The organism is Methylocystis sp. Uni0008 (genome assembly GCF_056838045.1).
The window spans coordinates 1,098,125-1,207,207 of the sequence record NZ_CM166370.1 but is presented as its reverse complement, the minus strand read 5'-3'; the positions used below and the strand labels follow the sequence as shown (position 1 = coordinate 1,207,207).

The following is a 109,083-nucleotide window of genomic DNA, read 5'->3' as shown; positions in this document are numbered from 1 at the left end:
GTTGGTGACGACGAAGCCGCCCATGCTGTGACCGATAAAGGAAAGGTCGACCCTACCGATCAGATCGTCGGGGTCAGCGTTCGGACGTTTGGGAAGCCTGTCGTCGATATCGCGAATGAGATTGACGAGGTCTGGCACGCCGTAATTCGTCGCGCGAAAGCCGTCGCGAAAATAGACGATGAGCCGCAAGCCGAAAAGGGTGAGGGGAATGACGGCCATCGCCGCCGTCACAGCGGTCACCGCGACGCGCGCGAGCTTCCACCAGTCGCAGATCTCAAAATAGAAGTTCACGAGATATACGGCGGCGAGCGAGACGAAGAGAATGCCGAGGAGGAACAATGGCGCAGCGTTCAGTCCGCTCCGCCAGGGCGTTCCCATGGCTTCCGACGGCCAGCGGTAGCCCACGCAGACGAGACCGCGGTTTTCCAGCGCGTCATCGTCGTTTAGCGCAATGAACGACTCCCTGAATGTGTCGAGAACTTTCTTGCGCGGCGTATTGAAGCCGTGCACGGTGATCAAGAGCTTGGGGTTTTTCTGCTTCGCCAGAGTCTCGACGATTGTGTCTAGATTCGAAACCTTGCAGTTCTCCGGCGTCGGCAGAACGCATTCCTTGTCGTCGATATTGTCGGGCGCTGTGCTTTCGACGAAGAAAGCGGGCGTTAAGGTTTCGCCGGCCGGCGGCGCGACGTCGACCTGATACACCCCCAATTCCTGAACATGCGCCATGGATTGCCCCGAATTTTTTGATTGAGCGATAAATCCCAGGTCAGTAATTGTCGGGCCGAAGGATGCCCCAGCGTCGCGCGTGCGACAAGGCAAGGCGTCCTCCGCCTGATTTGTGAACTCCCTATGTCGGCCAGGCGAAGACGCCTGCGCCGGACCGGCCCACTCGATCCCGAATCGCGCTAATATCGCCCCATGGCTTCAAAACCTGACCTTTTCGGCGGTGCGCCGCGCAAGGCGCCCGTAGCGAAACCCGCCGCAAAGCGGGCTCCTGCCGAATATTCGGCAGCCTCGATCGAAGTGCTGGAGGGTCTCGAGCCGGTCCGGCGCCGCCCGGGCATGTATATCGGCGGCACCGACGAAGCGGCGATGCATCACCTCTTCGCCGAGGTGCTGGACAACGCCATGGACGAGGCGGTTGCGGGCCACGCCACCTTCATCGAAGTGAACCTGGAGCCCGACGGCTGGCTGACGGTCGTGGACAATGGCCGCGGCATTCCCGTCGATCCGCACCCGAAGTTCCCCAAGAAATCGGCGCTGGAAGTGGTGATGACCACGCTGCACGCGGGCGGCAAGTTCGACAGCGGCGCCTATCAGACCTCGGGCGGCCTGCACGGCGTCGGAGTTTCGGTCGTCAATGCGCTGTCCGAGAAGCTCGACGTCGAAGTCGCGATTGGCGGCGAGCTCTACCGGCAGGAGTTTTCGCGCGGAGAACCGCTCGGCAAGCTCAAATCGGTCGGTCGAATCGCCAATCGGCGCGGCACCAAGGTGCGCTTCAAGCCCGACGCGCAGATTTTCGGCGTAAGCGCGCATTGGAAGCCGGCGCGGCTCTTCCGCATGTCGCGCTCCAAGGCCTATCTCTTTGGCGGCGTCGAGATCCGCTGGCGCTGCGATCCGTCGCTGATCGAGCCCGGCGCCGACACGCCGCATGAGGCGGTGCTGCGCTTTCCCGGCGGCCTGAAGGATTATCTGGCGCGCGAGATTCATGGCCACGAACTCGTCACTGACCAGCCCTTCGTCGGCAAGATCACGCGCGAAGGCGGCCATGGCTCGCTCGAATGGGCGGTCTCCTGGCTCGCCGAGGACGACGGCTTCATTCACTCCTATTGCAACACCATTCCGACGCCGGACGGCGGCACGCATGAGGCGGGGTTTCGCGCCGCGCTGTTGAAGGCGCTGAAGGATCACGCCGAGCGCGTCGGGCAGGCGAAGCGCGCCAAGGACGTCGCCGCCGACGATCTCATGGGACAGTCGGCGGCCATGATCTCGGTCTTCATTCGCGAGCCGGAATTCCAAGGCCAGAACAAGAGCCGGCTGATGAGCGTCGAGGCGGCGCGCATCGTCGAGGGCGCGGTGCGCGACGCCTTCGACCATTGGCTTGCCGGTGCGCCGTCGCAGGCCAACAAGCTCCTGGACTTCGCCGTCGAGCGCGCGGAGGAGCGTCTCCGCCGGCGCGCGGAGAAGGACATCGCCCGCAAGACCGCGACCCGCAAGCTGCGGCTGCCCGGCAAGCTCGTCGACTGCACGAACAATTCGGCTCAAGGGTCGGAACTGTTCATCGTCGAAGGCGATTCCGCCGGCGGCTCAGCGAAGGAGGCGCGCAACCGCGCGACGCAAGCCATCCTGCCGCTGCGCGGAAAGATTCTGAACGTCGCCTCGGCGACGAAGGACAAGCTCCTCGCCAACCAGCAGCTCGCCGATCTCACGCAGGCGCTCGGCTGCGGATTGGGCGCGCATTACCGCGACGAGGATCTGCGCTACGAGAAAGTGATCGTGATGACCGACGCCGACGTCGACGGCGCGCATATCGCGTCGCTGCTCATCACCTTCTTCTATCGGCAGATGCCGCGGCTCATCGAGAACGGCCATCTCTATCTCGCGCAGCCGCCGCTCTATAAACTCACGCAGGGCGCGAAGACCGTTTACGCGCGCGACAATGAACACCGCGAAGAACTGATCGCCAAGGAACTGACCGGCAAGGGAAAAATCGAGACCAGCCGCTTCAAGGGGCTTGGCGAGATGAGCGCGGCTCAGCTCAAGGAGACGACGATGGACCCGAGCAAGCGCACGCTGCTCAAGGTGATCGTCGAGCCGGAAGATCGCGAGGAGACAGCGGACTGCGTCGAGCGCTTGATGGGAAACAAGCCGGAAGCGCGCTTCGCATTCATTCAGGAGCGCGCCGCTTTCGCGACGGAGCTGGTCGATATCTAAGCCCGCGACCGGGTGAAGGACTATTTCCTCGCCCTCATTTTGAGGAGACGCCTCTATGAGGCCTCCTTCGGATGAGGAAGCCCTTTAGCCCCTCGCGCCCGGACGCGTCTGGGAGTATGCTGCCGGCCTTTCGACACACGATAGGCGCCGAATGACCGACACGGAAATTCGCCCAGAAACCGACGACGTGCGCCAGGCGCGTTCCTTCTGCGACGAGCAGGCCTTCGCCCTGGAGCGTATGCAGCTCGCGCTCGACGCCGGGCGCACCGGCATCTGGGATTGGAATCTCATTACCGGCGAGGTGCATATAGACGAGCGCGTGCGCCGTCTGTGGGGGCTCCCCGAGGGCGTGCCGGCCAGCTTCGAGATTTTCCGCAGCGCGCTGCATCCGCAGGACAAAAAGCGCACGAAGGAGGCCGTGGGGGTCGCGCTCGATCCCACGCACGAAGGCGATTACGAGATCGAATATCGGGTCATCGGCCAGACCGACCGCATCGAACGCTGGGTCTCGGTGCGCGGGCGCACCTTTTTCGAGGAGGGGCGGGCGGTGCGCATTCTCGGCACCGCGCGCGACATAACCCCGCGCAAGCAGCGCGAACAGCATGTGCGCGTGCTGCTGCGCGAACTCGTGCATCGCTCGAAAAATCTGCTCGCGGTGGTGCAGGCGATGTCGCGGCAGACGGCGGCCGGTTCGCCGTCGCTTGAAGAATATCAGCGCAAATTCGCCGCGCGGCTGCAGGCGCTGTCGATGGCGCATGATCTGCTCGTCTCGCAGGACTGGCGCGGCGCGTCGATGCGCGAATTGGTGCGCGCGCAGCTCGCCTATTGCATGGACGTGCCGCAGATCGACTTCTCGACCCGCGCCAAGATCGATGGCCCGAAGATCATGCTGAAGCCGGAGGCCGCGCAGAATATCGGCCTCGCGCTGCACGAGCTGGTGACCAATGCGCTGAGCTACGGCGCGCTGTCGCGTCCGGACGGCGCCGTGTCGCTGACGTGGCGCTTCGAGGACGGCAGGCTCAACATCGAATGGCGCGAGAGCGGCGGTCCGGCGGTGGCAATGCCGCCGCGCGAAGGCTTCGGCCATAAGGTCGTGAAGCGCCTCGTCGCGCAGGCGCTCGACGGAACGGCGACGCTGAATTTCCCGCCCGACGGGCTGATCTGGACTCTGTCGATCCCGGCGAGCTACGCGACGGTCAGGGAAGCATAGGGCCGATCGGCGGCGGGTCCGCCAACTCAGCCCAGGAGATCGATCAGCGGGCCGATCAGCGGCGCGTCGGCGGGCGGCATTGGATAGTTGCGCAGATCGCGGGCGCGCGCCCATTTCACCGCCTGTCCTTCCGTCGGCGTGATGAAGCCCTCCCACTTTCGGCAGACGTAAAGCGGCATCAGAAGATGGAAGTCGTCGTAGGCGTGGCTCGCGAACGTCAGCGGCGCGAGACAGGGCGCGCAGATGCGCACGCCGAGCTCCTCTTCGAGTTCGCGCGCGAGGGCGTCCTCGGGACGTTCGCCGAGATGGAGCTTGCCGCCGGGAAATTCCCAAAGGCCGGCGAGTTGCTTGCCTTCGGGACGCTGCGCGATGAGCACGCGATTGTCGGCGTCGACGAGCGCCGCCGCCACGACGAGCAGAATGTTCACGGGCGCGCTCAATTGCCGGAGAGAACGACTTTCACGGGGCCGTTTTCCTTGCCGGTGAGCGTCACTTCCTCATACATGGCGCCGCCTTCGGGCTTGGGTGAGTCCTTGGGCTGCCAGACGAGTTGCGTGGTGAGATAATAATGTCCCGGCGCGACGTTCTCGAATGTGAACCGCCCGTTCGATTCCGTCGTCGTCGTGCGGGTCAGCGAGGCGTATTGCGAATCCGGCTCGACTTTGGGGATTGAGCCGGCGGGCAGGAATTTCACCGAGCCGTAGAAATTCTTGATGCGCGACTGCGCGTAAGTCGTGGCGGGGATGAGCCTCACGGTTTGGCCGGCGGCGTAACGCACGTTCGACTGCGCTGAGCCGTCGCGCAGAAACGCCTCGCCCGTGATGACGCCCTTGCCTGGCGCCCTGATGTAGTTCGCCTGCGACGGATCGAAGCCGACGCCGGGCGCCGGGCCGCGCGCGGTGTTGCAAGCCGCAAGCGCGACGAGGGGCGGCGCGACGATGAGAAGCTGCACGCAACGCATGGCAAGAACGCTCCACGAGAACGCAGTTCGCGAACCTTGGCCGCCGCACGCGCGCTGATCACGCCGGCGCGGCGGTCTCGGCGGCGATCAGGCAATCTAGCACGTCATGCATCGTCCTGACGACTGCGACGCACAGCGCCCGCTCGGCCGCCGTGGCCGGCGCGAGGTCGGGAACCATGATCGTCATCGCGCCCGACGCCGCCGCGGACCGGACGCCTGCGGGCGAGTCCTCCAGCGCGAGACAATGTCTGGACGCCATATCCAGCTGCTCGGCGGCTTTCAGAAACGTCTCCGGCGCCGGCTTGGCTTCCTTCACCATGTCGGCCGTTATTTGCACCGCGAAATAGTTCAGCAGGCCAGCGCGCTCGAGATGGCGTCTTGTGATCTCGCCGCGAGTCGACGTCGCGACCGCCATCGGCATAGCGCGCGATTGCAGATACGCCAGAAGTTCGCGCACGCCTGGCTTGACCGGAACGCCGTCCCGGGTGAGCGCCGCGAAGCGCGCATCGAACAGCGGATCGAAATGCGCCCGCGCGAAACGCTCGCCAAAGCGGCGCTCCATCAGCGCGTAGCAGTTCGACCAGGGCGTTCCGAGCATCTGCAGAAAGAAGCCCTCGTCGGCTTGCAGCTGCATCGCGGAACACGCCTCGCTGATCGCCCGCAGATAGAACCGCTCCGTGTCGAGAAGCGTGCCGTCCATGTCGAAGATTGCGGCGCGCACCGCATTGGGGAGGATCATGCGGCGGATCAGCTGCGGTAATCGCCGTTGATGGCGACATATTCCTTGGTGAGGTCGCAGGTCCACACTGTCGCCGCGCCTTTGCCGATTCCAAGGTCGACATTGATGACGATCTCGTCGCGCTTCATGATCTGCGAAACCTCCGCTTCGTCATAGTCGGGATCGCGCAGTCCTTTATGGGCGACGCGCACGCCGCCGAACCAGATCGCAAGTCTGTCGCGGTCGGCCTTCTCGCCGGCCTTGCCGACGGCCATGACGATGCGGCCCCAATTGGCGTCTTCGCCGGCGATCGCGGTCTTGACGAGCGGCGAATTGGCGATCGAGAAGGCGACGCGCTTCGCCGCCTTGGCGCTGTCGGCGCCCGTCACCGTCACCTCGACAAATTTGCGCGCGCCTTCGCCGTCCTTCACCACCTGATGCGCGAGGTCGCGCAGCACGGCGTCGAGCGCGCGCTTGAATTCGATGAGCCGCTTGTCGCCGGGCTTTTCGATTTTCGGCGCGCCGCGTTTCTTCGCTTCGCCTGTCGCAAAGAGCAGCAGCGTGTCGGAGGTCGACGTGTCGCCGTCGACCGTGATCGCGTTGAAGCTGCCCTTGACGCCGCTTTCGAGCATCGCCTGCAGCGCCTCGGCGCCGATGGCGGCGTCGGTGAAGACGAAGGCGAGCATCGTCGCCATATCGGGCGCGATCATGCCCGCGCCCTTGGCGAAGCCGCTGATCGTCACTTCGACCCCGCCGATCGTCGCCTTGCGCGTCGAAAGCTTCGGATAGGTGTCGGTGGTCATGATGGCGCGCGCGGCGTCGAGCCAGCCGTCGGGCCGCGCCTCTTCCGCGAGCTTCTCCAGCAGCCCGTCGAATTTATGCGCGTCGAGCGGTTCGCCGATGACGCCCGTGGACGCGAGAAAAATCTGCCGCTCCGGCGCGCCCGTCGCGGCCGCGGCGAGCTTCGCCGAGAATTTGACCGCCTGCGCCCCGGTCTTGCCGGTGAAGGCGTTGGCGTTGCCGGAATTGACGAGCAGCGCCCGGGCCTTGCCGCCCTTGAGCCTCTCACGGCACCAGTCGACCGGCGCGGAGGGACATTTGGATTTCGTGAAGACGCCAGCGACGGTCGTTCCGGCGTCGAGCAGGGCAAGCATCACGTCGGTGCGTCCGGCATAGCGCACCCCCGCCGCGCCGACGGCGAAGCGCACGCCCTCGAGCGGCGGGATTTCTGGCGCGGATGTCGGCGCGAGCGGCGATAGGGGAGCGTCGTGAGCCATTTTCAGCCTGAGAATTGGAGTTGACCTGCGGGGTTTGGACCCTGCGCGAGTCGCGCGTCAAGGCTGTGACTGGCGGCGGACCAGCCCATCTACCTCGCGCATCGAGGACTCATGTCGCACCGGATTGCGCGTAGGAGGCAAATGGGGCTGGCCGCGCTGCTGCCCGGCCAGCCCCATTCTTGATCTGCTGTCCTCTCCGTCCAAGTCGGCTCGCCCTCGACGAGGGTGAGGCCTGGACGCTTACTTCTTCTTTTTCTCGTCCGCCTTCTTTGGCGGCTCGGCCGTCTTCGGCGCCTCGGCCGGCTGGTCCGAGCGCTCGATCTTGGCGCCTTCGCGCAGCTTCATGACGAGTTCGCTCTGCGCCTTCTGCACGACATAGCGCGCGACCTGATCCTTCACCTGGTCGAGCGGCGGGAAGACTTTCGGGCGCTTCTCGTCGAGCTTGATGATGTGCCAGCCGAACTGCGTCTTGACGGGATCAGAGACCTGGCCCGGCTCCATCTTCGCCGCAGCGTCGCCGAATTCGGGCACCATGCGGTCCTTGGTGAACCAGCCGAGATCGCCGCCCTTGGCGCCCGGGTCCTTGGAGAGCTCAGTCGCGACCTTGCCGAAATCCTCGCCCGCCTTGACGCGCTTTAGCGCGGCTTTCGCCTCGTCCTCGGTCGGCACGAGAATGTGGTGCGCGTGATATTCAGTCTCGGGCTTCTGGTTCTTCGCCGCCTCATCATAGGTCTGCTTGATCGCCGCTTCGGTCGCCGCGTTCTGGGCGACGTCGCCGAGCAGCGTCTCCATCAGCGCCTTGTCGCGGAGATAGGCGAGCTTCTTGGCGAACTCCGGCGTTTCGGCGAGCTTGTCGGCCTGCGCCTTCTGCACGACGAGCTGCTCATCGATGAGGAAGTCGAGCACATAGGACTCGCGCGCCTTTCCTTCGAGCTGGCGCGGAATGCCGGCGCCGAGATCATCCATCGCGAGCTTAAGATCCTCGTCGGTGATCTCCACGCCATTAACCTTGGCGAGAACTTTCGCCTCAGCCGACGTCACGCCGGCGGCGCCCATCGCCAGCAGGGCGGCGAGCGCGGTCGCTCCAAGCGCGGCGCGGGCGAGTGTACGCGCATTCTTGCGGGCGTGAGACATGATGTGCTCCAGAAAATGGGCCAGGCGGCCCTGAACAAAAGCGGCCGTCGGCCGGCGGGAAAGCTCCTGCGCGAGGAATCCGGCGTATCTATGCCCGAGCGGCCGGTTCTGCAACTCCAGTCACGCGGAAACCGGGCGCTCGGCCACCTCGCCGACGACGCTCGTGAATATTTCTCGGGTTCGCTTCTGCGTGTCGGCGAGCAGCGCTTCGAGATTGGAGAGATCCGGCGCGTCGCCGATCCGCAGCAGAAGGTCCGTCAGTCCGCGCGGCGCGTCCGCCGGACGGAAGGCGTCATCGACGGCGAGCCGCAGCAGTTGCGTCAGGCCCTGATAGAGCCGCGAGGCGTCGGTCAACGCCTCCGCCGCGCCGGGGCCAAGAAAGCCGGCGTCCTTCAGATGGCCAAGGGCGACGGCGGTGGTGGTGGAAAAGAGCTGAGGCCGCTGCACGCCGTGGAGCAGCATCAGATATTGCGCGATGAATTCGATATCGATCAGGCCGCCCGCGACCTGCTTGACCTCCCAGGGGCTCGTCGAGCCTTTTTCCTTTTCGATCCGCCGGCGCATGGACAAAACGTCGTCCTTCAATTTCCGCGCGTCGCGAGGGCTCGTCAGCGCATGGCGGATCGCCGCTTCGACGCGGGTCGCGAACGCCTCGGCGCCCGCCACCACGCGGGCGCGAGTCAAGGCCATCTGCTCCCAGGTCCAGGCTTCATTGGCCTGATAATCCGAGAAAGCGGCGAGGCTCACTGCGAGCGGCCCGCTGTTGCCGGAAGGGCGCAAGCGAAAATCGACTTCATAGAGCAGCCCTTCGGCGGTCGGAGCGGAAAGGGCGCTGATCAGCCGCTGGGTGAGGCGGGCGTAATATTGCTGCGTTGAAATCGGCCGTTCGCCGCCTTTCGACTCCGCCATGGGATCGGCGTCGTAAAGCAGCATCAGATCGAGGTCGGACGCCGCAGTCATCTCGCGTCCGCCGAGCTTGCCCATGGCGACGACCGCGGCGGCGCCGCCCTCGATCGTTCCATGCGTGCGGGCGAACTCCTCGCAGACCCGCGCGAAGAGCCGGGCGATGACCGTCTCGGCGAGGCGCGTATAGGCGAGGCCGGCTTCCGCCACGGACACCGAGCCGGTCAGGATGCGCACGCCGATGAGGAATTTCTGCTCTTGTCCGAAGATGCGCGCGCGATCGAGCGCGTCTTCATAGGAGCGCGCTTCGGCGAATTGCGTAGCGAGCCGCTCCTCCAATTCGCTTTGCGTCGGCACCGTCTCGAAAAAGGCCGGCTCCATGAGCGCGTCGAGCACGCGCGGGCGCCGGGAGATCGTTTCGGCGAGTTTGGGCGCGGCGCCGGTAATGGCCGCGAGAAGTTTGAGAAGCCGCGGCTGCGAAACGAGCAGCGAGAAGAGCTGCACGCCCGCCGGCAGTTTCGAGATGAGACTGTCGAAAGCGAGAAAGGCGGCGTCGGCGTTCTCCGTCGCGGCGATCGCTTCGAGCAGGATGGGCGTCAGTTCCGTCAACCGTTCGCGCGCGACGGTCGAACGCGTCGCCGCGTAGCGGCCGAAATGCCAGCCGCGAATGGTCGCTGTCACTGTCTTCGGATTCGCAAAGCCCATATTCGCGAGCGTCTCGATCGTGCCCGGATCGTCGTCGTCGCCGGTGAAGACGAGATTGCCGGCTGACGAGGTGAGCTGCGGCGCGCTTTCAAAGAGCTTTGCATAGTGGCTTTGCACCACATCGAGCCGTTTCAGCAGCGCCTCGGCAAAATCGGCGTAACCCGAAAAGCCCATCATGCGGCCGATCACCGCGACGCCGTCTTCTGTCTCGGGCAGCGTATGTTTCTGCTCGTCGGCGACCATTTGAATCCGGTGCTCGACGTCGCGCAGAAACAGATAGGCTTCGCGCAGATCGTCGCGCGCCTGCGGCGCCACCCAGCCGCTTTCGACGAGCTGGTCGAGCATCGCGAGCGTCTCGCGCCCGCGCAGGCGCCGATCGCGGCCGCCGGTGATGAGCTGCTGCGTCTGCACGAAGAACTCGATCTCGCGAATGCCGCCGCGGCCGAGTTTGATGTTGTGGCCGACGACGGCGATCTTGCCGTGGCCCTTATGCGCGTGGATCTGCCGCTTGATCGAATGCACGTCGGCGATGGCGGCGAAGTCGAAATATTTGCGCCAGATGAAGGGCGCGAGCTCCTGCAGGAATTGTTCGCCGGCGAATATGTCGCCGGCGACCGGCCGCGCCTTGATAAAGGCGGCGCGTTCCCAGTTTTGGCCCATGCTTTCGTAATAGCTCAGCGCCGCTTCGAGCGGGATGGCGATCGGCGTCGCGCCAGGATCCGGCCGCAGCCGCAGATCGGTGCGAAACACATAACCGTCGGCGGTGCGCTCGCTCATGATTTTGACGATTCGCTTCGTCAGCCTGACGAAGAAATCGACGTCCTCTGAGGGGTCGGCGAGGCGCGCGCGCGAGCGGTCGAAGAAGACGATGAGGTCGATGTCGGAAGAGTAGTTCAGCTCGAACGCGCCGCCCTTGCCCATGCCGAGAAAAATCCATCCCGATCCGCGTTCCGGATCGCGCTGATCGGCGAGTTCGATTTTTCCGGCAAGCGCGGCGGCGCGCAGCGTGAAGCGAATGGCGGCGGAAAGCGTCGCGTCGGCGATTCGCGTGAGCGCCCGCGTCGCCTCCGGCATATCCCAGACTTTGGAAAGGTCGGCGAGCGCGATGACGAGCGCGGCTTCCTGCTTCGTGAGGCGCAACAGGCGCATCAGCTCGGCTTCGTCGTCAGTCGCGACGTTCTGCGTTTCTTCGATGAGCGCTTCGATGCGCTGCGCCGGATCGCTGTCGAGCGCTCTTGCGAGCCGCGCCGGATCGCGCGCCGCAAGATCGGTGAGATAAGGCGAAGCGCCGAGGACGCCGAGGAGCAGTTGGCGCGCTTTTGGCCGTTCGCGCAGAAGCGCCGCGAGCGCGCCATCGGCCGCGTCGTCGTTTTCCAGAACGCGGGCGAGCGCTTCCTCGGCCTTCCCGGCGTCGAGAGGCGCGATGAAGACCTTGGCGCGGTCGATGAGCGAATGTCCCGTCTGCGTCAAAATCTTTTCCCGGCTTGGCGTCGATGCGGCGCTGGCCCTTCGGTATAATCCTCGGCGTCGCGCAAATCAGCCCCATCGGCCCGCTGGCCCGGGAGAACTGATTTTCCAAGAGAGCTGCGGGGAGGGTCATGTCGCAGGAGGATGTCGCGCAGCTGCTTGCCCGCATTGCCGGGGCTTTGGAGCGTCTGGCGCCGCCGCAGCCTGAGCCGCCGGACTTTTCGGCCGCCGAGGCGTTCGTCTGGCGCGCCGCAGGCGACGCGTTTCATGCGGTCGCCCGCGTCAATCGCGTCGATCTCGCGCTGCTCAAGGGCGTCGACCGCCAGCGCGACATGCTCTTCGCCAATACGAGCCGTTTCGCGCAGGGGCTGCCCGCCAATAATGCGCTGCTCTGGGGCGCGCGCGGCATGGGCAAATCCTCGCTGGTGAAATCGGTCCATGGCGCGCTGGCCGAGCACGGCCTGAAGCTCGTCGAGATTCATCGCGAGGACATCGAGGCGCTGCCTGCGCTGCTTGGCGCGCTGGCGCAGGCGCCGTTCCGCTTCATCGTCTTCTGCGACGACCTGTCCTTCGACGGTTCGGAGACGAGCTACAAGGCGCTCAAGACCGCTCTCGAAGGCGGCGTCGAAGGACGGCCGGACAATGTCCTGTTCTACGCCACGTCGAACCGGCGGCATCTGCTGCCCCGCGACATGGTGGAGAATGAAAGCGCCACAGCGATTCATCCCGGCGAGGTGATCGAGGAGAAAATCTCCCTCTCGGACCGTTTCGGGCTTTGGATCGGCTTTCATAATTGCAGCCAGGACGACTATCTGGCGATGGTCTTCGGCTACGCCGATCATTTCGGCCTCGATGCGCCGCCGGCGACGATCCGCGCCGAGGCGCTGGAATGGTCGATCACACGCGGCGGCCGTTCCGGCCGCGTCGCCTGGCAATTTGTGCAGGACCTCGCGGGACGACTGGGGAAACGTTTGTCATAGGCCCTTGGGCGTTTACGCGTCCGCTCCCAACCGCGCCGGTTTATTTTTCGCGCGCGCTATCTTTCGCTCTGCTTAAGGCCTAGCCTGAGCTGGGGCATGAAAGGGGGGCTGCATGAACTTCAAACGCATCACGCTGATCACGACCACGATGGTCCTGTGGGTGGTTTCTCTATCTGGAAGCGCACTCGCGTTCTGTGGCGTGCTGCAGGCTTCGGCCAGCGGCTATTCCAGAGAGGAAGCGCTCACAAAGGCCAACAACAAGGGACTTGTGGAGGTTCGACGGCTCGAGGCCAATTACGGGCGCGGCGGCATTCACTACCGGCCCGCGACCTCTTCGTGCCGCGAAGGCGGGAGGGTGACCTGCTTCATCTCTCAGAACTTCTGCGTCGACGGCGGCCAGCGCGCGCGGCCGGCGCGCGGGGAGGAAGGCCATTCGATGCATGGCTGCCCGCCGGGCACGCGGCCCATTCCGGAAACGGACAATTGCGCGCCGGTGCGCAAACGGGTTGGCGAATTCGAGAGCCAGCCGTGGAAAAAGCCGGGCTGCCGGACCTGGAAACAGAGTTGCGACAGGGGCGACGGGCGGGCCTGCGCCAGATATGAGTCGACCTGCCAGGTCAATTGACCCGCGAGCGCGCCGCGAGGCGCCCGGCTGAGCGGGCGCCTCGGGCCGTCTTCGGGCTGATTAGTATGGCCGCTCCGGCATGCATTCCGCTGTCACGCATCGCGCTTTGTAGGCGTAGGGGATCATGGCGGCGACCATCAGCAGGCCGCCCATGATGATGATGATCATTTTGTAGTTCATTAGCGGTTCTCTTCGACGGCGTTTGTCCTTCGGCTTGACGCGGAGAATCCCACGGACGCCGACGCCCGTCTGTGACTTTGTCCTCTTTGTCGCATGGGCGCCGCGGCCGCTACAGCAATGGGGACTAGTGTCCTGTCCCAGAAATTACTAGCCACGTTTTCGCGATTGTGATTCCTTCGGCCCAGGCGGGATTCGGGAGGGCGGCATGGCGAGGGACGGAGCGACCAAAGCGAGCAAGATTGAGCTCAGCGAGAACGAACGGGAATACCTCAAAAGGCTCGTCCGGCGACGCAAGGTGGCGCGTGGGCATGCGCAACGCGCGGAGATCGTGTTGCGGGCCGCTGACGGGCTCAACAACTGCGAGATCGCGGCTGCGGTCGGTGTAACGCGGCAGACCGTGCGCACATGGCGCGAGCGTTTCGCCAAGCACCGTCTCGATGGTCTCGACGATGAGCCGCGCTGTGGCGCGCCACGCAAGATCGGCGACGACCGCGTTGAGGAGATCGTGACCAGGACACTCGAAACGCAGCCCAAGAACGCGACGCACTGGAGCACGCGCGGCATGGCGAAAGCATCGGGCGTGTCGACTTCGTCGGTTCATCGCATTTGGCGTGCATTCTCCCTACAGCCGCATCGCACCGAGACTTTCAAGCTCTCGACCGACCCGCAGTTCGTCGAGAAAGTGCGCGACATCGTTGGCCTCTATCTCGATCCGCCCGACAAGGCGCTGGTGATATGCGTGGATGAAAAGAGCCAAATACAAGCGCTTGATCGAACGCAGCCGCTGCTGCCGATGCGCCCTGGACAAGTCGAGCGGCGCACGCACGACTACGACCGCCACGGCACTACGACGCTCTTTGCCGGCTTCATCGCTGCTGTCACGGCTGAGACGACCGTGAAGGCTGGCAGTGTGATCGGCACATGCATGCCGCGCCATCGCGCGCAGGAGTTCCGCAAGTTTCTCGACGAAGTGGAGAGCAACGTTCCCGCCGGCCTCGACATTCACGTCGTGATGGACAACGCTTCGAGCCATAAGACGCAAGTGATCCGCAACTGGTTCGCCAAGCGGCCCCACTGGCACATGCATTTCACGCCGACATCGTCGTCGTGGATCAATCAGGTCGAACGCTTCTTCGCGCTGCTGGCCGAAAAGCAGATCAAGCGAGGCGCGCACAAGTCCGTCAAAGACCTCATCGCCGCCATCAAGGCTTTCCTCGCCCAACAGAACGCTGATCCGAAGCCGCTGCGCTGGACCAAGTCAGCCGACGACATTCTGGCCTCCATCGAACGCTTCTGCCGTCGCACCCTCGACCTCCAAGCCAAAGCTGGATAGAAACTTCTGAATCAGGACACTAGATCGTCTTCGCTTTGAAGCGGCATAAATCGGCGATGATGCAGCGCGGGCACTCCGGCTTGCGCGCCTTGCACACATAGCGTCCGTGAAGAATGAGCCAGTGATGCGCGTGCAGGAGATATTGCTGAGGCACGATCCTCTCCAGTCCCGCTTCGACCTCCTCGGGCGTCTTGCCTGTCGCGAGCGGAAGCCGGTTGGAGACTCGGAAAATATGCGTGTCGACCGCGATCACCGGCTGATGGAAGGCGACATTGAGCACGACATTCGCCGTCTTTCCGCCGACGCCGGGGAGCGCCGTCAGCGCCTCGCGCGTGCGGGGCACTTCGCCGCCATGGCGCTCGACGAGCAGTCGCGACAGCGCAACGATATTTTTCGCCTTGGCGCGATAAAGGCCGATCGTCTTGATGAGGTCGCGCACGCGCTCTTCGCCCAGCGCCGCCATTTTGGCCGGCGTGTCGGCGAGCGCGAACAGCGCCGGAGTGGCCTTGTTGACGCCGGCGTCGGTCGCCTGCGCCGACAGCACGACCGCGACGAGCAGGGTGAAGGGGTTCTTGTAGTGCAACTCGCTTCTGGGGTCAGGATTGGCGGCTGAAAGACGCGCGAAAATCTCTTCGATTCGCGCGATCTCGGCGGCGGGCAGCCGCCGTCGGCGTACCGGTTTTTTGGCGACGCGCGCGCTCTGACTGTTTGTTTCCGCCATGGACGCGTTATAACTTTCAGAGTCTGAAGGAGAAAGCCGGCAGGAGAAATGTCCGACCCTTTCGAGCGGAAAATTTACGAAGCGCGGCTGACGCCGCACCGGTCGATGACGCGGCACGCGTTCTACGTTTTCATCATGATCTTCTGTGTCGGGCAGGTCCTGTTCGCCCTGCCTTTCTTTTTCATGGGCGCCTGGCCGGTCGCCGGATTCATGGGTCTCGACGCGCTCGGGCTCTATCTCGCCTTTCGTCTGAGCTTCTACGCCGCGCGCAGTCATGAGACGGTCGATCTTACGCCGCTGGAGTTGGTTTTCGCGCAGATCGGCGCGCGCGGACAGCGAAAGGAGTGGCGTTTCAACCCGTCCTGGGTGCGGCTCGAACAGACCGTGCATGAGGAATTCGGCACCGAGCGGGTGGCCCTGGTCTCGCGGGGCGAAAGCGTCGAGATCGGCGCCTTTTTGGGCCCCGATCAGAAAGCGGAGCTGGCGCGCGATCTCAATCGCGCGCTCATCGACGCGCGAATGGGCGCGCGTTTCGGCTAGCGTCGCGCTGGCTCAGCACGGCGTCGGCCTCCCGCATCAGCCGCGCCTCGTGCCGCTTGTAGTAGCGCCAAAGCACGAACAAGCCGATCGCGAGCCCGCCAGCGAGCGCCGCCGCAATAGGCCCCTCGATTTTTTCAAAACCTGCCGTGAGGTAATAGGCGCCAAAGCCGAAAACGCAGGCCCAGACCACGCCCCCGCTCGCATTGTAAATAAAGAAGCGGCCCGGCGGCAGATGATTTGCGCCCGCAAGCGAGGCCGCGAGAATGCGCAGCAGCGCGACGAAGCGGCCGAAAAACACGATCGCGCCGCCCCATCGGTAGAACAGATACTGCCCCAGTCGCAGCTTCTCGGGCCCGAGCCCGACATGATGGCCGTAGCGTTCGAGAAGCTTCGTGCCGTATTCGCGTCCAAGCCAGTATCCGACATTGTCTCCGACGATCGCGCCGGCCGCCGCCGCCACGACGATATTCTCGATGGCGATCGCCCCCGAGAGGCGGGCGAAGATCGCCGCGCCGACCAGCATGGTCTCGCCGGGCAGCGGAATGCCGGCGCTCTCCAGGGCTACGACGATAAAGATCGCCCAATAGCCGTAAGTCGACAGGATTGAGGCGATCTGCGCCTGATCGAGAAAATGAGTCATCCTTGGCCAGGAAAGAGAGAGGGCTCTTCCCGCTTCATCTAGGCCTCAACGCAAAAATGGCGACATCGCCGACGCGACGCCGCCACTTGCAGGCGTGATGAACCTGATGAGGTCAGTGATACCGGAGCGCATTCTCCCGCGCGGCGGTGTAGGCGTAGGGAGGCGTCGCGGTCATCGCGTCGCCGTCCAGAAAGAAGGGATCCCGCTCCAGCGCTGCTTCGAGGACCTCGCGAAGGCCTCTGAGCAGCGGCTGGTCGTCACGCACGATCTTGGCGCGGAGCGCCTCTTGCGCGGCTTCGTCGGACCGGGTCGCGAATTCGCGTACCGCCAATGCGACGAACTTGCCGACGCTGACGCCTTTTTCCCCTGCCGCCGCGCGCACGCGCTCGGCGAATCCGCCGCCGATGCACGCCAATGCAGCCTGGGCGACCTTGTCGTTAGAGCAGGAATTGATCAGATCCACGATGACCATGACGACCTCCGCCCTTGAGCCCTGTTTCAGATCCCTGAGGACCATTCATTGGCCGCGGTCGCCCGCGACATTTGTCTATTCGCGCTGAGCGGCGCAGTCCCGCTAAGCTAGCCATGCAAGCTGAACCTTTTCTGTATAAAATTGCTGAAAACGCCTCATCCCGGCCAAGGGATCAGGCTCTCAAGCCAGCGAACAAGGCTATCGGCGCAAGAGCCGAGAGACCTTCGCTCCCCATGCCGCGCGCCTGAGCCTTCTAACTGAAAGGCGTGACAGCTTCGCGACGAAAGTTCGCCAGCATATCAACAACATAATGATTAGCCGAGCTGAGGCCACAGCCCGACTTCGGATTTAACTCGCCGGTGGAGCAATAGTTCCGAGAAGCTGAAAAATTCGTAGCTGCGGCGCAATAGATCGCGCACTGCGCCGCAGAAATTCTCACCAACTGCCGATATTGGGCGCCGAAGCCCATGGCTCCTGCGGCGGCAGCGGCGCGCCCTTCTGCAACAGCTCGATCGAAATGTCGTCGGGCGTTCGCACGAAGGCCATGTGGCCGTCTCGGGGCGGCCGGTTGATGGTGACGCCGGCGGCATGCAGCCGCGCGCAGGCCTCGTAAATATTCTCAACTGCGAAGGCGAGGTGTCCGAAATTGCGTCCGCCGGCATAATCGTGCTCGTCCCAATTATAGGTGAGCTCGATGAGTGGGGCGTCCTTTTCCTTGGCCTGCGCGGCGTCTTCCGGCGCCGCGAGATAGACGAGCGTGTAGCGGTGTTTTTCATTCTGGGTGCGGCGCACCTCCTGAAGTCCAAGGACGCCGCAGAAGAACTCCAGCGAGCGATCAAGGTCGCCGACTCGGACCATGGTGTGCAAAAATCGCATATGCGGCTCCTATCTCCTTCATCGGCTAACGTCGGGCGGCGCAAAATTGCGCCCACGCTGGCCGCTCTGCTAGAGGGCTGGCTCTCCCAGACGATAAATGGCGCGTTGACGTGACCGAGACCAAGGCTCTTCCGAGAGCGGCGACAAGCGCCAAGCTGGCGGCCGCCAAGGCGTCGATCGCGGCGAGCGCTCTGCTCGCGGCCGCGAAATTCGCCGCCGGGCTGTGGTCTGGCTCGCTTGCGCTTTTGTCCGAGGCCGGGCACGCCTTCGTGGACACCGGCGCGACGGTGCTGACCTTCTTCGCCGTCCGCGAGGCGGAGAAGCCAGCCGACGAAGAACATCACTATGGCCATGGCAAATATGAGGCGCTGGCGGCGCTGATCGAAACGGGCTTCCTGTTCGGACTCGCCGTGTTCGTCGTCGCCGAGGCCTGGCGGCGCTTGCAGGAGAGGAACGTCGAGATCGACGCCGGCTGGCCTATCTATGGCGTTCTCGTGGTTTCGATCGCCGTCGACTACGTGCGCTCGCGGCAGTTGAGCCGGATCGCGAAGGAGGAGGGCAGCGACGCGCTCGCCGCCGACGCGCTTCATTTTGCAAGCGACCTTGTCTCGTCGACGCTGGTGCTCATCGGTCTCATTGCGGCGCATTACGGGTTTGAACGGGGCGACGCCCTCGCGGCCTTTGGCGTCGCCGCTTTCATCGCGGTCGCGGGTTTTCGGCTGGGCCGCCGCACGATCGACACTTTGCTCGACGCCGCACCAAGGGAGCTCGCGCCGCATCTCGAGAGGGCGATCGCCGACGTGCCGGGCGTCATCGCGATCGAATCGCTGCGGCTGCGCACGCTTGGACCGGAGATCGTCGGCGAGGCGACGATCGGCGTTTCGCGCGGCCTGCGAGTCGAGCAGGCGGCGCGCATCAAGTCGGCGGTGACCGAAGCGATCGCCGACGTGACGCCGCGCGCCCGCATCACGCTGTCGGTCGAACCGCGCGCGCTCGATGACGAAACCGTTGCGGAGCGCATCCTCCTCGTCGGGGCGCGCCGCCACATCCACGCACACCACGTCATCGCGCAACAGATCGACGGCCGCTTGTCGATCGGCGTCGACATCGAACTCGACGGCGCGATGCCGCTTGGCCGCGCGCACGCGGTCGCCGCCGATTTCGAAAGCGCCCTGCGCGACGAATTCGGCGCCGACGCCGAGGTCGAGACGCATATCGAACCGCTCGAAATGCATCTGCTGGCGGCGCATGCCGCCGATCCGGAAGTCGCTCGCGCGATCGAGGCGGCGCTCGCGCGCGTCGCCGCGCGGACCCGGCCGCCGGCGCATGTGCAGGACGTGAGAGTTCGGGAAACGCCGGGCGGCCTGGTCGTCAATTTCCGCTGCCGCCTCGACGCGGCCGCGTCGGTGCAAGGCGCTCATGACGCGCTGGACGAGATCGAGCGCCGCACGCGCGAGGAATTCCCGGCGATCCTGCGCATCGTCGGCCGGGCCGAGCCTGCGGCCGATAGCCAAGGACGTGCGCTTGATCTATGAGAGACGCCATGACGCAGGAGCCGGACGCCGCCGCAGACATCGCCTCGATGCCGTTCGAACAGGCGATGCAGGAACTCGAGCGCATCGTCGGCGATCTTGAGAAGGGCGCCGTGTCGCTCGACGAGTCGGTGAAGCTTTATGCGCGCGGCAAGGCGCTGCAGGCGCGCTGCGAGGCGCTGCTCGCCGAGGCCGAAGCCCGCATCGAGAAAATCACGCTTGGCGAAAACGGCCAGCCGACAGGAGTCGCGCCCTTCGACGTCGAATAGACGTTAATCCAGCTGCTCCTCTTCCGCGGCCTCTCGCGACAATCTGTGAACGCGGGCCATGAACGCCATGGCGATGAGCACGGCGATGGGGATTGCGAGAGCGGCGACGAGATCGGCGGAAACCTGCGGCGGCAGAGCGCCGCCGGCCTTGAGCCCTTTGGCGACGAAGCTGAAGAGCCCGGTAAGAAAATAGGCGAGCCCGGCGATGGTGATCCCCTGCACGATGCGGTTGAGCCGCATCTGCAAACGCGTGCGGCGGTTCATCTCTTCGAGCAGCGCGCCGTTCTGCCGCTCCATCTGCAGCGTGATGCCGGTGCGCATCAGATCAGTCGCGCGCTCGACCTGAGCTGAAAAGCGGGTTTGGCGCGCTTCGACGGCGTTGCAGGTCTCGATCGCCGGATCGAGGCGCGCATTGAGGAAATCTGAGATCGTCGCATATTGTCCTTCGCGCCGCTCGTGCAGCTGGGAGAGCCGGTTCTTCACCAGCGCGCGATAGGCGCGGCTCGCGTCGAAACGGAAGGCGGTGCGCGTCGACAGCGCCTGACCGCTCGCGAGCAGGTCCGAGAGGCGCTTCAGCAGACGATCATTGACGCGCATGTCATGCGCGTCATTCAGCGCTTCGGTGATGCCCGAAAGCTCTCGCTCCATACTGGCGAGCTGCGGCGACACTTCCCGCGCGAGCGGCAGCCCGAGCAGCGCCATCGTGCGATAGGTTTCGATCTCGAGGACGCGCTGCGCGAGGCGGCCCGCTTCGATGCGCGGCTGCGCCTTGCCGCGGATCAGCATGCGCGTGAAGCCATAGGCATCCACGGCGAAGTCGGTCAGAACCTGCGCATCGCGATCTTTGACGCCGATGACGCAGAGACTCTGCGAATTGAAATAGGACGCAAGCTCCTCGACCGATTGCGCGCCGTCGACGACGCAGAGCTGCGTCGCGACGATGAGAACGCCCGGCGGCTTGAAGGAGATTTCGCCCGCTTTGAACGGATCGGCATGCGTGAAGGGGATTTCGGCGCCGAGGCCGGTCGACCAGCTGTAGGTGGTGAATTCGCTGTGCTGCTCCCAGCGGAGCCGCCAGTCGCCAAAGATAAAGTAGTGGAATCTGGCGCCCGGATCCGGCGCCAGCACGCCATGCGAGAGCGCGAGCGCGCCGATCGCTTCGCGATCCCTGGCCGCCGCTTCGTGATCGGTGGCGAAGGCGTAGTGATAGACGCGCCGCGGCGCGTCGAGCGGCAGGAACGGCCGCGCGTGCAGCTCCGCGAGGACTGCTTGGCGGAATGGATGCTCGCTGAAAATTGCGGGTTTGTCTTTGCTGATGTCCATTGCGTTTCTCTACTCGCAGCCACGCGAATCATCGACGTCCCACGCCGGTCTGCCATGGTCGGCGCAATGACGGCGGAGGCCGCGTCCGTTTTTGGTTGCCATAAATTCTATTCCAGACAATTCTTTTCCGTCACATTCGACAAGGCAAGCCGAATGGAGGGCCGCATGTTGGACGGGCGACGCAAATCATTCTTACCGATCCTGAGCGCGTTCGTCGCTATCGCCGCCACCCTGGCACATGCGCAAACGGCGCCAAAGCCCGCCACGGAAGCGACGAAGGCCGCCAATCAGGCCGTATTGCAGGTCCTCAACTTCGACGACCGTGAGGATTTTGACAACGCCGCGCGCGGTCTCATCGCCAGGCCCGACGCGCTGACTATCAAGGACGCTTCGGGCAGAGTCGTCTGGGACATGGAAAGCTTCAAGTCCTTTGTCGTCGATAAGCCAGCGCCCGATTCGGTCAATCCGAGCCTTTGGCGCAACGCCCAGCTCAATATGAATTATGGGCTGTTCAAAGTTCACGACCGCATTTTTCAGGTCCGCGGCTATGATTTATCGAACATAACTTTCATCAGGGGCGACAAAGGCTGGATCGTCTTCGATCCGCTGATCTCGACCGAAACCGCCAAGGCCGCCTTCGAACTCGTCACGCAGAACCTCGGCAAGCGTCCCATCGTCGCCGTCGTCTACAGCCACTCGCATGTCGATCATTATGGCGGCGCGCGCGGGATTGTTGATGCAGCCGATGTGAAGGCGGGCAAGATCCAGGTCCTCGCGCCGGAACATTTCGCCGAACATGCGGTGAGCGAAAACGTCATCGCCGGCAACGCGATGAGCCGCCGCGCCATTTTCATGTATGGCGCGATGCTGCCGCGCGGCGAACGCGGCAGCGTGGGCGCAGGATTGGGCCAGACGACGTCGACCGGCGTCATATCGCTCATTTTGCCGACGCGCGAGATCAAGAAAACCGGGGAGACCGTCACGATCGACGGCGTGCGCATGGTGTTCCAAATGACGCCCGGCACCGAGGCGCCGGCGGAGATGAACACCTATTTTCCGCAGTTCCGCGCCATGTGGATGGCGGAGAATGCGACCAACACGATGCACAACATTCTGACATTGCGCGGCGCTCAGGTGCGAGATGCGCTGAAATGGGCGCGCTACCTCGATGAGACGATCGATCTTTTCGCGGACAAGACCGACGTCAAGTTTCAGAGCCATCACTGGCCGCTCTGGGGACGAGAAAAGATCGTCGACTACCTCAAGAAGCAACGCGACCTTTACAAATATATCCACGACCAGTCCGTGAACCTGTTGAACAAGGGCTACACGGGCGTTGAACTCTCCAACATGATCCGGCTTCCGCCGGAACTCGACAAGACATGGGCCGACCGCGGTTACTATGGTTCGCTCAAACACAATTCGCGCGCGGTCTATCAGCGCTATATGGGCTTCTACGACGGCAACCCCACGACGCTGGACCAGCTTCCGCGCGCCGAAGCGGCGAAGAAATACGTCGCATACATGGGCGGCGCGCCGGCGATCTTGAAACGCGCCAGAGCGGATTACGAGAAGGGTGAATATCGCTGGGTCGCCGAGGCGCTCACCCATGCGGTTTTCGCCGATCCGGACGATAGGGACGCCAAGGAGTTGCTCGCCGACGCCTATGAACAGATGGGCTACCAGGCGGAGGCGGGGCCGTGGCGGGCCATCTATCTGCAGGGGGCGTTCGAATTGCGCAATGGCGTTCCGGAGTCCGGCGGTCTGAACACGGCAAGCGCGGATACGATCGAGGCGATGCCTCCGGAAATGACCTGGGACTATCTCGCCGTGCGCTTGAACGGCCCGAAGGCGACCGGAAAAAAGCTGATCCTGAATGTCGAGTTCACCGATCTCAAAAAGCTCTATCGGCTGGCGGTCGAAAATGGCGTGCTGAATTATTCGGACAAGCCCGCTCCCAATCCGGACGCGAAAGCCACGTTAAAAAAATCGACGCTCGATCGGATCGAGCTTGGCCTCCTGACGCCCGAACAGGCGATCGCCTCGGGAGAGCTGAAAGTCGACGGCAAGCGGGAGGTGTTTGTGGAGTTCGTCGGATTGCTCGACAAATTCCCGTTCTGGTTCCACATCGTGACGCCTTGAGCGTCGGAGCAAGGCTCGATATGCGCCCGCGGTTCAGCTCCATCGCCCGCTACTCGCTACTTTGGGCCGTTTCGGTTGGCTCTCAGGCGGGCTTGGCCTGCGGCTTCGATGGGCCGCTCGGCGCCGGTTTCGGCGCGATGCACCCGAAGTCGCTTGCGGTCGCTTTTGCGATCAGCGACGCTGTTGCGAGCGGCGTCGTCAATCGCGCTGCGGTCGCGCCGATCGAACCGGGGGCGAAGGGCTATTGGCGCGCTGCGAGCCACATCCAGAGCCTCGAGCGTCGTCTTGCTGCGACTCACGCGATGCTGGATCGGGCGCCGAGAATCTCGGTTCTCTTCATCGAATCCCAGCTGTGGTCGAGATTGGTCTCAAGCGGGCAGGGCTATGATATCGAAATGCATGTCGCCGGACCGACGCCCGGCGATGTCGTGATCGTGACCAATGAAGCGGTGCTCGCCTCGGTGCTCGACGGCGCGCTTGCGCCCCAGGCGGCGCTCGAATTAGGCGTGATCGCAATCGACGCGGAGCCGCCTGCCGCCTACGCCATACGCACGGCTCTGCTCAGCGGAGTCTCATCAGAGACGATCGCCCGCGCGAAATCCATTCCTTTCGTCAGACGCAAGTAGTTGATGTGGATCGCGCGAGCGCGGTCAGCCCCTCATGTCTGGCGTTCAGGTGATGACGCTTGGCGCGGCGCGCTGCGTGTAGCGTTCGATCGCGGCCAGTTCACGCGACAGCGCGATGAGATCGGCGAGCGCCGTCTGAGTCTCGAGATATTGCCGCGCGGGATCCGGCTCGTAGCGCTCGATATAGACGCGCAGCGTCGCGCCGGCGGTGCCGGTGCCGGATAGCCGGTAGACGATGCGTGATCCGTCGGCGAACATCACGCGCAGGCCTTGATGCATCGAGTCGGAGCCGTCGACTGGATCGTGATAGGCGAAGTCGTCGGCCGTCGCGACTTCGAGACCTCCAAAACATTGTCCCTTGAGAGCCGGAAGGCGCGCGCGCAGAGCTTCCATGAGCGCATGCGCGCCGTCGCTCGCGACTTCCTCATAATCGTGACGCGAATAATAGTTGCGCCCGTAGGTCGTCCAGTGCTGGCGAACGATCGCGTCGACGCTCTCCTTGCGCGCCGCGAGTATGTCGAGCCAGAACAGCACCGCCCACACACCGTCCTTCTCGCGCACATGGTCCGAGCCGGCGCCGGCGCTCTCCTCGCCGCAGATCGTCACAAGTCCCGCGTCGAGCAGATTGCCGAAATATTTCCAGCCCGTCGGCGTTTCGTAAAGCGGCACGCCGAGCTTTTCAGCGACTCGGTCGGCGGCGCCGCTCGTCGGCATCGAACGGGCGATTCCCGCGACGCCCCTGCGATAGCCCGGCGCGATCGTCGCATTGGCGGCCAGTATCGCGAGACTGTCCGACGGCGTGACGAAACGGCCGCGTCCGATGATGAGATTGCGGTCGCCGTCGCCGTCCGACGCCGCGCAAAGATCGGGCGAATTGTCGGACATGGCGAGGTCGTAAAGATGCCTCGCGTGGACGAGATTGGGATCGGGATGATGCCCGCCAAAGTCGGGCAGGGGCGTCGCATTGATGACGCTGCCCGGCCGCGCCCCAAGCTCCTCTTCCAGCAACACGCGCGCATAGGGGCCGGTGACGGCCGACATCGCGTCGAATGTGATGGTGAGGCCCGCGCGAAACGCGTCGCGGATGCGGTCGAAGTCGAAGAGCGTCTGCATCAGCGCGCGGTAATTGGCGACGCTGTCGACGACGTCGACGCGCATGTCGCCGATCCTCGTCTCGCCGAGCCGGTCGATATCGACGTCCGGCGCTTCGACGATCCTGTAGGACGCGATCTCGCGCGTGCGCGCATAAATGGCGTCCGTCACCTTCTCAGGCGCTGGACCGCCGTTCGCGACATTGTATTTGACGCCGAAGTCGCCATGCGGGCCGCCCGGATTGTGGCTGGCGGACAGCACGATCCCGCCGAAGGCCCCGAGCGCGCGGATCAGCGCCGAAGCCGCGGGCGTGGACAATATGCCGCCTTGTCCGATCACGACGCGGCCGACGCCATTGGCGGCGGCGATCTTCAGGATCTTCAGGATCGCCTCGCGGTTGAAATAGCGGCCGTCGCCGCCAACGACGAGCGTTGCGCCCCGATATCCCTCCAAAGCGTCGAAAATCGACTGAATGAAGTTCTCAAGATAGTGGCGCTGCTTGAAGACCTCGACTTTCTTGCGCAGGCCGGACGTTCCCGGGCGTTGATCGGCGAAAGGCGTCGTTGCGATCGTCGTCGCGTGTGTATTCCCCATCTGGACGGAGGCCCTGCGTTGGTGTCGACGCGCGATCGGCGCGGCGTCAGCTTCTACAATTCGTCGGCGTGGACGGCAAAAAGGCGGCGCGGGAGTCCCGCGCCGCCTTTTTTCACAATTGTCGGAGAGCTTCGGGCCTACCAGCCCCAGCCGCCCCAGCCGCCTCCCCAGCCGCCGCCGCCCCAGCCGCCGCCCCAGCCGCCTCCCCAGCCGCCCCAGCCGCCGTAGGGATATCCCCAGCCGTAGCCGTAGCCGTAGGGATAGTCATAAGCGCTCGAGGCCGCGAGGCCGGCGCCCAGAAGACCGAGGCCGACGCCCGCCGCGATGGCGCCGCCCGGATTGTAGCCGCCCCAGCGCCGATAGCCCCGCGGTCCCCAGCCGGCGCGACGCCAGCCCCAGCCGCCCCGATAGCCCCAACCGCCACGGCGGTACCAGACGTTTTCGACCGGGCTCGAAGGCGCAACGACCGAACGATCCGGCGCGCTCATTGGGCCGGCGAGCGCTTCGGTGGGAACGGCGGTCGCGAAAGTCGCGCTGCATAGCGCGCCGGAAAGCGCCAATTTCATGCCTTTACGCATCTTACATCCTCCTTTGGGCGCGGCGTTCCGTCGCCTCCATTGGCGCGGCGTTCAGCCGCGATGCTCGCGAACTCCCCTGGAGCTCACGCCGGACGAACAACTCAGTTAGGCGCGATTTGATCCTTTTCGAGAGGCTGAAACGCGACTTTTTTCGGCGTTTACCTTAAGGGCCGAGGTCGATGTCAGACGTGGACTCATCGAGGCCGACTTCTCGGATGAAATGCACAAGCCTGCGGCGAAAAAAGTCGCGCACGCGCGCGGCGGTCGCCGGATGCTGCTCCAGAATCACATGGAACGTCGGCCGCAAGATCTTGAGCACCGTCGCCGGCTCGCGCGCGATGGCCGCGGCGCGCCGCGTCGACGGGGCGACGAGCGCGGTTTCGCCAATCAGCGTCCAGGGCCGGATGATCAAGGATCGGGGACCTCGCTCATCATATGGATCGAGAGCGATGGATCCGATGGTAAGCACATAACCGCCGTCCGACGTTTCACCGCGTCGAAACAGGACGTCGCCCCCGCGCAGCAGGCGCGCTTCGGCGGAAAGGGCAAGCATGCGCAAAGCGCTGGGCTCGAAGAACGCAAAGAGGGGAATGCGCGAGAGATTGGCGATATCGTCGTCCAGCGTCATGTCATTTTGTTTGCCGTCCCCCTCGCCATCTCTATACACGCGGGCCGCGCCGCGTAAGCGTCAACGAAGCGCATCCTCCTCATTTGCGGCGAGCCGATAGCCGTCGCCTTCCGTTTTGAGCCACCGCGGCTTTCCGGGAGACGGTTCGAGCTTGCGTCTCAGCCTGTGAATGTGTGTTTCGAGCGTACGGGTCGACATGTTCGGTCCATAGCCCCACACATCGTGAAGCAGCGCCTCGCGAGAGACCGTCGCGCCGCGGGCGCGCGCCAGCCTTGCGACGATCGCCGCTTCCTTTTCGGTCAGCTTCAAGCGCGCGCCGGAAGCTGCGCGCAGCTCTCCGGCTTCAAAACGATAGGGACCCACAGCCGCCGGAGGACATAAGGAGTCGATGAGGGCGACGAGCTCCCCGAAGCGGATCGGACGCGCGATGACCGCGTCAACGCCCGTCGGCGGCGACTTCGGCGCATCGGCGATAAGCACGACGCGCGTCCTGCAGCCCCGCGCGCGGGCGCGGGCGAGCGCCTCAGCGTTGCAATGCGCGTCGTCCAGGATCGCCGCGTCGGGCCAGTCTTCTCCCGGCGCGCCGAGCTGGCCTTCGCACAGCGCATAGCGGCCGAGGGCGGCGAATTGCTCGACGAGCGTCGCCCGCAGTTGAGCCTCGGCGTCGACGCTAAGCGTGCGCGAAAGGGACATGAGCCGGGATCGCTCCTCGCGTCGAAAAGGCTATTCCTGCTATAGCGGGTCAAACGCGCCCGCGCGCGGCGCATCTGAACCATCATGCATCGGCGAGCGACACGGGCGAAACCTAGCGGACTGGCGTTGCTGCGCGTCGCGCGGCGTATCGGCGGGCGTCCGCACGACGGCAGATTGGTCGCCGGAACCCTCGTTCTTCCTTGCGCGCTCGGCCGCAGCGGCGTCACGCGCAACAAGCGCGAGGGCGACGGCGCGACGCCAGCGGGCCAATGGCCGCTCCTCTATTTTTACTTGCGTGCGCCAGTTCCCTTACGCCTGCCGTGGCGCCGCACGCGGCCGGGCGACCTCTGGTGCGACGATCCGCGCTCGTTCCTTTATAACAAACCGCTCAACGCGCCGTCGCGCCTCGGCCATGAGGAAATGTGGCGCAAGGACGCCCTTTATAACGTCGTGGGCGTTATGGACTACAATCTTCGTCCCCGCGTGCGCGGCCGCGGCAGCGCGATCTTCTTTCACATCGTCACGCAAGATTTTTCGCCGACCGCCGGCTGCGTGGCGTTGCGGGCGCGCGACATGGCGCGGCTCCTCCCGAGGTTGCGGCAGGGGGCCGCGCTATTGATCCAGTAAGCGGGTGCTTGAGCGTCCGGCGACAGACGGCGCCGCAGAGGGGGAAACATCGGCCGAGGTGGGACGTTGAAGGCCTTGCGAAAGGAAGGAGCCGCCTGCGCCGTCGAAATCCTCCGCGGCCGGCTGGAGCTTTCCCCGGCGTTGGCCATATGGCGCCATATTCGGCGTTGCGCGCTCTCGCCGCGGCGCCAGCGGCCCCTGAAAGCAGGGCGCGCCGCAAGCTGGAAATGGTAGGCGAAGCTCTCTCGCCCAGTTTCGCCGCCCATGAAATTGCGACCGCGCCGGGAGGTTGACGATGACCAGCAGCGAGGCTCTCCCCACCCGTTCCTCTGTCGGACACACCGCGCATTGCCGGCGTAAGTGGGGGTGGATCGTCGCCCTCGGCGCCCTGTTCATCATGGGCGGGGTCGTCGCCCTGTTCAACGCTCTGGCCGCGACGGTGGTGGCGATCGTCTATGTGGCTGCGGCGATGGTGGTGGCTGGCGGCTGGCAGATCGTCACCGCTTTGCAGATCCGGCCCTGGGGCCGGGCCGCGCTGTGGGCCGTCGTCGGCGCCCTCACGCTCGTCGCCGGCCTGGCCGCCGCCCGCTTTCCGATCCCTGCGGCTGTTTCGTTCACGGCGCTGATCGGCGCGCTGCTCGTGACCGGCGGCGCCATCAAGCTGTTGCTCGCCTATAAACTGAGCGATCTCAGCCGCTGGGAATACATCGCGATCGCGGGGACCTTGAGCTTCGTCATCGGCCTGCTGATCCTCGCCGAATTGCCCAATGCGGGTCTCTATGTGCTGGGCCTGCTGCTTGGCGTTAACCTGCTCTTCGAGGGGGTAGGCTGGCTGGCGATGGGGCTCGCCGCGCGGCGTGCGGCCGTGCGGCAAGCCGTGTAAGCGGGCTCGGCGCGGTCGAGGGTTCGTCAGCCGCTTGGATAATCCCGTTCGCCCATGATCGCCGAACCGACCCGGACATAGGTGGCGCCCAGCTGAATGGCGAGTTCGAAATCCGAACTCATGCCCATGGAGAGCTCCGCAATCCCATTGCGCGCGGCGATGTCGGCGAGCAAAGCGAAATGCGGCGAGGCTTGCTGGTCGACCGGCGGCACGCACATCAGCCCATCGATCTGCAGCCCATGCGCGTCGCGACAGGCGGCCAGAAAGCCGTCGGCGCTTTCGGGGAGAACGCCAGCCTTCTGCGGCTCGGCCCCGGTGTTGACCTGAACGAAAAGTCGCGGGCGCCTGCCGGTCCGGGTCATCTCCTCGGAAAGCGCTTTCGCAATCTTCTCCCGATCGACGCTTTCGATAACGTCGAAAAGCTCGACCGCCTCGCGGGTCTTATTCGATTGCAGGGGGCCGATGAGATGCAGCTCGATGTCGGGATATTGCTCGCGCAGCTTCGGCCATTTCGTCGCGGCCTCCTGAACCCGGTTTTCCCCGAAGATGCGGTGGCCAGCCTCGAGCAGAGGAACGACCGCCTCGGCCGGAAAGGTCTTGGTGACGCAGACCAGGCGCACGGCGGCAGGATCGCGGCCGCAGTCTCGCGCGGCGCGGTCTATCGCGTCGCGCGTCGATTCAAGGCGTTCAGCGGCTCCCATAGCCCGCGAAAATCGCGATTTCCGCCGCAGGGTCAAGCGCCGAATCTTTTTGTGGCTTCGCAGTGCGGAACTTCGTGCAGCGCGGCGCGTTAAGCTTGCGGCAAGAAGGCATGCGGGACCGTCGCAATCTTCATCAAAGAAAAACGCATCCCGCCCTACCAGTGATCGTTCCCACAGCATTGGAGGCCGCAATGGTTAATGAAAGCCTGATGTACGAAGGGCGCACGATGCATCTGCACCATCTGCGCCGCAAATGGGGTTGGATCGTCGCGCTTGGCGCGCTCATGCTGATCGGCGGGCTTTTCGCGCTCTATGACGTCACGACCGCCACGCTCGTGACGGTGTTCTATGTCGGCGCGGTGATGCTGGTCGCCGGCGCGATGGAGATCATCACCGCCGTTCAGATCAGGCCGTGGAGCAGGGCGCTGCTGTGGGGCGTCGTCGGGATCATCACCGTCGTTGCAGGTTTTCTGGTGTTTCGCGATCCGCTGCTCGCGGCGGTGTCGCTGACGGCGATCATCGGCGTCGCGCTGATCGTCGCCGGCCTCTTCAAGCTGATCCTCGCCTGGCACCTTCGCGACGTCGGTCCTTGGGCGCTTCTGGCCATCGCCGGCGTGATCAGCATCGTCCTCGGCGGCATGATCATGGCGCAGTGGCCTTATTCCGGCATTTACGTCCTTGGCCTTTTCCTTGCGATCAATCTGATCTTCGAGGGCATCAGCTGGATCACCGTCGGGCTTTCGGCGAAGGCGTGAATTCATGGGGAACTCTAGGGGGCCGATCTTTCGGTCCCCTAGCTTTTTCGCGCTAGGCGGATTCCTCTCCGCCCTTTGACATCCCCCTGACCGCCCGGCATTAGAGGCGCAATCCAGAAAGCCTTTTGACCGGACGCGCCAGCCAGATGAGACCCGAACGCTATAATTTCGCCGAGGCGGAGCCGCGCTGGCAGAAGATCTGGGAAGAGAAACAGTCGTTTAAGGCAGGCGCTCGGCTGGGCGCGGCCAAATATTACGTGCTCGAGATGTTCCCCTATCCCTCGGGCCGGCTGCACATGGGCCATGTGCGCAATTACTCGATGGGCGACGTGATCGCGCGCTTCATGCGCGCCAGGGGTTTCGACGTCCTGCATCCAATGGGGTGGGACGCCTTCGGCCTGCCCGCCGAAAACGCCGCCGCGCAGACCGGCGCGCATCCCGCGCAATGGACCTACGCGAACATCGCGGCGATGCGGGCGCAGCTCAAAACGCTGGGGCTCTCGCTCGACTGGTCGCGCGAAATCGCGACCTGCGATCCCGAATATTACGGCCGCCAGCAGAAGCTGTTTCTCGATTTCCTCAAAGCCGGCATCGTCGACCGCAAGAAGTCGAAGGTGAATTGGGACCCGGTGGACATGACCGTGCTCGCCAATGAGCAGGTCATCGACGGGCGCGGCTGGCGCTCGGGCGCGCTCGTCGAGCAGCGCGAACTGACGCAGTGGTTCTTCAAGATCACCTCCTATTCCGAAGAGCTGCTCGCGGCGCTCGACGAGCTCGATCGCTGGCCCGAAAAGGTGCGCCTCATGCAGCGCAACTGGATCGGGCGCTCGGAAGGCATGTTGGTGCGCTTCGCGCTCGCCGAGCCGCTTGGCGACGCGCGGGAGATCGAGGTCTTCACCACCCGCGCCGACACGCTGTTTGGCGCGAAGTTCGTGGCCCTCGCCGCCGACCATCCGCTGGCGAGGGCGGCCGCCCAGAAGGACCCGGCGCTCGCCGACTTCGCCGAGGAGTGCCGGCGCGGCGCGACGTCCGCCGAAGCGATCGAGACCGCGGAAAAGAAGGGCTATGACACGGGGCTGCGCGTCATTCATCCCTTCGATCCGAATTGGACGCTGCCGGTCTATGTCGCGAATTTCATCCTGATAGATTACGGCACGGGCGCGATCTTCGGCTGTCCGGCCCATGACCAGCGCGATCTGGATTTCGCCACGAAATATAATTTGGGGTTTGTGCCGGTTATTCGTCCCGAGGGTATGCACGAGGGAGATATAACGGCGCAAATTGCAAACACTGGCGAAGCCTTCGACGGGGACGGGCGACTGTTCAATTCCTATTTCCTTGACGGGCTAACCGTGCCCGACGCGAAGGACGAGGTCGCAAAGCGGCTGGAGACCACCGCGCTGTTCGACCGGCCGCAGGGCGAGCGGAAGGTCAATTTCAAGCTCCGCGACTGGGGGATTTCGCGCCAGCGCTATTGGGGATGCCCGATCCCGATCATCCATTGCGACACCTGCGGGCCGGTTCCGGTTCCCGAGGGCGATCTGCCGGTAAGGCTGCCGGAGGACGTCTCCTTCGATCAGCCCGGCAATCCGCTCGACCGTCATCCCACCTGGAAGAACGTTTCCTGTCCCTCCTGCGGCGCGCCGGCGCGGCGCGAGACCGACACGATGGACACTTTCGTCGATTCGTCGTGGTATTACGCGCGCTTCGCCGACCCGCATAATCAGACGGCGCCGGCGAGCGCCGAGGCGCTCGCGCGCTGGCTGCCGGTCGATCAATATATCGGCGGCATCGAGCACGCGATTCTGCATCTGCTCTATTCCCGCTTCTTCGCCCGCGCCATGCGCGACAGCGGCCATGCCGCGGTCGCCGAGCCTTTCGCGGGGCTCTTCACTCAGGGCATGGTCGTTCACGAGACCTATCGGGCGCCCGACGGCCAGTGGGTCGCGCCTTACGATGTGCGCATCGAAGTGAGGGAGGGCGGTCGCCGCGCCTTTCTCACCGACGGCGACGTCGAGATCGAGATCGGCCCGATCGAGAAAATGTCGAAGTCGAAGAAGAATACGGTCGACCCGGACGACATCGTCGCGAGCTATGGCGCCGACACGGCGCGCCTGTTCGTTCTCTCCGACAGCCCGCCTGATCGCGACGTCATCTGGTCGGATGAGGGCGCGCAGGGCGCCTGGCGCTTCGTTCAGCGCTTGTGGCGGCTGACCGGCGAACTGGGACGCGTAGCGGCGCCTGTCGGGTCTGAGCCGCCGCCGGCGTTTCACGATCTCGCGCTCGCCGTGCGCAAGGCGACGCATCGGTCGATCGCGCAGGCGAGCGAAAATATCGAGCGGCTGCGCTTCAACAGCGCCATCGCCCGCATCCGCGAATTCGCCAATGAGCTGACGAGCGCGCTCGACGCCGTGACCGAAACGCCGGTCCCCGCCGACCTCGCCTACGCCTTCCGCGAGGCGGCGGACGCGCTCATTCGCCTCGTCGCGCCGATGACGCCGCATGTCGCCGAGGAATGCTGGGCCGATTTGGGCCACAAAGGTCTGGTTGTTGAGGCGCCTTGGCCTGTGGCCGATCCTACCCTGGTCGCCCAGGAGATGATAAGCCTGCCGGTGCAGGTCAACGGCAGGAAGCGCGCCGAAATTCTTGTCGCCCATGACGCCGACGAGGAAACGATTCGCAAAGAGGCTTTGGCGCAAGATGGGGTTCAGCGCGCCATGGAAGGCAAGCCGCTAAAGAAGTTCATTCTCGTCCCGAAAAGGATCGTCAATGTGGTCGTTTAGCAAAGCGGCGGTCGGCAGGTCGGCAGTCGGGCCTCATCCGACGAACGAAGGCCGACTGCCGACCGCCGCATTCCGGCATGTGACGGTTCTCTGCCTGGCGCTGCTGGCCTTGCCGCTTGCCGGCTGCCTGCAGCCGCTTTACGCGCCGGGCGGCATGGGGCTCGACTCCTCCCCGCTCGCCGTCGAGATGCAGGCGATCGCGGTCGACGAGATTCCTCAGCGGCTGGGACATTATGTCCGAAACGACCTGATCTTCGGATTGAACGGCACCGGCTCGCAGCCGCCGCCGCGCTACCGGCTGATGGTCGTTCTTCGCGAGCGCGTGCAGACGCCGATCCTCGACACTGTGACCGGCCGCGCGACTTCGGCGACGGTGATCGTCGACGCCGAATACCGGCTGGTGACCTTGCCTGATGAGGTCGAGGTGACGAAGGGCATCGCCTTCAACATCGCGAGCTACGACCGATTCTCCAATCGTTTCTCCAATGTGCGCGCCGCGCGCGACTCGGAGATCCGCAGCGCGCGGGTGATCGCGGAATCGATCCGCACCAGAATCGCGACTGTGCTCGCGGCGCGCTTGTCGGCCGTCCCGCCCCCCGTCGTCAGTCGCTATTGACGGCGGAGGCGGACGCTCCCGCATCATGACGGCGGTCAGGACTCGCGACGCTGAACGCTTTGTCGCCGCGCCGCCTCCGGGCGTTTTCCTTTTTCTCGTCTTCGGCTCGGACGCCGGCATGGTGCGCGAGCGCGCGCTTGCTCTCGTCGAAAAGCGCGTCGACGATCGTCGCGATCCGTTCCAATTCGTCGAGATGAGCGGCGATGTGGTCGCCGGCGACCCGCTTGCGCTGCTCGATGAAGCGAACACGACGCCACTCTTTGGTGGAAGCCGCGCCATACTTGTCGAGACCGGCGCCAAATCCGTGATCCCGGCGATCGCCTCGCTCATCGCCGCGCCGCCCGCGCATTGCACCGTCGTTCTCACCGCCGGCGCGCTCAGGCGCGACTCGCCGCTGCGCAAGCTCGTCGAGGGGGCAAAGCAGGGCGCCGCGATCGAGTGCCAGCCCGACGCCGAAGCGGACTTGCAGGCGCTCATCGATCGCAGCCTGCGCGATGCCGGCCTCGTCGCGAGTCCCGAGGCGCGCGCCCTTCTGCTCGGCGCGCTTGGGGAAGACCGGCTGATGAGCCGCGCCGAACTGTCAAAGCTCGCGCTTTACATGCACGGCCGCGAGCATGTCGAAGCCGGGGACGTCGAAGCGATCGTCGCGCATGCCTCCAACATCGCGTCTGACCGTGTCGTGGCGACGGCGTTCGCGGGACGCGCCGAAGTCGGCGCAGCGCTCGACGACTATTTTGCGCAGGACGGCGATGCGCAGCCGCTTCTCATCGGCGCGCTGCGCTACGCGGTTGCGCTGCATCGCGCCCGTCTCGCGATGGAACGTGAGGGCGGGCGGCCCGACGCCGGCGTCTCGGCGCTGATGCGCGCGGGCTTTGGCTTCATGCACCGCGCGCTGATGGAGGAGCAGCTGAAGCAATGGTCGTCAGGGCGTCTTGGCGCGCTGATCGAACCGCTGCGCGCTGCGCAGACGCGGGCGCGCGCCAACGCCGGCGTGGCGCAGATGGAAGCCGAGCGCGCGCTGTGGAACGTCGCGCGCGCGGCGCGGCGATAAGAGCGCCGCGTCAGTCCCGATCCGGCGCGCCGAGAGGAAAATAAGCGCGATAAGGTCTTGCTTCGTCGACGGCTCTCGCGAAGGAGGGGCGACTGAGGAGACGACGGCGATACGCGATAACATTCGCCAGCGCGTCGTCTATCGGGTGCGTCCAGTCCGCGTAGAAAAGCGCGGGCGCCGCCGCGCAATCCGCGAGAGAGAAATCCTCTCCCGCTGCCCATTCCCGATCTCTCATCTTTTCGTTGAGCCAGCCGTAGGCGGTGTCCAGCGCCCGACGCGCTTGCGCGACTCCATAGGAATCACGATCTCCTTCACGGCGCAGACGATCAAACACGATTTTCTGCATCGGCGTCATGATGTAATTGTCGAAGAACCGGTCCATGAAGCGGACATCGACCGCCGCATGCGCATCGCGCGGCACGAGCGTTATTCGGCCAGGATAGCGCAGGTCCAGATATTCGACGATGACGCTGGCCTCCATAATGCTGCGCTCATCGTCGCGCAGAAGCGGAAAGCGTCTGATCGGCCAGAGCGCCGCCCATTCGCCTTCCGCTTGCTTGTCCTCGAGCGACCGAAACTCGAAAGCCGTGTCGTTCTCATAAAGCGCAATCAGCGCCTTTTGCGTGTAGGACGAAAACGGATGCCCATACAGCGCGAGCGTCATCACGCGCTTTCATCGAGCAGAACGTTGAATCCGCCGAAGATCATGCGCTTGCCGTCGAAGGGCATCGGCATGTCGTTCATGCGCGGATCTTCGTGCATTTTCTTGTGGGCGGCGTCGCGCACCGCTTTCGACGGCCACACGACCCACGAGAACACGACGTTTTCGCCGTTCTCGGCGGCGACCGCGCGTTTGAAGTCGGTGACTTTGCCGTCCGGCACGTCGTCGCCCCAGCATTCGACGACGCGCAGCGCGCCCCACTCCTTCATGATGGGCCACATCTGCGCGGCGGCCTTGTGGTAGTCTTCCTTCTTGCCCTCGGGCACGGGAATCACGAAACCGTCGACATAGCTCATTGCGCCGCTCCTTCCTGCTGGCACGCCTTTGACGCCGCCTCGGCGTCCATCCACATAATCTCCCAGATATGACCGTCGAGATCTTCGAAGCTGCGGCCATACATGAAGCCGAAATCCTGGGTGGGCGTCGGATCCGCCGCGCCGCCGGCGCGCGTCGCCTTTTCGACGAGCGCGTCGACATCGGCGCGGCTGTCAGCGGAGATGCAGATCAGAACCTCGGCGCTCCTGTGCGCGTCTGCGATCTGCTTCGTCGTGAATTGTCGAAATTTCTCATGCGTCAAAAGCATCGCGTGAATGGTGTCCGAGAAGACGAGGCAGGAGGCGGTGTGATCGGAGAACTGCGGGTTTTTCCTCGCCCCGATCGACTCGTAGAACGCGGTCGCCCTTGGAAGATCGGCGACGGGAAGATTTATGAAAATAAGTCTCGACATGGACGCTCCTCTCAAACCAGCCATTGTGGAACCTACCTCATAAGTTATAAAATGCAACAATGAAGTTAGAAAAAATAACCAAAAAGGCCGCGGCGAAACGAGTCCCGCCCTCCGCGCGCAGCTATGACGACGCCTGCGGCGCCGCCCATGCGCTCGATCTGATCGGCGAGCGCTGGGCGCTGCTGGTGATGCGCGAACTGATGTTCGGCCCGAAGCGATTCAGCGACCTGCGCGCCGATCTTCCGGGGATAAGCGCCAATGTGCTGACGCAACGGTTGGAGCGGCTGGAGGAAATCGGCGCCTTGCAACGGCGCAGGCTGCCGCCGCCGGCGGCGAGCCATGTCTATGAACTGACGCCGTGGGGGTATGAGATCGAGCCTGTCTTCAGCGTTCTCGGCCGCTGGGCGGCGCGCTCGCCCTTGCATGATCCCAGGCTGCCGCTCAGCGCGGCGTCTCTCATGCTCTCCTTCAGGACAATGTTCGACGCGCGCCGGGCGAAGGGATTGAACGCGCGCATCGGCTTTCGCATCGGCGACGAGACGTTTCTTGTGCGACTCCACGACGGCAGATGCGACGCCGCGCGGCAGGCCTTCGACGCCGCAGACGTCGTCTTTGCGGGAGAGGCGACGGCGATAGCGGCGGCCGTCTATGGCGGCGCGCCGCTCGAGGCGCTCGAAGCGGAAAAGGCGCTTGTCGTCGAAGGCGACCGCGCGCTTGCTGAGCGCTTCACCGGGCTCTTTCCCCTGCCGCCGAAGATATGAAATTCACGAAGAGTCCAGTTGACGCCTTCGCGGGACCTGTCATTCCCTGCAGGCCGCAGGCCTGATCGGGAAATCCAGAGCAGCGTCACGAACGATTGTTTTTTCCTCGATTCCCGATCAGGCGCAAAGCGCGCGTCGGCGATGATCGCAAACCTGCGGCGTTCGTTACGCCGCGCTCGCGAGGCTTTCGAAAAGCCCGCGACCGTCGATTCCGCCGACGAGCGGATCGATGAGATTTTCGGGATGCGGCATCAGGCCCAGCACGTTCCGTCCAGCCGAATAGATTCCGGCGATGTCATTGCGCGAACCATTGGGATTGGCGTCGGCGCCGACGTTGCCGGCGGAATCGCAGTAGCGAAACGCGACGAGGCCTTCGCCTTCAAGGCGCTCGATCGTGGCGTCGTCGGCTTCGTAATTGCCTTCGCCATGCGCGATGCAGACTTCGACGGTCTGGCCCTTAACGTAATGCCGGGTGAAGGCGGTGTCGTTTCGCTCGACTTTGAGATGTTGCATGCGGCAGACGAAGCGCAGATTGGCGTTGCGCATCAGCACGCCCGGCAGAAGGCCGCTTTCGCAAAGTATTTGGAAGCCGTTGCAGACGCCCAGCACCAGACCGCCGCGCGCGGCGTGGGCGCGCACCGCGTCCATGATGGCGGCGCGGCCGGCGATCGCGCCGCAGCGCAGATAATCGCCGTAGGAGAAGCCGCCCGGCAACACCACGAGATCAGTGCCCGGCGGCAATTCGTGATCGGCGTGCCATAGCATGGCCGGCTGGCGCCCCGTCGCCTGTTGCAGCGCGCGGGCCATGTCGCCTTCGCGATTGGAGCCGGGGAAAACGACGACGGCGGCTTTCATGGGCGTGTCCTAATCGGCGGGTCGGCAGGTCGGCGGTCGGAAACGCGTAATGCCGACTGCCGAAGTCCGACTGCCGCTTATCGCGTCACAGATCGATCTGATAGTTTTCGATCACGGTGTTGGCGAGCAGCTTCTCGCAGGCGGCCTGCAACTGCGCCTTGGCGGCGCTGGCGTCCGCGCCGGCAAGCTCCACATCGAACACCTTGCCCTGCCTGACGCTGGCTACGCCTTCGACGCCGAGCGACTTCAGCGCCCCTTCGATCGCCTTGCCTTGCGGATCGAGAATGCCGGATTTGAGGGTGACGACGACGCGGGCTTTCATGCGCAGTTCCATTTCAGAAGGTGCGGAACGGTTACTGGCTTGCCGCGTAAAGGGCAAGCCGCGCGTCAGAGCAGACCTGTATCGCGGTAGATGTCGCGCAAGGTCAGCCGCGCGCCGATGACGGGCAGGTCGAGTTCGCTCTCAGCCGCCTCAAAACGGCGCTCGGCGAAACCATTGGCGCGATCGAAGGAGACGACCTCGACCGCGTCCTGCGCGATGACCACATACTGCCTGAGCGACGGCAGCGTCGCATAAGCTTTCCGCTTCCAACGCAGATCCTTGTTCGCCGTCGACGGCGAAAGGACCTCGAACGCGATGATCATGTCGTCGCATTCGATGCCTGCGAGCGAACGCGGGCGAACCATCACATCGGGGACCGGTACGCTCAGCGGCGAGACGCGTACGCCAATTCCGGGGACCGCGAGCCAATCTGCATCTGCATCCCGGGCGCGCTGACCGAGCAAGAAGATCAAATTGCTGGCGACGATCTGGTGAAGAAAACTGGCCGAGGCGTTCAAAATCGGCTTCCCCTCGATCAGCTCCCACTTCTCGTCGTCGGGGCGCGTGGCCGTGAACGCGAAGAACTCCTCCGCGCGCATCGGACCTGAATCGAAATGGGGAACGCCCATGGCGGCCCTTGGAACTCTCCTACTGCACCAGCTTCGGCGCGCCGGTGCGGACAGTTTCGTTTTCCTGCATCACGCCGAGCCGGCGTGCGACCTCGGTATAGGCTTCGACAAGCCCGCCCAGATCGCGTCGGAAGCGGTCCTTGTCGAGCTTGTCGTTCGACTTCATGTCCCACAGCCGGCAGCTGTCGGGTGAAATCTCGTCGGCGACGACGATGCGCATCATGTCGCCTTCCCAGAGCCGGCCGCATTCCATTTTGAAGTCGACGAGACGAATGCCGACGCCGAGGAACAGCCCCGAGAGGAAATCGTTGACGCGGATGGCGAGCGCCATGATGTCGTCGATCTCCTGAGGAGTCGCCCAGCCAAAGGCGGTGATGTGCTCCTCGGACACCATCGGGTCGTCGAGCGCGTCGTTCTTGTAGTAGAATTCGATGATGGAGCGGGGCAGCTGCGTGCCCTCTTCCATGCCGAGGCGCTTGGCGAGCGAGCCAGCGGCGACATTGCGCACGACGACTTCGAGCGGGATGATCTCCACCTCGCGGATGAGCTGCTCGCGCATGTTCAGCCGGCGGATGAAGTGGGTCGGCACGCCGATGCTGTTCAGGTGCTGGAAGATATATTCGGAGATCCGGTTGTTGAGCACGCCCTTGCCGTCGATCACCTCATGCTTCTTGGCGTTGAAGGCGGTGGCGTCGTCCTTGAAGTGCTGAATCAAGGTGCCGGGCTCCGGGCCCTCGTAGAGGACCTTGGCCTTGCCCTCGTAGATGCGGCGTCGGCGGTTCATTGGGATCAACCGGGGCTTGAGAAAGTCCATATGGCGGGTCGTCGCTCCTCCAGTGTGAACGCATGCCGGCTTTTGGGCGCGGTCCTCAGGAGCGGCGGCGGGCGCGCGCCCTGGCCGCAGATAACGGCGGTCCTAGCGTCTTTGGCGGCCAGTGACAAGCCGACATCACACTCTATCGCAAAGGGAAAGACGACACAATGAAACTGAGAGCGCCGCGGCGCAGCATAGCCGTGGCCGCGCCGTTCCACTCCCACGCGCGGGCGCCCGCCATTTGAGCATCCCGTCGTCTGCTCTTCGATGTCGCCCGTTCCTCACCTGCGCCGCTCAGGGCGCTCGGGACTACTTCCAACCGGCCTTCTTCTCGCAATCCTGCTGGGCCTCTGGATTGGCCTTTTCCCACTGAGTGACCGACCGAGTTTCGTTGTCGTCCATCTTCTCGTTCATGCATATGCAATAGGCGCGGACAATTTCGGGCGTCCCGCCTTCCTCGCCCTTGTTATCGTTGATACATTGATTGATCCATTTGAGGTCGTCGCTCGTCATTGTCTGGGCGAAGGCCGAACCTGCAAAGGCCAAGGCGAATAAAACAGCGCATGTAAATTTCTTCATGAAGCGCCCCTTACGTGTCCGATCGCCGGACGGGAAACCTACGCCTCGACAAATAGCCGCGTATGCGCGTTTTGCAAATCAGCACGTCGCGCGGGTTCTGTCCACGCTTGCGGCCTGGGGGCAGGGGAGCCTTCGTGGCGGCCAGGACTGCGCTTTCCGGCATTGGCTTTGCGCCAAAATACGCATATATCGAGCCGACGCCGATGCGGCGCATGATCGCCGAGCCCTAATTTAAAGAACAACCCCGGCCGAGGATGGACATGAGCACTTTCGACCAGCGCGAAGATTCCTTCGAGAAACGCTTTGTCCATGAAGAGGAGCTGCAGTTTCGCGCAGAGGCGCGCCGCAACAAGCTGCTTGGCCTCTGGGCGGCGGAAAAGCTTGGCAAGTCCGGCGCAGAGGCGCAGGCCTACGCCGAGTCGCTCGTCGTGGCGGAAGTGAACGCCGACGCCGATGAACGCGTCGTGGCTCAGATCAAGAAGGATTTCGAAGCGGCTGGGGTGAACCAGTCCGAGCACCAGATCCGCCGCACCATGGACGAACTGCTGACTAAGGCTAAAGCGGAGATCAAGGCCGGCCAGTAGTCGCGCTTCTGGATTTATTCACTCTCGCGGGGGGATAGTCGCGCCTATGCGCGAATCCCCTCCCAGAGCGCCCCGAGCAAAGCCGCTTCCCGACGCGTCGTATTTTCTCGCGGCGACGGAGATCGCCGACGAAGCGGCCTCATGGCTGCGCTATCTTGCTGGCGAGCGCCGCGCTTCCCGGCACACGGTCGAGGCCTATGCCCGCGACCTTGCCGCCTTCCTGGCTTTTCTCACGGGTCATCTCGGGCGACGGCCCGACGCCGCGGCGCTCAAGTCTCTTCAAGCGGCTGATCTTCGGGCCTTTCTCGCCAAGCGTCGCCGCGACGGACTGGAGAGCCGCTCGCTGCTGCGGGCGCTCGCCGCCGTCCGTAACTTCCTGCGCCTGATCGAAAAGAAGGGCCTCGCCCGCACCGACGTGTTCGGCGCTGTGCGGCCGCCCAAGCGACCGCACAGCCTGCCCAAAGCGCTCGCCGTTCCCGACGCCCGCGACATCGTCGACCCGGAGCAGCGCGCCGGCGAGGCGCGCGAGCCCTGGGTCATCGCCCGCGACGCCGCCGTGCTGGCGCTGCTCTATGGCGCGGGGCTGCGGATTTCGGAGGCGCTTTCGATCGCAAGCGCCTCGGCGCCCGTCGGCGCCATCGACCGGGTGACGATCCTGGGGAAGGGCGGCAAGAGCCGGACCGTGCCGGTCATCGCGCCGGTCCGCGCGGCGATCGAGGCCTATCTCGCGCTCTGTCCCTATGATCTTGCCGGCGGTCCGCTCTTCGTCGGCGCGCGCGGCGGACCGCTCTCGCCGCGCATCGTTCAGCTTGCCGTTCAGCGGCTGCGCGGGGCGCTCGGCCTGCCCGAGACCGCGACCCCGCACGCCTTGCGCCATTCCTTCGCGACGCATCTTCTCGGCCGTGGCGGTGATCTGCGCACGATCCAGGAATTGCTCGGCCACGCCTCGCTGTCGACGACCCAGATCTATACGGCCGTCGACAAGGCGCGGCTCCTCGACGCCTATAAGTCGGCACATCCGCGCGCCGAGTGAGGCGCTTGCGAGGGGGGCATCTGAAAGGGAGCGAATGCTCAGACGAGCGCTGTTGATCATCGTCATGGCTGCAGGCGTCGCGACCGGCGCCGGGGCAGGGGCGGGCGACTGCGTCGAGGGCCCGTGCAAAGGCCTCTTCGAGGTCGGCCCTTACCAGCTTCAGTTCTTCGCGACCCAGGAGGGCGACGCCGAACGCGTCCACCGGCAGATCCCCGGTTTCGGTCCAACACGGTTGAATGTGGAATTTATCGGCGCCGGCGTCGGCGACGCGGACGCGCCTTCACAGGAACTGGAGGTCGAGGTCGCGCTCTATTGGGGCAAGAATGAGCTGAAGCCCCCGGAGCTTCTGAAGATCGAGACGTCACGGGGCCTGACGCCGGTCAGCTTCGATTACGACTTCGCCGAAGACGGCAAATATATCGTCACGGTCGCGGCAAAGAACTCGGGCGGCGCGACCTATCGCGGCCAACACATTTTCTTCGTCATCGCCTCCGCCGAGTCCGATTATCTCATCGCCGGCGCGACGTCTCTCTTCATTCTTGGTTTCGCGTTTCTTGTCTGGCGTCGCCGCCGGAAGCCGCTCACTCCACCGGCTCCACCGCGGTAATCTCGATGCCAAAACCCGAAAGGCCGACGAAGGCGCGAGGCTTTGCGGAGGAGGAGCGCAGCCTGATCGACGAGACGCCGAGGTCCTTCAGAATCTGCGCACCGAGGCCGACGTCGAGCCATTGCCGCTTGCGCGTCTCTTCGGCGTTTTCCTCCTGGCCGCGACCGACGATGTTCGCCGGCACGCCGGCGGCGCCGTCGCGCAGATAAACCAGCACGCCGCGCCCTTCGCGCGCGAATCGGGCGAGAGTCTTCTTGATCGTCGGCGCGCCGCACATCACGTCGGAGATGATGTCGGCGCGATGCAGGCGCGTCGGCACGTCGCGGCCGTCGCCGATCGCGCCGAGCACGAAGGCGAAATGCTGCACGCTGTCGAATGGCGTGACATAGGCGTGGCCGATCATCTCCCCGGCGTCGGTCTCGACGGGAAAAGTCGCGACGCGCTCGACGAGCTTTTCGCGCGCCTGCCGGAAGGCGATGAGATCGGAAACGGAAACGAGTTTGAGCTCATGCGATCGGGCGAATTCCTCGATCTGGCGGCCGGTCATCACCGTGCCGTCGTCATTGGCGAGTTCGCAAATGACGCCGACCGGCGGCAGGCCGGCGAGTTTGCAGAGATCGACGGCGGCTTCGGTATGTCCGGAGCGCATCAGCACCCCGCCGTCCTTGGCGATCAGCGGGAAGACATGGCCTGGCCGCACGAAATCGCTCGCGCCCATATTGCCGTTGGCGAGCGCGCGCACCGTATTGCAGCGCTGTTCGGCGGAGATGCCGGTGGTGAGCCCGTGGCGCGCGTCGACCGAGACCGTGAAGGCGGTCGCGAGCGGCGCGTCATTTTCGGCGACCATCGGCGCGAGATGCAGGCGGCGCGCCTCTTCGATCGTCAGCGGGGCGCAAACGATTCCGCTCGTGTGGCGGATGATGAAGGCCATTTTTTCCGACGTGCAGAGCGACGCGGCGATGACGAGATCGCCTTCGTTCTCGCGATCATCGTCATCGGTGACGACGACCATTTCGCCTCGAGCCACGGCCTCGATGGCTTCGGTGATGGAATGGGACAATGAGATCTCCGGAACGCGCCGCTTGCGGCGACTGCCTCGCCTATCTAGCCTTGGCGCGGCGAGGTTTCAAACGGCGGTTGAGACAGTTTTTGTTGGGGAATGTCATTCCCCGACGCGCGAAGCGCCTCGGGCCTCCAGGCTCGAGCGTTCCTGACGTTGCTCTGGATTTCCGGTCAGGCCTGCGGCCCGTCGGGAATGACAGTGCGGCAAGGCGAAGAAGAAGGGAGGCTTCATTGCTCGACGCCGAACTGAAGAAGCGCGTCTTGAGGGCTCTCTCGGCCGCGCTGGCGTTCTCCGCCGCGCCCGCGATCGCAGGCGCAAAGCCCTGCGCCGCGGTGGAAGAGGGCGGCGCAACCTACACGGTGTGCGATTTCGACGCGCGCAAGAGCGAGATCCGGCTGTTCCTGCGCGATGGAAAGGGCGAGACCTATGGCGACTTCTCGCGTCTCTCGAGCGAACTCGCCGGCAAGGGCGAGACGCTCGTCTTCGCGATGAACGCCGGCATGTATGCCGAAGACCGCGCGCCGGTCGGCCTCTATGTCGAGAACGGCCGCACGCTGAACGGCGCCAACACGCGTCCAGGTCCTGGCAATTTCCACATGAGGCCGAACGGCGTCTTCTGGATCGATGGGTCGCGCGCCGGCGTGACCGAGACCGCGCGCTTCTTGAAAAGCCGCCAGCGCGCGCAGTTCGCCACGCAATCAGGGCCGATGCTCGTCGTCGGCGGGCGCATGCATACGCGCATCCATGCGGACGGCGTTTCGCAGAAGTTCCGCAACGGCGTCTGCGTTCAGGATGGCCATATCGCGCGCTTCGCGATCTCCAACCAGCCGGTCACATTCTACGAATTCGCGCGACTGTTTCGCGATCGCCTGCGCTGCAAGGACGCGCTGTTTCTCGACGGCGGCTCGGCATCGGGACTCTATGCGCCGTCGCTCTCGCGACATGATCGCTTCCTGCCGGCGATGGGGCCGATCGTCGGCGTCGTCGAGAAGTCGGATCGCTAGCTCAGGCGCGTAAGCGCCGCATTGAGTTTCTCGATGCGCGCGGCGGTTTCTTCGCGGCGCTCGCGATGCTCTTCGATCACTTCTTCGTCGGCCTTGGCGAGGAAACCCTCATTGGCGAGTTTGGCGTCGAGCTTCTTCAGTTCGCCCTCGAGCTTGCCGATCTCTTTCGCCAGTCGCGCCCGTTCGGCGCCAAGGTCGATGACCCCTTCAAGCGGCATTGCGGCGACGCCGCCGCGCACGAGAAGCTGCGCGGAGGATTTCGGCGCGGCGTCGGCGAAACTGAGACGCGAGAGTCGCGCGAGTTTGCGGATCGTCTCGTCCCAGCGCGTCGCGCGCGCCTTGAGTGCGTCATCGGCGCCGACCAGCAGGAGTTCGGTCTCGCTCGTCAGATTCATCTCGGCGCGAAGCGAACGCACTTCGGAAATAAGGTCGACGACCCAGCCGATTTCGGCTTCGGCCTCGGCGTCCTCCAAACCTTCGAGCGACGGCCATGAAGCGAGCGCGAGCAGGCTCTCGCGCCTGGGGCCTTCCGAACCCTTGATCGCCCAGAGCTCCTCGGTGAGGAAGGGCATGAAGGGATGCAGCAGCGCGTAGATCTGATCGAGAACGAAGGCGGTCGTCGCGCGCGTCTCGTCCTTATCGGCGCCGTCCGCGCCTTGCAGCAGCGGCTTCGCGAGTTCGACATACCAGTCGCAGAAGACGCTCCAGACGAAGCGATACACGTTGTTCGCCGCGTCATTGAAGCGATAGGCGTCGATCGCCGCGCTCACGTCGGCGGTCGTGCGCGCCGCTTCGCCGACGATCCAGCGGTTCAGCGTGATCCTGTTGGCGCGCGGATCGTAACCGGCGGTACGCGCGCAGCCGTTGATCTCCGCGAAACGCGAAGCGTTCCAGAGCTTCGTCGCGAAATTGCGATACCCTTCGACGCGCTGCGTCGAGAGCTTGATGTCGCGTCCCTGCGCCGCCATCGCCGCGAGCGTGAAGCGCAGCGCATCGGCGCCATATTCGTCAATGAGATGCAGCGGGTCGATGACATTGCCCTTCGACTTCGACATCTTCGCGCCCTTCTCGTCGCGGACGAGCGCGTGGATATAGACATCGCGGAAGGGGACTTCGTCCATGAAGTGGAGGCCCATCATCATCATGCGGGCGACCCAGAAGAAGATGATGTCGAAGCCGGTGACGAGGGCGCTCGTCGGATAATAGCGCGCAAGCTCCGGCGTCTTCTCCGGCCAACCGAGAGTCGAGAACGGCCAGAGCGCCGAGGAAAACCAGGTGTCGAGAACGTCTTCGTCGCGCGTGAGCGTCACGCCGTCTCCGAGCTTGGCGCGCGCCGCGGCAAGCGCCGCCTCTTCGGTCTCTTCGACATAGGCGTTGCCGTCTTCGTCATACCAGGCCGGAATGCGGTGGCCCCACCAGAGCTGACGCGACACGCACCACGGCTGGATATTCTCCAGCCACTCGAAATAGGTCTTCTCCCAATTCTTGGGCACGAACGTCATGCGGCCGTCGCGCACGGCGGCGAGCGCCGGCTGCGCGAGAGTTTTGGCGTCGACATACCATTGGTCGGTGAGGCGCGGCTCGAGCACCGCGCCCGAGCGGTCGCCATGCGGCACCATGTGTTTGTGGTCGTCAACGCCGTCGAGGAGTTCGCGCTCCTCCATCATTTCGACGACGCGCTTCCTTGCCGCGAAGCGGTCGAGCCCATCGAGCGCGGAGACCGTCGCTGCAAGTTCGGGAGAGGGGTCGACGCCTTCGTGGAAATCAGCGTTGGCGGCGAGCGTCATCTGCGCCTGCGGGTCGAGCACATTGACGAGGCGCAAGCCGTGCCGCTTGCCGACCTCGAAATCGTTGAAGTCGTGCGCGGGCGTGATTTTCACCGCGCCGGTTCCCTTTTCGGGATCGGAATATTCATCGGCGACGATCGGAATCAGCCTGCCGACCAAGGGCAGACGCACGCGCTTGCCGACGAGCGCCTGATAGCGCTCGTCTTCCGGATGCACGGCGACCGCCGTATCGCCAAGCATGGTCTCTGGCCGCGTCGTCGCGACGACGATGAACGCGCCGGTCTCCTCGCCCGCGTCATCGACGATCGGATATTTGAAGCGCCACAGATGGCCCTTCACTTCCTGCTGCAGCACTTCGAGATCGGAGATCGCCGTGTGCAGCGCCGGGTCCCAATTGACGAGGCGCTTGTCCTTGTAGAGCAGGCCGTCGCGATAGAGCTGCACGAAGACTTTGACCACCGCGCGCGACAGGCCCTCATCGAGCGTGAAGCGTTCGCGCGACCAGTCGCAGCTGGCGCCGAGGCGCTTCAGCTGTTCGACGATCTTGCCGCCCGATTCCGCCTTCCATTCCCACACGCGCTCGACGAATTTTTCGCGGCCGAGCGTGCGGCGATGCTCCTGGCGCTCCATCAGCTGGCGCTCGACGACCATTTGCGTCGCGATGCCGGCATGATCGGTGCCGGGCTGCCACAGCACGTCGTCGCCCTTCATGCGGCGATAGCGAACCAGAATGTCCTGCAGCGTATTGTTGAGCGCATGGCCCATGTGCAGGCTGCCGGTCACGTTCGGCGGCGGGATGACGATGGAATAGGGGCTGGCGCCCACGCGTTCGGGCCGTCCGGCGCGAAAGGCTTGCGCCGCTTCCCACGCGTCGCGAATGCGCGATTCAATTGCGGCGGGATTGAAGGTTTTTTCCATGGTCATTGGGCGGGAGCCTTTTGGCCCCCACCCTGTCCCTCCCCCGCTTCGCGGGAGAGGGGACGCTAACGATCGGCGTTTCGTCGCACGTCAGTGAAGGCTCGAATCTACTCCCTCTCCCGCGAAGCGGGGGAGGGTTGGGGAGGGGGTTACGACAGCGCCTTGAGCGCGCCCTTGCCGGCGTAGATCGCCGCGTCGCCCAGCTCCTCCTCGATGCGGATGAGCTGGTTGTATTTGGCGGTGCGGTCGGAGCGGGCGAGCGAGCCGGTCTTGATCTGGCCGCTGTTCGTCGCGACGACGAGATCGGCGATCGTCGAATCCTCGGTCTCGCCCGAGCGGTGCGAGAAGACCGTCGTGTAGCCGGCGCGATGGGCGGTTTCGACCGAGGCGAGCGTCTCGGTCAGCGTGCCGATCTGATTGACCTTCACCAGCAGCGAGTTGGCGACGCCCTTCTTGATGCCCTCATTGAGGCGCACGACGTTGGTGACGAAGAGATCGTCGCCGACGAGCTGAACCTTATCGCCGATCGCGTCGGTGAGCTTCTTCCAGCCCTCCCAATCGTCCTCGGCCATGCCGTCCTCGATCGACACGATCGGATAGGCGCCCGCGAGCTTGGCGAGATAGTCGACCTGTTCGTCGATCGAGCGCGTCACGCCCTCGCCCTCGTAGACATATTTGCCGCCCTTGAAGAATTCCGTCGCGGCGCAGTCGGAGGCGAGATGGACGTCGACCCCCGGCTTGAAGCCGGCGGTTTCGATCGCCTTCATGATGAAGTCGAGCGCCGCTTCCGCGGACGGAAGGTTGGGCGCGAAGCCGCCCTCGTCGCCGACCGAAGTGCTGAGTCCCGCCTTCTTCAGCGCCGCCTTGAGCGTGTGGAAGATCTCGGCGCCCCAGCGGATGGCGTCGCGCACATTCGGCGCGCCGGTCGGCATGATCATGAATTCCTGGAAGTCGATGGGGTTGTCGGCATGCACGCCGCCGTTGACGATATTCATCATCGGGGTCGGCAGGACCCGCGCCTGCACGCCGCCCACATAGCGATAGAGGGGAAGGGCCGAGGCTTCGGCCGCCGCCTTGGCGACCGCGAGCGAAACGCCGAGAATGGCGTTGGCGCCGAGCCGCGCCTTATTCGGCGTGCCGTCGAGCTTGATCATCGCCTCGTCGACGGCGACCTGGTCTTCCGCCTCGAAGCCGAGCAGCGCCCCGGCGATCTCGTCATTGACGTTGTCGACCGCCGCGAGCACGCCCTTGCCGAGATAGCGCGACTTGTCGCCGTCGCGCTTCTCCGCCGCCTCATGCGCGCCGGTCGAGGCGCCGGACGGCACCGCCGCGCGTCCCGAAGATCCGTCTTCCAGGGTGACGTCGACCTCGACGGTCGGATTGCCGCGGGAATCCAGGATTTCGCGGGCGTGGATGTCGACGATCTCGGTCATTGGTGCCTCTTGATGATGCGGCGCGGGCGGGCGCGACTTCTTAGACCCATTGCGGCGTCCGGAAAAGCCTCAGCCGTAAAAAGCTTGTCCATTCGCCACATGGTTTTGCGGGACCTGTGGTGCGTCGCAGCGACGGCAGCCTGCGAATTCCGTTGACGGGCGCGTGCCCCTCCCTATCCTTGAGCTTCATCAATGGAGCGGGCGTTCGCCGCCAAGCGCGACCGGGCCGGCGGGAGGATCGATGGCCTTCATCAATGCGTTTGCGCGCGGCGTCGTCTTTTTCAGCCTATGTCTCGCGATATGCCTTCCGGGCGGCGCGTCGGCGCAGTCGCCGGAGCACATCGCCGCGGCCAAGGCGGCCCTGGAGAAATCCCCCGTCCACGGCAATTGCGCGCCCGTGCAGGAGGACTTCCTCGGCTGGCCGGCTAATCTCGTGCAGAGATGCGAATATCAGCACGAGGACATGCCGGGCCTCGCCTATGTGCTCGACGTGAAGCCGGAAACTCTGGCGCGCTGGGTCGAAACCGGATGCAGCGCGCTCATGGCGGGCGCCGGCCACTGCTTCGATCGGACCCTGAAATGCGCGCTCGACAGCACCGGCGCCGTCTTTGTCGTTGGCGGCAATCTGATAACGTCGCGTAAGGGCGCGAAACAGAACCGCTTTTATCGCAACGGCGTCGCCATCGTCGCGCCGAACAGCGGAGCGCCGGGCGTCGTGCCGATCGCCGAACAGGAGACGATCTCGCATATGCCGGAGAAGGACGTCACGGCGATGCTCGACCGCGGCGGCGTCGCCTTCTGGAACACCATGCCTTATCAATTCGCCGTGAAGGCCATTGATCTTGGCGTGCCGGCGGAGATGAACACGCCCGACAGGCGCGAGAAGTGGCTGGAAATCGTGCGCGTCGAGATGTTGAAGGCCCTGGAGAGCCCCGAGAATCGCTTTCTCTCGGGCTGGATGTCGGCGCATCCGATCACCTTGCGCGCGGGCGAATGTCCCGACTCGCGCGACCCGTGAGCCGTTTTGTCGCTTGACGCGGCGGCGATCGCGCCTTTGTTACGCGCATGACCAAAACGCATAAGGGTGGCGCGCTGCTTGGCCGACACGCGGCCATGCCCGCGTCGCCGGACGAGGCGGAACTCGACCTCGTGCCGAACCCGCACAAGGACGCAGCCTATCTCGTGCGCTTCACGGCGCCCGAATTCACCTCGCTCTGCCCGGTGACCGGACAGCCCGACTTCGCGCATATCGTCATCGACTATGTGCCCGGCGAATGGCTAGTCGAATCAAAGGCGCTGAAGCTTTATCTCGGCAGCTTCCGAAATCACGGGGCTTTTCACGAGGACTGCACACTGCGAATCGGACGCGACCTCGTTGCGGCGATGTCGCCCAAATGGCTGCGCATTGGCGGCTATTGGTATCCTCGCGGCGGCATGCCCATCGACGTCTTTTGGCAGACCGGCGCGCCGCCAGAAGGGCTGTGGCTACCCGACCAGGGCGTGCCCTCCTATCGCGGGCGAGGCTAGCGCCGCGGGCGATACGCCATCCCGACGGCGCCGGGATAGACCTTCGTTTGGCCCTGGCTTCGATAAATGAGCATCGAGATGAGCCAGCTCGCGATCAGGATCGCGGCGATCGCGAATCCGAAGCTGGCGAGATTGTCGTTCAGACGTTGAACGATTCGCCAAAGGCCGCCTTCAAAGCCGAGCTTGTCGCCGATCAGGCCGAGCGCCTCCACGCCGCCAATGAAGATGGCGACGATGACCGACATCGCGGTCATGACCAGATTGTACCAGAGTTTTCTCAGCGGATCGTCGAAAGCCCAACCATAGGCGCGCGTCATCACGATGCTGTCGGTCGTGTCCATCAGCGTCATGCCGGCGGTGAACAAGGCCGGAAACACCAGTATCGTGGAAAATGACAGGCCTTGCGCGGCCTGCGTCGCCGATATGCCGAGCAGGCCGATCTCCGTCGCGGTGTCGAAGCCCAGGCCGAACAGAAACCCCACCACATACATGTGCCAGGACCGCGAAACGAAGCGAAACAGAGGCCGGAAGACCCGGGCCAGCAGGCCGCGCCCATTGAGCAGCCGGTCGAGATCCTTTTCGTGGACCTGCTCGCCGAGTCGCGCGCGATTGTAAGCCGACCAGACGCCCCGGAGCAGGAGGAGGTTGGCGAGGCCGATGACGAGGAGGAACGACGCAGAGGCCATCGTGCCGACGGCGCTGCTCAGCGTCTGAAATTCATGCCCGCCGCCCTGCATCGCCGCGGCCGTCGCAGCCATTGCGACCGAGGCGAGCGTGACGAACATGGAGTGGCCGAGAGAGAAGAAAAATCCGACGGAGAACGGCGTCTTGCCGTCCTGCATCAGTTTCCGGACGACATTGTCGATGGCGGCGATGTGATCGGCGTCGAAGGCGTGGCGAAGGCCGAGCACAAAGGCGAGAATGGCGGCGCCCATCAGACCGGGTCTATCGGAGAAGGCTATCCACGCCCAGGTCCAGGCGATGACATTGGCCGCAAGCACGAGCACATAGGTCGCCGTGGCCTTGGCTGTGAAGTTCTCGCCTTCGTCATCGAAAGGATTGAGCGCCATGACCCCGCCCGGCTGAGCAATACAGACTTTTAACCGTAATCGCTTAATTATGGAAGTTCATACTCGCGCCACAGGGCAACGCCCCCTTGACTGAGTGGCTACAGGTAGCCACTATTAGCTCATGACAATCGTCTCAATAAAAGAAGCGAAAAATCGCCTGACCGAACTCGCTCGACAGGTGGAGAAAGGCGCGACGGTCGTCGTGACGCGGAACGGGAAACCGGTGTTCGACCTGGTTCCGCATCGGCCAAAGCGCGGTTTGCGGCTCGAAGCCGTCGACGAATTCAAGCAGCGACATGGCTTAAAGACGATCGTTACATACGTCGCCGAGGACTTTGACGCTCCGTTGCCGGAAGATTTCCTGCTGCACCCTCTGCCCGATGACGCATGAGACTGCTGCTCGACACACATATTCTGTTGGCGCTGCTTGAAAAGCGCACCGCCGACTTCGGATCGCATGTGCAGTTTCTGCTGAAGAATGAAGATGCGGAATTCGTCGTCAGCGTCGCGAGTCTTTGGGAGATCGCCGTCAAGTGGCGGCTGGGAAAGCTAGCTCTCGCCATAGGTCTCGAAGCCCTTCCAGAACTGCTGGAAGCCATGCGTATGGAGATACTCTCGATCAATGCGCAACACGCGCTCGCAGCGGTCGAACCCGAGCCACGCACGCGCGACCCGTTTGACCGGCTGTTGCTGGCGCAATGCAAGATCGAGGCGCTGCGCCTGGTGACCGTCGATCGCGCGCTTCTCGATCATCCTTTGGCCGCGCGAAGCGACTAGCGGATCTTATTCGCCAGCCGGTCTCGTTGGGGCGAGATCGTCCCCTGGCGTCTGTTTCGATAGGATGCGCGATCAGCGGAAATGTTGAGTGACGACATGCTGTCGGAAGAAAACATCGCCGAGTGGCGGCTTTGCGCGCCATCGCTCCGGGAAGCTGAGTTCTCCGACGGCGAAACGCTATACCGCCAGGGCGAGGAGCCGGGCTATCTCTATTGTTTGATGCGGGGCGTCGTCCGGCTTTCTCATGTCGCCGAAAGCGGCGCGCAGATCACGCTTGCGATCGCCGGGAGGGGCGATCTCTTCGGGCGCGTTTCGCCGGGAAGACCGTCGGCGCACGCGGCAAGCGCCATCGGGGAAGCGCGCGTCCTGATGTTCGCCCCTTCGGACGTGGCCTGTCTCCTCGCGAAAAGCGCGTCGTTCTCGAGCTTCCTCAGCGCTGGACTAGAGGCGTCGCGGGAACGGGCCGAGCGCAGGCTGATCGATCGCCAGACCAAGGCGGTCGCCGTGCGGCTCATCGAGACGCTGGGAGAGCTGGCGCTCGCCTTTGGCGCGCCCTGTCCGCATGGCTATTCGCTCGAGATCAGGCTGACGCAGCAGGACATCGCCGATCTCGTCCATGCGAGCCGTCCCGTCGTCGCCCGGATGATGAACGCCTTGAGACGGAAAGGGGCGCTCGACTATCGGCGAGACCTCATCTGCGTCAACGAGGTTGCGCTGCGATCCCTTGCGAAAGAAAAGTCCGCCGATCTGTAATCAAGATGACAGACCGTCTCCGCACTTCGCGCTAGCGAGGGCGAGCGGCCGATCCGGCCGCCAGCGAGGAGTAGCGACGATGACATTCATTGCGCCGCGACTGCATGGTTATCTCGATTATCTGACGGTTTTGATCTTCCTCGCCGCGCCAGCCGTGCTTGGTTTCGGCGGCGCGCCGGCGATGCTGGCGTGGCTGCTTGCGGGCGTGCACTTGGCGATGACGCTCGTGACGAGATTTCCGCTCGGAGTCTTTCGGCGGCTGGCTTTCGCGCTTCATGGCTGGGTTGAAAGGATCGTCGGCCCGGCGCTCATCGCCATCGCTTTTCTTCCCGATATCTTCAGCGTCAAGCCGGCGTTCGCGTTTTTCGCGGGAATGGGTGTTGTGATCATCGTGGTCGGCTGGCTCACGGATTACGCGGAGTCCGGCTGATCAGCTGGCGCGACCGCCATTCCCGGCGCTTTTCTTCAAGCGAAGCGAAGGGATGCAGAGCAATCGTTTGTCTCGTGTTGCGACTTCTGGTTCCCCGATCAGGCCTTCGGCCTGTCGGGAATGATGGCGTCCATTGGTCTTTTAGACCGCGCCTTCGCCAGCCGATCGAACGCCATCAATTCTTCGACCAACGCCCCAAGCTCGGCGAGCGGGACTTGCGTCGCGCGGTCGGAAATCGCCGCGTCTGGATCAGGGTGCGTCTCGATGAAAAGCGCTGCGACGCCGACGGCGGCCGCGGCGCGGGCGAGGGTCGCGACGAAACGTCGATCGCCGCCCGATGACGCGCCATGCCCGCCCGGCTGTTGCACGGCGTGCGTGGCGTCGAAAACGACGGGCGCGCCGGTCTCCCTCAAAATCGGCAGCGCGCGCATGTCGGCGACGAGCGCGTTATAGCCGAAGCTCGTTCCCCGCTCGGTGACGAGGACGCCGGCGGCGCCCGCGTCGCGCGCCTTATTGACGGCGTGGACCATGTCCCAGGGCGCGAGAAACTGCCCCTTCTTGATATTGACGGGACGTCCGGTTTTCGCCGCGGCGACGATGAGATCGGTCTGCCGGCAGAGGAAGGCGGGGATCTGCAGAAGGTCGACGACTTCTGCGACGCGCGCGCATTGCCAGGGCTCATGCACGTCGGTCGTCACCGGCAGTCCGGTCTCTTTCTTGATTGCGGCGAAGATCGGCAGAGCGGCGTCGAGGCCGACGCCGCGCGCCGCTTGGCCGCTCGTGCGGTTCGCCTTGTCGAAGGACGCCTTGAACACGACGCCGATGTTGAGCCGCTCGCCGATGCCGGCGAGTTCTACCGCGATGTGAAGCGCCACGTCTGCGCTTTCGAGCGCACAAGGGCCGGCGATCAGCGTCAATGGCAGATCGTCGCCGATTTCGACGCGCCGCGCGCCATGTCCGATGAGCACTCTCGTCACGGCGCCTTGTCTCACGTTTTAACGAGCCGCGCGACTTCTGCGCGTAGCGCGGGCAAGACCTCGGCTTCGAACCAGGGATTGCGCTTCAGCCAACCGATGTTGCGCCAGGACGGGTGGGGGATGGGGAAGATCAGCGGCGAGGCGTTCTGGAATTCGCGCCAGCGACCGACGATCTCCGAAACGCTCGCGCCTCTCGGCACCGTCCGGCCGAGCCGCTCGAAATGATAGTCCTGCGCATATCTGCCGATCGCGATAATCGTTTCGATCTGCGGCAGCGCGGCGAACAGCGCGTCGTGCCAGCGCGGCCGGCATTCGCGGCGCGGCGGCAGGTCGCCCCCGGCGGCGTCGTAACCTGGAAAGCAGAAACCCATCGGCACGATGGCGATGCGCGAGACGTCGTAGAAGGTCTCACGATCCAGGCCCATCCAATCGCGCAGCCGATCGCCGGAAGGGTCGTTGAAGGGAACGCCGGTCTGGTTGACGAGATTGCCGGGCGCCTGGCTCGCGAGGAGCAGCCGCGCGGTGGACGAGACGCGCAGCACGGGCCGCGGCTCATGCGGCAGCATCGCGCCCTCTGGCGTCTCCGCGCAAAAGCGACAGGCGCGGATGCGCGCCGTGATCTCTTGCAGCTTTCTGCTCGACGCTCGCTGCGACATTTATGGGATGATGCTTGGTCGCGCCGAGACTTCCGCCCGCCAACGGGAGAGATTCGGCAGATCGTCAGGGATCTCGACCCGGGCGAGCTTCGTCAGATCCATGGCGACGATGGCGGTGATGTCGGCGATGGTGAAATCGTCGGAGGCGATGAATCGACGCGAGACGAGTTCCCTATCGAGGAAACGCATCATCTGCTGCGCGCGCGGCCGCTGATGTTCGGCCAGTTGCGGCAGCTGCGGCGATTCGAGCCGCGCCAGCGCCGGATGGCTGTGACGGAAGGCAAGCGCCACCGGCGTGAACAGGCGCAATTCCACGCGGCGTTGCCACATCTCGACAAAGGCCTGTTCGCGCCCGTTCCGGCCAAACAGCGGCGGTTCGGGGTGGAGCGATTCGATGTAGCGGCAGATGGCGACCGACTCGGTGAGCGTCGCGCCGTCGTCGAGAACGAGCGCCGGAACCTCCTCCAGCGCATTGACCGCCGCATAGGACCCCTCTTTGTGCTCATGCGTCATGAGGTTGACGTCGCGAATGGGGATCGCGACGTTCTTCTCAGCCAGGAAAATGCGGACCCGCCGGGGATTGGGCGCCAGCGGCGTATTATAGAGCAGCATCTCCGCCTCGGTTTCGGCTCGAATATGGGTGGACGGGTCGCGATTGGTGAGGGCGCCGTCAAACTTTCAACAGGCGTCGCCCGCCGCCCGGCTCGCAGTTTCGCAGCCGTAGCGTAAGTTAGGCCCGATGACGAACGACCTCCCGACGAACGACCTCCCGACTCCCTCCGCCGCGCTCGTGCTCTTTTCGGGGGGACAGGATTCAACGACCTGTCTCGCCTGGGCGCTGTCGCGCTTCGAGCGCGTGGAGACGGTCGGATTCGATTACGGCCAGCGCCACCTGGTCGAGCTTTCGCGCCGGGCCGGCTTGCGCGAGGGGCTTGCGCGGCTTTCGCCGACCTGGGCCGAGCGGCTCGGCGAAGACAGCACGGTTTCCATCGAAGCGCTCGGCGCCATATCCGAGACCGCGCTGACCCGCAACGCCGAGATCGCCTTCGCCGCCGATGGGCTGCCCAATACTTTCGTTCCGGGGCGCAATCTGCTGTTTCTGACCTTCGCCGCGGCGCTCGCCTATCGTCGCGGGATCGCCGAGCTGGTCGGCGGCATGTGCGAGACTGACTATTCCGGCTATCCCGACTGCCGCGACCAGACGATCCGCGCGATGGCGCAGGCGCTCAGTCTCGGCATGGACCGCAGCATCACGATCCATACGCCGCTGATGTGGATCGACAAGGCGGACACTTGGCGGCTGGCGGAATCGCTCGGCGGCGAACCGCTGGTGCGGCTCATCGTCGAGGAAACCCACACCTGCTATCTCGGCGACAGGGGCCACCGTTTCGACTGGGGCTATGGCTGCGGCGAATGCCCCGCCTGCAAGCTGCGGGCGCACGGCTGGGAGAAGTATCGCGCGGAAAAGGCTCGCGCGACCGTCTGAGACCTTCGTAGTTCCGGAGATCCCGGTGTGGCGCAGCCGCCACACCAAACGCTGACCTGCGCCGGTGAAGCTCCGGCGCATTGACAGCCTGCCGCCCGGCCGAGATATGTTATGTTATAACATTATCAGACGAGGCGGACGTAGATGTGGAGACGCGTTTTTTTCGGCGCGGCGGCGTTTCTGGTCAATGCGAGCGTCGCGGCTCAGCAGGCCTTGCCGCCGATCGAGGTCGGCGCCGTCAGCCCGATCAAGCGCGCCAGGATCGTCTCTCCGCCACAGACTCCCCAAGCGCCCGGCGGGCGCAACCGCAGCGTCGCGGGCTCGAGCGGACCCGAGCCACGCGAAACGGCCGTGGCGCCGCAAGGCGTCCTCCCCATCGTCGCCGATCAGTTCGCGACAGTGACGGTCGTCACCAATGAAGAGCTGCGGCGCTCGCCGGGCGCGACGCTGGGCGACGTGCTGTTCGCCAAGCCGGGCGTCACCGGATCGACCTTCGCGCCCGGCGCGGCGAGCCGCCCCATCGTGCGCGGTCTCGACAATTACCGGGTCCGGATCCAGGAAAACGGCGTCAGCAACAGCGGCGTTTCGGAGCTTGGCGAAGACCACGCCGTTCCGCTCGATCCCGTCGCCGCGAGCCAGGTCGAGGTGGTGCGCGGCCCCGCCACGCTGCGCTGGGGGTCGCAGGCGATCGGCGGCGTCGTGAACGTCGAGAACAACCGCATCCCCACCGCCTTGCCCTGCCGTCTGGCGCTCGTTCCGACGGCCGAAACGCGAGGCTGCTCGGTCGTCGAAACCCGCGGCGCGGCAATGACCGTCGACAACGCATTGGAAAACGCAACGTTGCTCGACGTCCGCCGCGGCAATGTCGCCTTCCATATGGATGTGCACGGGCGTCGCAGCAGCGACTACCTCATCCCCGGCTATCCCTATCTTTTTCCGCCGGATCCGCCCCCGCCGGTTTTCGGACGCCAGCCCAACTCGTCGATGCGCTCGGCGGGCGGCTCGGTCGGCGGCTCCTATTTCTTTGACGGCGGCTTCGTCGGCGTCGCGGTGACGCAGTTCAACTCGCGCTATCACATTCCCGGCGTCGAGCCGACGGAGACCAATACGCGCATCGAGCTTCGCCAGACGCGCGCAACCGCCAAGGGCGAGTTCCGTCCGCAGTCGGCATACATCGAAGCGGTCCGCTTCTGGGCGGGTCTCACCGACTACAAACATCACGAACTCGCCAATGAAGACGGCTTCGACGGCGTTCAGCAGACTTTCACCAACAAGGATCTCGAGGCGCGCGTCGAAACGCAGCTTCGCCCCCTCGACCTGCCCTTCGCGACGGTGACGAGCGCCTTCGGCGTTCAGGGCATGCATCAGATCCTGACGTCGCCCGGACGCGAAGGCGGGCTCTTCGATCCCAATCGCACGCGAAGCGTCGCCGGCTATTGGTTCAACGAGTTCAGACTGACCGACACATCGCGCATGCAGCTTGCCGGGCGCATAGAACATGCGACCGTCTCCGGCGCCTTTCCGGAACTCCTCGTCTCGGGGGAATTTCCCGAATTTCTGATCGAGCCTGGGCTGCAAGTCGCCCGTGTGCGCAATTTCACGCCCAAGAGCGGCGCCTTTGGATTTCTGCAGGATCTGCCGGAAGGAGTCGTCGCGAGTCTGACCGCGCAATATGTCGAACGCGCGCCGCGCGCGCCGGAGCTTTTTTCGCGCGGCATCCATGAAGCGACGGGAACCTTCGACATCGGCAATCCGAATCTCGGGATCGAAGCGGCGAAGACGATCGAAATCGGTCTGCGCCGTCCGATCGGCCCGTTCCGCTTTGAAGCGACGGCTTACCTCACGCGCTTCGACGGCTTCATCTTCCGCAATCTCACCGGCGCGGTCTGCGAGGGCGACATCGCCAGCTGCGCCTTCGATGGCGAGGGCGATCTGCGCCAGGCGTTTTATGCGCAGCGCAATGCGGTCTTTCGTGGCGGCGAATTTCAAAGTCAGCTCGACGTCGCGCCGCTGGCAGGCGGCATATTTGGCTTGGAGCATCAGTTCGACGTGGTTCGGGCGACATTCGTGGGCGGCGGCAACGTCCCCCGCATTCCTCCCGTGCGGCTCGGCGGGGGCCTGTTCTGGCGTGATGCGAACTGGCTGGCGCGCGTCAACCTTCTGCACGCCTTCGCGCAGCGCAATATTGACCCGACCAACGAGACGGCGACGAAGGGCTATAATCTGCTGAGGGCCGAACTCAGCTATCGGATGCTGTTCGATCCGGGCGATCCGCTGAGCCGCGAATTGCGGCTGGGACTCGTCGGCGACAATCTTTTGAACGAGGACATCCGTAACAGCGTCTCCTTCAGGAAGGATGAGGTGCTGTTGCCCGGCGCCAATCTGCGCTTCTTCGTCAACGCGCGCTTTTGAGCGCTTACGAGGCGTTTGCGCTTGATCGCGGGGGCGAAATAGGGCATAGCCGGGCCAACGAAGCGCTGGGCGTCATCCCGGCCAGTTCACCATTGCCGGGGATAGACCGATGAAAGTCCGCAACTCTCTGAAATCTCTGCGTTCGCGCCATCGCGCCAACCAGATCGTGCGCCGCAAGGGCCGCGTCTATGTGATCAATAAGGTGCAGCGCCGCTACAAGGCGCGGCAGGGCTAAGTTTCGTCCGCCTTTTGATTGAGGCGCAAGGAAGAGGGCCGGAGCGAGAGCTCCAGGCCCTTTTTATTTTGGCAAGTCGGCGGGCTAGGGGCTGGCGTGCCCCTGAACCCCCATCAGCGCCAGCACATGGGCGTTCACGCTGCTGCTGAGCGCGTCGACGTCGTAGCCGCCTTCCAGCATCGAGACGACGCGGCCGCCGCAGCGCTGGTCTGCGATCTCCATGATTCTTTTCGTCGCGTCGCCGAAATCGACCTCGCGCAGCCGCAGGCCCCCGAGCGGATCGCGCTCGTGAGCGTCGAAGCCGGCTGAAATCAGGATCAGATCGGGGGCGAAAGCCCGCAGCCGCGGCAGGATCCGGTCGGCGAACGCCTCGTGAAAAGCGTCCCCCGTCGAGCCCGCGAAAAGCGGCGCATTGACGATATTGTCGTGAGCGCCCGTCTCGTTGCGCCCGCCGGTGCCGGGATAGAAGGGGGCCTGGTGCGTCGAGCAGAACAGCACCGTGTCGTCGGCCCAGAAAATCTCCTGCGTGCCATTGCCGTGATGCACGTCGAAGTCGACGATCGCGACCCGCTCCGCGCCATGCGCCGCCTGCGCGTGGCGCGCGGCGACGGCGACATTGTTGACGAAGCAGAAACCCATCGGATTGCGCGTGCCGGCGTGGTGTCCGGGCGGGCGGACGGCGACGAAGGCGTTGTCGGCTTTTCCCGACATGACTTCGTCCACCGCGGCGACGGCGCCGCCTGCGGCATGCCAGACCGCCTCGACCGTCCTGGGACACATCAGCGTGTCGCTGTCGAGCGCCGAATAGCCCTCGCGCGGCGCCGCCTGCTCGAGCGCCGTCAGGTAGGACGGCGGATGGATGCGCTGCAGAATATCCGGCGCGCCTCTGGGGGCGCTCATCCGCGTCAGGAGGTCGAATCGTGGCTGCTCCAGGCCGCGCTGAATGGCGCGAAGCCGCTCGGGCCGCTCCGGATGGCCGGGACCCATCTCATGATGGAGCCCGCTTTCATGTGTGACGAGAAGGGTTTTCAATGCTGCGACGCACTCCAGACGAGCGGCGCTACGCTAATCAAGGTATTGATTTTCGGCATTCCGCAGCTTCCTGTCCACGAAAAAGAAACGGTAAAGGTCAAGGACAGCCCCGGGTCGGTTGCGTGGCGCCCGCGCAACAGTAAGGGAATAATTCCGAAGACGTGATCCCAGCGCCAAAGTTCATGATAAGAAAATCGTAACAACTGTTTTGCGGCGGAAAGGAGTGCCGGAAATGAGTTTCAGACATGTGACGGCGGCAGCGCTTCTCGCTGCCGTTCTGGCTGGGTGCAACGCGGGCTCGCCGCTTCCGGATCCGAGGCTGAGCGGTCGCGACGCTGAATTCATGGCGCTTGCGCCGAAGGCGTCCGTCAGTTCGCAATATGAGCGTTACCTCGTCGACTACAAGACGAATGAGCCCGTTGGCTCGATCATCGTCGATAACCGCTCGAAGTTCCTTTACTATGTGATGCCGGGCGGCAAGGCGGTGCGCTATGGCGTCGCCACCGGCCAGGACGCGATGGCCTTCACCGGACGCGCCTATGTGGGCGGCATGCAGGAATGGCCCCGGTGGATTCCGCCGAAGGACATGCTCGAGCGCTGGCCGCACCTGCAGCCGACCGCCGACGCCGGCGGTCTGCCTGGCGGCCCCGACAATCCGCTCGGTTCGCGCGCGCTCTACCTCTATCAGAACGGCAAGGACACGCTCTACCGCATCCACGGCACCAATGAGCCGGACAAGATCGGACAGGCCGTTTCCTCCGGCTGCATCCGGATGCGCGACATCGACGCGATCGATCTCTACAACCGCGTGAAGGTCGGCACCAAGGTCGTGGTGCTCTAAGACTTCACCCGTTCAACGTTTCTGCGACGCCCTCCGCTCCTGCGCGAGGGCGTCGTCTTTTTTTTGCCGCTGGCGCGCGGCGCCGAGCTTTGCGTGGCCAACCGCAGCGGAGCCGCTCGACCCTGCCGATCGCAAGTGTGCGCCGTCGCACGGCGCCTTGGTTAAGTCGGTCTTAAGGTCGCCATGCTCGCAGGGTGCGGGCGACGGAAGAGGGGGAAATGATCATGCGTCCGACGAAGAGCATGGGCGGCTTAGTCCTAGTGGTTTGCGTTCTGTTTCTGGAATTCGCGGGCGCGGGCGTTTATCTGACGTCGTCCGCGAAAGCCAATCCTTCTGACGTTTGCTATGGCTATGCGATTTGCCAATAAATTTTTGGCGCCTCGCGCAAGTTTTTTGGAACGCGCGCCCTCGCTCCGCGTTTATTTATCGAAAGGCCGGCGCGCCCTAAATCAATGCTCGAAAGAGCGGAGATCAGGAGCGCCGCGCCTTTCAATTTTCGAGAGCTGCAGCAAAAGGCGGAAGGCGGGGCCCGTCATGCGCAATCTGATTTTATATGTGCTGCTATTATTCCTGTTTGCGGCTGGCGTGGCGAGCGCCACGACGGTCCTTGGCCGTCCGTCGCCAAGCGGCGACGACTTCTGCTTCGGATACGCGATCTGCGAATAATCAGGCGGAACGTTTTTGACGCGCCAACTCGCGCAACCGCGCGACGCTGCGCGTCAGCGCGCCGGCTTCGACGCCGATAAACGCCTCTATTCGCCTGCATATCATGTCGGCGGCCTCATAAACGCGCTTCTTGAAGGGCGCGACCAGCTCGCCCGCCCAGGCGCGAATGGCGAGGACCACAGAATAGAGCTGGCGGAAGCGCTCCATCTGCATCAGCTTGTCTCGGCAGATGTCGAAAAGAAACGACATGACGCCGAGCGCCACCGTTTTAGCGACAAGGATCGCGAAAAGCCCGCTCAGCACATGTCCGTGGGCAATCAATTCGAAACCGACCAGCTTCGCCGGCACGATAGCGACGAGCGGCGCGATGAACACGCCCAGAGTCTTCACCGGCGTCAGCGTCGCCACGAATTCTTTGAACTGCTGCTCGTAGCGTTCCAGACCAAGCGCATGGCCCAGATCGTGAAGCCATTGGCTGAAATGGTCCCATAGCCAGGTTTCGATAAGGAAGAGGACCGCGAGCGTGAACCACAAGGCGTCTTTGAGGCGCCGTTTCCAATCTTCCATACCGTTTCCTCTCACATCCGGCGGGCGCGTAGCGCCGGCGCGCCGTCTTCAGCGTAAAGCGAAAGCGTATCGCCAGCGACCGACCATCGTCGCACGGAGGCGAGCAGGGACAGGAAGCGCGTCTCCTGCCGCATGACCGCCGGAGGGCAGGCCATGCGCGTCGTCGCCGGAGCGGCGATCGTCAGGTTCTCGCCGTCGGCCTTGTAGGCCGCCTGGTACCGGTTGCACGGACCTCTGCCGGAAAGCCGAGAGTCGGCGCCAAATCTCAGGGAGACCGTCGAACCGGACGCCGGAGCCGCGTCGTCCAACGCCTCGACTCGCCAATCGCCAAGCAGGGCGTTCTTCGGCGCCGCCGCGCCCGAGGCGGCGACAAGCGAGAAAAACAAAGCGGCGGCGATCAATCGCATTTGCGGCGAGCCTCCACGAGCGCTTCCTGAAAGACCGGCGCTTCGGGCGAATGACGTCGCCCGATCATAGACCAGTTCAAATGTGAATGGCGCGCTTCGCGACGGCGAAGGCGGCCTCGCGAATCGCTTCGGAGAGGGTCGGATGGGCGTGGCAGGTGCGCGCGAGATCCTCCGCCGAGCCGGAAAATTCCATCAGGACAGCTGCTTCGGCGATCAATTCGCCCGCCGCCGCGCCGAGAATATGGACGCCGAGCACCCGGTCGGTCGCGGCGTCGGCGATGATCTTCACGAAACCGTCGGTCGCGCGCATCGCCCGCGCGCGACCATTGGCGGTGAAGGGGAATTTGCCGATCGAGACGGCGATCCCGTTCGACTTCGCGTCTTCCTCGGTGATGCCGACCGCGGCGACTTCCGGCATTGTGTAGACGACGCTGGGAATGACGCCGTAATTCACATGCCCCGCCTGTCCGGCGAGGATTTCGGCGACGGCGATGCCTTCATCCTCGGCCTTATGGGCGAGCATCGGCCCGCGCACGACGTCGCCAATGGCGTAGACGCCGGGAACATTGGTCGCGAAGCCTTCGTCGATGACGACGCGCCCGCGCTCCAGGGCGACGCCGGCGTCTTCGAGCCCCAGACCCTGCGTGAAGGGGATGCGGCCCGTCGCGATGAGCACCGCGTCGGCGTCGATCTTGTCGGACGTCGCGCCGTCCACCGAAGAATAGGAAACGACGGCGCGCAAGTTCTTGCCGGCGCCCGCGCGTTCAACGCCCGTCACCTTGGAGGCAAGACGGAATTGGAAGCCCTGTTTTTCAAGGATCTTCTGGAAGCGGGAGGCGATTTCGAGATCGAACCCGGGAAGGATGCGATCGAGATATTCGATCGCGATCACTTCGGTCCCCAGCCGCCGCCAGACCGACCCGAGCTCAAGTCCGATAACGCCCGCGCCGACCACGACAAGGCGCTTGGGCGGCTTTGCCAGCGCCAATGCGCCGGTCGACGAGAGAATGAGCTTCTCGTCGATCGCGATCTCTTTGCCGGAAGCGTCGCGCAGCGGCGCGACGATCGACCCCGTCGCGAGAACGACGTTTTTCGTTTCGAGCGTCTGGACGGCCCCATCCGCGGCCGTGACTTCGACCTGCCCGGCGCCCTTTAGGCGTCCGACGCCACGAAACGAGTCAATCTTGTTCTTCTTGAACAAAAAGGCGACGCCGTTGACGTTCGCGCCGACGGTGTCGTCCTTGTGCTTCATCATCGCCGGAAGATCGAGCCGCGGCGGATCGACCATCACGCCGAGCGGCGCGAGACCATGCGCCGCTTCCTCGAACATATGCGAAGCATGAAGCAGCGCCTTCGACGGAATGCAGCCGACGTTGAGGCATGTGCCGCCGAAGGTCGGGTCCTTTTCGACGACGGCCGTCTTCAATCCGAGTTGCGCCGCGCGGATCGCGCAAACGTAACCGCCCGGACCGGATCCGATCACGATAAGATCGTAGGTCATGTCATCCGCATTTCAAAAATGGCGCCGCCAACGAGTTTGGTTGCTCAGACCAACGCATCTGAGATGAACCTTCAGTAAACGCCGCTCCTTGGAATCAGCCCGCGGCCCACACGAAAATGAGCGTCGCGAGGACGCCGAGCGCCGTCTGACCGATCTCGAGACGCCCCCAAAGGTCGATGACCTTGCGCGCTTCATGCGCCGCATTGGCCTCGATCAGCGCCAGGATGCGATTATTGAGCGGCACGATGGCGAGGTAGGTGTACGGCCAGCTGGCGATCGCGACGAGCGCGCCGAACAGCCATCGGATGTCGTCGAGTTCGCGAAAGGCGATGAAGCCGAATAATGCGGCAAGAAATGCGAAACTCGCGAGCACGATGAAGCCGCGGTGATCGGAGGGCTCCCATTCCTTGATGAGCGCATCGTCGCTCAAGGCGAGCCGCGCTGGTTGTTCAACATAGTTGACATAGAGCGAAGCGCCGGTGAAAGCGCCGGCCGTCGCGAGCGCAAGCGAACCAATAATCATTCAAGCGTCCTTTGGCGGTGGGCGAATGGCTCGGCGGTTTGGCGAATCGACCGCCGACCGCCGACCCGCCGCAGCTTCTCTTAAGCCGATTCGATCGCTTCCTCGTCGCAGACGACGCGGGAGCTGCTCTCGGCTTCCGCGGCGACGTCGATTTTCACCGCCTTCACCGCGTCCTTCTCTTTGTTGCGATCGGTGAAATGGTCGAAGAACACTCTCATGGCGCGATCGACCCCGTAAGGATTGATGCGTCGTGTGTCCTCCCGATAGAACATCGGCACGTTGGGGGAAACGGTGGCGAGATCATAGGAAGGGAGATAGGCGATGTTCGGCCTTGCACGGACGACTTCGTCGGCGGCGGCGCGCAGGATCGCCTTGACGGCGCAGTTCGATTCAATGACGTGCCGGTCTTCATAGGTCGCGATAATGCCGACCGGCGACACGCTGAGCACGATTCGAACCTTGGGATTGACCTCACGGATGCGGTCGACCGCGGCGGTGAAATCGCGCACGACCTCGCTGACCGTCATGTTGTAGAATTCGTAGACGCCCGGGTCCCATTCGCCGCCGGCGACGCCGGGCGCAAGCTGCAGGATCGCGCCGTCCGGCTTATGACGCCATGTCTCGGTGTGGCCGAAGGTGAAAACGAAGACGTCCATCGTCTCAAGCATATGGCGGACTGCGGCGAGATGCCGCTCGCGATCGGCGCGCATCTCGTCGAGCGTGGCGTATCCGTCGGGCTCGATGCGCGGCCGGAACGGATCGACGAAGCGGCCGTCTTCCGGACGGTTCCAGAAATCGAGCTGCGGCGTGAATCGCCCATAGGCGCGATCGATCAACTGCAACAGCTGAGCGGTGGTGTAGAGATTGCCGTAGCGGCAGGAATACATCGAGTAATTGCGGCGCAGCGCCTCATCGGCCGACATGCCGGCCGGCGGCTGCTCGGCGAGGTAATAATGGAAACCGCTCGCCTGCAGGCGCATCGCGATCTCCTGCGCGAAGCAGCTGCCCGCGGTCGCGACCTTGTCCTGCGGCGAAATCTTGAAAGGCGTGCGAATGATCGGATCGAGCGCGAAGGGCGGCAGCGACGTCACCGCCTTGCGCCAAAAGCGATGGTCGGGTAGGGAGCTATAGGGGTTCTCCGCCATGGTCGCACTCCTTTCTGATCCGCCGATTCGGTCGGGGATCGCGTTTTTTCTCGCGTGTTCGCGAGCCGCCTTCTGGCGTCGCAACATAGACGGCGCCCGCCCGCTTGTCACCCGGCGGCGCCGCTGAGAACGCCCGCGCCGTCGCCAATCCGTGAAAGACCGCATGTTAACGCAGGTTGACAGACAGATTCTAAAATCCTGGCGGCAATACGCCGTCGAGCCGAGGATCGCGAAATTCACCGGCCGCGTCATGCGCAACACCGGTCCGCGGATCGCCATCATCGGCAACTGCCAGAGTTTCGGCGTCGCCTATGCGATGAAAGTGCTCGATCCAAGCGCGACGGTCGATCATTTCTCGATGATCGCCCGCGCGCGCTCGACGATGGGGCTCTTCGCCAAGACGCTGGACACCTACGACTACGTCTTCTCGCACGATTTCCTTGACGGTCACGTGCGCGGCGGCGGATCTGAGGAATTGTGCAGGCGTCTGCCGAAGACGATGATCTTTCCCGCGATCACCTTCGCGGCATTTCATCCCGATCTCGTCTATATCCACGATCTGTCGCGCATGCACGGATTCGTCTGCGGGCCGATCGGCCCCTATCATTCGGCGATCGCCCTTTTCGCCTATCGCAAGGGCTTGTCGGTCGAGATGGCGAACGCGCTCTTCAACGAGAACGTCTTTGACGCGCTTGGCTATTTCGACATGTGGAACGCCGCCTCGCGCGAACTGCTCGACGGGACGCTCCAAAGATTCGGCCTCGATCTGTCAGCCGAGCTGATGAACTGGTCGCGCCGCGGCGTCTTCATGTACAGCACTGTGCATCCCATGAGCTTCGTGCTGTTCGATCTCTCCAGGAAGCTTTTCGAGAAGGTCGGATTGAAGCCGCGGACCGTGAATTTCAACTATTACGCCATCCATGATCTCGCGCGCAGCGAGATCTTCCCGATCTATCCGCCGATCGCCAAGCGCTATGGGGCGCAGGGCGGCTATATGTTCAAGCTGCAGAACCACCATATCTCGACGACGGTCGGCGACTTCCTGACGCTGCCGCAGTACATCGCGTCCTGCTACAATATCTACAGCAAGCACGATGCGTCGCAGCTCAGCAATGCGCGCGTCGACGCCTGGCTCGCCGACGAGGCGACGAGCGGATTGCTGATGCGGTTGGCGCGCGAGAATTTCGTCGCGGGCCTGACGCCGACGCTGTGAGCGCTTGCTACGATTCCGGTCTGAACCGTTTGCGTCAGTCCCGACGCGCGGACGCGCGTGATCTGGAATCCAGAGCCACATTCATGATGCTGTCGTGATTTCCGGATTCCCGGTCAGGCCGTGGGCCTGCCTGGAATGACAGGCCTCGTTCCTTACCAGCGCGTGTCGAATCTCGCGAGGTTGAACGGCGGCTTGTAGGGGTGCAGCGGGTTTTCGCCGCTGAAGGGCTTCGTCACCGTGAGAATGCGCTCGCGATGTTTCAGGGGCGCGAATCCGGAAGGTTCCAGCGCGCCGGTGAAGCCGAGGAGGTGCGCGGGATCGATATTGACCTTGAACCCCGGCGGGGGCCGCATCCAGCTCTGCGCGACGACGTCCATATAGGCCGTCTTCAGCATGTGGTTGAGGCCCCACTGCGTCGGCACGAAGCACGATTTCGACGAATCCGACATGTCCCAGTAATAGGTGTCGGGCCGCAGTTCGAGCGTGCCGTCGCCTTCGAAAACCGCGATGGAGTTGTCGTGCATCAGGTGTCGCACTTCGGCGAAGCCCGCGAAGGGATCGACGAGATGGTAGTAGACGCCGAGGCAGAGAATGATGTCGAAGGTCTCGTTGAGCTTCGAGGCTTCGTAGATCGACACGCTCTGATTGATCTCGACATTTGATTTCAGAAGTTTCTTCGCGAGACGCAGGCCCGCGCCGCTCGCCCAGTTCTGGCTCACGTCGTCCGTGGCGAGAACGCGCTTGGCGCCGCGCCGTTCGGCGTAAAAGCTCCAGAAACCGTCCCAGCAGCCGATTTCGAGCACGCTCTTGCCGGTAAAATCGATCTTGTCGAGTTCGCTTTCGATGAAGCGCCAGATGCGGCGGTGATCCTCGGCCTGCGAAACGCTGACGGCGCGCAGCCCGTCGCCGAAATCGAATTCATGGTACCAATGAATCGAGTCAATTTCCTTTTGCAGCGCTTCGCGCGAAGCTGCGTCCTGCACGTCCATCGAATGTTCCCTGGATAATTGATGCGTCAGGCGCGCGAAAGCGGGCGCGCGCTATCGCGGCGACGGCCGGAGTTTGCCTTTATTCCGCGCTCCACGCAAGGCGAGGGCGGACGACGCCGACGCCGTCGATCCTCTCCATCTCCGCCGCGAAGGCGCGTATGCGCGGCGCGATCTCCTCGCGGAAACGCGAGCCGTTGAAGACGCCGTAGTGGCCGACGCCTTTCTGCACGTAATGGCTCTTGCGGGCCGCGGGTATGCCGGCGCACAGATCCAGCGCGGCTTCGGTCTGGCCGACTCCCGAGATGTCGTCCTTTTCGCCCTCGACGGCGAAGAGCGACGTGCGCCTGATCGCCTTGAGATCGATCAATTGGCCGCGGTGGCGAAACAGCCCGAGCGGCACCTGGTGACGGATGAACACGCGATCCACCGTCTGAAGGTAAAATTCCGCGGTCAGATCCATCACGGCGAGATATTCGTCGTAAAAATCGCGGTGCTTCTCGGCGGAGTCGCCGTCGCCTTCAACGAGGTGGTTGAACATTTCGAGATGCGCCGAGATGTGCCGCTCGAAGTTCATCGACATGAAGCCGGAGAGCTGCAGGAAGCCCGGATAGACCTGGCGTCCCATGCCGGCGTGCGGGAACGGCACCGTGTGGATGCAGTGGCTGCGGAACCAATCGATGCCGCGCTGCTGCGCAAGCTTGTTCACGGCTGTCGGATTGACCCGCGTGTCGATCGGGCCGCCGATCAGCACCATGGATTCCGGAACGTCGGGATCCTCTTCCGCCTCCATCGCCGCGATGGCGCAGATCAGCGGCACGGAGGCCTGGCAGACGCCGAGCGTATGCACCGGCGTTTCGGTCGCGCTCGGCGCGAAGAAACGCATGATGTCGCAGAGATAGTCGACGTAATCGTCAAGATCGAAGGAGCCGTCGACGAGCGGCACCGTGCGCGCGTCGCTCCAGTCGGTGATGTAGACGTCATGGGTGGGCAGGAAGGCTTCGACCGTGCCGCGCAACAGCGAAGCGTAATGGCCGGACATCGGCGCGACGATCAGCAACTTCGACTGTTTGGGGGCGGCGCCCGGAAACTGCCGGTTGAAATGCAGTAGGCCGCAAAAGGGCCGGCTCCACACGATCTCCTCGACGATCTCGACCTCTGCGCCGTCGACAACGGTCGTGTCCAAGCCGAACAGCGGCTTCCCGTAGCGGCGGGTCATTCGCTCGAAGAGCTCCGCCGAGGCGGCGATGCTCCGCCCCATCGAGGTATGGTGCAACGGGTTGAGCGGATTCTTCACCGCGTGCAGCATCGCGTCCGTCGCCGCTCGCGCCGGCGCGAAGGCCAAGTGCATCATTTCGTAGAGCTGGTACGACATCCGGTCCATCTGCACGCTTCTCCCGCCACCCCCACCGCAGCCGCCGCGCTACGTGTTTCATGTTGCACTGCACAATTGCCGTATAACACATTCAAGATGGGCAAATTTAAAAATCAGACCAGCAGAGCCGTTCGCGGCCGCGGCCAATATTCGCACTTCCGTCATACTCTCTCAGCCAAGGCCCCGATTGCAAGCGCAAACCAGAGCATGGCAACAGAACGCCGGTAGAGCGCGAGGGCGCGCTCAATATCGGCGGCGTTCGCCTCGCGCCTGCCTTCGCCGAGACTGGCGCCGTCGACCGTGACGGCGCCGTACTCGCGTGGCCCGCCAAGCTTGAGGCCGAGGGCTCCGGCGGCCGCCGCCTCGGGCCAGCCGGCGTTGGGAGAGGCGTGATGCGGCGCATCGCGCCAGGCGATGGCGAACGCCTTGGAAGGCGAGGCTCCGCTGAGCGAAAAGGCGCCCAACGCCAGCAGGCCGGCGGCCGCTCGAGCGGGGATGAAGTTCATCAGATCGTCGCAGCGCGCCGCGGCCCAGCCGAAGGCGTAATAGCGCGCCGACTTGTGCCCGATCATGCTGTCGGCGGTGTTCACGGCCTTATAAGCGAGCGCTCCAGGCAGTCCGAAGATCGCGAGCCAGAGCGCCGGCGCGACGACGCCGTCGGAGAAATTTTCGGCAAGGCTTTCGATCGCCGCGCGAGCGACGCCGGCGTCGTCGAGCGCGGACACGTCGCGGCCGACGATCTTCGCCACCGCCTTTCGACCCTCTTCGACAGAAATCGCCAGGGCGTGCGCGACTTCGGCCACGTGGCCATGCAGGCTGCGCTGCGCGAGAAGGCTCGAGGCGGCGATCGCGAGCGCGATCCAGCCGAGCGGAAGCGCGAGCGCCACGCGCTGCGCAACGACGCCAATTCCCACGGCTGCGAGAAGGAGCGTCGCAAGAGCGCCGGCGCCCTTCAGCCCCCTGAGCGCAAAGGAATCGCTCTCCCGGTTGAGCTCTCGGTCGAGCGCATCGATGAACGCGCCCATCCACGTCACGGGATGGCCGATCCTGCGGAAGAGCGCGTCCGGGTAGCCGGAGCCCGCCTCGATGGCGAGCGCCAGGAGCGCAAGCCCGAAGTTCACCGCCCGAAGAGCGCGGTGATCGACGCCTTGGCGAGCGCGTTCTGATTGATCGTGAAGCCGGCGATGGCGGTGCGGCCATGGGCGGCGTCGCCGAGCTTATCAGTCTTCAGCGCGTAGACGGTGAACACGTAGCGGTGCGGCTTGCCGGGCGGCGGGCAGGGGCCGCCATAGGCCTTGTCGCCAAAGTCCGTCTCCAGATGATGCGCGCCGGGCGGTAGGTTTTTCCCAGATGCCTCGCCGGCGCCCCGCTTCAGGCCCCGAACGTCGGCCGGAATATCGACAACGAGCCAGTGCCAGAAGCCGGCGCCGCCCGTCGGCGCATCGGGATCGTGCACGGCGACAGCGAAGCTCTTAGTGCCCGCCGGGGGTTCGCTCCAGTTCAGCTCCGGCGAGACGTTCTCGCCGGTGCAGCTCATGGAATCATAGACATGCTTCATGTCGATCTTCTTGCCTTCGGCGATGTCGGGGCTCGTGAGTTCGAATGCGTGGGCGCCGCTCGAATCCGCGGCGGCCAGCGCAATAAGGCCGAGAAACGACGTAACTCTGCGCAACATGGATAAGTGCTCCTCAAATCTGGAAATCGCCGCATATTTTAGCGGATCGGCGCGGCGGTGTCGCGCGTCCGCGCTTCGCGCTAAAGAGGGCGCATGAGCGATGCGGGAAGTGGGCATGCCTTGCGCCGCGGCTGGACGACGGGCGCCTGCGCGACGGCGGCGACGCGCGCCGCCTTCGAGGCGCTGGCGACGGGCGGGCCGCCTCCAGATCCGGTCGAGATCGCGTTGCCTTCGGGAAAGCGCGTCGCCTTCGCGCTGGCGACCTTCGAGCGCGCCGAGGATTTCGCCCGCGCCGGCGTCGTCAAGGACGCCGGCGATGATCCCGACGTCACGCACGGCGCGCTCATATGCGCGCGCGTGCAACGTGGGGCGCCCGGCGCCGGCGTGCGTTTCTTCGCGGGGGAAGGCGTCGGCATGGTGACTCGTCCCGGACTCCCGGTGCCGCCCGGCGAACCTGCGATCAATCCCACGCCGCGCAAGATGATGACCGAGGCCATCAAGGAGGCGAGCGCCACGCTCGGCGTTAACGCGGACGCGGACGTCGAGATTTCTGTCCCTGGCGGCGAGGACCTCGCCAAACACACGCTGAACGGGCGCCTGGGGATCGTCGGCGGCCTGTCCATTCTCGGCACGACCGGAATCGTCACGCCTTTTTCCTGCGCCGCCTGGATCGACAGCATCCATCGCGGCGTCGACGTGGCGCGCGCCAGCGGGCTGACCCATGTCGCAGGCACGACGGGCTCCACGTCCGAAGCCGCGGTGCAGCGGCTCTATGATTTGCCCGAGACGGCGCTCATCGAAATGGGTGATTTCGTCGGCGGGCTGTTGAAATATCTTCGCACGCATCCGGTGGCGCGGGTGACGATCGGCGGCGGTTTCGCAAAGATGACCAAACTTGCGCAGGGACGGCTCGATCTTCACTCGGGGCGCTCGAGCGTCGATTTTGCGCAATTGGCGCAAACCGCCCGCGAAGCCGGCGCGGGCGAAGAGATCGCGCCGCTCATCGCCAGCGCCAATAGCGCGCTCGAAGCCTTGCAGATCGCGCAGGGCGCGGGCGTCGATCTCGCAACGCCGATCGCGCGCGGCGCATGGAGAACCGCCGCGCGCGCGCTCGATACGGCGGAGAGCGAATTGGAGATCATCATCTTCGATCGCGAGGGCGCGCTGCTGGCGCGCACGCCGTTTCAAAGAGTTCACACATGAACGACAATCCGCATCTGACCCTTGTGCTCGGCGGCGCGCGCTCCGGCAAGAGCGCCTATGCGGAGCGCCTCATCGTCGCGCATCCGGCGCCTTGGACCTACATTGCCACCGCAGAGATTCTTGACGATGAAATGCGCGCGCGCGTCGACGCGCATCGCGCGAGACGCGCCGAGAGCTGGCGCACGATTGAAGCGGCGCAGGCGCTTGTCCATGCGATTGGCGACGCACCGGCCGATCGCCCGCTGCTTGTTGATTGCCTCACGTTCTGGCTCAGCAATAGGTTGCTGGCAGGCGCCGATCTTTCAGCTGATCGCGCCGCTCTCGTTGATGCGTTATCACGCCGCTGCGCGCCGACGGTCGCCGTCTCGTCCGAGGTGGGACTGTCCATCGTCCCAGACAATGCGCTGGCGCGTTCCTTTCGGGATGCGGCAGGCGAATTGCATCAAGCGATTTCGCGGGTTGCGGGCAGGGTCGTCCTTGTCGTCGCAGGCAATCCGCTGACGGCGAAGGGGCCGCCGATCCTCTGATCTGCTTGCGCATGACGCAGGCAGAAATTTTTGCCAGCTATTTTCAAGGAGAAACTTCATGACGCGTCATTCGCAGATCGCACGCAAGCTTATCGCAGCCGCCGTGACGGCTTTTCTCGCAGTCAACGCTGCGTCGGCCGCTGAGCGCCTGGCGCCCTATGGCGCGAATCTCTCCGAGACTTCGGTGTCGGGGCTGTCGTCCGGCGCCGCCATGGCCGTACAATTTCATGTCGCGCATTCCGGCGTCGTGAAAGGCGCGGGGATCCTCGCCGGCGTGCCTTATGACTGTGCGGAGCAGAGTTCCAGCCGCGCCACCAGCAATTGCATGAAGCCGGACGCGGCCCATCCGGTCCCCGATCCCGCGCATCTGAAGGGGCTAACCGATTCGCTTGCGCGCGCCGGGGCCATCGACGACGTCGCCAATCTCAACGACGCGCGCGTCTGGCTGTTTTCCGGCCGTAACGATGGGGTGGTGCTTCCTGTCGTGATGGATGCGACGCGCGATTATTACGCGCATTACGTGCCGCCGGACCGCATCGTCTATCGCAAGGACATTGGCGCGGGCCACGCCATGGTGACCGAGGATTTTGGCGACAAGGACTGCGCCGCGACAAAGGCGCCTTTCATCGTCGACTGCGATTTTGACGCCGCCAAAGCCCTGCTCGAACAGATTTACGGTCCGCTCAATCCGCCGAGCGCGCAGCCCGCGGGGAAATATCTGGAGTTTGACCAAAAGGAATTTCTGCCGGACGGCAGCGCCTATAATCACAGCATGAGCGACGTCGGCTACGCTTATATTCCGCATGTCTGCGCGCTCGAGACATGCCGCGTGCATGTCGCGCTGCATGGCTGCAAGCAGCAGGCGGCCCAGATCGGCGACGATTTCTACAAGCATGTCGGCTACAATCGTTGGGCGGACACGAACCACATCATCGTGGTCTATCCGCAGACGATCAGCCGCTGGGGTTGGGGCTGGCCCTTCTACACGTTGAATTTCGTGCTGAATCCCAACGCCTGCTGGGATTGGTGGGGCTATGACAGCGCCGAGCACCACACCAGGAAGGGACCGCAGATCGCCGCCCTTCGCGCGATGGTGGACAGGCTCGCGACGAAGCCGTGAGTCAGGCGCTGGTCAGTCCTTTCTCAGAGACGCGGCCTTCTTCGGCCGCTCCTCAGGATGGAGATCTTACCCACTCCTCATGCTGAGGAGCCGCTGAAAGCTGCGTCTCGAAGCACGAGGAGTGCGGAGTCTGAGCAGGAGTCGAGCAGTCAGCCGCCCGCCGCTTTTAGTCCCTTCTCCAGATCGGCGATGATGTCGTCGATGTGCTCGAGACCGATCGAGAGGCGCACATAGCCGGGCGTGACGCCCGAGGCGAGCTGCGCTTCCTCGGCGAGCTGCGAATGCGTCGTCGTCGCCGGATGAATGGCGAGGCTGCGCGCGTCGCCGATATTTGCGACGTGATAGAACATCTCCAGCGCGTCGATGAATCTGCGGCCGGCTTCGAGGCCACCCTTCAGTTCAAAGCCGAGCAGCGCGCCATAGCCGCCCTTCAGATAGGCGTCGGCGCGCCGGCGCGTCTCGCCGGTTTGCTGCGACGGATGAATGACGCGCGTCACCTCGCTGCGCTTGCTCAGGAAGTCGACGACCTTCTGCGTGTTCTGCACATGGCGCTCCATGCGCAGCGTCACCGTCTCGACGCCCTGAAGCGTCAGAAAGGCGTTGAACGGGGAAGGCGCGGGGCCGAGATCGCGCAGCAGCGTCGCGCGCGCCTTGATGATGTAGGCGACCGGCCCGATCGGCTTCACCGCCTCCACCCACTTCGCGCCGTGATAGCTCGGATCCGGCGTATTGAGCGCCGGCTGACGCTGCGGGAATTTTTCCCAGTCGAAATTGCCGGAATCGATGATCGCGCCGCCGATCGATGTGCCGTGGCCGCCGAGATATTTCGTCGTCGAATAGACGACAATCGCGGCGCCATGATCAATCGGCCGGCAGAGAATCGGCGCTGCGGTGTTGTCCATGATCAGCGGAACGCCGAGTTCGCGTCCGATCGCCGCCACTTCGGCGATTGGAAACACGGTGAGCTTGGGATTGGGCAGCGTCTCGGCGTAATAGGCGCGCGTGCGTTCGTCGGTGGCGCGGCGGAAATTCTCGGGGTCGGCCGGATCGACGAAGCGCACCTCGAGCCCCTGGTCCTTCAGCGTATTGGCGAAGAGATTCCAGGTGCCGCCGTAAAGATCGGTTGACGATACGACATTGTCGCCGACGCGCGCGAGATTTTGCAGCGACAGCGCCGACGCCGCCTGTCCGGACGCAAGCGCCAGGGCCGCGACGCCGCCTTCGAGCGCGGCAAGCCGCGCCTCGAGCACGCCGGTCGTCGGATTGCCGATGCGGGTATAGATGTGGCCGAGTTCCTTCAGCGCGAAAAGATTGGCGGCGTGCTCGGTGTCGCGAAACTGATAGGAGGTCGTCTGATAGACTGGAACGGCGACGGCGCCGTTGGTCTCATCCGCGCGCCATCCGGCGTGGAGCGCAATTGTTTCGGCGTGCTTGCTGTCGACGGCCATCATCTTTCTCCCGGCGTGAGCGTAAGCTCAATAAATGAAAGCGCCCGCGCGCGCTACATGCTGCGTCCCATTGCTAGTTTTACGAGCTCCTCCATTTACGGGCGGGGCTGATCCTTCGCGCAATCGCAAGCCGCCCAGGAGTTCGACATGAGGAAACGAATCGCCGTCGTCGCAAGCCTTGCGGTCGTCTGTTTCGCGCCAGCGGCGTTGGCCGAAGAACAGCAGCAGACACAGCAGGAGCAGCCGCAGCAGCAACAGGCGCAGCAGCCAGAACAGACTCAGCAACAGCCGCAGACGCAGCCGCAGCAACAGACGCAGCATCAGCAGGAGCAGGGCGTTACGTCGGGACCCGCCGCAGGCACGCCGGTCGAGCCCTCGGGTTCTGTGCAGAAGGACAATCCCAAGGCGGAGGACGTCAATCCGACGGGCGTCTCGGGTCCAAGCGGAACTTCCGCCGGCGCGCCTGCCGTCGAGGGAAAGAAGGGAACCCAGAGCGGCAAGGAATGGGTTCCGCCAGAAGAGATCAGGCCGAAGAAGGGGCCGACCTCATAGCGTCCGTGCAGGCTGCGGTGGGCGCAGAGAAAACGCCAGGCAATTGCTATTTGTGAATCGATCGGCGGCTTCGCGACGATTGTGCGACTGCGCTCAACGTCGTGACAGTCGCCGATCGCGCGTCAACAGGCGCGCGAGTGAACATGCAAATCCAAGCTGAGCGTTATTTCTTGAGTCGAGAGACTCGCCGACTATAATCCGCCCGGGCCAGAAATGAGCGCAACCCCGCGACTCGGGCCAAATTCCAAAGGGGGAATCGCCAAATGAAGAAAATACTGCTGTTGACGGCCGCGATCGCTGCGGGCGCAATTTTCTCCGCGCCGGCGCGCGCCGAGGATCAGAGCGAAGCGCCCGCTGCGATGAGCGCTGCGCCGGCTGAGACGGCGGCGCCCGCCGCGCCCGAACCGAGCGCCGCTCCGGCCGCCGAGAGCAAGCCCGTCATTCCCCCGGATTCGGAATGGGTGCATCCCACCAAGTAATCCATTTCGCTGCATTTCCCGTTCGCGGGAAGTGCAGCGGTTCGCGAATCAAAGCGTCGCACGAAGACGCTTTCGCTCACTTCAGCGCCGACATTGCGATGCGTCAGGACGCCAGCGGGACATCGCCGGCGTCTTTAAACGCGCGCGCGGCGCAGGCGAGCGCGAAGGCGTATTCAAGCGCCGTGTCTTCAAGCGATTCGAACCGGCCCGAGGCGCCCGCGTGGCCAGCGCCCATATGGGTGAACAGCAACACGGGCCCGCCGTCGCTCATCGTCGCGCGAAGCTTCGCGACCCATTTGAGCGGCTCCCAATAGGTGACTCGAGGATCGGTCATTCCGGCGATGGCGAGAATCGGCGGATAGTACTGTGCGCGTACGTTGTCGTAGGGCGAATAGGACGCAAGAAGGTCATAGGCTTCGACGCTGGCGACGGGATTCCCCCATTCCAGCCATTCGGGCGGCGTCAGCGGAAGATCCTCGCGCAGCATCGTGTTCAGCGTGTCGACGAAGGGCACGCCGGCGATGATCCCCGCGAAGAGCTCCGGGGCCTCATTGGCGACGGCGCCCATCAGCAGACCGCCCGCTGATCCGCCCTGAGCGACGACGCCGCCTTCCTTCGTATAGCCGGCCGAGACGAGATGGCGCGCGCAATCGATGAAGTCCGCGAAGCTGTTCTGCTTTTTTTCAAGCTTGCCGTCTTCATACCAGCGCCAACCCTTGTCCGTTCCGCCGCGAATGTGGGCGCGGGCGTAGACAAAGCCGCGATCGACGAGCGACAGCACGTCTTCGTTGAAGCCTGCCGAAAGCGCGTAACCATAGGCGCCGTAGCCGTAGAGCAGCAGCGGCGCGCCTTCGCCGCCGGGCGAAAAGTCGGCGCGATGCAAAAGCGTGATCGGCACGCTTTCGCCGTCGCGGGCGGTCGCGAAAAAACGCCGCGTCACATAGTTCTTCGGATCGTGTCCGGAGGGAATCTCCTGGCGCTTGCGCAAGACGCGCGTGCGCGCATCCATGTCGTAATCATAGGTCTCGTCGGGCGTCGTCATCGACGAATAAACAAAGCGCAGGATATTGGTGTCGAATTCGAGCCCAGGATCGATCGACAGCGCATAGGCTTCTTCTTCGAAATGGATCGCATGTTCATCGCCGCTCGATAGCGCGTGGATGACGATCTTCGGCAGGGAATTTTCCCGAAGCAGCCAGATAAGATGGCGCGCATAAACCGTGAAGGAGTCGATCATGACGCCGTGGCGGCAGTGAACGACGTCCTTCCAGTTTTCGCGGCCGGGCTCGGCGAGCGGCGCGACGGAAATGCGGTAATCATCGGCGCCATCGGCGTTGTTGCGGATATAAAGCATCTCGCCATGCGGCTCGACGTCGTAGCGCAGCCGTGGTTCGCGCGGCGTGACGATGCGTGGCGCGGGACTGTCGACGCGAAGGTCGATAAGCCAGCATTCCGACGCGTCATGGCCGTGGATCGACACGATCGCGAAGCGCCGGCATTGGCTTTCGTGCAGTCCGACGAACCAGCCGCTGTCCAATTCCTCGATGACCAGCGTATCGTCGGCGGGATCGGTTCCGACTTCGTGCCGGAAGATTTGCGAGGTGCGATGGTTCTCGTCGACCAGCACGTAGTAATAGGCTTTCGAATCGGCGCGCCAGACGATCGTGCCGTCGCTGTCGCTCACGATGTCGTCGCGATCGGCGCCGTCGCTCAGCGCACGCGTGCGGATGTCGTAGAATTCCGAACCCGCGTCGTCGACGCTCCAGGCGAGCTGCGCGTGATCGGGCGCATGCGCCGCATCGCCGATGTCGAAGAAGTCGTGGCCTTTGGCGAGCGCGTCGCCGTCGAGGAGGACGGTTTCGGCGCCGCCTTCCCGCGGCGTCCGGCAGTAGAGCGGATGTTCCGCGCCTTCGTGGAAGCGCTCGTAATAGGCGAAAGGCCCGTCAGGCTCGGGAACGTCGCTGTCGTCCTCCTTGATGCGCCCGCGCATCTCGGCGACGAGCGCCGTCCGCAGGTCTTTGAGCGGCGCCATGACCTGATCGCAATACGCGTTCTCCGCTTTGACCAGCGTGGCGATCTCATCGGGAAGCGTCTCGGGGTCGCGGAGCACCTCGCGCCAGTTCTTCGCGGCGAGCCATTCGTATGAATCGTCGAGCACGCGCCCGTGCACGACTTTCCGCGTGTGGCGCGTTGCGGCGACGGGCGGCGCCGCGCCGGCGAGATCGAACCGGCAATCCGATATTTTCTTCGCCGAATCGCGTGTCATGCGATCAATCTCCGCCATTGTCATTGGAGGCTTTTTTATCACTGCTTCGCAGCGCAGCGCAGAGATCTTTCGCGCGGCTTGAAATCGAAGCAATTTGTAAATCAATCGCGCCTTAGCCTTGCCGTAAACCACCCGTCCACTTTGGATGAGGAGCGATTCATGCGTTACTACCACGCGGCGCTCAATCCGGTTTCCGTCGGCGAGCGCCGACACTCCCAAGCTCGCGGCGTCCCCGTTCGCCGCATATCGACGCCGCGGCGTCTGGCATGGAAGATCGTTTATTCGAGCTTCATCGCGGGCGTCGCCATCTACGTCTGGTGGCGGCGTTAGGGACGTTTTCGGCGCTGCTGCGGTGCATCAAAGACAAACTGTGCGAAATCGCCTAAGCTTCAGCCGCGGCCGAGGAAGATGCGCGCTTCGCGCATGAGGGACTCAGAGCCGCGACTGAGCACCACACGGCGTCGCGGCGCGCCTTCCAGCAAAGAAGAAGCGTAGATGTTTACGAGCATGAAGAGCATTGCCGCTGGCGTCCTTTTCGCCAGCCTTTCGGTCGGCGCCGCCGCGCTCGCCGAGCCGAAACCCTCAGCGACCGCTGACGCCGCGCCGACCACCTGGGCGCCGCCCGCGGAAATTGCGCCGAAGGCCGCCGCGCCGTCAGAAGCGGCTGCGCCGAGCGCCGAAGCGCCCGCCGCGACGCAGCCGGCGACGCACGCTCCAGCGGCGAAAACGCATGCGGAGAAGGACAAGGACTGCCGTTCGCAGGCCGACGCCAAAGGGCTTCACGGCAAGGAGCGCAAGCACTTCAAAACGGAGTGTCTGAAGGGATGATAAATCCGCCGGTCGCCTCGGGCGGCCGGCGGCGCGCTACAGCGCTTATCGATCACATGGAAATAATGTGATCGATAAGGTGTCGCTCGAAACAAAAGCGTCGCAGCAGGTTCTTTTTGGACGCTGGTCTAGTAGACGCGGTCGATGCAGAAGTCGACGACTTCGAGCAGCGCGCTCTTCCACGGCGACGCCGGAAAAATCTCCATCGCGTCGCGCGCGATGGCGCCGTAATGCGTCGCGCGCTCGATGGTGTCGTCGAGCGCCTTGTGCTTTTTCATCAGACCGCAGGCCGTCTCGACGTCGCCGTCCTTGATCTCGGCCTTCTCCAGCGTGCGCCGCCAGAATTCGCGTTCCTTCTCATTGCCGCGCCGGAAGGCGAGCACGACGGGCAGCGTGATCTTGCCCTCGCGGAAATCGTCGCCGACATTCTTGCCGAGCTTGGCCGAGGAGCCGCCGTAATCGAGCGCGTCGTCGATGAGCTGGAAGGCGATGCCGAGATTCATGCCATAGCTGCGCGCCGCGGCCTCGTCGGCCTTCGGCTTGCCGCCGAGCATCACCCCGACTTCGGCCGCGGCGGCGAAAAGCTCCGCCGTCTTGCGGCGGATGACGCCCATATAGGCGTCCTCGGTCGTGGTCGTGTCTTTCGCGGCGTTGAGCTGCATGATCTCGCCTTCGGCGATCACCGCCGCGGCTTGTGACACCACGGTGAGCGGCGCGATGAAGCCTGGCTCGACCATCATCTTGAAGGCGTGGCCGAGCAGGAAATCGCCGACGAGCACGCAGGTCTGATTGCCCCACAGCATGCGCGCGGCGATCTTGCCGCGGCGCATGTCGCTTTCATCGACGACGTCGTCGTGGAGCAGCGTCGCCGTGTGCATGAACTCAATGCCGGCGGCGAATTTCAGATGTCCGTCGCCCTTGTAGCCGCACATGCCGGCGGTCGCGAGAACCAACATCGGCCGCAGACGCTTGCCGCCGGCGGAGATGAGATGGTTCGCCACCTCGGGAATCGTCGTAACGTCGGAGCCCATGCGCTGAATGATCAGCTGATTGGTCCGCTCCAGGTCGGGCTTGATGAGTTCGAGGAGGCTGTCGAGGCCGGCGTCCTTTTTCTCATCTAGCGGAATGACGATACCCACGGACCCCCCTTAAGCCTTGCGCTTTGTCGGCGCGAACTTACGGCTTTGGGATGGAGGCGGCAAGTCGGCGGCAGAGGCGGCGCGCGGTAGAGCCCCCTTCCTATCCCTCCCCCGCTTCGCGGGAGTGGGGACGCCAATGAGCGGCGCCATGGAGGAACGCCGCGATAGCGATGAAGCGCCACGATCGTTGAAGCGTCGAGTCTGCTCGCTCTCCCGTGAAGCGGGGGAGGGCTGGGGAGGAGGTTGACGCGAATGCCCTTGCTCGCCGCGCTGCATCATGGGAGTTTTCGGCGCCCATGAACGACGCGCGTTTGGACGATTTTCTCGACGGACGCCTGCGCCTGCGTCAAAGCGCCGCCGGCCATCGCGCCGGCACGGACGCGGTGCTGCTCGCCGCCGCGACGCCGGAAGATCAGCGGGGACTCATTCTCGACGTCGGCGCCGGCGTCGGCGCGGTGGGGCTGATCGCCGCGCTGCGCGCCCCTGCCGCGAGCGTCGGCCTTGTCGAGATCGACCCCGAGAGCTGCGCGCTGGCGCGCGGGAATGTCGCCGCGAACGCGCTCGAGGCGCGCGTGAGCGTCTACGAAGCCGACGTTCTCTCCGCGAAGTCGCGGCGCAGCGCCGGGCTGATCGATGAAAGCGCGGCGCTCGTTCTCACCAATCCGCCGTTTCATGACGCGGGCAAGGTGCGCGTGACGCCCGACGCCGCCAAGGCGCGCGCCCATGTCGCCAGCGCGCCGCTCGCCGACTGGATGCGCGCCTGTCTCGCGCTGCTCGCGCCGGGCGGCGCCTTCGTGATGATCCACCGCGCCGACGCGCTCGCCGAATGTCTCGCCGCGATCGAGGGAAGGTTGGGGGGCGTCTCGATCGAGCCGATTCACACGCGCGCCGACGCGCCGGCGACGCGCATTCTTCTGCGCGGCGTCAAAGGCTCGAAAGCGCCGCTGTCGATTCTAAAGGCGATCGTCGTCTAACGGCGTTTTGGCGGTTCTACAGCGCTGCATTACCACCCTCATCCTGAGGAACCGCTTCGATCTGAGATCGAAGCGGCGTCTCGAAGGACGAGGGTGAGAGGAACGGCTATAGCTTCCTCGTCCTTCGAGACGCGAGCTTCGCTCGCTCCTCAGGATGAGGAAGCAGTATGCGCTGCGATCTCTATTTCGCTGGCTCACGGGAGCTTCGCTTGGCGCTCGCGATCCAAGAAGCCGGCTTGCGTGCAGGACTACGCCGCGCGCTGCGGCGCGACCGGCGGGCTGGAGAGCTGCGGCTCCCAATAGTTGCCCTTGTCGAACATGTGCCGCGCCTGCGCATATTGGAACATGATGCGCGCGACGATGGTGATGGTCTCGGGCTTGCGCACCGCAGCGCCCCAGACCCGGTTCCACATGCGGCCTTCCGCTTCGCCCATCTTGCGCACGTCCATGCCGACCTGCATCGCCTGCTGTTCGACTTCGCGCAGCGATTTGGCGTCGAAGGGCTCGGGCGCCGGGCCCCTGCGCGTGCGGCCGAAGGTCCGGATCATGTTCAGCATGCGCTCGCCGAAGGCGGCCGGCGCGTAGAGCGCGTTGCAGAGGTTCTGCATGCCGTCATGCAGCTCCTCCATGCTCATCGTCTGGCATTGGATGTTGGAGCTCCACGGCACCGCCTGGGTCTCCACGCCGCCAGTGATCAGCCGGCCTTCGCGGGCGATGCGGTCGAAGAGCGGCGTCGCTTCCGACGCCATCAGCGCGCCGAGGCTGAAGATCGGGATCGGCGTCGCCATGGCGAAATCATACTGCTGAGCGAAGACCCCCGGACCGTCATGGTCGAAGCCGACGATCATGCCGCCCATCACCGACATGCCCTTGTCGACGAGCTTCTGGATTTCGTCGACGAGGCTGATCTTCAAATTCTGCCGCTTGCCGGTCTCGCGCAGGCTTTCGATGTTCGGCGTCTCGATGCCGACGAAGACCTGAGTGAGGCCCGCCGCGACGCACATGTCGAGCAGCTCCTCGTCGCGCGTCGCGTCGATCGAGATCTGCGTGACGAACTCCATCGGACGATCGCGGCGCCAATGCGCCATCGCCGCCAGCAGCTCCTTGCAGTGCGCGCGATAGGCGGTGAAATTGTCGTCGGCGAGGAAAGCCGTGCGATAGCCGGCGTTCCACAGCGCGTCGATCTCGGCGATGACATTGGCGATTGGCTTGTGACGCTGCTTGCGTCCGAGATACTGAATGACGTCGCAGAATTCGCATTCGAACGGACAGCCGCGCGAGGTCTGCACGGCGCCGAGAATCGCGCGGTCATTGCGATAGAGATCCCAGCGCGGCAGCGGCGAGGAGGCGAGCGACGGCTTGTCGCCGACATAGCTGTCCTTCGGCTTGCCGGCGCGAAGATCGGAGAAGAGATCGGCGGCAATTTCCTCGATCTCGCCGCTCACGAGCACGTCGCAGTGATCGCGCAGCCGCGCCGGGGAGAGGCTCGCATAGGGGCCGCCGATGATGACCTTCTTGCCTCGGCGGCGAAACTCGTCGGCGATGGCGATCATGCGGCCGCGCTGGCTGACCTTGCCGGTGATGGCGATCCAGTCCGCGCTGTGATTGAAATTCACCGGTTCGATCTGCTCTTCGCAGAGCTCCAATTCGAAGTCGCTCGGCGCAAGCGCCGCCACGGTGGCCGTGGCGAGGTCCGCCATCATCACGCCGCCCGGCGCGCCTGACGCCGCCAGCGCCTCGCCGCCGAAATAGGTTGGAAAATCGCCGGCAGGATTGATGAGATACATCGAAACCGTCATGCAAAACCCCTCATGCGCTTCAAGCGCGCACGGTAGTTGATCTTTGCAATCGCGACAAGAAAACTTGTCATCGTTCCAGGTTGCGCGACCGGCGCGCGGGCCAACAAAAAAGCGGCCCGCCGGGGCCGCTTCCTTGTTTTCCGCGTAAGAATAGACGCTTAGAGATGAGCGACGACGGCAAGCCGGCGAATCTCGCCGTTCTTGTAGGCGCGCAGGAAGGCCTGATAGTCGCGGAACGACACGCAGCCGTTCGAATCGCCTCGCGGTCCGAGCATGAAGGTGTGGGCGAGAAGTCCGGCGCGGCCGAAGATCGCGCCTTCGCCGCCGACCGGCGTGAGGCGCAGCGCCTCGACGCCATGGAACAGCGCCTCGCGCGGCGTGAGTTCGTATAGGTGCGGCGGCGTCGCGCCGCGCATGCGCAGATGGACGAAGCGCGGATCGTCGAGATGTTCGCGCAGGCCGGAATGCGCCTCGAGCTTTGTGCCGTTCGGCAGATAGACCGTGTGCGCGGAGATGTCATAGATCGCGGTCTGGCGATCGTAGCGCGACGCGGGTCCGACCGCCGCCCCGGCGGCGCCGCCGAGAATGCCGGATTTGAGATCCGAAAGCGTGCCGCCGTCCGGAGCCGCATAGGCGAGCGCCTGTCCGCGCGGCTGCTGCTGCTGTCGCGCCTCCTGCGCGGCGTCGCCGAGGCCGAAGAATTTCTCGAAGATCGAGCGGTCGTCGGACGGCGACGCCGGCACGACGGTGGTGCGGGCCATGCGGCGCAGCGAGCCTTCATAGAGGCCGCGATTGGCGACGGTGAGTTCGACCGGCCGGCGGGGCGGCAGCGGCGCGCCCTCCGCGCCCTCGACCGCCGAGGCGACCTGCATGTCGTCGAGGTCCTGGCGCTCGGGCACGGTGGCGGACGGCGTGTGGGCCGCGGGCTGAATGCTGGCGTCGAGCGTTCCCCGCGCGGTCGTTTCGGCGAGCGCGAGCGACTGCGGCCGGACGCCGAGGCCGACGATGGCGCCGTAAGGATTCTGCGCGAGCGGCGCGGCAGGCGCCGCGGCGGTCTCTGAGCGCGGCGCCGGGCGCTGCAACAGCGCCCAATATCCCGCGGAAAGGCTCACGGCGAGCGCAACGCCGGCGATCACCAGATGAGATGAGCTTTTGCGAGAATAAATACGCCTATCCAAAGAAACGAAGTCGATTGGCGCACCGATCCCTTGCATCATCCGCCCCTACCTCCGAACTGATCTTCCATCGCAGGCTTCTGATCTTCGCCGACATTTACGCGAGATCGCGTCAAAGTTCGGCGAAAGCCAGAACTGCGCGGAACGCCCACGCATATTCACAACAGAACTAAAGGGCCTTGCTTTGGCTGCTTTGGGGCGAATTCTTGTTCGCCGTTACGGTAAAGGCGAATAGTTAAATCTTTGAAAACGCCGGCTTTCGCGAAGCGTCGCGGCGCCGAGCGGCCAAGTTTGCCGCCGCTTCGCCGCCTGATTTGCCGCCGCGCCGCAGGGCGGCCGGGTTAGGCCCGGGCGACGAAACCTTTGCGCCTTCAAGCCGTTCTATGGGGGCAGGGAGATCTTAAAGATGAACAGCGCAATCGAAGGCAAGGTCGTCGCCATCACCGGCGCGTCGAGCGGCATTGGCGAGGCGACGGCGCGCGATCTCGCCGCCCATGGCGCCGCCGTCGCGCTCGGCGCGCGCAGGGTCGAGCGGCTCGAGGCGATCGCCGATGAACTCTCCGCCGGCGGCGCAAAGGCGGTCGCCATCACCCTGGACGTAACGAAGAAGGCCGACGTCGACGCCTTTATCGCCGGCGCGGTTCAGGCCTTCGGCCGGCTCGACGTGCTGATCAACAACGCCGGGGTGATGTCGATCGCGCCCATGTCGGAGCGTCGAACCGACGAATGGGACCGGATGATCGACATCAACAACAAGCGCCTGCTCTATGGCGTCGCCGCCGCGCTGCCCGTCTTCGAGAAACAGGGCTCAGGCCATTTCATCAACATCTCTTCGGTGGCCGGCATAAAGGTGTTCAGCCCCGGCGGCACGGTCTACAGCGGCACGAAATTCGCGGTCGCGGCGATTTCGGAAGGGCTGCGCCACGAGGTCGGCGGCAAGATCCGCACGACGACGATCATGCCGGGCGCGGTCGCGACCGAACTCATCGGCGCCGGCACCTCGCACAAGGGCAGTCTGGAGTTCCTGGAGCCGCTCGCCAATCAGGCGATCCCCGCCGAGTCGATCGCCCGCGCGATTCGCTACGCGATCGAACAGCCGGCGGATGTGGATGTGAACCAGATCGTGGTGCGGCCGACCGCGCAGGAGTTTTGAGGGGGAAGCGACCGCCATGCGCGGCCGACCAGCCATTTCAAAAGTGCTTGCTGGCGTGCGTTTACAATTGCCATTAGGTCGGCGCGATACCTGTGACTACGCTTATCCGCGCCGCCAAACTTTGAAATTGCTTGTGCAGTAATGCAAAGCCTTTCGCGAACGCACGAACTTCCGATGCATTCAGATTATAGATCGGCTCGGCGTTCAACCACTTCGAAGGATTGGTATGCGAGGGGCAAAGCGAAAACGTCTTCACAATTGGCGCGTCGTCCTTTGAATAGTCTGGAGACCACATCGGCGTTACGTAGCCATGCGCGACGTCATTCCGACGTTCTGACCATCCCTGATAAGTGACGATGACGTCATGGGCCTCTTGCGCCAGCACCAAGCCCAGCAACGTGCATCCATCCACAGCCTCTGTAAGCTGACGCGCCCTTTCGTTAATTCTGAAAGTTTTGGCATAGCGATCGATGCGCGCATCGTCGCTGACAAGTGACTTGAACAGGATTAGCGAGGCGACTTCTACGCCTTCCCAGTTGGATATGGCGCGTCCGATTGCTTCATAAAGCGGCCTTGCAGCCTTGTTGCCTTCACGACACGGGGCGCATGGCGGACGATCCCAAGCAAAAGCCATTGATTACGTGCGACTCCATTTTGTACTTCGGTCTTTTATCTCTAGAGTACAGCAGTTTCTATCAAGTCGCGTAGAATCCGATAGCTCTTCCAAATGCAGAGTCATTGTCTACCGATTTTCTGGGGAATCGGCTCACATCAACCGGTAATTGAGGGAGAGCCTTCATGGACCGCACAGGCGATTTCAGCTTCATTATTGATTTCAAGAAGGGGGAGGGCAATCCCCGGCGTGTGTTCGACGCTGCAAGTGCATTGATCGACGCCTTTCAGGCATTCGACAAGGCCATCTTGCCGTCCCTTGGAGCCAAGATAGCCCACCTTATTCAGCGATGGGGTAATTTTGGGCTGGCGAGCGTAGCGTAAAATGTTGATTTAGTGTATGGATCGGTTGTCTAAGCCGATCATTCACGCTATCGCATCGACGCCACGCGCGCCATGACCGAAGATACCCCCCTGCCATTTTCGTTTCCAGCCGTTGGCCGCAAGAAGATCACCGCCGCATTCGACGGCGGACGCATCACCTCGGACGCCGGCGTGATGTTGCTGGGGCAAGCCGAACGTCGTCTGGGGCTGGCGGACAAGCTCGCCGCCGTTATTGCCGATCCGCGTAATCCTTTGTTGATCACCCATTCGCTCGCCACCATTTTTCGTGCGCGCATTCTCGCTATCGCTTGCGGTTACGAGGATGCGGACGATCTCGATCATCTACGCAAGGACCCGGCCTTCAAGATCGCCTGCGGGCGCTTGCCCGATACAGGGAACGATTTGTGCTCGCAGCCGACCATGTCGCGTTGGGAGAATGCGCCGACTTTGCGCGAAATCGTGAAGCTTGGCGGCGTGCTGATCGATCTTTATTGCGCCAGCTACGCTGCGCCTCCGAAAGCCGTCACGCTCGATATCGACGACACCTGCGACGTCGTGCATGGACATCAGCAACTGTCGCTGTTCAATGCGCATTACGATGAGCGCTGCTTCCTGCCGATCCATATTTACGACACCGTGACCGGACGCCCTGTCGCCATCATTCTACGTCCGGGAAAGACGCCGACCGGCAAGGAAGTGCGCTGTCATTTGCGCCGGATCGTCCGCCGCATCCGCGCGCATTGGCCGACGACCAAGATCACCATTCGGGGCGACGGCCACTATGGCCGCCGCGAGGTGATGGATTGGTGTGAGGACAATGGCCTCGATTATGTTTTCGGCCTGTCCGGCAATAAGCTTCTCGCCGCCGCCGTCGAAGAAAAGGCCGACGACATCCGCACCCGTCGCGCATTGGAACAGATACTTGTCCTGCGCGGCTACGCGCAAACGAACTACGCCGCCAAATCTTGGCGGGCTGAGCGCCGCGTCTGCGCCCGCATCGAAGCGACGGAAATGGGGCTCGATATTCGCTATGTCGTCACCAGCATTGCAAATGGCTCGCCCGAGCATGTCTACGACGCGCTCTATTGCGCGCGCGGCCAGATGGAAAATCTGATCAAATTGCACAAGAGCCAGCTGGCGTCGGATCGCACCTCCTGTCGGGCGCCGCTCGCCAATCAGATGCGGCTCTTCCTGCATACAGCCGCCTATTGGCTGATGCTCGAACTGCGCGACGCCATTCCAAAACCCCATCCGCTCGCCGTCGCCGAATTTGCCACCTTGCGCGAGAAGCTGCTCAAGATCGGCGCGCGCATTGTCGAGACCGCAAGCCGCATCAGGCTTGCGCTCGCAAGCGCCTGCCCACAAGCCGAGCTATTCCGACGTCTGGCCAGCGCGTTACAGCCGGCAGGACCGTGAACGACGGGGCAGAGACCGCGTCCGCAAGCCCCAGAGAGCCCGTCCTTTCAACTCCAACGCGTTCCAAAAGTGTAGAAATTACTCAGCGATCAACCGCAAAGCGGACGCGCGTCCGCGATCATACCGCGGAAAAAACTCGGGAAAGACCGTCGGCTGGCTGAATAGGACGGGATAGAAACCACCATTGTCCTAGAGGAGGTAGAGTCTGGGTCGATGAAGGCCGTATTTCGCACCTTCCTAAAAAAGGTTGACGATGAAGCGCTGCGGTCGGGAGACATCAAGAAGGTGATCGGGACTTTTCTTATTGACGCCAAATACGCGATGCTGGGATACCTCGACGACGAACAGCGAGCCAAGGAAAACATTGCGGCCCTAAGCGGCGAATTACAGGCTCTTGCTCGGCGGACCGACGTCCGCCATCTTCCCGACTATCCCCCCGTACATCAGGGGCGCCTGATCGCCGCGATGGACAAGGTCCAGAAGGCCAAAGCAGAACTCGAAACTGGCGACGAAATGGCAATCGATCTTGGGCCGCGCGAATACAAGGTCGATATTTCACAGACGTGGCTTCCCAGCGAGACGCTGGAGGAAGTGCCTCACGGGCCAATCGAGAAGGAAAACTTCTCAGAGGTGTTCCTGACCATCCGCAAGCCCGATCTGATCAAGAACACAATGTGGCAGTTCTCGCATGGCAAGGCCACCGTCAATGCTTCCATCAAGGACGAGGGCTGGCTGCGCCGGCTACACGATCGCGAGATCGGGATTTACGCGCAGGATGCTCTCCACTGCACAATGCGGACTGTCTACACTTACGACGAGAACGGAGAGCTGATCGACACGAAGTCCGAGATCATCAAGGTCCACGGGATAAAGCCGGCGCATGACAAGCAGGACGATTTCCCCTTTTAGTCAGGCTTTCGCTCCTCGTTACAAATGCTTTCGCTGCAATCACCCTAGTTCGAAGAGCACTGACTCCTTTCTCCTACCCCGATTGACGCTTTCACGTCCCATCCATACCTTGCGCGCAATTCTCGCAGGACCCCCATGCTCCCCGATCTTCCCTATCTCTCCCCGATCCGCTCCTTCCAGGGGCTCATTCTCACCCTGCAGAATTTCTGGGCGGCGCAGGGCTGCGTCATCGTGCAGCCCTATGACATGGAGATGGGGGCGGCGACCTTTCACCCGGCGACGACGCTGCGCGCGCTCGGCCCAAAACCCTGGCGCGCCGCCTATGCGCAGCCCTGCCGGCGCCCGAAGGACGGCCGCTATGGCGAAAACCCTAATCGCCTGCAGCACTATTATCAGTTCCAGGTGATCCTCAAACCCTCGCCGCCGGATCTGCAGGAGCTTTATCTCGCTTCGCTCGCAGCGATCGGGATCGACCCGAAACTCCATGACATCCGCTTCGTCGAGGACGATTGGGAAAGCCCGACGCTCGGCGCCTGGGGCTTGGGCTGGGAATGCTGGTGCGACGGCATGGAGGTCTCGCAGTTCACCTACTTTCAGCAGGTGGCGGGCTTCGAATGCGCGCCGGTCGCCGGCGAACTCACCTATGGGCTGGAGCGTCTCGCCTGCTATCTGCAGGGCGTCGACAGCATCATGGAATTGAATTTCAACGGCCGCGACGGCGACGAGAAAGTCACCTACGCCGACGTCTTCCTGCAGGCCGAGCAGGAATATTCGCGCCATAATTTCGAGGCCGCCGACACGTCAAAACTCTTCGAGGATTTCAAGGACGCCGAATCGGAATGCGAGCGCCTTCTGCATTTCGGCGCGGGCTCCGGCGACGAGAATCATCTCATGGCGCTCCCCGCCTATGACCAATGCATCAAGGCGAGCCACGCCTTCAATCTCCTGGACGCGCGCGGCGTGATCTCGGTGACCGAGCGCCAGAGCTATATTCTGCGCGTGCGCGAACTCGCGAAGGCCTGCGGCGCGGCCTGGCTGCGCACGGCGGGCGGCGGCGCCAACGGATAGCGCCCGCGTCGGCCTTGCCGAAAGCTTTGGCTTGGCTCACAGTCCTCCAGCGCGGGCGACCGCGTTTAACTGGGGGATATTTCATGACTATTGGCTCTTCATTCAGCGTTGGCAAAAGAATGCGCCTCGTCGGCGCGGGCCTCCTCGCCCTCCTGGCGCAGCCTTGCCTGGCTCAGACGGCCGCATGCGTGCACATCAAGGTGGGCGCCGGCTTCGCGGGTCGGATGGGCGTGATGTTGAACGGTCGTCCCGTCGCCGGGTCTGACAAGTTCAATATCGGGCAGACGGGGTGCGTTAAACTTCCGGTCGCCGGGATGACCGACGGCACGCCCTATACGGTCTATTTCTCGGCGGTGTTCGGAAGCCAATATGTGAATTGCACGCCGGAGCCGCCGCCCTATCAGTCGAAAAAGGACGCCAAGCTCACCTATCAGGCCACGGGCGCCGTGCGCACCGTCCACTGCAAGCGATAGGTTCGCGCGCGTTTTGCGAAGTACTGCGGCGGCGCGCCGCAGCCCTTGCGACAATTCGAGGCGGCGCCCACCTCGTAAGAGGTAACAGCGTTTGTCATGCGCGTTGGCGCACATCTTCCAAGATCGAAGCCATGCATAACAGTGCGTGAGACGGGCAACCGTCTTGCGCCGTTGGCGAGTAGCGGCGCGTGCGCGCCCGTCCTGTCTTTTGCCAGGAACCCAAAAGATGCGGATGGGCGCGCGCTTGTTGACTATGTGCCTGTTTCGTTCTAGTCATGTTCCGTGTTCGTCTTCGGATTGGCGGATCGTGTCATGTATCAACCTCGTTGCCCATCTTTCAGCGTCTCCAGAGTCATTGGCGAAACCGCGCCGCGCGGCGAAGCGCTTCAGTCGCTCGCCGCGACGGATTCGCTGCGCAGCCGTTTCTTTTCCTGGCGGGGCGCTTCCGGCCGCCGCTATGTCTGCTCGGTGTTTCAGTCGGGCGAGGAATCCTTCATCGCCGACGTGACGAATGGCGTCGTCATCGGCGTCGCGCGGGAGGGCGCGGCGTCGCGGCCGGTCTGCGTGTTTCTCGCGCAGGAGCGCATGGGAGATCACGCTGCATTTGGGCGGAATCGCCCAAATGCAGATGAATTGATCGATTCCAGAAGTTTAGAGCGCGCTCGATGCGACCGCCGCGCGCTGCGCAAAATGGCGCAGGAGCTCGGCGTCGCCGAATGGCATGTGCATTTTTGCGCCGACGCCGCGACGCTGCGCGATCTTTCCGCGTCGCTGCTCAACTGATCCGGCGGACCACCGTCAGTGGCGTAGCGTTGCGTCGCGCGCGTATAGGCGCGAACTGTTGCGTAAACGCGTCGCGTCAAAGCGGCGTCGGCTCGTCGCCGGCGCCGCCGGCCGCGGGTCCGGCTCGGCACGAATCATGATCGAGGCGGCGCACGACCTCGGCGAGCTCGGCGTCATGGATGTCGAGCCGCAGCAGATGTTCGTAGGTGTTGCGCACATAGGCGGGATTGTCGCCGTTCAGCCCCACGCCTTCGGCGATCAGACGAATCATATCGTCTTCCGGCAGTCGTCCGGCGTATTGGATATGCGTGCGGTCGACGACATAAGCGATGGCCCTCGCGCAGCCGCCGTCGGCGAATCGCACGCCGAGCGTCTTTTCTAGGTAGACGGACGTGACGAGTTCGCGTTCGCGCAGATAGCCGATCGTCTTGTCGCGGTCGCGCGCCGCGACCTTGAAGGCGACGCCCTGGCAGGAGCCGCCGCGATCCAATCCCAGCACCAGTCCTGGCCGCTCCGGCGTGCCGCGATGCACATGCGAGAAGATGCACAGCGCGCGGTGGTAGCCATGCACCCAGGCGAGCGCGCTGTCGATGAAGTCGAAGCCCGGCCGCCACATCAGCGACCCGTAGCCGAACACCCAGAAATCTTCGTCCTGCGGACTGGCTGAACCCATGCTTCGCCTTGGGGCCTCGCGTTCTCTTAAGAGCGGCCGAATCGCAGCGCCCAATTTTTCTCTATCGACCTCGTCCTTCGAGACGCGCCTTTCGGCGCTCCTCAGGATGAGGTCGAGGCAAGCGGTCGTTTCTCATCCTTCGCGCCGCAAGGGGTTTCCTCATCCTGAGGAGCCTGCGGAGCAGGCGTCTCGAAGGACGAGGAAACATTCGCCCTGCGTTCGTATGAATGAGCCGCGCGTCTATTGTTTCCGCCGCATTTCTGCGATGCAATCAAAAATCGTGATTCGCAGCCGAGCAGCTTAAAGGACCTACGGCGAAGCACGCGTTAGGGAGCCGTCTTCCCACAACATATCGCGTCGGTTTTCTTGCTTTCCCCTGCACTTTGTGGCGGTCTTCTGAGCATGAAATTCGAGCGCCTGCGCCTTTTGGGCTTCAAAAGCTTCTGCGAGCCGACCGATTTCCTCATCGAGCCGGGCCTGACCGGCGTCGTCGGCCCCAATGGCTGCGGCAAGTCGAATCTCGTCGAGGCCCTGCGCTGGGTGATGGGCGAGAACTCCTACAAGAACATGCGCGCGTCCGGCATGGACGACGTGATTTTTTCTGGCGGCGGCTCGCGTCCGGCGCGCAACCTCGCCGAAGTCGGGCTTGTCCTCGACAATTCCGCGCGCACCGCGCCGGCGGCCTTCAACGATGCCGACGCGATCGAGGTGACGCGCCGAATCGAGCGCGAGCAGGGCTCGACCTATCGCATCAATGGCCGCGAGGTGCGCGCCCGCGACGTGCAGATTCTCTTCGCCGACGCGGCGACCGGCGCGCGTTCGCCCTCGCTCGTGCGTCAGGGCCAGATCGGCGAGATCATTTCGGCGAAGCCGCAGGCGCGCCGCCGCATCCTCGAGGACGCCGCCGGCGTCGCCGGTCTGCATTCGCGCCGGCACGAGGCTGAGCTGCGCCTCAACGCGGCTTCCGAAAATCTCACCCGCCTCGAAGACGTGCTGAAGCAGGTCGACAGCCAGGCCGACAGCCTCAAGCGGCAGGCGCGGCAGGCCACGAAATATCGCGGCCTCGCGGCGCAGATCCGCAAGAATGAGGCGCTGGCGGCGCTCGTCGCCTATCAGCTCGCGGCCGAACAGCTGCAGGCGGCGGCGGAGAAGCTCGACGCCAGCCGCGCCGGCGTCCAGGAGCGCACGCTGGAGCAGGCGGAGGCGGCGAAGTTCCAGGCGATCGCCGCGCATGAGCTGCCCCCCTTGCGCGAGAAAGAGGCTGAGGCCGGCGCCGCGATGCATCGGCTCGTCGTGGCGCGTCAGGCGCTCGAGGCCGACGAGCAGCGCGCCAAGGAGCGAATCGCCGAACTCCAGCGGCACATCGAGCAGTTCAGCCGCGATCTCGAACGCGAGCGCGCGCTGATTCAGGACGCCGCGGAAGTCGCCGAGCGGCTTGAGCATGAGCGCGCCGAGCTGCAGGGCGGCGACGCCGGCGACGCCGAGCGTGAGGCGGAAGCGCAGTCGCGGCTCACCGAGATCGAATCGACCTTGGCGGCGACCGAGGCCGAGCTGTCGAGCGCGCAGGAGCAGCTCGCCGGCGTCAACGCGAAGCGGGCGGCGCTCGAATCGGCGCTGCGCGACGAGAATCAGCGGGTCGGCCGCTTCGAGGCCGAGCTGACCCGCATCGAGACGGAATTCGCGCTGATCGCCGGGCAGGGCGGCGGCGCCGACGAGGTCGAGCGGCTTGCCCAGACCTTCGAACAGGCGGCGCAGGACGCGCGCGGCGCGGAAGAGACCGCGCAGGCGGCCGAAGCCGCCTATCGTCAGGCGCGCGAAGCCGAGACCGCCGCCCGGGCGCCGCTGGAGCAGGCGGCGCTGCGCGCGCAGCGGCTCGAGACGGAGACCCGCACGCTCGAAAGTCTGCTGCAATCGGGCTCCGGCGGCCTTTGGGCGCCGGTGGTCGAGAGCATGACCGTCGAGAAGGGTTACGAGACGGCGCTTGGCGCGGCGCTCGGCGACGATCTCGACGCCTCGGCCGAAGATTCGGCGCCGGCGCATTGGTCCGTGACGCCAAGCGAGGGCGACCCGGCCCTGCCGAACGGCGTGCGCGCGCTCGGCGAGCTTGTCGACGCGCCGCCGGCGCTGCGGCGCCGCCTGGCGCAGATCGGCGTCGTGCTGCGCGCCGAAGGCCAAAGCCTGCGCAAGCTCTTGAAGCCTGGCCAGCGGCTCGTCTCCAAAGAAGGCGATCTGTGGCGCTGGGACGGTTTCACCCAGGCCGCCGAGGCGCCGACCGCCGCCGCGCGCCGCCTCGTTGAGAAGAACCGGCTCGCGGATCTGCGCGTCGAGGCCGCCGCCGCCCGCGAAACCGCAGATGCGCTTAGCGAAGCGCTGAACGCCGCGCGGGAAGCCGCGCGCGAGGCGGCGCAGGCCGACGTCGAGGCGCGCGACGCGCAGCGGCGCGCCCGCGCCCGTCTGGAGGAAGCGCGCGAACGCCATGCGACGGCGGAGCGCCGTCAGGCGCAGATCGCCCAGCGGCTTTCGGCGCTGCAGGAAGCCAAGGCGCAGACGCTCGCCAATCGCGACGAGGCGGCGCAGAAGCGCGCCAGCGTGACGCAGGCGCTCGACGAACTCGAGGAGCCGGCGTTCCTGGCCGGCGCGCTGGAAAATTTGCGCGGCCGCGCCTTGGCCGAACGCGCGCAGGCGGGCGAGGCGCGGGCCGCGCTTGCCGGTTTGCGCCATGAGAGAGCGGCGCGCGCCGCGCGGCTCGCGGCGATCGCGCGTGACGCCTCGTCATGGGCGCAGCGGCGCGACCGCGCGCAGGACCGCATCGGCGAGCTGGAAGAGCGGCTGGCGACGGCGCAGGAGGAGCATGGGCGCTTGAGCGATGCGCCCGACGCCTTCATCGGCCAGCGCCGCGCGCTGATGAACGCTCTGGAAGAGGCGGAGGCCGCGCGCCGCGACGCCTCCGACGCGCGCGCCAGCGCCGAAACGCGTCTCGCGGAGACGGATCGCGCCGCCCGCGCCGCGCTCGAGGCGATGAGCGCCGCGCGCGAAGAAATGGCGCGCAGCGAGGCGCAGCTGGACGCCGCGCGCCAGCGCGTCGCCGACGTCGAGCGCGCCATCGCGCATGACCTCGAATCGACGCCGCAGGCGTTGGCTCAACTCGCCGAGGTCAGAGACGGCGACGATCTGCCGGAGATCGCCGAGATCGAGCGTCGGCTCGAAAATCTGCGCGCCGATCGCGAACGACTCGGCGCGGTCAATCTGCGCGCCGAGGACGAACTCACCGACGTCGAGGCGCAGCGCGAAAAGATGATCGCCGAGCGCGACGATCTCTCGGAGGCGATCAAGAAATTGCGCGCCGCGATCGCCAGCCTCAACAAGGAAGGCCGCGAGCGGATGATCGCCGCCTTCGACAAGGTCAATGAACATTTCAAGGAGCTGTTCACGCTGCTCTTCGACGGCGGCGCGGCCGAACTGCAGCTCGTCGAAAGCGACGATCCGCTCGAAGCCGGCCTCGACATTCTCGCCCGTCCGCCCGGCAAGAAGCCGACGACGATGACGCTGCTCTCGGGCGGCGAGCAGGCGCTGACCGCGATGTCGCTCATCTTCGCCGTCTTCCTCACCAATCCGTCGCCGATCTGCGTGCTCGACGAGGTCGACGCGCCGCTCGACGACAGCAATGTCGAGCGCTTCTGCGATCTTTTGGACGAGATGCGCAAGAAGACCGACACGCGCTTCGTCACCATCACCCATAATCCGATCACCATGGCGCGCATGGACCGGCTGTTCGGCGTGACGCAGGCCGAGCGCGGGATTTCGCAGCTTGTCTCCGTCGATCTCGAACAGGCGGAGAAATTCGCGCTGGCGAGTTAATTGTGCTTGTCGCTTGAGCGGCGCGCAATGGCGGCTATCAACCGTCAACCCGCCTGTGTCGCCTCGCTTGATTGATGCAGTTGTGAACGCCTTCACTCGGCTGGAGAGGTCATGGGCCAGGCTTTCAACTGAAGCATTAGCCTCGGCGACTTGGCTTGATTGGACCGTCTGCTCAGTGGAAGACTCGTGGGCGACTATCTAGGCGGATCGTAAAAGACGCCGCCGCCGCTGTGCCCTGACGACGCGCCTCCAGAGGGTCTGCGATAGGCGCCCATCGACTGATACCGCGTGACGGGCATTTGCACCGGACCGTATCTGTGGCCCAGCTGCTGCTGCCGGTAAGCGTGATAGCGCATCCAGTTCGCTTGATAGGGGGAAACACGCGGCCCGGCATAGCGATACTGATAGTAGGAACCCGGCGTGTGGTAACCGGGCGCATGCGCGGAGCGCGGCCGGTTGCCGGAAAGGTAGCTTGGAACTCCTACGCCGAGCCCCGTAAATACCTGAGCCTGCGTCCTTGGGTGCGACCACCACGACCAAACGCGCCGTCCGACTGTCGGAGCGCATCTATACACCCACCGTCCCGCCACCCAGATGGCGCGGCACGCCCCCGCTTGCCATTGAGCATGCGCCACCGTTGGGCCCGCCAATACGGCGATTGGCCGCGGGAGATTGTCAATCGGCGCCGCCAATAAGCTTGCGCCCATAATAGTGCTGGTTATCAGCCGCCTTGGCCTCGTCAGCATTCTGCTTCCCCCTAAGCCCGCCGAACGCCGCGACTCAGCTTAGCCTTGCCTTAGTAAAAATCAACTTGTTTCCCGACGCCCAGCGTTTTGTTGTGCAGCGCATGAAGTAAATAGAAATTTATAGAAAATAAGTAGGTTCAACGGATATTCGTATTGTTCGCCATCTTATCTGGATTCCGGATCCGAACCTGGCGACGTTAGGACGACCTGTCTTTACCTTCTCCGATCCCTCTGCCCAACTCCCAGCCTTAGCAATGCTACAGCTATGAGAAATGCCTCTAAATATCTCCAATAAATGCGCTTAGCCTTCGGTTTTTTGGCGCTTGAAAGCGCGATTGGACGAAACTCAAATGACCAGAAGCGAATTCGTTCTGCGTTCGGCGATCTTCATCGCGCTCGCCCTCACGCCCTTTCTCGTCTACTTGCTCTTCAACGTCATCGTGCTTACTACGGGCGCGGTGCTCGTCGCGACGCTCATTCATCTCGTCGCGACGCCGTTCCTAAAGCTGCGATTGCCGCGCGGCGTGGCGCTCGCGCTGTCGGGCCTGCTGATCGCGTCGGTCATCGGTGGAACCTTCTATCTCTTCGGCCGCACAATGGCGGCGGAGTTTCACGAGGTGCTGCGCCGGGCCGAAGACACGGCGGACGCCATCTCGCTTGCCATCAGCCGGTCCGGACTCTCCGACTACCTGCCGAAATCGTTCAGCGAGAATGTTTCGCTGTCGGATCTCGTCGGACGTTCATTCACCATCAGCGTCGAAGCCGTCCTCGGCGGCCTCGTCGCCTTCTTCGCCGGCGTCTTCCTGGCGAGCGAGCCGAAGCTCTACAGCGAAGGATTCACGCTGCTGTTCGCGCCGCGCTGGCGAAATAGAGCGCGCGAAACGCTCGGCCATGTCTCCACCGCCCTGCGCCGGTGGCTGCTCGGTCAGATGATCGAAATGGTGACGGTGGGCGTCATGGCCGGCGTCGCCGTGTGGCTCATCGGCCTGCCGTCGCCCTTCGCGCTCGGCGCGATATCGGGGCTGTCGGAGTTCATTCCCTACATCGGGCCGATATTGGCGATCTTTCCTTCCGTCGCGGTCGCTGCGACGGTCGGACCCTACGCCATGCTTTGGACGATCCTCGCCTATCTCGCCATTCATCAGCTCGACGGCAACATGATCATGCCGCTCATTCAGCGGCAATTGGTGCGCGTGCCGCCGGCGCTCATGCTGATTTCGATTGCGCTGTTCGGCACGCTGTTCGGCCTCGGCGCAACGATCTTCGCCGCGCCTTTAACGGTCATCATCTATGTCGCGGTGATCAAACTCTATCTGCGCGATACGCTGGGCGAGCCGACGCCGCTGCCGGGAGAGAAGGCGCATCCAAAAAGCCTGCCCGGCGCTCCATAAGTTTGAGTCTGTGGTAGGATGCGGCCTATGAAAACGATCAAGATCACGGAAGCGAGAGTGACTCTCTTGGCGCTCGTCGAAGACCCTGCGCCGGAGCGGCCGACTATGATCGATCGGCGCGGCGTCGCCCTGGCGATGTTGGGGCCCATAGACGAGGCGGGAAAGCTTGGTCAGCAGAAGGCGCGCGGCTTCGCCGATCTGCTATTGTCCTTTCCCGGCGGCGCCGAATTCGAGCGCAACGCCTCGCCGCCATGCGACGTTGACGTGTGATCCGCCTTCCGGCTGATCTCTTCTCTCGGAGAGTGTCATTCCCGGCAGGCCGGAGGCCTGACCGGGAATCCAGAGCCAATTCAAGAATGTTGGTCTTGCTCTGGATTCCCGATCGCGCTTCGCGCGTCGGGAATGACGCGCGAGCCGTACAAACGGAATTCGTGTGACTGGAGCGTCGTCGCGCCGTAGCAATCGACTGCGAGAACCCGCTCATGGATTGGCGCGCGCCGGTGATCGGTTATTGCGAGAGGCAGAGTTCGGCCTTCTGGGCGGAGCCAGTAAACGCCTTGAGCAATTTCGCCTTCGTGATCGCGGCCGCGAGCGCCCTCCTGCTTTGGCGGCGACGCGGCGTTACGGATTATCCCGCGCTCGCGCTCATTATCGTCACGGCGTCGGTCGGCGTCGGCAGCTTCATCTTCCACACGGTCGCGACGCGCGGCGCCATGCTGCTCGACGTCATTCCGATCGGGATCTTCATCTACGGCTATTTCCTGCTGGCGCTTCGCCGCTTCTTCGCTCTGTCAGCGGCGCCAGCGGCGGCGATCACGCTCGTCTTCGCCGTCGGCTCGCTTTTCGCGACGACGATCGACGCGCTGAACGGTTCCGTCGGCTATCTGCCGGCGCTCGCCGCCTTGGCGATCTTCGCCGCGCTGCTCTGGCCACGCGGACAGCGCGAGACTGCGCGCGCGCTCGCCGCGGCGGCGCTCATTTTCGCAATCTCGCTTGTCTTTCGAACGATCGACCGCGCGATCTGCGGCGCCTTTCCGCTCGGCGCGCATTTCCTGTGGCATGTGCTGAACGCCTGCGTGCTGTGGCTGCTCATGCGCGCGGCGATTGTCGCCGGGCGGCGAGGCGACGATCAGGCGAGTCCGATCCAGAAGGCGAAGGAGCCGACCGCCGCGTGAGAGGCGGTGAGCGGCCAGACATTGCGCGTGAAGAGATAGGCGGTGCTCCACGCAATTCCGGCGACAAAGGTGTTGGCGAGCAGGACGGGATCGCCATAGGCGGCGTGCATCAGCGAGAAGACCGCCGACGAGAACAGGACATAATGCCGTCCGCTCATCTGCAGCCGGTCGGCGATCAGCTTCGGGATCGAGCGGCAGACCACCTCTTGGCACGGGCTCGATACGAGCACATAGAAGGGCGCGAAGGCGATCCAGTTCGGCGGCGCCTGCGGATGAGTCAGGAACTGCGCCTCGACGACGATGGCCGCCAGCAGAAGTGAGGTCAGCGCGCCGCAGATCACCCAGGCGCGGTAGCCCCTGGGGGCGCCGAGGCCGAGTTCGGCGAAGGAATAGCCGCCCAGCACGCAGGCCGCGATGCAAAGAACCGAGACGGCGAGCAGCGCCTCGAAGCGCAGATGAAACGACAGCGCGCCGACCGCCATCGCAACGCTCGGCGCGAGCAACAAAGCGACGAAACCGAACAGCGGCCCATGGGAGCGTAGCGTGCGCGTCATAAAAGCGTAACAAATTCCGGGCTGTCACAGTTCCGCACGCCAGGCGGCGGCCGGCTGACGCGCTGCGGCGCCTTTTCCGCGACGGATGGACCCACGCTAAAAAATGTAACGATTTTTCAGCTACTTAGCTGAGCAAGCCGCGCCTTGACTTCATGCAGGCCCGCAAATATGTTGCGCGCGGCTCGAAAGGACTGGCCGCAAAGCCAAGAATTTCGCGCCGTCTCCCGAACGGTTCGACTTTCCCGTCGCGCGGCGTCGCGCCATCGTTAAATTTTGCGCGTGGCGCAATCTGCGGGGCGGAGATCGCCGATGAGCGACGAGGACGAGGAAGACGCGGAGCGCGCGGCGCTCAACGCGCGGCTCGAAAAGCTCAACGCGGCCTTGCGCAAGGTCGATGAGGAGCAGGCCGCCGCCGACGTAGCGCCGCGGACGGAGCGCAAAGGCTTCACGCGCGCCATGCGCGTCGGGCTCAACGCGTTCTCGGAATTCGTGGGAGCGGTGCTGGTCAGCGCGTTCATCGGCTGGCAGGCGGACAAGTGGCTTGGCACGACGCCCTGGCTCTTGATCGTCATGCTGGGACTGGGCGTTGCGGCGGGTTTTTGGAACGTCTATCGCGTGGCGAAACCGAAAGGGCCAGGCGAGGACTGAATCAGGACAGGGCGCGCCTCGACGCGCCAAGCGGGGCCGGGCGGCGACGTCCGGAAAGAGCGATGAATCCGGAAGAAGCAGCCGCAAAGCCCAATCCCATCGAGCAATTCGAACTGCATCGGCTTTGGCCTTTCGAGATCAGCGGCGTCGAGACGTCCTTCACCAACGCCTCGCTGTTCATGCTGCTCGCGGCGCTCGGCGTCGTCGCGCTGATGATCCTCGCGACCTCCAAGAAGGCCATCGTGCCGGGCCGCATCCAGTCGATGGCCGAGATGCTCTATGAATTCGTCGCGGGCATGGTGCGACAGACGGCAGGGACGGAAGGGATGAAGTTCTTCCCCTTCGTCTTCACCCTGTTCTCCTTCATTCTCATCGCCAATCTGATCGGGCTGGTCCCCTACACCTATTCGGTGACGAGCCAGATCGTCGTCACCTTCTCCTTCGCCGCGGTGGTGATCTCGCTCGTCGTATTCTACGGGGTCTATCGCCACGGCTTCGGCTTCCTGAACCTTTTCGTGCCGCATGGCGTGCCGCTGCCCGTGCTCGTCGTGCTGGTGCCGATCGAGATCATCTCCTTCCTGTCGCGGCCGGTGTCGCTGTCGGTCCGTCTCTTCGCCAATATCCTCGCGGGCCACATCACCCTCGCCGTGTTCGGCGGCTTCGTGATGATGCTGCTCGGGGCCGGCGTCTGGGCGGCGCTCGCGCCCGTGCCGCTTCTCGCGATCGTGGCGCTCTATGCGCTCGAGCTGCTCGTCGCCTGTCTGCAGGCCTTCGTCTTCAGCGTTCTCACATGCGTCTATCTGAACGACGCTATTCACCCGGGCCACTGATAAAAATCGAACAATAAACGTCGCCCTCATCAAGCAGGAGTAAGACATGTCAGAAATGCAACTCGTCGGCGCCGGTCTCGCGGCGATCGGCACCGGCGCGGCGGCGATCGGCGTCGGCATCATCTTCGGCAATTTCGTCAACGGAGCGCTGCGCAACCCGTCGGCGGCCGCTTCCCAGTTCACCAACGCCATCATCGGCGCGGCGCTCGCCGAAGGTCTGGGCATCTTCGCCTTTCTGATCGCGATCCTGCTCTTCCTGAAGCAGTGAATTTTCGCGCCCGGCCTTCCGTGGCCGGGCGCTTCTTTCCCAGCGCTTGCGCGCCGCGCGACAGCCGTGCGGCCCCTGTCCGAGACTTGGATCATGTCCATGGCGATCATCTCTTCCGCTTTCGCCGCCGAGGGCGAGCAGACGACGCACGAGACCGTCGGCGCCGGCGAAGCGCACCACGAGGGCGCATTCCCGCCCTTTCAGACTGAAAACTTCGCGCCGCAGATCTTCTGGCTCGTCATCATTTTCGGCCTGCTCTACGTGCTGATGTCGCGCATCGCGCTGCCGCGCGTCGGCGGCATCATCGAAAACCGGAGCGCCAAGATCGCTTCCGATCTCGGGGCCGCGCGCGACATGCAGTCGAAGGCGCAAGCCGCCGCGGCCGCCAATGACGAAAATCTTCGCCGCCGCCGCGAGGAGGCGCAAGCCATCGGCCGGGAGGCGCAGAACAAGATCGCCGCCGAGTCGGCAAGACAGCGCGCGCTCGCCGAATCGCAATCGGCTGAGAAGATCCGCGCCGCCGACGAGCGCATTGCGAGCGCCAAGACTCAGGCGTTGTCGAATGTCGAGCAGATCGCCGTCGACGCCGCCGCCGCGATCGTCGAGAAGCTTACCGGCGCGAAGATCGATCAGGCCGCGCTCGCGAAGCATCACGCGACGTCGTCGAACTGAGGAGACCGGCAATGCATTTCGACGCGGAATTTTACGTCGCCGTCGGCTTTACGATTTTCATCTTGCTGATGATCTGGGTCGGCGCGCATTCGAAATTCGCCGCGCTCATCGACGCGCGCATCAACCGCATCAAGGGCGAACTCGCGGAAGCGGAACGCCTGCGCAACGAAGCGGAGACGCTTCTCGCGTCCTTCGAGCAAAAGCGCGCCGAAGCCGAGGCCGAGGCCAAGGCCATCGTCGCGCAGGCGAAGGAAGAGGCCGAGTTGATCGCCGCGGAAGGACGTCGTCGTCTCGACGAATTCATGGCGCGCAGCGTCAAGCAGGTCGAGCAGAAAATCGCTCAGGCGGAGGCGCAGGCCTCAGCCGAAGTGCGCGCCGCCGCCGCTGACGCCGCGGTCAAGATCGCCGAGCGTGCCCTTTCCAGCGGCGCGGCCGCGGGCAAGGATTTCGTCGCCGACGGCATCAATGAAGTGAAATCTCTCGCGCACTAATCCGGCGCCGCGGCTAGCCGCCGCCGCGGCGCTTTTTTTCGGCGGCGGGCTTTTCTCCGCCCTGCGCGAAGCCGACGAGAATTTCGTAATCGTCCTGCGCGCGCGGGCTCATGACAGGCACCGTGAACGGGTCGGCGATCACCTGAAATTCGCTGCGTGCGCCGCCTTTCGGAATCGACGCGCTGACGCGGTATGTCTTCGTGGCGACAATGGAGTCGTCCTTCTGACGGCGAATCGCCACCCGCAGATTGGCGCCATAAGCGCCGGGCTGTCCGAGCGCGCCGAGCACGGCGGAACCTTCAACGCCAACTCTGATCGTCAGTTTGTCGCCGTCGATGACGCATTCGCGCGCCGTCTCGCCGAGCGAGAGCTGATAGCGCACGTTGGCGCCATCGGCGTCAGGCGGCGAGCGCAGCATCGCCGCGCCGCTTTCGACAAACACTTCGGGGCAGTCCGCCGTCGCCCCGGGGGGCAGCGGTTGCGGCTCGCCTTCCTTCTGTTCGCCGCCGCCGAAGATGCTCGGAACGCGCAGCTTCGGCAATTCGAACGCCGCGACCGTGGCCGGCGCAAGCGCGATCGACGCCGAAATCGCGATGGCGAAGCGCTTGCGCCGTGCAGTCTTGAGGGACTTGCCGGCCGACGCCCCCGCCGGGCGATCCATCGAAACGTTACGGCAGCTTTGCGAATCCATCCTTGAACCCCTGCAGTGTCAGCGGCAGGCCGATGCCTTCGTCCGGAACCTGGTGAATGATGAAGGTCGCTGTCTTGCCGACCTTCAGCTGATCGATCAGCTTGTCGTCCATCATCACTTCGGCCACGCATCCCGTCGGCAGGCATTTGACGAAGCCGGCGCGACCGATGTCGGTCTGGTCGATCTTCAAGCCGAGACCATTGGGCAGCAGCACGCCCAGCGGCGCGATCACACGCAACAACCGGCTTTTTCCGTCGCTTGTCTTCAAGACGATGACGACGAGATTGACGTTGCTCTTGTCCTCGGCGACGAGACTCTGGATCAGCGCGCATTGCTGCGCCGACGCGCCCGCGGGCTTTTCACAGCGCATTTCCCAGTCGCCGAATTTCGCCTTTGCGGGTCCGGTTTGCGCATGGCCCTGGTGGGACCCGGCTGCGAGCAGGGCCGCGGACGCCGCAGCCGCGACGTGATGTCGCAACATGCGACGAATTTTCGCAGCGCGCAGTGGCTTCATCGTGCCTCCTCGCGGACGGCGCCATCGCCGTTCCATTTCGCAACGCAGGGATTGTGGCCGGTCGCCGCGGACCGTTCGGCGCGACACGCCGTTGCCTACCAAATGGACTTCAACTGTCAAGGTCGCCGCCATGCGCGCCGCATTGTTTGGCAAAAGCTTTGACGCGACGATTTGTCTGTCGAATCTGGCGCCGCGACAATTGCGCGGGCCGACAGTTTGTGATTGAACCGGCCGACTACCGAGCGGGGCGGGCTTTGGGCGGGCTTCGCACGGAAATCACAGAAAGAACAATGACTGGCTGCGAAGGGTTCGAAAGGCGGCTTTGATGTTTAACGTCAATCGAAAGATGCTGACACGCGGCGCGTTGGCGGCCGCCATGGCGGTTCCCGCGATTATGTTCGCCGGCTTCGCTCTCGCACAAGAGAATGGGCAGCCAGTCCCGGGCGGCCTCGGCCTGCCGAACATGGTCACGCCGGTCGGCGTGGAGACTCAGCAGTTCTACAACATGGTGTTGATGCCGATCATCTCGTTCATCGCGCTCTTCGTGCTGGGCTTGCTGGTCTATGTCGCCTATCGCTTCAACGAGCAGGCGAACCCCATCCCGTCGAAGCTGACGCACAACACCCCGCTCGAAATCATCTGGACGCTGATTCCTGTCCTGATCCTTCTGTTCATCTCAGTCCCGTCGCTGCGGCTGCTCGCGGCGCAGGTCGAAGTGCCGGAAGCGTCGGTCACGATCAAAGTGACCGGCAACCAGTGGTATTGGTCGTATAAATATCCGGAGGACCAGGGCGGCGGGTTCGGCTTCGATCAGATGCTCAAGCCCGAGTCCGAACTCCAGCCCGGCGACCTTCGACTGCTGACGGTCGATAACGAGGCCGTGGTGCCGATCAACGAGGTCGTCGCCGTCCACATCACGTCGAACGACGTGATCCACGCCTTCGGCATCCCGTCCTTCGGCATTCGCATGGACGCCATTCCGGGTCGTTTGAATCAAACCTGGTTCAAGGTGGAGAAGGAAGGCGTCTACTACGGCCAGTGCTTCTTCATCTGCGGCAAGGACCACGCCTATATGCCGATCGTGATCCGCGCGGTCACCCGCGAGAAATACAATGAGTGGCTTGCCGAGGCGAAGCAGAAGTTCGCCGGCGCCGAATCGCGCGTGCGGGTCGCCGCCGACAGCCACTAACGAAGCCGCAGAAACGAGACCAACGGAACACACTAGTTTTTCTAAGGAACATGACGATGGCGAGTTCGACGATGGCCGGGGCGCATGATCATCCGAGGGGTTTGCGCCGCTTCCTCTTCTCCACCAACCACAAGGACATCGGCACGCTCTACATCATTCTGGGCTCGATTGGCGGCGTCATCGGCTTCCTGCTGTCGCTCGGCATGCGGCTTGAGCTGGCCTATCCGGGCGTGCAGATCTTCCCGACGCTTGCGGAGTGGCTCCACGGCGCCGATCCGTCGATGGCGCTGGACGCGGGCAAGAACCTCTACAACGTGTTCATCACGGTGCACGGCGTGCTCATGATCTTCTTCATGGCCATGCCCATTCTCATCGGCGGCTTCGGCAATTGGTTCGTTCCGATCATGATCGGCGCGCCGGACATGGCCTTCCCGCGGCTCAACAACATCTCGTTCTGGCTGCTCGTCTCCTCGCTCGTGCTCGCCGTCATCTCGATGTTCGTCGAAGGCGCTCCCGGCATGAAGGGCTTTGGCGGCGGCTGGACGTTCTATCCGCCGCTTTCGTCGAATACCGGCTCGCCTGGCCCTGCGATGGATTTCGTCATCCTGGCGCTGCATCTCGCCGGCGCATCGTCGATTCTGGGCGCGATCAACTTCATCACGACGATCTTCAACATGCGCGCGCCCGGCATGACGCTGCACAAGATGCCGCTGTTCGTGTGGTCGATTCTCGTGACCGCCTTCTTGCTGCTGCTGGTGCTGCCTGTGCTCGCGGGCTGCGTGACGATGCTGCTCACCGACCGCAATTTCGGCACGATGTTCTATGACCCGGCGGGCGGCGGCGATCCGTTGCTGTTCCAGCACCTGCTGTGGTTCTTCGGCCATCCGGAAGTTTACATCGTCATCCTTCCGGGCTTCGGCATCATCAGCCAGGTCGTGTCGACCTTCTCCAAGAAGCCGGTGTTCGGCTATCTCGGCATGGCCTACGCGATGGTCTGCATCGGCGTGCTCGGCAGCATCGTGTGGGCGCACCACATGTATACGGTCGGCATGTCGCTCAATGCGCAGCGCTACTTCACGCTGGCGACGATGGTGATCGCGGTGCCGACCGGCATCAAGATCTTCTCGTGGATCGCGACGATGTGGGGCGGATCGATCTCGTTCCGCGCGCCGATGGTCTGGGCGATCGGCTTCATCTTCGTGTTCACGATGGGCGGGATCACCGGCGTCGTGCTCGCCAACGCCAGCGCCGACAAGCAGTTCCACGAGGGCTACTATGTCGTTGCGCACTTCCACTACACGCTGTCGCTCGGCGCGGTCTTCGCGCTCTACGCGGGATTCTATTACTGGTTCCCGAAAATGAGCGGCTACATGTATTCGGAGACGCTGGCGAAGGCGAACTTTTGGCTGTTGTTCATCGGCGTCAACGTCGTCTTCTTCCCGCAGCACTTCCTTGGCCTGGGCGGCATGCCGCGCCGCTACATCGACTATCCCGACGCTTACGCGCTTTGGAACCTCGTGTCCTCGGCCGGCATGATCTTCGTGACGCTCTCGCTGATCGTCTGGTTCTACGCGATCATCGAGGCCTTCATGAAGAAGCGGCTGGCCGGCGCCAATCCTTGGGGCGTGGGCGCGACGACGCTGGAGTGGACGCTGTCCTCGCCGCCGCCGTTCCATCAGTTCCAGGTGCTGCCGCGGATCACGGGGCCGGGACGGTAACGCAATAGAGCGTCGGCGCGGGCGAACTCGCGCCGACCGATCAGGCCGGCCAAGGCGACGCGGCGACTTTCGCCGCGCAGCGGGCTTCAACCTGCAAGGGATTGAGTGAACGCGATGAGCGACGCATCCTATCTCGACGACCAACAGGCTCCGCGCATCTCGGTCGCGTCGCCGTCCGACTATCTCGCGCTTCTCAAGCCGCGCGTGATGTCGCTCGTGGTGTTCACCGCGCTCGCTGGCCTGTTGCTCGCGCCGACTCCGCCGCATCCGCTGATCGGCTTCGCCTCGATCCTGGCGATCGCCGTCGGCGCCGGCGCCTCGGGCGCGCTCAACATGTGGTACGACGCCGACGTCGACGCCGTCATGACCCGCACGCGCAAGCGCCCGATTCCCGCCGGACGGCTGGAGCCCGAGGCGGCGCTCGGCTTCGGTCTCGTCCTGGCGACGCTTTCCGTTTTCACGCTCGGCTATGTCGCGAACTGGTTCGCGGCGGCGCTGCTCGCCTTCACCATCTTCTTCTATGTCGTGATCTATACGATGTGGTTGAAGCGCTGGACGCCGATGAACATCGTCATCGGCGGCGCCGCCGGCGCGCTGCCGCCGATGGTCGGCTTCGCCGCCGCGACCGGCGAGATCAATCTCGCCAGCGTGGTGCTCTTTGCGATCATCTTCATGTGGACGCCGCCGCATTTCTGGTCGCTTGCGCTGTTGAAGAGCGAGGACTACGGGCGCGCCGGCGTGCCGATGCTCCCCAATGTCGCCGGCGAAGACCGCACGCGTCTGGAAATTCTGATCTACGCGCTGGCGCTCGCGCCGCTTGGCGTCGCGCCATGGCTGCTGGGCTTCGCGTCGCTCGCCTATGGGCTCGTCTCCATCGGCTGCGGGATCGCGCTCGTCGCCGTCGCGGCGGCGGTCTTCAGGCAGCGCGAGGGTGAAGCCGCCCGCGCGGCCGCGCGCCGGATGTTCTTGTACTCGATCCTCTATCTCTTCGTGCTGTTCCTGGTCCTCGTCGTCGAACAGACGGCGCATATCTTCGCGCTGATCTAGGCGGCCAAGCGAGTGGTGAACGAAATGACAGACACAGGCGACAAGATGAAAGATCTCGCAAGCGGATTCAGCGGCCCTGGCGTCGTGCTGACGGAAGAGCAGGCGCGCAGCCGCCGGGCGCGCAATATCGCGATTGGCGCGACGATCGCGTTTCTCGCCGTGCTGTTCTACGCGGTCACGCTCGTGAAGTTCGGCGCGGCCGTCATTAACCGGACCATCTGAGCCATGAACGCGCCGGCGCCTCGTTCACGCAACCGCCCGCGGCTCATCGCGGCGGCGCTGATCGTTGGCGCGACGGCGATGCTTGTCCTGTCCTTTGCGTCCGTGCCGCTGTATCGCGCATTTTGCGCGGCCACCGGCTTTGGCGGCACGCCGAGGACCGATGTCGCTGCGACGACGACTCCAGGCGAGCGCGTGCTCACCGTTCGTTTCGACGCCAATGTCGCGCGCGATCTGCCTTGGCGCTTCGAGCCGGAGGTCGCGAAAGTCTCTCTGCGGACCGGCGAGACGAAAACCGTCTATTACAAGGTCGCCAATCTTTCCGATCGCGAGACGAGCGGGCAGGCCGCCTACAATGTCACGCCGGGACAGGCGGGCGCATTCTTCGTGAAGGTCGCTTGTTTCTGTTTCGAGGAGAAGCGGCTCGGACCTCACGAGACCGAGGAATGGCCGGTCGTTTTCTATCTCGATCCGGCGCTCGAAAAAGAAGAAGGCATGCGCGGCGTTCGCGAGATCACGCTTTCCTACACTTTCTTCGCCATCAAGGACTCAGCGCCTTCGAAGACGAGTGAGACGGCGGCCGAGAGGCCGAAGGGTTGACGCGCCGCGCGGCTTCACGCGCGGCAAACTAGGGGATGGGCCGGGACCGCCGGCCGATGACAAGGAAGAGCAAGATGGCGGACGGACACGCGAAACCCGAACACGACTATCATCTGGTCGATCCGAGTCCGTGGCCGATCGTGGGCGCGACCGCTGCGCTCATTACGGCGATCGGCGCGGTCATGTGGATGGCGCAGCATAAAGGCGCGCCCATCGGCGGGATGACCTTCGGCGGCATCGTGTTTTTCGTCGGCCTCGCCGGCGTGCTGCTCGTCATGTACGCCTGGTGGAGCGACATCATTCAGGAGGCGAGCGTCGGCGGATTCCACTCGCCGGTGGTTCGGCTGCATCATCGCTACGGGATGATCCTTTTCATCTTTTCGGAGGTGATGTTCTTCGTCGCGTGGTTCTGGGCGTTCTTCAATTCGGCGCTGTTTCCGGCCGATGCCGCGCAGGTCATGCGCACCGAACTGTTCCAGGGCGTCTGGCCGCCGAAGGGCATCGAAGTCCTGAGCCCCTGGAAGCTGCCGCTGCTCAATACGCTGATCCTGCTTAGCTCCGGCGCGACGCTGACCTGGGCTCATCACGGCCTCCTGGAAAACAAGCGCGACGTGTTGAAGAAGGGCCTGATCGCGACGATCGCGCTCGGCCTGATCTTCACGATGGTCCAGGGCTACGAATATATCCACGCTCCCTTCGCCTTCGCCTTCGATCCGGCGAAGCCGGCGGCGACGAATTACGGCTCGACCTTCTTCATGGCGACCGGCTTCCACGGTTTCCACGTGATCGTCGGCACGATCTTCCTGATCGTGTGCCTGTTCCGAGTCTTCC

Annotated in this window: 114 protein-coding genes (2 of these 114 only partly in view); 62 read left to right on the top strand and 52 right to left on the bottom strand. The window is 64.1% G+C overall.

The annotated features are described in order from the left end of the window. A protein-coding gene (locus tag AC0X69_RS05980; RefSeq protein WP_482612243.1) for an alpha/beta hydrolase family protein crosses the window boundary here: on the bottom strand, positions 1-726 show its start. It extends 822 nt beyond the left edge of the window; only the first 726 of its 1,548 coding nucleotides appear in the window; it begins with the start codon at positions 724-726; its stop codon lies off the left edge, out of view. 192 nt (positions 727-918) lie between these two features. Here AC0X69_RS05980 and parE point away from each other — a divergent pair, with 192 nt between their 5' ends. Together parE and AC0X69_RS05970 are read left to right on the top strand one after the other, a co-directional pair. Continuing rightward, on the top strand, positions 919-2,934 hold the full coding sequence (gene parE / locus AC0X69_RS05975; RefSeq protein WP_482612241.1) for a DNA topoisomerase IV subunit B: 2,016 nt from the start codon (positions 919-921) through the stop codon (positions 2,932-2,934). 151 nt (positions 2,935-3,085) lie between these two features. Further along, the gene (locus AC0X69_RS05970) at positions 3,086-4,144 is read left to right on the top strand and encodes a sensor histidine kinase (protein WP_482612239.1); all 1,059 of its coding nucleotides are present in this window, start codon (positions 3,086-3,088) and stop codon (positions 4,142-4,144) included. A gap of 26 nt (positions 4,145-4,170) precedes the next feature. Here AC0X69_RS05970 and AC0X69_RS05965 read toward each other — a convergent pair whose 3' ends face one another. The 6 genes from AC0X69_RS05965 to AC0X69_RS05940 all read right to left on the bottom strand — a co-directional run bounded on the left by AC0X69_RS05965 (position 4,171) and on the right by AC0X69_RS05940 (position 11,312). Continuing rightward, positions 4,171-4,563: a (deoxy)nucleoside triphosphate pyrophosphohydrolase gene (locus AC0X69_RS05965; RefSeq protein WP_482613316.1), complete on the bottom strand. Its 393-nt coding sequence runs from the start codon at positions 4,561-4,563 to the stop codon at positions 4,171-4,173. Between the two features lie 17 nt (positions 4,564-4,580). Then, the gene (locus tag AC0X69_RS05960) at positions 4,581-5,105 is read right to left on the bottom strand and encodes a carboxypeptidase regulatory-like domain-containing protein (RefSeq protein WP_482612238.1); all 525 of its coding nucleotides are present in this window, start codon (positions 5,103-5,105) and stop codon (positions 4,581-4,583) included. Between the two features lie 58 nt (positions 5,106-5,163). Further along, positions 5,164-5,844, bottom strand: a complete 681-nt coding sequence (locus tag AC0X69_RS05955) for an HAD family hydrolase (protein ID WP_482612236.1) — start codon at positions 5,842-5,844, stop codon at positions 5,164-5,166. Between the two features lie 8 nt (positions 5,845-5,852). Beyond that, positions 5,853-7,100 carry a bifunctional glutamate N-acetyltransferase/amino-acid acetyltransferase ArgJ gene (gene argJ / locus AC0X69_RS05950; protein WP_482612234.1) on the bottom strand — a complete coding sequence of 416 codons (1,248 nt, stop codon included), beginning with the start codon at positions 7,098-7,100 and terminating at the stop codon, positions 5,853-5,855. A 240-nt stretch (positions 7,101-7,340) separates the two neighbouring features. After that, positions 7,341-8,234, bottom strand: a complete 894-nt coding sequence (locus AC0X69_RS05945; protein ID WP_482612232.1) for a peptidylprolyl isomerase — start codon at positions 8,232-8,234, stop codon at positions 7,341-7,343. A 120-nt stretch (positions 8,235-8,354) separates the two neighbouring features. Next, positions 8,355-11,312, bottom strand: a complete 2,958-nt coding sequence (locus AC0X69_RS05940; protein ID WP_482612230.1) for a bifunctional [glutamine synthetase] adenylyltransferase/[glutamine synthetase]-adenylyl-L-tyrosine phosphorylase — start codon at positions 11,310-11,312, stop codon at positions 8,355-8,357. 128 nt (positions 11,313-11,440) lie between these two features. On the opposite strand from AC0X69_RS05940, the gene AC0X69_RS05935 reads away from it, so the two are divergent. From AC0X69_RS05935 to AC0X69_RS05925, 3 genes are all read left to right on the top strand, one after another. After that, entirely contained in the window at positions 11,441-12,289 is an 849-nt protein-coding gene (locus AC0X69_RS05935; protein ID WP_482612228.1) for an ATP-binding protein, read from the top strand. A gap of 112 nt (positions 12,290-12,401) precedes the next feature. Then, positions 12,402-12,914, top strand: coding sequence for a hypothetical protein (locus AC0X69_RS05930; protein WP_482612226.1), 513 nt, complete (start codon positions 12,402-12,404; stop codon positions 12,912-12,914). Positions 12,915-13,299: 385 nt separating this feature from the next. Continuing rightward, positions 13,300-14,427, top strand: a complete 1,128-nt coding sequence (locus AC0X69_RS05925) for an IS630 family transposase (protein WP_482607591.1) — start codon at positions 13,300-13,302, stop codon at positions 14,425-14,427. A gap of 19 nt (positions 14,428-14,446) precedes the next feature. Here AC0X69_RS05925 and nth read toward each other — a convergent pair whose 3' ends face one another. After that, a complete protein-coding gene (gene nth / locus AC0X69_RS05920) occupies positions 14,447-15,148 on the bottom strand; it encodes an endonuclease III (RefSeq protein ID WP_482612224.1) in 702 nt (233 codons plus the stop codon). Between the two features lie 48 nt (positions 15,149-15,196). Between nth and AC0X69_RS05915 the strand changes: the two genes are divergently transcribed. Continuing rightward, positions 15,197-15,688, top strand: coding sequence for a DUF2244 domain-containing protein (locus AC0X69_RS05915; protein WP_482612222.1), 492 nt, complete (start codon positions 15,197-15,199; stop codon positions 15,686-15,688). Here the strand turns inward: AC0X69_RS05915 and AC0X69_RS05910 are convergent. The 3 genes from AC0X69_RS05910 to AC0X69_RS05900 form a co-directional block, all read right to left on the bottom strand. Continuing rightward, positions 15,654-16,328, bottom strand: coding sequence for a DedA family protein (locus tag AC0X69_RS05910; protein ID WP_482612220.1), 675 nt, complete (start codon positions 16,326-16,328; stop codon positions 15,654-15,656). The two genes, AC0X69_RS05915 and AC0X69_RS05910, sit on opposite strands and share 35 nt — an antisense overlap. Positions 16,329-16,440: 112 nt before the next feature. Continuing rightward, entirely contained in the window at positions 16,441-16,800 is a 360-nt protein-coding gene (locus tag AC0X69_RS05905; RefSeq protein ID WP_482612218.1) for a hypothetical protein, read from the bottom strand. A gap of 435 nt (positions 16,801-17,235) precedes the next feature. Next, a complete protein-coding gene (locus AC0X69_RS05900) occupies positions 17,236-17,676 on the bottom strand; it encodes a VOC family protein (protein WP_482612216.1) in 441 nt (146 codons plus the stop codon). Between the two features lie 110 nt (positions 17,677-17,786). Here AC0X69_RS05900 and AC0X69_RS05895 point away from each other — a divergent pair, with 110 nt between their 5' ends. Next, positions 17,787-19,211 carry a cation diffusion facilitator family transporter gene (locus AC0X69_RS05895; protein ID WP_482612214.1) on the top strand — a complete coding sequence of 475 codons (1,425 nt, stop codon included), beginning with the start codon at positions 17,787-17,789 and terminating at the stop codon, positions 19,209-19,211. A gap of 8 nt (positions 19,212-19,219) precedes the next feature. Next, positions 19,220-19,477: an exodeoxyribonuclease VII small subunit gene (locus AC0X69_RS05890; protein ID WP_482612212.1), complete on the top strand. Its 258-nt coding sequence runs from the start codon at positions 19,220-19,222 to the stop codon at positions 19,475-19,477. Positions 19,478-19,480: 3 nt separating this feature from the next. On the opposite strand, the gene AC0X69_RS05885 is transcribed toward AC0X69_RS05890, so the two are convergent. Further along, positions 19,481-20,800 carry a DUF3422 family protein gene (locus AC0X69_RS05885; RefSeq protein WP_482612210.1) on the bottom strand — a complete coding sequence of 440 codons (1,320 nt, stop codon included), beginning with the start codon at positions 20,798-20,800 and terminating at the stop codon, positions 19,481-19,483. 165 nt (positions 20,801-20,965) lie between these two features. On the opposite strand from AC0X69_RS05885, the gene AC0X69_RS05880 reads away from it, so the two are divergent. Together AC0X69_RS05880 and AC0X69_RS05875 are read left to right on the top strand one after the other, a co-directional pair. Beyond that, entirely contained in the window at positions 20,966-22,942 is a 1,977-nt protein-coding gene (locus AC0X69_RS05880; RefSeq protein ID WP_482612208.1) for an alkyl/aryl-sulfatase, read from the top strand. Positions 22,943-22,962: 20 nt separating this feature from the next. After that, entirely contained in the window at positions 22,963-23,568 is a 606-nt protein-coding gene (locus tag AC0X69_RS05875; protein ID WP_482612206.1) for a hypothetical protein, read from the top strand. Positions 23,569-23,613: 45 nt separating this feature from the next. Here AC0X69_RS05875 and AC0X69_RS05870 read toward each other — a convergent pair whose 3' ends face one another. From AC0X69_RS05870 to AC0X69_RS05855, 4 genes are all read right to left on the bottom strand, one after another. Then, positions 23,614-25,254 carry an alpha-D-glucose phosphate-specific phosphoglucomutase gene (locus AC0X69_RS05870; protein WP_482612204.1) on the bottom strand — a complete coding sequence of 547 codons (1,641 nt, stop codon included), beginning with the start codon at positions 25,252-25,254 and terminating at the stop codon, positions 23,614-23,616. 137 nt (positions 25,255-25,391) lie between these two features. Then, complete coding sequence (locus AC0X69_RS05865) at positions 25,392-25,832, bottom strand: hypothetical protein (RefSeq protein ID WP_482612202.1); 441 nt, start codon at positions 25,830-25,832, stop codon at positions 25,392-25,394. Between the two features lie 163 nt (positions 25,833-25,995). Next, the gene (locus tag AC0X69_RS05860) at positions 25,996-26,460 is read right to left on the bottom strand and encodes a cyclic nucleotide-binding domain-containing protein (RefSeq protein WP_482612200.1); all 465 of its coding nucleotides are present in this window, start codon (positions 26,458-26,460) and stop codon (positions 25,996-25,998) included. A gap of 60 nt (positions 26,461-26,520) precedes the next feature. Then, on the bottom strand, positions 26,521-27,153 hold the full coding sequence (locus AC0X69_RS05855) for a winged helix-turn-helix domain-containing protein (RefSeq protein WP_482612198.1): 633 nt from the start codon (positions 27,151-27,153) through the stop codon (positions 26,521-26,523). 84 nt (positions 27,154-27,237) lie between these two features. Here AC0X69_RS05855 and AC0X69_RS05850 point away from each other — a divergent pair, with 84 nt between their 5' ends. Next, the gene (locus AC0X69_RS05850) at positions 27,238-27,780 is read left to right on the top strand and encodes a L,D-transpeptidase family protein (protein WP_482612196.1); all 543 of its coding nucleotides are present in this window, start codon (positions 27,238-27,240) and stop codon (positions 27,778-27,780) included. A gap of 295 nt (positions 27,781-28,075) precedes the next feature. Next, positions 28,076-28,663: an HdeD family acid-resistance protein gene (locus AC0X69_RS05845; RefSeq protein WP_482612194.1), complete on the top strand. Its 588-nt coding sequence runs from the start codon at positions 28,076-28,078 to the stop codon at positions 28,661-28,663. 26 nt (positions 28,664-28,689) lie between these two features. Here AC0X69_RS05845 and AC0X69_RS05840 read toward each other — a convergent pair whose 3' ends face one another. Continuing rightward, a complete protein-coding gene (locus tag AC0X69_RS05840; RefSeq protein WP_482612192.1) occupies positions 28,690-29,364 on the bottom strand; it encodes a YggS family pyridoxal phosphate-dependent enzyme in 675 nt (224 codons plus the stop codon). 191 nt (positions 29,365-29,555) lie between these two features. Between AC0X69_RS05840 and AC0X69_RS05835 the strand changes: the two genes are divergently transcribed. The 4 genes from AC0X69_RS05835 to holA all read left to right on the top strand — a co-directional run bounded on the left by AC0X69_RS05835 (position 29,556) and on the right by holA (position 34,569). Next, complete coding sequence (locus AC0X69_RS05835) at positions 29,556-30,119, top strand: HdeD family acid-resistance protein (protein WP_482612190.1); 564 nt, start codon at positions 29,556-29,558, stop codon at positions 30,117-30,119. A gap of 146 nt (positions 30,120-30,265) precedes the next feature. Further along, on the top strand, positions 30,266-32,902 hold the full coding sequence (leuS, locus tag AC0X69_RS05830; protein ID WP_482612188.1) for a leucine--tRNA ligase: 2,637 nt from the start codon (positions 30,266-30,268) through the stop codon (positions 32,900-32,902). Beyond that, on the top strand, positions 32,889-33,518 hold the full coding sequence (locus AC0X69_RS05825) for a hypothetical protein (protein WP_482612186.1): 630 nt from the start codon (positions 32,889-32,891) through the stop codon (positions 33,516-33,518). The genes leuS and AC0X69_RS05825 overlap by 14 nt, the downstream gene beginning before the upstream one ends. Positions 33,519-33,543: 25 nt before the next feature. Beyond that, positions 33,544-34,569, top strand: coding sequence for a DNA polymerase III subunit delta (gene holA / locus AC0X69_RS05820; RefSeq protein WP_482612184.1), 1,026 nt, complete (start codon positions 33,544-33,546; stop codon positions 34,567-34,569). A 10-nt stretch (positions 34,570-34,579) separates the two neighbouring features. On the opposite strand, the gene AC0X69_RS05815 is transcribed toward holA, so the two are convergent. Genes AC0X69_RS05815 through AC0X69_RS05805 form a run of 3 tightly spaced genes read right to left on the bottom strand, consistent with a single transcriptional unit; the run spans position 34,580 to position 36,017 of the window. Then, the gene (locus AC0X69_RS05815) at positions 34,580-35,233 is read right to left on the bottom strand and encodes a glutathione S-transferase family protein (protein ID WP_482612182.1); all 654 of its coding nucleotides are present in this window, start codon (positions 35,231-35,233) and stop codon (positions 34,580-34,582) included. Further along, positions 35,233-35,586: a DUF1428 domain-containing protein gene (locus AC0X69_RS05810; protein ID WP_482612180.1), complete on the bottom strand. Its 354-nt coding sequence runs from the start codon at positions 35,584-35,586 to the stop codon at positions 35,233-35,235. Before AC0X69_RS05810 ends, AC0X69_RS05815 begins: the two co-directional genes overlap by 1 nt. Further along, positions 35,583-36,017, bottom strand: coding sequence for a VOC family protein (locus AC0X69_RS05805; protein WP_482612178.1), 435 nt, complete (start codon positions 36,015-36,017; stop codon positions 35,583-35,585). The genes AC0X69_RS05810 and AC0X69_RS05805 overlap by 4 nt, the downstream gene beginning before the upstream one ends. 59 nt (positions 36,018-36,076) lie before the next feature. On the opposite strand from AC0X69_RS05805, the gene AC0X69_RS05800 reads away from it, so the two are divergent. Next, the gene (locus AC0X69_RS05800) at positions 36,077-36,778 is read left to right on the top strand and encodes a winged helix-turn-helix transcriptional regulator (protein ID WP_482612176.1); all 702 of its coding nucleotides are present in this window, start codon (positions 36,077-36,079) and stop codon (positions 36,776-36,778) included. Positions 36,779-36,943: 165 nt separating this feature from the next. Here AC0X69_RS05800 and purQ read toward each other — a convergent pair whose 3' ends face one another. The 5 genes from purQ to AC0X69_RS05775 all read right to left on the bottom strand — a co-directional run bounded on the left by purQ (position 36,944) and on the right by AC0X69_RS05775 (position 39,977). Next, entirely contained in the window at positions 36,944-37,633 is a 690-nt protein-coding gene (gene purQ, locus AC0X69_RS05795) for a phosphoribosylformylglycinamidine synthase subunit PurQ (protein ID WP_482612174.1), read from the bottom strand. 85 nt (positions 37,634-37,718) lie between these two features. Next, positions 37,719-37,955, bottom strand: a complete 237-nt coding sequence (gene purS, locus AC0X69_RS05790) for a phosphoribosylformylglycinamidine synthase subunit PurS (protein ID WP_482612172.1) — start codon at positions 37,953-37,955, stop codon at positions 37,719-37,721. A gap of 65 nt (positions 37,956-38,020) precedes the next feature. Further along, positions 38,021-38,584 carry a Uma2 family endonuclease gene (locus AC0X69_RS05785; RefSeq protein WP_482612170.1) on the bottom strand — a complete coding sequence of 188 codons (564 nt, stop codon included), beginning with the start codon at positions 38,582-38,584 and terminating at the stop codon, positions 38,021-38,023. A gap of 19 nt (positions 38,585-38,603) precedes the next feature. Continuing rightward, positions 38,604-39,398, bottom strand: a complete 795-nt coding sequence (purC, locus tag AC0X69_RS05780) for a phosphoribosylaminoimidazolesuccinocarboxamide synthase (RefSeq protein WP_482612168.1) — start codon at positions 39,396-39,398, stop codon at positions 38,604-38,606. A gap of 309 nt (positions 39,399-39,707) precedes the next feature. After that, the gene (locus tag AC0X69_RS05775; protein WP_482612166.1) at positions 39,708-39,977 is read right to left on the bottom strand and encodes a hypothetical protein; all 270 of its coding nucleotides are present in this window, start codon (positions 39,975-39,977) and stop codon (positions 39,708-39,710) included. A 260-nt stretch (positions 39,978-40,237) separates the two neighbouring features. Between AC0X69_RS05775 and AC0X69_RS05770 the strand changes: the two genes are divergently transcribed. From AC0X69_RS05770 to AC0X69_RS05760, 3 genes are read left to right on the top strand one after another with little or no spacing between them, the layout of a single operon-like run. Further along, the gene (locus AC0X69_RS05770; protein ID WP_482612164.1) at positions 40,238-40,561 is read left to right on the top strand and encodes a DUF1476 domain-containing protein; all 324 of its coding nucleotides are present in this window, start codon (positions 40,238-40,240) and stop codon (positions 40,559-40,561) included. A 46-nt stretch (positions 40,562-40,607) separates the two neighbouring features. Then, entirely contained in the window at positions 40,608-41,594 is a 987-nt protein-coding gene (locus AC0X69_RS05765; RefSeq protein ID WP_482612162.1) for a tyrosine recombinase XerC, read from the top strand. A 34-nt stretch (positions 41,595-41,628) separates the two neighbouring features. After that, entirely contained in the window at positions 41,629-42,201 is a 573-nt protein-coding gene (locus AC0X69_RS05760; RefSeq protein WP_482612160.1) for a hypothetical protein, read from the top strand. Here the strand turns inward: AC0X69_RS05760 and ribB are convergent. Beyond that, a complete protein-coding gene (gene ribB, locus AC0X69_RS05755; protein WP_482612158.1) occupies positions 42,176-43,261 on the bottom strand; it encodes a 3,4-dihydroxy-2-butanone-4-phosphate synthase in 1,086 nt (361 codons plus the stop codon). The genes AC0X69_RS05760 and ribB overlap by 26 nt on opposite strands. A 233-nt stretch (positions 43,262-43,494) precedes the next feature. Here ribB and AC0X69_RS05750 point away from each other — a divergent pair, with 233 nt between their 5' ends. After that, on the top strand, positions 43,495-44,268 hold the full coding sequence (locus AC0X69_RS05750; RefSeq protein WP_482612156.1) for a phosphodiester glycosidase family protein: 774 nt from the start codon (positions 43,495-43,497) through the stop codon (positions 44,266-44,268). On the opposite strand, the gene AC0X69_RS05745 is transcribed toward AC0X69_RS05750, so the two are convergent. Both AC0X69_RS05745 and eno read right to left on the bottom strand, forming a co-directional pair. Continuing rightward, the gene (locus tag AC0X69_RS05745; RefSeq protein ID WP_482613315.1) at positions 44,265-46,973 is read right to left on the bottom strand and encodes a valine--tRNA ligase; all 2,709 of its coding nucleotides are present in this window, start codon (positions 46,971-46,973) and stop codon (positions 44,265-44,267) included. The genes AC0X69_RS05750 and AC0X69_RS05745 overlap by 4 nt on opposite strands. A gap of 149 nt (positions 46,974-47,122) precedes the next feature. Continuing rightward, positions 47,123-48,406, bottom strand: a complete 1,284-nt coding sequence (gene eno, locus AC0X69_RS05740) for a phosphopyruvate hydratase (protein ID WP_482612154.1) — start codon at positions 48,404-48,406, stop codon at positions 47,123-47,125. A 241-nt stretch (positions 48,407-48,647) separates the two neighbouring features. On the opposite strand from eno, the gene AC0X69_RS05735 reads away from it, so the two are divergent. Together AC0X69_RS05735 and queF are read left to right on the top strand one after the other, a co-directional pair. Next, positions 48,648-49,424, top strand: coding sequence for a hypothetical protein (locus AC0X69_RS05735; RefSeq protein ID WP_482612152.1), 777 nt, complete (start codon positions 48,648-48,650; stop codon positions 49,422-49,424). A 47-nt stretch (positions 49,425-49,471) separates the two neighbouring features. After that, on the top strand, positions 49,472-49,933 hold the full coding sequence (gene queF / locus AC0X69_RS05730; protein ID WP_482612150.1) for a preQ(1) synthase: 462 nt from the start codon (positions 49,472-49,474) through the stop codon (positions 49,931-49,933). Here the strand turns inward: queF and AC0X69_RS05725 are convergent. After that, positions 49,930-51,003, bottom strand: coding sequence for a HoxN/HupN/NixA family nickel/cobalt transporter (locus AC0X69_RS05725; RefSeq protein WP_482612148.1), 1,074 nt, complete (start codon positions 51,001-51,003; stop codon positions 49,930-49,932). The genes queF and AC0X69_RS05725 overlap by 4 nt on opposite strands. Before the next feature lie 121 nt (positions 51,004-51,124). Between AC0X69_RS05725 and AC0X69_RS05720 the strand changes: the two genes are divergently transcribed. The 4 genes from AC0X69_RS05720 (at position 51,125) to AC0X69_RS05705 (ending at position 52,963) form a co-directional block, all read left to right on the top strand. Next, positions 51,125-51,394 carry a type II toxin-antitoxin system Phd/YefM family antitoxin gene (locus AC0X69_RS05720; protein ID WP_482612146.1) on the top strand — a complete coding sequence of 90 codons (270 nt, stop codon included), beginning with the start codon at positions 51,125-51,127 and terminating at the stop codon, positions 51,392-51,394. Beyond that, positions 51,391-51,780, top strand: a complete 390-nt coding sequence (locus tag AC0X69_RS05715; protein ID WP_482612144.1) for a type II toxin-antitoxin system VapC family toxin — start codon at positions 51,391-51,393, stop codon at positions 51,778-51,780. The genes AC0X69_RS05720 and AC0X69_RS05715 overlap by 4 nt, the downstream gene beginning before the upstream one ends. A 96-nt stretch (positions 51,781-51,876) precedes the next feature. Beyond that, complete coding sequence (locus tag AC0X69_RS05710) at positions 51,877-52,533, top strand: Crp/Fnr family transcriptional regulator (RefSeq protein ID WP_482612142.1); 657 nt, start codon at positions 51,877-51,879, stop codon at positions 52,531-52,533. A gap of 79 nt (positions 52,534-52,612) precedes the next feature. Then, positions 52,613-52,963, top strand: a complete 351-nt coding sequence (locus AC0X69_RS05705; protein ID WP_482612140.1) for a hypothetical protein — start codon at positions 52,613-52,615, stop codon at positions 52,961-52,963. Positions 52,964-53,061: 98 nt separating this feature from the next. Here the strand turns inward: AC0X69_RS05705 and kdsA are convergent, their stop codons facing one another. From kdsA to AC0X69_RS05690, 3 genes are read right to left on the bottom strand one after another with little or no spacing between them, the layout of a single operon-like run. Then, on the bottom strand, positions 53,062-53,940 hold the full coding sequence (gene kdsA, locus AC0X69_RS05700; RefSeq protein WP_482612138.1) for a 3-deoxy-8-phosphooctulonate synthase: 879 nt from the start codon (positions 53,938-53,940) through the stop codon (positions 53,062-53,064). Between the two features lie 11 nt (positions 53,941-53,951). Continuing rightward, positions 53,952-54,596, bottom strand: coding sequence for a uracil-DNA glycosylase family protein (locus tag AC0X69_RS05695; RefSeq protein ID WP_482612137.1), 645 nt, complete (start codon positions 54,594-54,596; stop codon positions 53,952-53,954). Then, complete coding sequence (locus AC0X69_RS05690; protein ID WP_482612135.1) at positions 54,597-55,208, bottom strand: glutathione S-transferase family protein; 612 nt, start codon at positions 55,206-55,208, stop codon at positions 54,597-54,599. It abuts the gene before it with no gap. Positions 55,209-55,335: 127 nt separating this feature from the next. On the opposite strand from AC0X69_RS05690, the gene queC reads away from it, so the two are divergent. The 3 genes from queC (at position 55,336) to ykgO (ending at position 58,729) form a co-directional block, all read left to right on the top strand. Then, the gene (gene queC / locus AC0X69_RS05685; RefSeq protein WP_482612133.1) at positions 55,336-56,082 is read left to right on the top strand and encodes a 7-cyano-7-deazaguanine synthase QueC; all 747 of its coding nucleotides are present in this window, start codon (positions 55,336-55,338) and stop codon (positions 56,080-56,082) included. A gap of 144 nt (positions 56,083-56,226) precedes the next feature. Next, positions 56,227-58,494 (top strand): TonB-dependent receptor, encoded by a 2,268-nt coding sequence (locus tag AC0X69_RS05680; RefSeq protein ID WP_482612131.1) that lies wholly within the window; start codon positions 56,227-56,229, stop codon positions 58,492-58,494. Positions 58,495-58,603: 109 nt separating this feature from the next. Further along, on the top strand, positions 58,604-58,729 hold the full coding sequence (gene ykgO / locus AC0X69_RS05675) for a type B 50S ribosomal protein L36 (protein WP_482612129.1): 126 nt from the start codon (positions 58,604-58,606) through the stop codon (positions 58,727-58,729). Between the two features lie 84 nt (positions 58,730-58,813). On the opposite strand, the gene AC0X69_RS05670 is transcribed toward ykgO, so the two are convergent. Further along, positions 58,814-59,761, bottom strand: a complete 948-nt coding sequence (locus tag AC0X69_RS05670) for a histone deacetylase family protein (RefSeq protein WP_482612127.1) — start codon at positions 59,759-59,761, stop codon at positions 58,814-58,816. Positions 59,762-59,993: 232 nt separating this feature from the next. On the opposite strand from AC0X69_RS05670, the gene AC0X69_RS05665 reads away from it, so the two are divergent. Continuing rightward, positions 59,994-60,602 carry a L,D-transpeptidase gene (locus AC0X69_RS05665; RefSeq protein WP_482612125.1) on the top strand — a complete coding sequence of 203 codons (609 nt, stop codon included), beginning with the start codon at positions 59,994-59,996 and terminating at the stop codon, positions 60,600-60,602. A 666-nt stretch (positions 60,603-61,268) separates the two neighbouring features. Here AC0X69_RS05665 and AC0X69_RS05660 read toward each other — a convergent pair. The 5 genes from AC0X69_RS05660 to AC0X69_RS05640 all read right to left on the bottom strand — a co-directional run bounded on the left by AC0X69_RS05660 (position 61,269) and on the right by AC0X69_RS05640 (position 65,411). Then, positions 61,269-61,835, bottom strand: coding sequence for a hypothetical protein (locus AC0X69_RS05660; RefSeq protein WP_482612123.1), 567 nt, complete (start codon positions 61,833-61,835; stop codon positions 61,269-61,271). A gap of 11 nt (positions 61,836-61,846) precedes the next feature. Next, entirely contained in the window at positions 61,847-62,242 is a 396-nt protein-coding gene (locus AC0X69_RS05655; protein WP_482612121.1) for an META domain-containing protein, read from the bottom strand. A gap of 76 nt (positions 62,243-62,318) precedes the next feature. After that, entirely contained in the window at positions 62,319-63,743 is a 1,425-nt protein-coding gene (lpdA, locus tag AC0X69_RS05650) for a dihydrolipoyl dehydrogenase (protein ID WP_482612119.1), read from the bottom strand. A gap of 94 nt (positions 63,744-63,837) precedes the next feature. Further along, positions 63,838-64,266 carry an anthrone oxygenase family protein gene (locus AC0X69_RS05645; protein WP_482612117.1) on the bottom strand — a complete coding sequence of 143 codons (429 nt, stop codon included), beginning with the start codon at positions 64,264-64,266 and terminating at the stop codon, positions 63,838-63,840. 80 nt (positions 64,267-64,346) lie between these two features. Continuing rightward, positions 64,347-65,411, bottom strand: a complete 1,065-nt coding sequence (locus AC0X69_RS05640) for a GSCFA domain-containing protein (protein WP_482612115.1) — start codon at positions 65,409-65,411, stop codon at positions 64,347-64,349. Between the two features lie 163 nt (positions 65,412-65,574). Between AC0X69_RS05640 and AC0X69_RS05635 the strand changes: the two genes are divergently transcribed. Then, on the top strand, positions 65,575-66,624 hold the full coding sequence (locus AC0X69_RS05635; RefSeq protein WP_482612113.1) for a WcbI family polysaccharide biosynthesis putative acetyltransferase: 1,050 nt from the start codon (positions 65,575-65,577) through the stop codon (positions 66,622-66,624). A gap of 152 nt (positions 66,625-66,776) precedes the next feature. On the opposite strand, the gene AC0X69_RS05630 is transcribed toward AC0X69_RS05635, so the two are convergent. The 4 genes from AC0X69_RS05630 to AC0X69_RS05615 all read right to left on the bottom strand — a co-directional run bounded on the left by AC0X69_RS05630 (position 66,777) and on the right by AC0X69_RS05615 (position 70,660). Beyond that, a complete protein-coding gene (locus AC0X69_RS05630; protein ID WP_482612111.1) occupies positions 66,777-67,613 on the bottom strand; it encodes a class I SAM-dependent methyltransferase in 837 nt (278 codons plus the stop codon). A gap of 79 nt (positions 67,614-67,692) precedes the next feature. Then, on the bottom strand, positions 67,693-68,994 hold the full coding sequence (locus AC0X69_RS05625; RefSeq protein WP_482612109.1) for a polyhydroxyalkanoate depolymerase: 1,302 nt from the start codon (positions 68,992-68,994) through the stop codon (positions 67,693-67,695). Between the two features lie 152 nt (positions 68,995-69,146). After that, the gene (gene cbiB / locus AC0X69_RS05620) at positions 69,147-70,106 is read right to left on the bottom strand and encodes an adenosylcobinamide-phosphate synthase CbiB (RefSeq protein WP_482612107.1); all 960 of its coding nucleotides are present in this window, start codon (positions 70,104-70,106) and stop codon (positions 69,147-69,149) included. After that, a complete protein-coding gene (locus tag AC0X69_RS05615; RefSeq protein WP_482612105.1) occupies positions 70,103-70,660 on the bottom strand; it encodes a YbhB/YbcL family Raf kinase inhibitor-like protein in 558 nt (185 codons plus the stop codon). Before AC0X69_RS05615 ends, cbiB begins: the two co-directional genes overlap by 4 nt. Positions 70,661-70,753: 93 nt before the next feature. On the opposite strand from AC0X69_RS05615, the gene AC0X69_RS05610 reads away from it, so the two are divergent. The 3 genes from AC0X69_RS05610 to AC0X69_RS05600 are packed head-to-tail and all read left to right on the top strand — an operon-like array spanning position 70,754 to position 73,510. Then, a complete protein-coding gene (locus AC0X69_RS05610) occupies positions 70,754-71,863 on the top strand; it encodes a cobalt-precorrin-5B (C(1))-methyltransferase (protein ID WP_482612103.1) in 1,110 nt (369 codons plus the stop codon). Further along, the gene (gene cobU, locus AC0X69_RS05605; RefSeq protein WP_482612101.1) at positions 71,860-72,390 is read left to right on the top strand and encodes a bifunctional adenosylcobinamide kinase/adenosylcobinamide-phosphate guanylyltransferase; all 531 of its coding nucleotides are present in this window, start codon (positions 71,860-71,862) and stop codon (positions 72,388-72,390) included. Before AC0X69_RS05610 ends, cobU begins: the two co-directional genes overlap by 4 nt. A 58-nt stretch (positions 72,391-72,448) precedes the next feature. Beyond that, positions 72,449-73,510: an extracellular catalytic domain type 2 short-chain-length polyhydroxyalkanoate depolymerase gene (locus AC0X69_RS05600; protein ID WP_482612099.1), complete on the top strand. Its 1,062-nt coding sequence runs from the start codon at positions 72,449-72,451 to the stop codon at positions 73,508-73,510. A 149-nt stretch (positions 73,511-73,659) separates the two neighbouring features. On the opposite strand, the gene AC0X69_RS05595 is transcribed toward AC0X69_RS05600, so the two are convergent. After that, entirely contained in the window at positions 73,660-74,958 is a 1,299-nt protein-coding gene (locus tag AC0X69_RS05595; protein WP_482612098.1) for an O-acetylhomoserine aminocarboxypropyltransferase/cysteine synthase family protein, read from the bottom strand. Between the two features lie 147 nt (positions 74,959-75,105). Between AC0X69_RS05595 and AC0X69_RS05590 the strand changes: the two genes are divergently transcribed. Continuing rightward, positions 75,106-75,510: a hypothetical protein gene (locus tag AC0X69_RS05590; RefSeq protein ID WP_482612096.1), complete on the top strand. Its 405-nt coding sequence runs from the start codon at positions 75,106-75,108 to the stop codon at positions 75,508-75,510. 263 nt (positions 75,511-75,773) lie between these two features. After that, a complete protein-coding gene (locus AC0X69_RS05585) occupies positions 75,774-75,989 on the top strand; it encodes a hypothetical protein (RefSeq protein WP_482612094.1) in 216 nt (71 codons plus the stop codon). Between the two features lie 103 nt (positions 75,990-76,092). Here AC0X69_RS05585 and AC0X69_RS05580 read toward each other — a convergent pair whose 3' ends face one another. Then, positions 76,093-78,255 (bottom strand): S9 family peptidase, encoded by a 2,163-nt coding sequence (locus tag AC0X69_RS05580; RefSeq protein WP_482612092.1) that lies wholly within the window; start codon positions 78,253-78,255, stop codon positions 76,093-76,095. A gap of 159 nt (positions 78,256-78,414) precedes the next feature. Between AC0X69_RS05580 and AC0X69_RS05575 the strand changes: the two genes are divergently transcribed. Further along, the gene (locus tag AC0X69_RS05575) at positions 78,415-78,585 is read left to right on the top strand and encodes a hypothetical protein (RefSeq protein WP_482612090.1); all 171 of its coding nucleotides are present in this window, start codon (positions 78,415-78,417) and stop codon (positions 78,583-78,585) included. 165 nt (positions 78,586-78,750) lie between these two features. Next, on the top strand, positions 78,751-79,083 hold the full coding sequence (locus AC0X69_RS05570; RefSeq protein ID WP_482612088.1) for a PsiF family protein: 333 nt from the start codon (positions 78,751-78,753) through the stop codon (positions 79,081-79,083). Positions 79,084-79,211: 128 nt separating this feature from the next. Here AC0X69_RS05570 and AC0X69_RS05565 read toward each other — a convergent pair whose 3' ends face one another. Beyond that, positions 79,212-80,222, bottom strand: a complete 1,011-nt coding sequence (locus AC0X69_RS05565) for a polyprenyl synthetase family protein (RefSeq protein ID WP_482612086.1) — start codon at positions 80,220-80,222, stop codon at positions 79,212-79,214. 296 nt (positions 80,223-80,518) lie between these two features. On the opposite strand from AC0X69_RS05565, the gene AC0X69_RS05560 reads away from it, so the two are divergent. Further along, positions 80,519-81,196 carry a tRNA1(Val) (adenine(37)-N6)-methyltransferase gene (locus AC0X69_RS05560; protein ID WP_482612084.1) on the top strand — a complete coding sequence of 226 codons (678 nt, stop codon included), beginning with the start codon at positions 80,519-80,521 and terminating at the stop codon, positions 81,194-81,196. A gap of 248 nt (positions 81,197-81,444) precedes the next feature. Here AC0X69_RS05560 and AC0X69_RS05555 read toward each other — a convergent pair whose 3' ends face one another. Together AC0X69_RS05555 and AC0X69_RS05550 are read right to left on the bottom strand one after the other, a co-directional pair. Beyond that, on the bottom strand, positions 81,445-82,995 hold the full coding sequence (locus AC0X69_RS05555) for a B12-binding domain-containing radical SAM protein (protein WP_482612082.1): 1,551 nt from the start codon (positions 82,993-82,995) through the stop codon (positions 81,445-81,447). 158 nt (positions 82,996-83,153) lie between these two features. After that, positions 83,154-84,212: a DUF2778 domain-containing protein gene (locus tag AC0X69_RS05550; protein WP_482612080.1), complete on the bottom strand. Its 1,059-nt coding sequence runs from the start codon at positions 84,210-84,212 to the stop codon at positions 83,154-83,156. Positions 84,213-84,576: 364 nt separating this feature from the next. Between AC0X69_RS05550 and AC0X69_RS05545 the strand changes: the two genes are divergently transcribed. After that, entirely contained in the window at positions 84,577-85,323 is a 747-nt protein-coding gene (locus AC0X69_RS05545; protein ID WP_482612078.1) for an SDR family oxidoreductase, read from the top strand. A 73-nt stretch (positions 85,324-85,396) separates the two neighbouring features. Here the strand turns inward: AC0X69_RS05545 and AC0X69_RS05540 are convergent, their stop codons facing one another. Continuing rightward, positions 85,397-85,957, bottom strand: a complete 561-nt coding sequence (locus AC0X69_RS05540) for a hypothetical protein (RefSeq protein ID WP_482612076.1) — start codon at positions 85,955-85,957, stop codon at positions 85,397-85,399. A 164-nt stretch (positions 85,958-86,121) separates the two neighbouring features. Here AC0X69_RS05540 and AC0X69_RS05535 point away from each other — a divergent pair, with 164 nt between their 5' ends. From AC0X69_RS05535 to AC0X69_RS05510, 6 genes are all read left to right on the top strand, one after another. Further along, a complete protein-coding gene (locus AC0X69_RS05535; RefSeq protein ID WP_482612074.1) occupies positions 86,122-86,319 on the top strand; it encodes a hypothetical protein in 198 nt (65 codons plus the stop codon). A 72-nt stretch (positions 86,320-86,391) separates the two neighbouring features. Beyond that, on the top strand, positions 86,392-87,735 hold the full coding sequence (locus AC0X69_RS05530; RefSeq protein WP_482608467.1) for an IS1380 family transposase: 1,344 nt from the start codon (positions 86,392-86,394) through the stop codon (positions 87,733-87,735). A gap of 213 nt (positions 87,736-87,948) precedes the next feature. Next, complete coding sequence (locus tag AC0X69_RS05525) at positions 87,949-88,644, top strand: LAPAL motif-containing putative phage structural protein (RefSeq protein ID WP_482612073.1); 696 nt, start codon at positions 87,949-87,951, stop codon at positions 88,642-88,644. Positions 88,645-88,779: 135 nt separating this feature from the next. Next, entirely contained in the window at positions 88,780-89,712 is a 933-nt protein-coding gene (locus AC0X69_RS05520) for a glycine--tRNA ligase subunit alpha (protein ID WP_482612071.1), read from the top strand. 83 nt (positions 89,713-89,795) lie between these two features. Next, positions 89,796-90,185: a hypothetical protein gene (locus AC0X69_RS05515; protein WP_482612069.1), complete on the top strand. Its 390-nt coding sequence runs from the start codon at positions 89,796-89,798 to the stop codon at positions 90,183-90,185. A 312-nt stretch (positions 90,186-90,497) separates the two neighbouring features. Further along, positions 90,498-90,968 carry a hypothetical protein gene (locus AC0X69_RS05510; protein ID WP_482612067.1) on the top strand — a complete coding sequence of 157 codons (471 nt, stop codon included), beginning with the start codon at positions 90,498-90,500 and terminating at the stop codon, positions 90,966-90,968. Between the two features lie 76 nt (positions 90,969-91,044). On the opposite strand, the gene AC0X69_RS05505 is transcribed toward AC0X69_RS05510, so the two are convergent. Further along, a complete protein-coding gene (locus tag AC0X69_RS05505; RefSeq protein ID WP_482612065.1) occupies positions 91,045-91,641 on the bottom strand; it encodes a gamma-glutamylcyclotransferase in 597 nt (198 codons plus the stop codon). 402 nt (positions 91,642-92,043) lie between these two features. On the opposite strand from AC0X69_RS05505, the gene smc reads away from it, so the two are divergent. The 4 genes from smc (at position 92,044) to AC0X69_RS05485 (ending at position 98,811) form a co-directional block, all read left to right on the top strand. Then, positions 92,044-95,499: a chromosome segregation protein SMC gene (smc, locus tag AC0X69_RS05500; RefSeq protein ID WP_482612063.1), complete on the top strand. Its 3,456-nt coding sequence runs from the start codon at positions 92,044-92,046 to the stop codon at positions 95,497-95,499. Positions 95,500-96,595: 1,096 nt separating this feature from the next. Next, positions 96,596-97,636, top strand: coding sequence for an AI-2E family transporter (locus AC0X69_RS05495; protein ID WP_482612061.1), 1,041 nt, complete (start codon positions 96,596-96,598; stop codon positions 97,634-97,636). A 27-nt stretch (positions 97,637-97,663) separates the two neighbouring features. Further along, positions 97,664-97,906, top strand: coding sequence for a type II toxin-antitoxin system Phd/YefM family antitoxin (locus AC0X69_RS05490; RefSeq protein ID WP_482612059.1), 243 nt, complete (start codon positions 97,664-97,666; stop codon positions 97,904-97,906). A gap of 212 nt (positions 97,907-98,118) precedes the next feature. Beyond that, a complete protein-coding gene (locus tag AC0X69_RS05485; protein ID WP_482612057.1) occupies positions 98,119-98,811 on the top strand; it encodes a ceramidase domain-containing protein in 693 nt (230 codons plus the stop codon). Here the strand turns inward: AC0X69_RS05485 and AC0X69_RS05480 are convergent. After that, positions 98,766-99,365, bottom strand: a complete 600-nt coding sequence (locus tag AC0X69_RS05480; RefSeq protein ID WP_482612055.1) for a CPBP family intramembrane glutamic endopeptidase — start codon at positions 99,363-99,365, stop codon at positions 98,766-98,768. The genes AC0X69_RS05485 and AC0X69_RS05480 overlap by 46 nt on opposite strands. A 309-nt stretch (positions 99,366-99,674) precedes the next feature. Here AC0X69_RS05480 and AC0X69_RS05475 point away from each other — a divergent pair, with 309 nt between their 5' ends. The 5 genes from AC0X69_RS05475 (at position 99,675) to AC0X69_RS05455 (ending at position 102,274) form a co-directional block, all read left to right on the top strand. Continuing rightward, positions 99,675-100,013 carry an AtpZ/AtpI family protein gene (locus tag AC0X69_RS05475; protein ID WP_482612053.1) on the top strand — a complete coding sequence of 113 codons (339 nt, stop codon included), beginning with the start codon at positions 99,675-99,677 and terminating at the stop codon, positions 100,011-100,013. A 62-nt stretch (positions 100,014-100,075) separates the two neighbouring features. Beyond that, positions 100,076-100,843: a F0F1 ATP synthase subunit A gene (locus tag AC0X69_RS05470; RefSeq protein WP_482612051.1), complete on the top strand. Its 768-nt coding sequence runs from the start codon at positions 100,076-100,078 to the stop codon at positions 100,841-100,843. A gap of 46 nt (positions 100,844-100,889) precedes the next feature. Continuing rightward, positions 100,890-101,111 (top strand): F0F1 ATP synthase subunit C, encoded by a 222-nt coding sequence (locus AC0X69_RS05465; protein ID WP_014892520.1) that lies wholly within the window; start codon positions 100,890-100,892, stop codon positions 101,109-101,111. A 99-nt stretch (positions 101,112-101,210) separates the two neighbouring features. Further along, entirely contained in the window at positions 101,211-101,783 is a 573-nt protein-coding gene (locus tag AC0X69_RS05460) for a F0F1 ATP synthase subunit B family protein (RefSeq protein WP_482612048.1), read from the top strand. Between the two features lie 11 nt (positions 101,784-101,794). After that, complete coding sequence (locus AC0X69_RS05455; protein WP_482612046.1) at positions 101,795-102,274, top strand: F0F1 ATP synthase subunit B family protein; 480 nt, start codon at positions 101,795-101,797, stop codon at positions 102,272-102,274. A gap of 13 nt (positions 102,275-102,287) precedes the next feature. Here AC0X69_RS05455 and AC0X69_RS05450 read toward each other — a convergent pair whose 3' ends face one another. Together AC0X69_RS05450 and AC0X69_RS05445 are read right to left on the bottom strand one after the other, a co-directional pair. Beyond that, positions 102,288-102,965 carry a hypothetical protein gene (locus AC0X69_RS05450; RefSeq protein ID WP_482612044.1) on the bottom strand — a complete coding sequence of 226 codons (678 nt, stop codon included), beginning with the start codon at positions 102,963-102,965 and terminating at the stop codon, positions 102,288-102,290. Beyond that, the gene (locus AC0X69_RS05445; protein ID WP_482612042.1) at positions 102,943-103,479 is read right to left on the bottom strand and encodes an invasion associated locus B family protein; all 537 of its coding nucleotides are present in this window, start codon (positions 103,477-103,479) and stop codon (positions 102,943-102,945) included. Before AC0X69_RS05445 ends, AC0X69_RS05450 begins: the two co-directional genes overlap by 23 nt. A 325-nt stretch (positions 103,480-103,804) precedes the next feature. Here AC0X69_RS05445 and coxB point away from each other — a divergent pair, with 325 nt between their 5' ends. From coxB to AC0X69_RS05415, 6 genes are all read left to right on the top strand, one after another. Continuing rightward, positions 103,805-104,668 (top strand): cytochrome c oxidase subunit II, encoded by an 864-nt coding sequence (gene coxB, locus AC0X69_RS05440; protein ID WP_482612040.1) that lies wholly within the window; start codon positions 103,805-103,807, stop codon positions 104,666-104,668. A 56-nt stretch (positions 104,669-104,724) separates the two neighbouring features. Beyond that, on the top strand, positions 104,725-106,386 hold the full coding sequence (ctaD, locus tag AC0X69_RS05435) for a cytochrome c oxidase subunit I (protein WP_482612038.1): 1,662 nt from the start codon (positions 104,725-104,727) through the stop codon (positions 106,384-106,386). Positions 106,387-106,500: 114 nt separating this feature from the next. Then, the gene (locus AC0X69_RS05430; protein WP_482612036.1) at positions 106,501-107,433 is read left to right on the top strand and encodes a heme o synthase; all 933 of its coding nucleotides are present in this window, start codon (positions 106,501-106,503) and stop codon (positions 107,431-107,433) included. 45 nt (positions 107,434-107,478) lie between these two features. Beyond that, positions 107,479-107,655 carry a cytochrome c oxidase system small membrane protein gene (locus AC0X69_RS05425; protein WP_482612034.1) on the top strand — a complete coding sequence of 59 codons (177 nt, stop codon included), beginning with the start codon at positions 107,479-107,481 and terminating at the stop codon, positions 107,653-107,655. A gap of 3 nt (positions 107,656-107,658) precedes the next feature. Beyond that, positions 107,659-108,252 carry a cytochrome c oxidase assembly protein gene (locus tag AC0X69_RS05420; RefSeq protein ID WP_482612033.1) on the top strand — a complete coding sequence of 198 codons (594 nt, stop codon included), beginning with the start codon at positions 107,659-107,661 and terminating at the stop codon, positions 108,250-108,252. 74 nt (positions 108,253-108,326) lie between these two features. Further along, on the top strand, positions 108,327-109,083 hold the 5' portion of the coding sequence (locus tag AC0X69_RS05415) for a cytochrome c oxidase subunit 3 (protein ID WP_482612031.1). The gene runs 134 nt beyond the window's last position; only the first 757 of its 891 coding nucleotides appear in the window; its start codon is at positions 108,327-108,329; its stop codon lies off the right edge, out of view.

Coding starts and splice junctions, on each gene's coding strand:
- AC0X69_RS05765 (WP_482612162.1), top strand. CDS start 40,608: ATGCGCGAATCCCCTCCCAGAGCGCCCCGAGCAAAGCCGCTTCCCGAC.
- AC0X69_RS05715 (WP_482612144.1), top strand. CDS start 51,391: ATGAGACTGCTGCTCGACACACATATTCTGTTGGCGCTGCTTGAAAAG.
- AC0X69_RS05960 (WP_482612238.1), bottom strand. CDS start 5,105: ATGCGTTGCGTGCAGCTTCTCATCGTCGCGCCGCCCCTCGTCGCGCTT.
- AC0X69_RS05660 (WP_482612123.1), bottom strand. CDS start 61,835: ATGGAAGATTGGAAACGGCGCCTCAAAGACGCCTTGTGGTTCACGCTC.
- AC0X69_RS05495 (WP_482612061.1), top strand. CDS start 96,596: ATGACCAGAAGCGAATTCGTTCTGCGTTCGGCGATCTTCATCGCGCTC.
- AC0X69_RS05665 (WP_482612125.1), top strand. CDS start 59,994: ATGAGTTTCAGACATGTGACGGCGGCAGCGCTTCTCGCTGCCGTTCTG.
- AC0X69_RS05450 (WP_482612044.1), bottom strand. CDS start 102,965: ATGGATTCGCAAAGCTGCCGTAACGTTTCGATGGATCGCCCGGCGGGG.
- AC0X69_RS05445 (WP_482612042.1), bottom strand. CDS start 103,479: ATGAAGCCACTGCGCGCTGCGAAAATTCGTCGCATGTTGCGACATCAC.
- AC0X69_RS05545 (WP_482612078.1), top strand. CDS start 84,577: ATGAACAGCGCAATCGAAGGCAAGGTCGTCGCCATCACCGGCGCGTCG.
- AC0X69_RS05910 (WP_482612220.1), bottom strand. CDS start 16,328: ATGACTCATTTTCTCGATCAGGCGCAGATCGCCTCAATCCTGTCGACT.
- ctaD (WP_482612038.1), top strand. CDS start 104,725: ATGGCGAGTTCGACGATGGCCGGGGCGCATGATCATCCGAGGGGTTTG.
- AC0X69_RS05865 (WP_482612202.1), bottom strand. CDS start 25,832: ATGCGTAAAGGCATGAAATTGGCGCTTTCCGGCGCGCTATGCAGCGCG.
- AC0X69_RS05560 (WP_482612084.1), top strand. CDS start 80,519: ATGAACGACGCGCGTTTGGACGATTTTCTCGACGGACGCCTGCGCCTG.
- queC (WP_482612133.1), top strand. CDS start 55,336: ATGACGAACGACCTCCCGACGAACGACCTCCCGACTCCCTCCGCCGCG.
- AC0X69_RS05680 (WP_482612131.1), top strand. CDS start 56,227: ATGTGGAGACGCGTTTTTTTCGGCGCGGCGGCGTTTCTGGTCAATGCG.
- AC0X69_RS05905 (WP_482612218.1), bottom strand. CDS start 16,800: ATGGTCATCGTGGATCTGATCAATTCCTGCTCTAACGACAAGGTCGCC.
- AC0X69_RS05610 (WP_482612103.1), top strand. CDS start 70,754: ATGAGCGATGCGGGAAGTGGGCATGCCTTGCGCCGCGGCTGGACGACG.
- AC0X69_RS05845 (WP_482612194.1), top strand. CDS start 28,076: ATGACCAGCAGCGAGGCTCTCCCCACCCGTTCCTCTGTCGGACACACC.
- AC0X69_RS05570 (WP_482612088.1), top strand. CDS start 78,751: ATGTTTACGAGCATGAAGAGCATTGCCGCTGGCGTCCTTTTCGCCAGC.
- AC0X69_RS05860 (WP_482612200.1), bottom strand. CDS start 26,460: ATGACGCTGGACGACGATATCGCCAATCTCTCGCGCATTCCCCTCTTT.
- AC0X69_RS05470 (WP_482612051.1), top strand. CDS start 100,076: ATGAATCCGGAAGAAGCAGCCGCAAAGCCCAATCCCATCGAGCAATTC.
- parE (WP_482612241.1), top strand. CDS start 919: ATGGCTTCAAAACCTGACCTTTTCGGCGGTGCGCCGCGCAAGGCGCCC.
- AC0X69_RS05590 (WP_482612096.1), top strand. CDS start 75,106: ATGAGGAAACGAATCGCCGTCGTCGCAAGCCTTGCGGTCGTCTGTTTC.
- AC0X69_RS05800 (WP_482612176.1), top strand. CDS start 36,077: ATGAAGTTAGAAAAAATAACCAAAAAGGCCGCGGCGAAACGAGTCCCG.
- nth (WP_482612224.1), bottom strand. CDS start 15,148: ATGGCGGAAACAAACAGTCAGAGCGCGCGCGTCGCCAAAAAACCGGTA.
- AC0X69_RS05535 (WP_482612074.1), top strand. CDS start 86,122: ATGGACCGCACAGGCGATTTCAGCTTCATTATTGATTTCAAGAAGGGG.
- AC0X69_RS05810 (WP_482612180.1), bottom strand. CDS start 35,586: ATGAGCTATGTCGACGGTTTCGTGATTCCCGTGCCCGAGGGCAAGAAG.
- leuS (WP_482612188.1), top strand. CDS start 30,266: ATGAGACCCGAACGCTATAATTTCGCCGAGGCGGAGCCGCGCTGGCAG.
- AC0X69_RS05425 (WP_482612034.1), top strand. CDS start 107,479: ATGAAAGATCTCGCAAGCGGATTCAGCGGCCCTGGCGTCGTGCTGACG.
- AC0X69_RS05690 (WP_482612135.1), bottom strand. CDS start 55,208: ATGCTGCTCTATAATACGCCGCTGGCGCCCAATCCCCGGCGGGTCCGC.
- AC0X69_RS05925 (WP_482607591.1), top strand. CDS start 13,300: ATGGCGAGGGACGGAGCGACCAAAGCGAGCAAGATTGAGCTCAGCGAG.
- AC0X69_RS05635 (WP_482612113.1), top strand. CDS start 65,575: ATGTTAACGCAGGTTGACAGACAGATTCTAAAATCCTGGCGGCAATAC.
- AC0X69_RS05735 (WP_482612152.1), top strand. CDS start 48,648: ATGGCCTTCATCAATGCGTTTGCGCGCGGCGTCGTCTTTTTCAGCCTA.
- purC (WP_482612168.1), bottom strand. CDS start 39,398: ATGGACTTTCTCAAGCCCCGGTTGATCCCAATGAACCGCCGACGCCGC.
- AC0X69_RS05915 (WP_482612222.1), top strand. CDS start 15,197: ATGTCCGACCCTTTCGAGCGGAAAATTTACGAAGCGCGGCTGACGCCG.
- AC0X69_RS05725 (WP_482612148.1), bottom strand. CDS start 51,003: ATGGCGCTCAATCCTTTCGATGACGAAGGCGAGAACTTCACAGCCAAG.
- coxB (WP_482612040.1), top strand. CDS start 103,805: ATGTTTAACGTCAATCGAAAGATGCTGACACGCGGCGCGTTGGCGGCC.
- AC0X69_RS05520 (WP_482612071.1), top strand. CDS start 88,780: ATGCTCCCCGATCTTCCCTATCTCTCCCCGATCCGCTCCTTCCAGGGG.
- eno (WP_482612154.1), bottom strand. CDS start 48,406: ATGACCGAGATCGTCGACATCCACGCCCGCGAAATCCTGGATTCCCGC.
- AC0X69_RS05930 (WP_482612226.1), top strand. CDS start 12,402: ATGAACTTCAAACGCATCACGCTGATCACGACCACGATGGTCCTGTGG.
- AC0X69_RS05510 (WP_482612067.1), top strand. CDS start 90,498: ATGTATCAACCTCGTTGCCCATCTTTCAGCGTCTCCAGAGTCATTGGC.
- AC0X69_RS05855 (WP_482612198.1), bottom strand. CDS start 27,153: ATGTCCCTTTCGCGCACGCTTAGCGTCGACGCCGAGGCTCAACTGCGG.
- AC0X69_RS05460 (WP_482612048.1), top strand. CDS start 101,211: ATGGCGATCATCTCTTCCGCTTTCGCCGCCGAGGGCGAGCAGACGACG.
- AC0X69_RS05945 (WP_482612232.1), bottom strand. CDS start 8,234: ATGTCTCACGCCCGCAAGAATGCGCGTACACTCGCCCGCGCCGCGCTT.
- purS (WP_482612172.1), bottom strand. CDS start 37,955: ATGAAAGCCCGCGTCGTCGTCACCCTCAAATCCGGCATTCTCGATCCG.
- AC0X69_RS05475 (WP_482612053.1), top strand. CDS start 99,675: ATGAGCGACGAGGACGAGGAAGACGCGGAGCGCGCGGCGCTCAACGCG.
- AC0X69_RS05595 (WP_482612098.1), bottom strand. CDS start 74,958: ATGGCCGTCGACAGCAAGCACGCCGAAACAATTGCGCTCCACGCCGGA.
- AC0X69_RS05705 (WP_482612140.1), top strand. CDS start 52,613: ATGACATTCATTGCGCCGCGACTGCATGGTTATCTCGATTATCTGACG.
- AC0X69_RS05575 (WP_482612090.1), top strand. CDS start 78,415: ATGCGTTACTACCACGCGGCGCTCAATCCGGTTTCCGTCGGCGAGCGC.
- AC0X69_RS05695 (WP_482612137.1), bottom strand. CDS start 54,596: ATGTCGCAGCGAGCGTCGAGCAGAAAGCTGCAAGAGATCACGGCGCGC.
- AC0X69_RS05880 (WP_482612208.1), top strand. CDS start 20,966: ATGTTGGACGGGCGACGCAAATCATTCTTACCGATCCTGAGCGCGTTC.
- holA (WP_482612184.1), top strand. CDS start 33,544: ATGACGGCGGTCAGGACTCGCGACGCTGAACGCTTTGTCGCCGCGCCG.
- AC0X69_RS05785 (WP_482612170.1), bottom strand. CDS start 38,584: ATGGGCGTTCCCCATTTCGATTCAGGTCCGATGCGCGCGGAGGAGTTC.
- AC0X69_RS05840 (WP_482612192.1), bottom strand. CDS start 29,364: ATGGGAGCCGCTGAACGCCTTGAATCGACGCGCGACGCGATAGACCGC.
- AC0X69_RS05970 (WP_482612239.1), top strand. CDS start 3,086: ATGACCGACACGGAAATTCGCCCAGAAACCGACGACGTGCGCCAGGCG.
- AC0X69_RS05600 (WP_482612099.1), top strand. CDS start 72,449: ATGACGCGTCATTCGCAGATCGCACGCAAGCTTATCGCAGCCGCCGTG.
- AC0X69_RS05645 (WP_482612117.1), bottom strand. CDS start 64,266: ATGATTATTGGTTCGCTTGCGCTCGCGACGGCCGGCGCTTTCACCGGC.
- AC0X69_RS05745 (WP_482613315.1), bottom strand. CDS start 46,973: ATGGAAAAAACCTTCAATCCCGCCGCAATTGAATCGCGCATTCGCGAC.
- AC0X69_RS05525 (WP_482612073.1), top strand. CDS start 87,949: ATGAAGGCCGTATTTCGCACCTTCCTAAAAAAGGTTGACGATGAAGCG.
- AC0X69_RS05835 (WP_482612190.1), top strand. CDS start 29,556: ATGGTTAATGAAAGCCTGATGTACGAAGGGCGCACGATGCATCTGCAC.
- AC0X69_RS05430 (WP_482612036.1), top strand. CDS start 106,501: ATGAGCGACGCATCCTATCTCGACGACCAACAGGCTCCGCGCATCTCG.
- AC0X69_RS05640 (WP_482612115.1), bottom strand. CDS start 65,411: ATGGCGGAGAACCCCTATAGCTCCCTACCCGACCATCGCTTTTGGCGC.
- AC0X69_RS05775 (WP_482612166.1), bottom strand. CDS start 39,977: ATGAAGAAATTTACATGCGCTGTTTTATTCGCCTTGGCCTTTGCAGGT.
- AC0X69_RS05480 (WP_482612055.1), bottom strand. CDS start 99,365: ATGACGCGCACGCTACGCTCCCATGGGCCGCTGTTCGGTTTCGTCGCT.
- AC0X69_RS05550 (WP_482612080.1), bottom strand. CDS start 84,212: ATGATGCAAGGGATCGGTGCGCCAATCGACTTCGTTTCTTTGGATAGG.
- AC0X69_RS05850 (WP_482612196.1), top strand. CDS start 27,238: ATGCATCGGCGAGCGACACGGGCGAAACCTAGCGGACTGGCGTTGCTG.
- AC0X69_RS05870 (WP_482612204.1), bottom strand. CDS start 25,254: ATGGGGAATACACACGCGACGACGATCGCAACGACGCCTTTCGCCGAT.
- AC0X69_RS05485 (WP_482612057.1), top strand. CDS start 98,119: ATGGATTGGCGCGCGCCGGTGATCGGTTATTGCGAGAGGCAGAGTTCG.
- AC0X69_RS05580 (WP_482612092.1), bottom strand. CDS start 78,255: ATGACACGCGATTCGGCGAAGAAAATATCGGATTGCCGGTTCGATCTC.
- cobU (WP_482612101.1), top strand. CDS start 71,860: ATGAACGACAATCCGCATCTGACCCTTGTGCTCGGCGGCGCGCGCTCC.
- AC0X69_RS05555 (WP_482612082.1), bottom strand. CDS start 82,995: ATGACGGTTTCGATGTATCTCATCAATCCTGCCGGCGATTTTCCAACC.
- AC0X69_RS05490 (WP_482612059.1), top strand. CDS start 97,664: ATGAAAACGATCAAGATCACGGAAGCGAGAGTGACTCTCTTGGCGCTC.
- AC0X69_RS05825 (WP_482612186.1), top strand. CDS start 32,889: ATGTGGTCGTTTAGCAAAGCGGCGGTCGGCAGGTCGGCAGTCGGGCCT.
- AC0X69_RS05505 (WP_482612065.1), bottom strand. CDS start 91,641: ATGGGTTCAGCCAGTCCGCAGGACGAAGATTTCTGGGTGTTCGGCTAC.
- AC0X69_RS05530 (WP_482608467.1), top strand. CDS start 86,392: ATGACCGAAGATACCCCCCTGCCATTTTCGTTTCCAGCCGTTGGCCGC.
- ykgO (WP_482612129.1), top strand. CDS start 58,604: ATGAAAGTCCGCAACTCTCTGAAATCTCTGCGTTCGCGCCATCGCGCC.
- AC0X69_RS05515 (WP_482612069.1), top strand. CDS start 89,796: ATGACTATTGGCTCTTCATTCAGCGTTGGCAAAAGAATGCGCCTCGTC.
- AC0X69_RS05420 (WP_482612033.1), top strand. CDS start 107,659: ATGAACGCGCCGGCGCCTCGTTCACGCAACCGCCCGCGGCTCATCGCG.
- AC0X69_RS05900 (WP_482612216.1), bottom strand. CDS start 17,676: ATGCGATTTTTGCACACCATGGTCCGAGTCGGCGACCTTGATCGCTCG.
- AC0X69_RS05815 (WP_482612182.1), bottom strand. CDS start 35,233: ATGACGCTCGCGCTGTATGGGCATCCGTTTTCGTCCTACACGCAAAAG.
- argJ (WP_482612234.1), bottom strand. CDS start 7,100: ATGGCTCACGACGCTCCCCTATCGCCGCTCGCGCCGACATCCGCGCCA.
- AC0X69_RS05805 (WP_482612178.1), bottom strand. CDS start 36,017: ATGTCGAGACTTATTTTCATAAATCTTCCCGTCGCCGATCTTCCAAGG.
- AC0X69_RS05465 (WP_014892520.1), top strand. CDS start 100,890: ATGTCAGAAATGCAACTCGTCGGCGCCGGTCTCGCGGCGATCGGCACC.
- AC0X69_RS05540 (WP_482612076.1), bottom strand. CDS start 85,957: ATGGCTTTTGCTTGGGATCGTCCGCCATGCGCCCCGTGTCGTGAAGGC.
- AC0X69_RS05890 (WP_482612212.1), top strand. CDS start 19,220: ATGACGCAGGAGCCGGACGCCGCCGCAGACATCGCCTCGATGCCGTTC.
- purQ (WP_482612174.1), bottom strand. CDS start 37,633: ATGAAAGCCGCCGTCGTCGTTTTCCCCGGCTCCAATCGCGAAGGCGAC.
- AC0X69_RS05625 (WP_482612109.1), bottom strand. CDS start 68,994: ATGGACCGGATGTCGTACCAGCTCTACGAAATGATGCACTTGGCCTTC.
- AC0X69_RS05615 (WP_482612105.1), bottom strand. CDS start 70,660: ATGTTGCGCAGAGTTACGTCGTTTCTCGGCCTTATTGCGCTGGCCGCC.
- AC0X69_RS05955 (WP_482612236.1), bottom strand. CDS start 5,844: ATGATCCTCCCCAATGCGGTGCGCGCCGCAATCTTCGACATGGACGGC.
- AC0X69_RS05875 (WP_482612206.1), top strand. CDS start 22,963: ATGCGCCCGCGGTTCAGCTCCATCGCCCGCTACTCGCTACTTTGGGCC.
- AC0X69_RS05455 (WP_482612046.1), top strand. CDS start 101,795: ATGCATTTCGACGCGGAATTTTACGTCGCCGTCGGCTTTACGATTTTC.
- lpdA (WP_482612119.1), bottom strand. CDS start 63,743: ATGACCTACGATCTTATCGTGATCGGATCCGGTCCGGGCGGTTACGTT.
- AC0X69_RS05585 (WP_482612094.1), top strand. CDS start 75,774: ATGAAGAAAATACTGCTGTTGACGGCCGCGATCGCTGCGGGCGCAATT.
- AC0X69_RS05710 (WP_482612142.1), top strand. CDS start 51,877: ATGCTGTCGGAAGAAAACATCGCCGAGTGGCGGCTTTGCGCGCCATCG.
- AC0X69_RS05885 (WP_482612210.1), bottom strand. CDS start 20,800: ATGGACATCAGCAAAGACAAACCCGCAATTTTCAGCGAGCATCCATTC.
- AC0X69_RS05760 (WP_482612160.1), top strand. CDS start 41,629: ATGCTCAGACGAGCGCTGTTGATCATCGTCATGGCTGCAGGCGTCGCG.
- AC0X69_RS05720 (WP_482612146.1), top strand. CDS start 51,125: ATGACAATCGTCTCAATAAAAGAAGCGAAAAATCGCCTGACCGAACTC.
- smc (WP_482612063.1), top strand. CDS start 92,044: ATGAAATTCGAGCGCCTGCGCCTTTTGGGCTTCAAAAGCTTCTGCGAG.
- AC0X69_RS05770 (WP_482612164.1), top strand. CDS start 40,238: ATGAGCACTTTCGACCAGCGCGAAGATTCCTTCGAGAAACGCTTTGTC.
- queF (WP_482612150.1), top strand. CDS start 49,472: ATGACCAAAACGCATAAGGGTGGCGCGCTGCTTGGCCGACACGCGGCC.
- AC0X69_RS05935 (WP_482612228.1), top strand. CDS start 11,441: ATGTCGCAGGAGGATGTCGCGCAGCTGCTTGCCCGCATTGCCGGGGCT.
- AC0X69_RS05630 (WP_482612111.1), bottom strand. CDS start 67,613: ATGGACGTGCAGGACGCAGCTTCGCGCGAAGCGCTGCAAAAGGAAATT.
- AC0X69_RS05655 (WP_482612121.1), bottom strand. CDS start 62,242: ATGCGATTGATCGCCGCCGCTTTGTTTTTCTCGCTTGTCGCCGCCTCG.